At 65.7% G+C, this 111,409-nt stretch carries 108 protein-coding genes, 2 tRNA genes and 12 pseudogenes (1 of these 122 running past the window's edge); 70 read left to right on the top strand and 52 right to left on the bottom strand.

Annotated elements, in window-relative coordinates; translation table 11 throughout:
• Positions 1 to 1,876, bottom strand: partial view of a threonine--tRNA ligase gene (gene thrS, locus JGR78_RS05605; RefSeq protein ID WP_182805482.1) — the 5' portion only. The gene continues 74 nt to the left of window position 1, outside the view; 1,876 of the gene's 1,950 nt are visible here — the first part of the coding sequence; the start codon lies at positions 1,874 to 1,876; its stop codon lies off the left edge, out of view.
• A 180-nt stretch (positions 1,877 to 2,056) separates the two neighbouring features.
• Between thrS and JGR78_RS05600 the strand changes: the two genes are divergently transcribed.
• The gene (locus JGR78_RS05600) at positions 2,057 to 2,785 is read left to right on the top strand and encodes an alpha/beta fold hydrolase (RefSeq protein WP_182805484.1); all 729 of its coding nucleotides are present in this window, start codon (positions 2,057 to 2,059) and stop codon (positions 2,783 to 2,785) included.
• Between the two features lie 46 nt (positions 2,786 to 2,831).
• Here the strand turns inward: JGR78_RS05600 and JGR78_RS05595 are convergent, their stop codons facing one another.
• Both JGR78_RS05595 and phaZ read right to left on the bottom strand, forming a co-directional pair.
• A complete protein-coding gene (locus JGR78_RS05595) occupies positions 2,832 to 3,305 on the bottom strand; it encodes a pyridoxamine 5'-phosphate oxidase family protein (protein WP_182805486.1) in 474 nt (157 codons plus the stop codon).
• Between the two features lie 133 nt (positions 3,306 to 3,438).
• Positions 3,439 to 4,770 carry a polyhydroxyalkanoate depolymerase gene (phaZ, locus tag JGR78_RS05590; protein ID WP_182805501.1) on the bottom strand — a complete coding sequence of 444 codons (1,332 nt, stop codon included), beginning with the start codon at positions 4,768 to 4,770 and terminating at the stop codon, positions 3,439 to 3,441.
• A gap of 467 nt (positions 4,771 to 5,237) precedes the next feature.
• Here phaZ and phaC point away from each other — a divergent pair, with 467 nt between their 5' ends.
• From phaC to JGR78_RS05565, 5 genes are all read left to right on the top strand, one after another.
• Positions 5,238 to 7,304, top strand: coding sequence for a class I poly(R)-hydroxyalkanoic acid synthase (phaC, locus tag JGR78_RS05585; RefSeq protein ID WP_370576476.1), 2,067 nt, complete (start codon positions 5,238 to 5,240; stop codon positions 7,302 to 7,304).
• Positions 7,305 to 7,496: 192 nt separating this feature from the next.
• Positions 7,497 to 7,982 carry a Phasin gene (locus JGR78_RS05580; RefSeq protein ID WP_182793391.1) on the top strand — a complete coding sequence of 162 codons (486 nt, stop codon included), beginning with the start codon at positions 7,497 to 7,499 and terminating at the stop codon, positions 7,980 to 7,982.
• A gap of 144 nt (positions 7,983 to 8,126) precedes the next feature.
• Positions 8,127 to 8,753: a polyhydroxyalkanoate synthesis repressor PhaR gene (gene phaR / locus JGR78_RS05575; RefSeq protein ID WP_182793390.1), complete on the top strand. Its 627-nt coding sequence runs from the start codon at positions 8,127 to 8,129 to the stop codon at positions 8,751 to 8,753.
• A 39-nt stretch (positions 8,754 to 8,792) separates the two neighbouring features.
• A tRNA-Ser gene (locus JGR78_RS05570) sits at positions 8,793 to 8,882 on the top strand.
• Between the two features lie 124 nt (positions 8,883 to 9,006).
• Positions 9,007 to 10,281: a tyrosine-type recombinase/integrase gene (locus tag JGR78_RS05565; protein WP_182793856.1), complete on the top strand. Its 1,275-nt coding sequence runs from the start codon at positions 9,007 to 9,009 to the stop codon at positions 10,279 to 10,281.
• Here JGR78_RS05565 and JGR78_RS05560 read toward each other — a convergent pair.
• From JGR78_RS05560 to JGR78_RS05550, 3 genes are all read right to left on the bottom strand, one after another.
• Positions 10,263 to 10,406 carry a hypothetical protein gene (locus JGR78_RS05560; RefSeq protein ID WP_182793855.1) on the bottom strand — a complete coding sequence of 48 codons (144 nt, stop codon included), beginning with the start codon at positions 10,404 to 10,406 and terminating at the stop codon, positions 10,263 to 10,265. The genes JGR78_RS05565 and JGR78_RS05560 overlap by 19 nt on opposite strands.
• A 268-nt stretch (positions 10,407 to 10,674) precedes the next feature.
• On the bottom strand, positions 10,675 to 11,958 hold the full coding sequence (locus JGR78_RS05555) for a DUF3987 domain-containing protein (protein ID WP_182805492.1): 1,284 nt from the start codon (positions 11,956 to 11,958) through the stop codon (positions 10,675 to 10,677).
• 590 nt (positions 11,959 to 12,548) lie between these two features.
• A complete protein-coding gene (locus JGR78_RS05550) occupies positions 12,549 to 12,947 on the bottom strand; it encodes an XRE family transcriptional regulator (RefSeq protein ID WP_220495415.1) in 399 nt (132 codons plus the stop codon).
• 324 nt (positions 12,948 to 13,271) lie between these two features.
• Between JGR78_RS05550 and JGR78_RS05545 the strand changes: the two genes are divergently transcribed.
• Positions 13,272 to 14,237, top strand: coding sequence for a tripartite tricarboxylate transporter substrate-binding protein (locus JGR78_RS05545; RefSeq protein ID WP_182805494.1), 966 nt, complete (start codon positions 13,272 to 13,274; stop codon positions 14,235 to 14,237).
• Positions 14,238 to 14,324: 87 nt separating this feature from the next.
• Positions 14,325 to 15,410, top strand: a complete 1,086-nt coding sequence (locus JGR78_RS05540; RefSeq protein WP_182805497.1) for a tartrate dehydrogenase — start codon at positions 14,325 to 14,327, stop codon at positions 15,408 to 15,410.
• Positions 15,411 to 15,432: 22 nt separating this feature from the next.
• Here the strand turns inward: JGR78_RS05540 and JGR78_RS05535 are convergent, their stop codons facing one another.
• Entirely contained in the window at positions 15,433 to 16,320 is an 888-nt protein-coding gene (locus tag JGR78_RS05535) for a LysR substrate-binding domain-containing protein (RefSeq protein ID WP_182793809.1), read from the bottom strand.
• A gap of 123 nt (positions 16,321 to 16,443) precedes the next feature.
• Between JGR78_RS05535 and JGR78_RS05530 the strand changes: the two genes are divergently transcribed.
• Positions 16,444 to 17,613, top strand: a complete 1,170-nt coding sequence (locus JGR78_RS05530) for a mandelate racemase/muconate lactonizing enzyme family protein (protein ID WP_200559503.1) — start codon at positions 16,444 to 16,446, stop codon at positions 17,611 to 17,613.
• A gap of 400 nt (positions 17,614 to 18,013) precedes the next feature.
• Positions 18,014 to 18,283, top strand: a pseudogene (locus JGR78_RS05525) (transposase); the annotation flags it as partial.
• Between the two features lie 15 nt (positions 18,284 to 18,298).
• Here JGR78_RS05525 and JGR78_RS05520 read toward each other — a convergent pair.
• Positions 18,299 to 19,097 (bottom strand): annotated as a pseudogene (locus JGR78_RS05520) (IS5 family transposase).
• 97 nt (positions 19,098 to 19,194) lie between these two features.
• On the opposite strand from JGR78_RS05520, the pseudogene JGR78_RS05515 reads away from it, so the two are divergent.
• Positions 19,195 to 19,908 (top strand): annotated as a pseudogene (locus JGR78_RS05515) (IS701 family transposase); the annotation flags it as partial.
• Between the two features lie 45 nt (positions 19,909 to 19,953).
• On the opposite strand, the pseudogene JGR78_RS05510 reads toward JGR78_RS05515, so the two are convergent.
• The 5 genes and pseudogenes from JGR78_RS05510 to JGR78_RS05495 form a co-directional block, all read right to left on the bottom strand.
• A pseudogene (locus JGR78_RS05510) lies at positions 19,954 to 20,574 on the bottom strand (plasmid partitioning protein RepB C-terminal domain-containing protein); the annotation flags it as partial.
• A 153-nt stretch (positions 20,575 to 20,727) separates the two neighbouring features.
• Positions 20,728 to 22,050, bottom strand: a complete 1,323-nt coding sequence (locus JGR78_RS05505; protein WP_182806265.1) for an IS110 family transposase — start codon at positions 22,048 to 22,050, stop codon at positions 20,728 to 20,730.
• 90 nt (positions 22,051 to 22,140) lie between these two features.
• Positions 22,141 to 22,623, bottom strand: coding sequence for a plasmid partitioning protein RepB C-terminal domain-containing protein (locus tag JGR78_RS18070; RefSeq protein WP_234450874.1), 483 nt, complete (start codon positions 22,621 to 22,623; stop codon positions 22,141 to 22,143).
• Entirely contained in the window at positions 22,605 to 23,033 is a 429-nt protein-coding gene (locus JGR78_RS18065; protein WP_234450873.1) for a ParB N-terminal domain-containing protein, read from the bottom strand. Before JGR78_RS18065 ends, JGR78_RS18070 begins: the two co-directional genes overlap by 19 nt.
• Positions 23,030 to 24,553: pseudogene (locus tag JGR78_RS05495) on the bottom strand (recombinase family protein). The gene JGR78_RS18065 and the pseudogene JGR78_RS05495 overlap by 4 nt, the downstream one beginning before the upstream one ends.
• A 145-nt stretch (positions 24,554 to 24,698) precedes the next feature.
• Between JGR78_RS05495 and JGR78_RS18060 the strand changes: the two are divergent.
• The 3 genes from JGR78_RS18060 (at position 24,699) to JGR78_RS05485 (ending at position 25,708) form a co-directional block, all read left to right on the top strand.
• Positions 24,699 to 24,857 carry a hypothetical protein gene (locus JGR78_RS18060; RefSeq protein ID WP_234450872.1) on the top strand — a complete coding sequence of 53 codons (159 nt, stop codon included), beginning with the start codon at positions 24,699 to 24,701 and terminating at the stop codon, positions 24,855 to 24,857.
• Between the two features lie 21 nt (positions 24,858 to 24,878).
• Positions 24,879 to 25,088: a hypothetical protein gene (locus JGR78_RS18055; protein WP_234450871.1), complete on the top strand. Its 210-nt coding sequence runs from the start codon at positions 24,879 to 24,881 to the stop codon at positions 25,086 to 25,088.
• 248 nt (positions 25,089 to 25,336) lie between these two features.
• The gene (locus JGR78_RS05485) at positions 25,337 to 25,708 is read left to right on the top strand and encodes a hypothetical protein (RefSeq protein ID WP_182806224.1); all 372 of its coding nucleotides are present in this window, start codon (positions 25,337 to 25,339) and stop codon (positions 25,706 to 25,708) included.
• Here the strand turns inward: JGR78_RS05485 and JGR78_RS05480 are convergent.
• Together JGR78_RS05480 and JGR78_RS18395 are read right to left on the bottom strand one after the other, a co-directional pair.
• Positions 25,676 to 26,859, bottom strand: a pseudogene (locus JGR78_RS05480) (IS3 family transposase). The gene JGR78_RS05485 and the pseudogene JGR78_RS05480 sit on opposite strands and share 33 nt — an antisense overlap.
• A pseudogene (locus tag JGR78_RS18395) lies at positions 26,805 to 27,053 on the bottom strand (transposase); the annotation flags it as partial. The pseudogenes JGR78_RS18395 and JGR78_RS05480, both read right to left, overlap by 55 nt.
• 338 nt (positions 27,054 to 27,391) lie before the next feature.
• On the opposite strand from JGR78_RS18395, the gene JGR78_RS05470 reads away from it, so the two are divergent.
• The 8 genes from JGR78_RS05470 to JGR78_RS05435 all read left to right on the top strand — a co-directional run bounded on the left by JGR78_RS05470 (position 27,392) and on the right by JGR78_RS05435 (position 35,568).
• On the top strand, positions 27,392 to 28,690 hold the full coding sequence (locus tag JGR78_RS05470) for an ABC transporter substrate-binding protein (protein WP_182805968.1): 1,299 nt from the start codon (positions 27,392 to 27,394) through the stop codon (positions 28,688 to 28,690).
• Between the two features lie 119 nt (positions 28,691 to 28,809).
• Positions 28,810 to 29,709 carry a branched-chain amino acid ABC transporter permease gene (locus JGR78_RS05465; RefSeq protein WP_234450870.1) on the top strand — a complete coding sequence of 300 codons (900 nt, stop codon included), beginning with the start codon at positions 28,810 to 28,812 and terminating at the stop codon, positions 29,707 to 29,709.
• Positions 29,709 to 30,683: a branched-chain amino acid ABC transporter permease gene (locus JGR78_RS05460; protein WP_182793601.1), complete on the top strand. Its 975-nt coding sequence runs from the start codon at positions 29,709 to 29,711 to the stop codon at positions 30,681 to 30,683. Before JGR78_RS05465 ends, JGR78_RS05460 begins: the two co-directional genes overlap by 1 nt.
• A complete protein-coding gene (locus JGR78_RS05455) occupies positions 30,680 to 31,438 on the top strand; it encodes an ABC transporter ATP-binding protein (protein ID WP_182793602.1) in 759 nt (252 codons plus the stop codon). The genes JGR78_RS05460 and JGR78_RS05455 overlap by 4 nt, the downstream gene beginning before the upstream one ends.
• Before the next feature lie 2 nt (positions 31,439 to 31,440).
• Positions 31,441 to 32,115: an ABC transporter ATP-binding protein gene (locus JGR78_RS05450; RefSeq protein WP_182793603.1), complete on the top strand. Its 675-nt coding sequence runs from the start codon at positions 31,441 to 31,443 to the stop codon at positions 32,113 to 32,115.
• Position 32,116: 1 nt separating this feature from the next.
• Positions 32,117 to 33,592: an aldehyde dehydrogenase family protein gene (locus tag JGR78_RS05445; RefSeq protein WP_182793604.1), complete on the top strand. Its 1,476-nt coding sequence runs from the start codon at positions 32,117 to 32,119 to the stop codon at positions 33,590 to 33,592.
• Between the two features lie 11 nt (positions 33,593 to 33,603).
• Positions 33,604 to 34,368, top strand: coding sequence for an SDR family oxidoreductase (locus tag JGR78_RS05440; RefSeq protein WP_182793605.1), 765 nt, complete (start codon positions 33,604 to 33,606; stop codon positions 34,366 to 34,368).
• Positions 34,369 to 34,425: 57 nt separating this feature from the next.
• Positions 34,426 to 35,568 (top strand): zinc-dependent alcohol dehydrogenase family protein, encoded by a 1,143-nt coding sequence (locus JGR78_RS05435; protein WP_182805966.1) that lies wholly within the window; start codon positions 34,426 to 34,428, stop codon positions 35,566 to 35,568.
• Between the two features lie 51 nt (positions 35,569 to 35,619).
• Here JGR78_RS05435 and JGR78_RS05430 read toward each other — a convergent pair whose 3' ends face one another.
• Genes JGR78_RS05430 through JGR78_RS05420 form a run of 3 tightly spaced genes read right to left on the bottom strand, consistent with a single transcriptional unit; the run spans position 35,620 to position 38,820 of the window.
• Entirely contained in the window at positions 35,620 to 37,116 is a 1,497-nt protein-coding gene (locus tag JGR78_RS05430) for a fumarate hydratase (protein ID WP_200559502.1), read from the bottom strand.
• Positions 37,100 to 38,110, bottom strand: a complete 1,011-nt coding sequence (locus JGR78_RS05425; RefSeq protein WP_182793607.1) for a LysR substrate-binding domain-containing protein — start codon at positions 38,108 to 38,110, stop codon at positions 37,100 to 37,102. Before JGR78_RS05425 ends, JGR78_RS05430 begins: the two co-directional genes overlap by 17 nt.
• A 20-nt stretch (positions 38,111 to 38,130) precedes the next feature.
• The gene (locus JGR78_RS05420) at positions 38,131 to 38,820 is read right to left on the bottom strand and encodes a bifunctional 2-polyprenyl-6-hydroxyphenol methylase/3-demethylubiquinol 3-O-methyltransferase UbiG (RefSeq protein WP_200559451.1); all 690 of its coding nucleotides are present in this window, start codon (positions 38,818 to 38,820) and stop codon (positions 38,131 to 38,133) included.
• 234 nt (positions 38,821 to 39,054) lie between these two features.
• On the opposite strand from JGR78_RS05420, the gene JGR78_RS05415 reads away from it, so the two are divergent.
• Positions 39,055 to 40,410, top strand: a complete 1,356-nt coding sequence (locus JGR78_RS05415; RefSeq protein ID WP_182805962.1) for an MmgE/PrpD family protein — start codon at positions 39,055 to 39,057, stop codon at positions 40,408 to 40,410.
• A 102-nt stretch (positions 40,411 to 40,512) separates the two neighbouring features.
• Here the strand turns inward: JGR78_RS05415 and JGR78_RS05410 are convergent, their stop codons facing one another.
• On the bottom strand, positions 40,513 to 41,484 hold the full coding sequence (locus JGR78_RS05410; RefSeq protein ID WP_182793610.1) for an MBL fold metallo-hydrolase: 972 nt from the start codon (positions 41,482 to 41,484) through the stop codon (positions 40,513 to 40,515).
• 172 nt (positions 41,485 to 41,656) lie between these two features.
• Positions 41,657 to 42,612 (bottom strand): annotated as a pseudogene (locus tag JGR78_RS18045) (transposase); the annotation flags it as partial.
• Positions 42,613 to 42,680: 68 nt separating this feature from the next.
• On the opposite strand from JGR78_RS18045, the pseudogene JGR78_RS18585 reads away from it, so the two are divergent.
• The 10 genes and pseudogenes from JGR78_RS18585 to JGR78_RS05360 all read left to right on the top strand — a co-directional run.
• Positions 42,681 to 42,866 (top strand): annotated as a pseudogene (locus JGR78_RS18585) (bifunctional DNA primase/polymerase); the annotation flags it as partial.
• On the top strand, positions 42,863 to 43,048 hold the full coding sequence (locus JGR78_RS18580) for a bifunctional DNA primase/polymerase (RefSeq protein ID WP_256435057.1): 186 nt from the start codon (positions 42,863 to 42,865) through the stop codon (positions 43,046 to 43,048). The pseudogene JGR78_RS18585 and the gene JGR78_RS18580, both read left to right, overlap by 4 nt.
• Before the next feature lie 21 nt (positions 43,049 to 43,069).
• The gene (locus JGR78_RS18035; RefSeq protein ID WP_234450869.1) at positions 43,070 to 43,396 is read left to right on the top strand and encodes a hypothetical protein; all 327 of its coding nucleotides are present in this window, start codon (positions 43,070 to 43,072) and stop codon (positions 43,394 to 43,396) included.
• 12 nt (positions 43,397 to 43,408) lie between these two features.
• Positions 43,409 to 43,693 carry a hypothetical protein gene (locus JGR78_RS05385; RefSeq protein ID WP_234450868.1) on the top strand — a complete coding sequence of 95 codons (285 nt, stop codon included), beginning with the start codon at positions 43,409 to 43,411 and terminating at the stop codon, positions 43,691 to 43,693.
• A gap of 321 nt (positions 43,694 to 44,014) precedes the next feature.
• The gene (locus JGR78_RS05380) at positions 44,015 to 44,374 is read left to right on the top strand and encodes a hypothetical protein (protein ID WP_182793849.1); all 360 of its coding nucleotides are present in this window, start codon (positions 44,015 to 44,017) and stop codon (positions 44,372 to 44,374) included.
• A gap of 139 nt (positions 44,375 to 44,513) precedes the next feature.
• The gene (locus tag JGR78_RS18030) at positions 44,514 to 44,699 is read left to right on the top strand and encodes an HK97 family phage prohead protease (protein ID WP_234450867.1); all 186 of its coding nucleotides are present in this window, start codon (positions 44,514 to 44,516) and stop codon (positions 44,697 to 44,699) included.
• Positions 44,700 to 44,723: 24 nt separating this feature from the next.
• Positions 44,724 to 44,858, top strand: a complete 135-nt coding sequence (locus tag JGR78_RS18025) for an HK97 family phage prohead protease (RefSeq protein WP_255434997.1) — start codon at positions 44,724 to 44,726, stop codon at positions 44,856 to 44,858.
• 53 nt (positions 44,859 to 44,911) lie between these two features.
• Entirely contained in the window at positions 44,912 to 45,235 is a 324-nt protein-coding gene (locus JGR78_RS05370) for an HK97 gp10 family phage protein (RefSeq protein WP_182806218.1), read from the top strand.
• Positions 45,236 to 45,589: 354 nt separating this feature from the next.
• A complete protein-coding gene (locus JGR78_RS05365; RefSeq protein ID WP_182806220.1) occupies positions 45,590 to 46,360 on the top strand; it encodes a hypothetical protein in 771 nt (256 codons plus the stop codon).
• Positions 46,361 to 46,762 (top strand): hypothetical protein, encoded by a 402-nt coding sequence (locus JGR78_RS05360; protein WP_182793846.1) that lies wholly within the window; start codon positions 46,361 to 46,363, stop codon positions 46,760 to 46,762. It begins immediately after the preceding gene.
• A 145-nt stretch (positions 46,763 to 46,907) separates the two neighbouring features.
• On the opposite strand, the gene JGR78_RS05355 is transcribed toward JGR78_RS05360, so the two are convergent.
• Entirely contained in the window at positions 46,908 to 47,903 is a 996-nt protein-coding gene (locus tag JGR78_RS05355; RefSeq protein ID WP_182806291.1) for an IS1595 family transposase, read from the bottom strand.
• 369 nt (positions 47,904 to 48,272) lie between these two features.
• Between JGR78_RS05355 and JGR78_RS05350 the strand changes: the two genes are divergently transcribed.
• The 7 genes and pseudogenes from JGR78_RS05350 to JGR78_RS05330 all read left to right on the top strand — a co-directional run bounded on the left by JGR78_RS05350 (position 48,273) and on the right by JGR78_RS05330 (position 52,615).
• A complete protein-coding gene (locus tag JGR78_RS05350; RefSeq protein ID WP_182793524.1) occupies positions 48,273 to 49,814 on the top strand; it encodes a terminase TerL endonuclease subunit in 1,542 nt (513 codons plus the stop codon).
• On the top strand, positions 49,805 to 50,137 hold the full coding sequence (locus tag JGR78_RS05345; RefSeq protein ID WP_182793525.1) for an HNH endonuclease: 333 nt from the start codon (positions 49,805 to 49,807) through the stop codon (positions 50,135 to 50,137). Before JGR78_RS05350 ends, JGR78_RS05345 begins: the two co-directional genes overlap by 10 nt.
• A gap of 4 nt (positions 50,138 to 50,141) precedes the next feature.
• A complete protein-coding gene (locus JGR78_RS18575) occupies positions 50,142 to 50,552 on the top strand; it encodes a hypothetical protein (protein WP_370576550.1) in 411 nt (136 codons plus the stop codon).
• Between the two features lie 9 nt (positions 50,553 to 50,561).
• Positions 50,562 to 50,894 (top strand): annotated as a pseudogene (locus JGR78_RS18570) (phage major capsid protein); the annotation flags it as partial.
• A gap of 118 nt (positions 50,895 to 51,012) precedes the next feature.
• Positions 51,013 to 51,381, top strand: a complete 369-nt coding sequence (locus tag JGR78_RS18565) for a hypothetical protein (protein WP_370576483.1) — start codon at positions 51,013 to 51,015, stop codon at positions 51,379 to 51,381.
• Positions 51,381 to 51,980, top strand: coding sequence for an HK97 family phage prohead protease (locus tag JGR78_RS05335; RefSeq protein ID WP_182805919.1), 600 nt, complete (start codon positions 51,381 to 51,383; stop codon positions 51,978 to 51,980). Before JGR78_RS18565 ends, JGR78_RS05335 begins: the two co-directional genes overlap by 1 nt.
• Before the next feature lie 41 nt (positions 51,981 to 52,021).
• Entirely contained in the window at positions 52,022 to 52,615 is a 594-nt protein-coding gene (locus JGR78_RS05330) for a hypothetical protein (protein WP_182805921.1), read from the top strand.
• Positions 52,616 to 52,757: 142 nt separating this feature from the next.
• Here the strand turns inward: JGR78_RS05330 and JGR78_RS18385 are convergent, their stop codons facing one another.
• Positions 52,758 to 52,892 carry a hypothetical protein gene (locus tag JGR78_RS18385; RefSeq protein ID WP_255434978.1) on the bottom strand — a complete coding sequence of 45 codons (135 nt, stop codon included), beginning with the start codon at positions 52,890 to 52,892 and terminating at the stop codon, positions 52,758 to 52,760.
• Positions 52,893 to 53,100: 208 nt separating this feature from the next.
• Between JGR78_RS18385 and JGR78_RS18020 the strand changes: the two genes are divergently transcribed.
• Positions 53,101 to 53,697, top strand: a complete 597-nt coding sequence (locus JGR78_RS18020) for a hypothetical protein (RefSeq protein WP_234450865.1) — start codon at positions 53,101 to 53,103, stop codon at positions 53,695 to 53,697.
• A gap of 394 nt (positions 53,698 to 54,091) precedes the next feature.
• On the opposite strand, the gene JGR78_RS05320 is transcribed toward JGR78_RS18020, so the two are convergent.
• Positions 54,092 to 54,181, bottom strand: a tRNA-Ser gene (locus JGR78_RS05320).
• 112 nt (positions 54,182 to 54,293) lie between these two features.
• On the opposite strand from JGR78_RS05320, the gene JGR78_RS05315 reads away from it, so the two are divergent.
• From JGR78_RS05315 to JGR78_RS05300, 4 genes are all read left to right on the top strand, one after another.
• Complete coding sequence (locus JGR78_RS05315) at positions 54,294 to 55,193, top strand: hypothetical protein (RefSeq protein WP_182792445.1); 900 nt, start codon at positions 54,294 to 54,296, stop codon at positions 55,191 to 55,193.
• 621 nt (positions 55,194 to 55,814) lie between these two features.
• Positions 55,815 to 56,255 (top strand): NUDIX domain-containing protein, encoded by a 441-nt coding sequence (locus JGR78_RS05310; RefSeq protein ID WP_200559448.1) that lies wholly within the window; start codon positions 55,815 to 55,817, stop codon positions 56,253 to 56,255.
• Positions 56,256 to 56,327: 72 nt separating this feature from the next.
• Positions 56,328 to 57,359 (top strand): cysteine synthase A, encoded by a 1,032-nt coding sequence (locus JGR78_RS05305; RefSeq protein WP_182805925.1) that lies wholly within the window; start codon positions 56,328 to 56,330, stop codon positions 57,357 to 57,359.
• 5 nt (positions 57,360 to 57,364) lie between these two features.
• Positions 57,365 to 59,926 (top strand): mechanosensitive ion channel family protein, encoded by a 2,562-nt coding sequence (locus JGR78_RS05300; RefSeq protein ID WP_182792447.1) that lies wholly within the window; start codon positions 57,365 to 57,367, stop codon positions 59,924 to 59,926.
• Between the two features lie 129 nt (positions 59,927 to 60,055).
• On the opposite strand, the gene gyrA is transcribed toward JGR78_RS05300, so the two are convergent.
• The 3 genes from gyrA to JGR78_RS05285 form a co-directional block, all read right to left on the bottom strand.
• Positions 60,056 to 62,830 carry a DNA gyrase subunit A gene (gene gyrA / locus JGR78_RS05295; RefSeq protein WP_182792448.1) on the bottom strand — a complete coding sequence of 925 codons (2,775 nt, stop codon included), beginning with the start codon at positions 62,828 to 62,830 and terminating at the stop codon, positions 60,056 to 60,058.
• Positions 62,831 to 62,917: 87 nt separating this feature from the next.
• A complete protein-coding gene (locus tag JGR78_RS05290; RefSeq protein ID WP_182792449.1) occupies positions 62,918 to 63,397 on the bottom strand; it encodes a disulfide bond formation protein B in 480 nt (159 codons plus the stop codon).
• Positions 63,398 to 63,410: 13 nt separating this feature from the next.
• Positions 63,411 to 64,007, bottom strand: coding sequence for a DedA family protein (locus tag JGR78_RS05285; protein ID WP_182792450.1), 597 nt, complete (start codon positions 64,005 to 64,007; stop codon positions 63,411 to 63,413).
• 119 nt (positions 64,008 to 64,126) lie between these two features.
• On the opposite strand from JGR78_RS05285, the gene JGR78_RS05280 reads away from it, so the two are divergent.
• Positions 64,127 to 64,975, top strand: coding sequence for a neutral zinc metallopeptidase (locus JGR78_RS05280; protein ID WP_182805928.1), 849 nt, complete (start codon positions 64,127 to 64,129; stop codon positions 64,973 to 64,975).
• Between the two features lie 487 nt (positions 64,976 to 65,462).
• Here JGR78_RS05280 and JGR78_RS05275 read toward each other — a convergent pair whose 3' ends face one another.
• From JGR78_RS05275 to gloB, 13 genes are all read right to left on the bottom strand, one after another.
• A complete protein-coding gene (locus JGR78_RS05275; RefSeq protein WP_234450864.1) occupies positions 65,463 to 66,125 on the bottom strand; it encodes a P63C domain-containing protein in 663 nt (220 codons plus the stop codon).
• A gap of 113 nt (positions 66,126 to 66,238) precedes the next feature.
• A complete protein-coding gene (locus tag JGR78_RS05270; protein ID WP_182806304.1) occupies positions 66,239 to 67,198 on the bottom strand; it encodes an IS481 family transposase in 960 nt (319 codons plus the stop codon).
• Positions 67,199 to 67,491: 293 nt separating this feature from the next.
• On the bottom strand, positions 67,492 to 68,421 hold the full coding sequence (locus JGR78_RS05265) for an IS1595 family transposase (RefSeq protein ID WP_182806277.1): 930 nt from the start codon (positions 68,419 to 68,421) through the stop codon (positions 67,492 to 67,494).
• Between the two features lie 270 nt (positions 68,422 to 68,691).
• On the bottom strand, positions 68,692 to 70,029 hold the full coding sequence (locus JGR78_RS05260) for a glutamine synthetase family protein (RefSeq protein ID WP_182804415.1): 1,338 nt from the start codon (positions 70,027 to 70,029) through the stop codon (positions 68,692 to 68,694).
• A 1-nt stretch (position 70,030) separates the two neighbouring features.
• Positions 70,031 to 70,858, bottom strand: coding sequence for an ABC transporter permease (locus tag JGR78_RS05255; protein WP_182792453.1), 828 nt, complete (start codon positions 70,856 to 70,858; stop codon positions 70,031 to 70,033).
• Positions 70,855 to 71,733 (bottom strand): ABC transporter permease subunit, encoded by an 879-nt coding sequence (locus JGR78_RS05250; protein ID WP_182792454.1) that lies wholly within the window; start codon positions 71,731 to 71,733, stop codon positions 70,855 to 70,857. Before JGR78_RS05250 ends, JGR78_RS05255 begins: the two co-directional genes overlap by 4 nt.
• Positions 71,734 to 71,782: 49 nt before the next feature.
• Positions 71,783 to 72,562 carry a transporter substrate-binding domain-containing protein gene (locus JGR78_RS05245; protein ID WP_182792455.1) on the bottom strand — a complete coding sequence of 260 codons (780 nt, stop codon included), beginning with the start codon at positions 72,560 to 72,562 and terminating at the stop codon, positions 71,783 to 71,785.
• A gap of 19 nt (positions 72,563 to 72,581) precedes the next feature.
• Entirely contained in the window at positions 72,582 to 73,409 is an 828-nt protein-coding gene (locus JGR78_RS05240; protein ID WP_182792456.1) for an ABC transporter ATP-binding protein, read from the bottom strand.
• Between the two features lie 63 nt (positions 73,410 to 73,472).
• Entirely contained in the window at positions 73,473 to 73,922 is a 450-nt protein-coding gene (locus JGR78_RS05235) for a TerB family tellurite resistance protein (RefSeq protein ID WP_182792457.1), read from the bottom strand.
• A 46-nt stretch (positions 73,923 to 73,968) separates the two neighbouring features.
• Entirely contained in the window at positions 73,969 to 74,286 is a 318-nt protein-coding gene (locus tag JGR78_RS05230; RefSeq protein WP_182792458.1) for a DUF1330 domain-containing protein, read from the bottom strand.
• Between the two features lie 5 nt (positions 74,287 to 74,291).
• On the bottom strand, positions 74,292 to 75,188 hold the full coding sequence (gene ppk2 / locus JGR78_RS05225) for a polyphosphate kinase 2 (protein WP_182792459.1): 897 nt from the start codon (positions 75,186 to 75,188) through the stop codon (positions 74,292 to 74,294).
• A gap of 149 nt (positions 75,189 to 75,337) precedes the next feature.
• Complete coding sequence (gene clpA, locus JGR78_RS05220) at positions 75,338 to 77,653, bottom strand: ATP-dependent Clp protease ATP-binding subunit ClpA (RefSeq protein WP_182792460.1); 2,316 nt, start codon at positions 77,651 to 77,653, stop codon at positions 75,338 to 75,340.
• A 187-nt stretch (positions 77,654 to 77,840) separates the two neighbouring features.
• On the bottom strand, positions 77,841 to 78,581 hold the full coding sequence (gloB, locus tag JGR78_RS05215; protein WP_182804412.1) for a hydroxyacylglutathione hydrolase: 741 nt from the start codon (positions 78,579 to 78,581) through the stop codon (positions 77,841 to 77,843).
• 99 nt (positions 78,582 to 78,680) lie between these two features.
• Here gloB and JGR78_RS05210 point away from each other — a divergent pair.
• The 7 genes and pseudogenes from JGR78_RS05210 to JGR78_RS05180 all read left to right on the top strand — a co-directional run.
• A pseudogene (locus tag JGR78_RS05210) lies at positions 78,681 to 79,436 on the top strand (methyltransferase domain-containing protein); the annotation flags it as partial.
• A gap of 336 nt (positions 79,437 to 79,772) precedes the next feature.
• On the top strand, positions 79,773 to 80,339 hold the full coding sequence (locus JGR78_RS05205; protein WP_182804402.1) for a F0F1 ATP synthase subunit delta: 567 nt from the start codon (positions 79,773 to 79,775) through the stop codon (positions 80,337 to 80,339).
• Entirely contained in the window at positions 80,339 to 81,874 is a 1,536-nt protein-coding gene (gene atpA, locus JGR78_RS05200) for a F0F1 ATP synthase subunit alpha (protein WP_182792463.1), read from the top strand. Before JGR78_RS05205 ends, atpA begins: the two co-directional genes overlap by 1 nt.
• A gap of 13 nt (positions 81,875 to 81,887) precedes the next feature.
• Positions 81,888 to 82,760 (top strand): F0F1 ATP synthase subunit gamma, encoded by an 873-nt coding sequence (locus JGR78_RS05195; RefSeq protein WP_182804400.1) that lies wholly within the window; start codon positions 81,888 to 81,890, stop codon positions 82,758 to 82,760.
• A 23-nt stretch (positions 82,761 to 82,783) separates the two neighbouring features.
• A complete protein-coding gene (gene atpD / locus JGR78_RS05190; RefSeq protein ID WP_182792465.1) occupies positions 82,784 to 84,253 on the top strand; it encodes a F0F1 ATP synthase subunit beta in 1,470 nt (489 codons plus the stop codon).
• Positions 84,254 to 84,262: 9 nt separating this feature from the next.
• Complete coding sequence (locus JGR78_RS05185) at positions 84,263 to 84,712, top strand: F0F1 ATP synthase subunit epsilon (protein ID WP_182792466.1); 450 nt, start codon at positions 84,263 to 84,265, stop codon at positions 84,710 to 84,712.
• 116 nt (positions 84,713 to 84,828) lie between these two features.
• Positions 84,829 to 85,179: an H-type lectin domain-containing protein gene (locus tag JGR78_RS05180; RefSeq protein ID WP_182792467.1), complete on the top strand. Its 351-nt coding sequence runs from the start codon at positions 84,829 to 84,831 to the stop codon at positions 85,177 to 85,179.
• Positions 85,180 to 85,182: 3 nt separating this feature from the next.
• On the opposite strand, the gene JGR78_RS05175 is transcribed toward JGR78_RS05180, so the two are convergent.
• A complete protein-coding gene (locus tag JGR78_RS05175; protein ID WP_182792468.1) occupies positions 85,183 to 85,956 on the bottom strand; it encodes an alpha/beta fold hydrolase in 774 nt (257 codons plus the stop codon).
• Positions 85,953 to 86,543 carry a 2-hydroxychromene-2-carboxylate isomerase gene (locus JGR78_RS05170; RefSeq protein WP_182792469.1) on the bottom strand — a complete coding sequence of 197 codons (591 nt, stop codon included), beginning with the start codon at positions 86,541 to 86,543 and terminating at the stop codon, positions 85,953 to 85,955. Before JGR78_RS05170 ends, JGR78_RS05175 begins: the two co-directional genes overlap by 4 nt.
• Positions 86,544 to 86,644: 101 nt before the next feature.
• Between JGR78_RS05170 and JGR78_RS05165 the strand changes: the two genes are divergently transcribed.
• Entirely contained in the window at positions 86,645 to 87,664 is a 1,020-nt protein-coding gene (locus JGR78_RS05165) for a ribose-phosphate pyrophosphokinase (RefSeq protein ID WP_182792470.1), read from the top strand.
• 39 nt (positions 87,665 to 87,703) lie between these two features.
• Here the strand turns inward: JGR78_RS05165 and purD are convergent, their stop codons facing one another.
• Positions 87,704 to 88,966 (bottom strand): phosphoribosylamine--glycine ligase, encoded by a 1,263-nt coding sequence (gene purD, locus JGR78_RS05160; RefSeq protein WP_182804398.1) that lies wholly within the window; start codon positions 88,964 to 88,966, stop codon positions 87,704 to 87,706.
• 103 nt (positions 88,967 to 89,069) lie between these two features.
• Here purD and xseA point away from each other — a divergent pair, with 103 nt between their 5' ends.
• Positions 89,070 to 90,755 carry an exodeoxyribonuclease VII large subunit gene (gene xseA / locus JGR78_RS05155; RefSeq protein WP_182804397.1) on the top strand — a complete coding sequence of 562 codons (1,686 nt, stop codon included), beginning with the start codon at positions 89,070 to 89,072 and terminating at the stop codon, positions 90,753 to 90,755.
• Here the strand turns inward: xseA and JGR78_RS05150 are convergent.
• The 3 genes from JGR78_RS05150 to JGR78_RS05140 form a co-directional block, all read right to left on the bottom strand.
• Positions 90,752 to 91,978, bottom strand: a complete 1,227-nt coding sequence (locus tag JGR78_RS05150; protein WP_234450863.1) for an MFS transporter — start codon at positions 91,976 to 91,978, stop codon at positions 90,752 to 90,754. The genes xseA and JGR78_RS05150 overlap by 4 nt on opposite strands.
• A gap of 189 nt (positions 91,979 to 92,167) precedes the next feature.
• Positions 92,168 to 92,824 (bottom strand): DUF1190 domain-containing protein, encoded by a 657-nt coding sequence (locus JGR78_RS05145; RefSeq protein ID WP_182792473.1) that lies wholly within the window; start codon positions 92,822 to 92,824, stop codon positions 92,168 to 92,170.
• 4 nt (positions 92,825 to 92,828) lie between these two features.
• Positions 92,829 to 94,046, bottom strand: coding sequence for a glutathionylspermidine synthase family protein (locus tag JGR78_RS05140; RefSeq protein ID WP_182804396.1), 1,218 nt, complete (start codon positions 94,044 to 94,046; stop codon positions 92,829 to 92,831).
• 194 nt (positions 94,047 to 94,240) lie between these two features.
• Here JGR78_RS05140 and JGR78_RS05135 point away from each other — a divergent pair, with 194 nt between their 5' ends.
• The 5 genes from JGR78_RS05135 (at position 94,241) to JGR78_RS05115 (ending at position 97,276) form a co-directional block, all read left to right on the top strand.
• A complete protein-coding gene (locus tag JGR78_RS05135; protein WP_182792475.1) occupies positions 94,241 to 94,744 on the top strand; it encodes a YbjN domain-containing protein in 504 nt (167 codons plus the stop codon).
• Between the two features lie 143 nt (positions 94,745 to 94,887).
• On the top strand, positions 94,888 to 95,697 hold the full coding sequence (gene proC, locus JGR78_RS05130) for a pyrroline-5-carboxylate reductase (RefSeq protein ID WP_182792476.1): 810 nt from the start codon (positions 94,888 to 94,890) through the stop codon (positions 95,695 to 95,697).
• Complete coding sequence (locus JGR78_RS05125; protein WP_182792477.1) at positions 95,694 to 96,044, top strand: tRNA-binding protein; 351 nt, start codon at positions 95,694 to 95,696, stop codon at positions 96,042 to 96,044. Before proC ends, JGR78_RS05125 begins: the two co-directional genes overlap by 4 nt.
• Positions 96,044 to 96,994 (top strand): D-glycerate dehydrogenase, encoded by a 951-nt coding sequence (locus tag JGR78_RS05120; protein WP_182804395.1) that lies wholly within the window; start codon positions 96,044 to 96,046, stop codon positions 96,992 to 96,994. Before JGR78_RS05125 ends, JGR78_RS05120 begins: the two co-directional genes overlap by 1 nt.
• Before the next feature lie 81 nt (positions 96,995 to 97,075).
• Complete coding sequence (locus tag JGR78_RS05115; RefSeq protein WP_182792479.1) at positions 97,076 to 97,276, top strand: CsbD family protein; 201 nt, start codon at positions 97,076 to 97,078, stop codon at positions 97,274 to 97,276.
• Between the two features lie 134 nt (positions 97,277 to 97,410).
• On the opposite strand, the gene JGR78_RS05110 is transcribed toward JGR78_RS05115, so the two are convergent.
• The gene (locus JGR78_RS05110; protein WP_182792480.1) at positions 97,411 to 98,382 is read right to left on the bottom strand and encodes a DUF808 domain-containing protein; all 972 of its coding nucleotides are present in this window, start codon (positions 98,380 to 98,382) and stop codon (positions 97,411 to 97,413) included.
• A gap of 144 nt (positions 98,383 to 98,526) precedes the next feature.
• On the opposite strand from JGR78_RS05110, the gene cobS reads away from it, so the two are divergent.
• Entirely contained in the window at positions 98,527 to 99,498 is a 972-nt protein-coding gene (cobS, locus tag JGR78_RS05105) for a cobaltochelatase subunit CobS (protein WP_182792561.1), read from the top strand.
• 78 nt (positions 99,499 to 99,576) lie between these two features.
• Positions 99,577 to 100,185, top strand: a complete 609-nt coding sequence (locus JGR78_RS05100) for a hypothetical protein (protein ID WP_182804394.1) — start codon at positions 99,577 to 99,579, stop codon at positions 100,183 to 100,185.
• A 56-nt stretch (positions 100,186 to 100,241) separates the two neighbouring features.
• Here the strand turns inward: JGR78_RS05100 and JGR78_RS05095 are convergent, their stop codons facing one another.
• Positions 100,242 to 100,826 (bottom strand): NADPH-dependent FMN reductase, encoded by a 585-nt coding sequence (locus JGR78_RS05095; RefSeq protein WP_182804393.1) that lies wholly within the window; start codon positions 100,824 to 100,826, stop codon positions 100,242 to 100,244.
• Between the two features lie 61 nt (positions 100,827 to 100,887).
• Here JGR78_RS05095 and JGR78_RS05090 point away from each other — a divergent pair, with 61 nt between their 5' ends.
• The gene (locus JGR78_RS05090) at positions 100,888 to 101,292 is read left to right on the top strand and encodes a helix-turn-helix domain-containing protein (RefSeq protein WP_234450862.1); all 405 of its coding nucleotides are present in this window, start codon (positions 100,888 to 100,890) and stop codon (positions 101,290 to 101,292) included.
• On the opposite strand, the gene JGR78_RS05085 is transcribed toward JGR78_RS05090, so the two are convergent.
• Positions 101,277 to 101,774, bottom strand: a complete 498-nt coding sequence (locus JGR78_RS05085) for a hypothetical protein (RefSeq protein ID WP_182792484.1) — start codon at positions 101,772 to 101,774, stop codon at positions 101,277 to 101,279. The two genes, JGR78_RS05090 and JGR78_RS05085, sit on opposite strands and share 16 nt — an antisense overlap.
• A gap of 290 nt (positions 101,775 to 102,064) precedes the next feature.
• Positions 102,065 to 102,313 (bottom strand): annotated as a pseudogene (locus tag JGR78_RS18015) (accessory factor UbiK family protein); the annotation flags it as partial.
• 126 nt (positions 102,314 to 102,439) lie between these two features.
• Between JGR78_RS18015 and lgt the strand changes: the two are divergent.
• Genes lgt through pgeF form a run of 3 tightly spaced genes read left to right on the top strand, consistent with a single transcriptional unit; the run spans position 102,440 to position 105,185 of the window.
• On the top strand, positions 102,440 to 103,306 hold the full coding sequence (gene lgt / locus JGR78_RS05075; RefSeq protein ID WP_182792486.1) for a prolipoprotein diacylglyceryl transferase: 867 nt from the start codon (positions 102,440 to 102,442) through the stop codon (positions 103,304 to 103,306).
• A complete protein-coding gene (locus JGR78_RS05070; RefSeq protein ID WP_182804392.1) occupies positions 103,303 to 104,406 on the top strand; it encodes a class I SAM-dependent methyltransferase in 1,104 nt (367 codons plus the stop codon). The genes lgt and JGR78_RS05070 overlap by 4 nt, the downstream gene beginning before the upstream one ends.
• 20 nt (positions 104,407 to 104,426) lie before the next feature.
• Complete coding sequence (gene pgeF, locus JGR78_RS05065; protein WP_182804408.1) at positions 104,427 to 105,185, top strand: peptidoglycan editing factor PgeF; 759 nt, start codon at positions 104,427 to 104,429, stop codon at positions 105,183 to 105,185.
• Here pgeF and JGR78_RS05060 read toward each other — a convergent pair.
• Positions 105,175 to 105,666 (bottom strand): Lrp/AsnC family transcriptional regulator, encoded by a 492-nt coding sequence (locus JGR78_RS05060; RefSeq protein ID WP_182804391.1) that lies wholly within the window; start codon positions 105,664 to 105,666, stop codon positions 105,175 to 105,177. The genes pgeF and JGR78_RS05060 overlap by 11 nt on opposite strands.
• Positions 105,667 to 105,981: 315 nt before the next feature.
• On the opposite strand from JGR78_RS05060, the gene trxB reads away from it, so the two are divergent.
• From trxB to JGR78_RS05040, 4 genes are all read left to right on the top strand, one after another.
• Positions 105,982 to 107,004 (top strand): thioredoxin-disulfide reductase, encoded by a 1,023-nt coding sequence (trxB, locus tag JGR78_RS05055; protein ID WP_182804390.1) that lies wholly within the window; start codon positions 105,982 to 105,984, stop codon positions 107,002 to 107,004.
• Positions 107,005 to 107,147: 143 nt separating this feature from the next.
• Positions 107,148 to 108,860: a bifunctional sulfate adenylyltransferase/adenylylsulfate kinase gene (locus tag JGR78_RS05050; RefSeq protein WP_182792491.1), complete on the top strand. Its 1,713-nt coding sequence runs from the start codon at positions 107,148 to 107,150 to the stop codon at positions 108,858 to 108,860.
• A 66-nt stretch (positions 108,861 to 108,926) separates the two neighbouring features.
• On the top strand, positions 108,927 to 109,709 hold the full coding sequence (locus JGR78_RS05045; RefSeq protein ID WP_182792492.1) for a hypothetical protein: 783 nt from the start codon (positions 108,927 to 108,929) through the stop codon (positions 109,707 to 109,709).
• Positions 109,706 to 110,656 carry a glycosyltransferase family 8 protein gene (locus JGR78_RS05040; RefSeq protein ID WP_182804389.1) on the top strand — a complete coding sequence of 317 codons (951 nt, stop codon included), beginning with the start codon at positions 109,706 to 109,708 and terminating at the stop codon, positions 110,654 to 110,656. The genes JGR78_RS05045 and JGR78_RS05040 overlap by 4 nt, the downstream gene beginning before the upstream one ends.
• Here JGR78_RS05040 and JGR78_RS05035 read toward each other — a convergent pair.
• Together JGR78_RS05035 and JGR78_RS05030 are read right to left on the bottom strand one after the other, a co-directional pair.
• The gene (locus JGR78_RS05035) at positions 110,643 to 110,867 is read right to left on the bottom strand and encodes a DUF1150 family protein (protein ID WP_182792494.1); all 225 of its coding nucleotides are present in this window, start codon (positions 110,865 to 110,867) and stop codon (positions 110,643 to 110,645) included. The two genes, JGR78_RS05040 and JGR78_RS05035, sit on opposite strands and share 14 nt — an antisense overlap.
• A gap of 11 nt (positions 110,868 to 110,878) precedes the next feature.
• Complete coding sequence (locus JGR78_RS05030; protein WP_182792495.1) at positions 110,879 to 111,289, bottom strand: Hsp20 family protein; 411 nt, start codon at positions 111,287 to 111,289, stop codon at positions 110,879 to 110,881.
• Positions 111,290 to 111,409: the final 120 nt, after the last annotated feature.

Genomic DNA, 111,409 nt, shown 5'->3' with positions numbered 1-111,409 from the left:
AACCCTGTCTGTCGAGGCGGCGGATCGAGACGCTGCGCTCTGCCACCTCCTTCATCCCGACGGCGATGATGACGGGCACCTTCTTCAGCGAGTGTTCACGGACCTTGTAGTTGATCTTCTCGTTGCGAGTATCGGCCTCGGCCCGCAGGCCGGCGGATTTCAGCGCCTCGACCACCTCGCGCACATAGTCGTCGGCGTCCGACACGATGGAGGCCACCACCACCTGCCGGGGCGCAAGCCACAGAGGCAGCTTGCCCGCGTAGTTCTCGATCAGCATTCCGATGAAGCGCTCGAAGCTGCCCAGCACGGCGCGGTGCAGCATGATGGGGCGGTGCTTCTGCCCGTCCTCGCCGACATATTCCGCATCCAGCCGTTCCGGCAGGTTCGGGTCCACCTGCAGCGTACCGCATTGCCAGTCGCGGCCGATGGCGTCGGTCAGCACGAATTCCAGCTTGGGGCCGTAGAAGGCGCCTTCGCCCGGAAAGATTTCGTAGCCGTGGCCCGCCGCCGTCACCGCATTGGCAAGCGCGGCTTCCGCATGGTCCCAGCTTTCGTCCGAGCCGATGCGCTTTTCGGGCCGGGTGGACAGCTTGATGCGCCACTGGTCGAAGCCGAGATCGGCATAGACGCGCGACAGGAACTCGATGAAGCGGCGGGATTCGAGTTCGATCTGCGCCACGGTGCAGAAGATATGCGCGTCGTCCTGGGTGAAGCCGCGCACGCGCATGATGCCGTGCAGCGCGCCAGAGGGCTCGTAGCGGTTGCAGGACCCGAACTCGGCCATGCGCAGGGGCAGGTCGCGGTAGGATTTCAGGCCGACGTTGAACACCTGAACGTGGCAGGGGCAGTTCATCGGCTTCAGCGCGTTGATGGTCTTCTCGCGGGCGTGGTCCTCGTCCACCTCGACGATGAACATGTTTTCCTTGTAGTTTTCCCAGTGGCCGGATTCTTCCCACAGCTTGCGGTTCACGACCTGCGGGGTGTTCACCTCGACATAGCCGCCCTTCCGCTGCTGGCGGCGCATGTAGTCCTGCAGCGCGACATAGATGTTCCAGCCGTTCGGATGCCAGAAGACCTGGCCCGGCGCTTCCTCCTGCATGTGGAACAGGTCCATCTCTCGTCCCAGCTTGCGGTGGTCGCGCTTGGCGGCCTCCTCCAGCATGGTCATGTGGGCCTTGAGTTCGTCGCGGTTGCGGAAGGCCACGCCGTAGATGCGCTGCAGCATCGGGCGTGTGTTGTCGCCCAGCCAGTAAGCACCGGCGACATGGGTCAGTTTGAAGGCGTCGGCGGGAAGCTGGCCGGTATGCTGCAGATGCGGGCCGCGGCAGAGGTCCTGCCAGTCGCCGTGCCAATACATCCGCAGGTCCTGACCTTCGGGGATGCGGTGGATCAGCTCGACCTTGAAGGGCTCTCCGGCCGCTTCGTAATGGGCGATGGCGCGGGCGCGGTCCCAGACCTCGGTGCGGACGGGATCGCGGGCGGCGATGATCTGCTTCATCTTCGCCTCGATGGCGCCGAGGTCGTCGGGGGTGAAGGGTTCCTCGCGGTCGAAGTCGTAGAACCAGCCGTAGTCGCGGACCGGGCCGATGGTGACCTTCACGTCGGGCCAGAGCTCCTGCACCGCGCGGGCCATGACATGGGCGAGGTCATGGCGGATCAGTTCCAGCGCGGGGGCTGCGTCCTTCATGGTGTTGATGGCGATGGAGCCGCCTTGGGTCAGCGGCCAGGCGAGGTCGATGTGTCGGCCGTAGAAGCTGGCGCTGATCGCGTTCTTCGCAAGGCTGGGCGCGATGGATGCGGCGACCTCGGCCGCGGTGGTGCCGGCGGGATAGTCGCGGATGCTGCCATCGGGGAAGGTGAGAGAAATCTGGGACATCGCGTCCTCCCAATCGGTTCGGCGCCCACGGAACGCCCGGTTGCGGGTTATGTGGGGGCCCGTGTGGCGCGGGCAGGGGGCCGTGTCAATGCGGGCCTTGGTGGCGCCGCCGGTCCGGGGGCTTCACGCCCCCGGGCCCCCGTGGGATATTTCTACAAAGAAGAAAGAAGGAGTGGCGCCATGTTTCACCGGACAGCATCGGGGCGGCGGCTGGCCTATGAGCGGCTTGAGGGGCAGGGACCGGGCGTCGTGTTCCTGCACGGGTTCAAGTCGGACATGGGCGGGACCAAGGCGGTCGATCTGGAGGCGTGGTGCCGGGCTCAGGGCCGCGCCATGCTGCGCTTCGACCTGTCGGGGCACGGGAGCAGCGAGGGACGCGTCGAGGAGTTCGGCGTTGGCGACTGGCTGAAGGATGCGCGGGACGTGATCGACGCGCTGGCACCGGGGCGGCAGGTGCTGGTGGGGTCGTCGCTGGGCGGGTGGCTGGCGCTGCTGCTGGCGCGCGAGCGGCCGGAACGCTGGGCGGGGCTGGTGACGATCGCCGCCGCGCCGGATTTCACGGCGCGGATGCAGGCGGAGTTCACCGATGCGGACCACGAGGCTCTGGTGCGCGAGGGGCGGATCACCCGGCCGAGTGAATATGGCGAGGATTACGTCTTCTCGCGGCGGCTGTTCGATCAGGGGGCGGAGAACAGCGTCTTCGGGCAGCCGCTGGCGCTGCCGATGCCGGTGCGCTTCCTGCAGGGGACGGCGGATGCCGATGTGCCGATAGAGGATGCGCTGCGGCTGTTGTCCCATGCCGAGGGGCCGGATATCCGGCTGATGCTGGTGAAGGACGCGGACCATCGTTTCAGCGGGCCGGGCGAGTTGCGGATGATCCGCGAGGCGGTGACGGAACTGGCGGGCTGAACGCAAGCGACCGGCCGCGAGGGCCGGGCGCAGCATCGTGAAGGGGTCAGAAGCTGACCTGGAAATGATCGCCCATGTCGGGCTTGGCGCCGGTGATCTTGGACTTGGCGATCTCGTAGAAGAAGCCGATGCGGCCGGCGGTGGTCCAGACCTCGGCCTCGGACATGGTGAACTTCAGAAGGCGCACGTCCGGGTCGCGCTCGCCGCCCTCGAACCAGCTTGAGGCGACCGCGTTCCAGACCTCGTCGAGCTTGGCCGCGTCGTTCGACCGTTCCAGCCGCCCTTCGATGCGGGCGTAAAGCTGGCCGTCGCCGTCCCCCACCGCATGGACGGCCTTTTTCGCGCCATCTTCCACGGCCTCGACCAGGTCGGTGCCGTCGGCGGTGATGAACCACAGTGTCGCGGTTTCCGGTTCCGGGTAGTGGGACATCGGCACCAGACGCCAGTCGGGCTCGGCCCCCAGCATCCCGGCGTTGATGCCTTCGAGGCGCTTCCAGAAGGTGTCGCGGTTGTCGGTCATGTATCCTCCTTTGCGCCCCGGATGGGCGCGGACAGTCGCAGGGCCAACACCCGCCGCACGGCTGAGGTTCCGCAAAGGGAAAGGCCCCGCGCGCGGGTGCGGCGGGGCCTTTGGACTTGCAAGGGAGGAGCGGTCAGACGGCGATGCGGCTGTCGCGTTCCTCGGGACCGGGGGTGCGGGTGTCGCCGGGGCCGGTCATGCCACGCAGGCGCTTGATCCGGTTCTTGTCGGGGGTCATGCCGTTCTCGTCCATGAAGTCCAGCACCATCGGGCGGATGTTGATCCGCCAGCTCTTGCCCGCGAAGATGCCATAGTGACCCGCGCCGGGTTCGAGATGCTGGGCCTTCTTGTTGTCGGGAACGCCGGTGCAGAGCCTGATCGCGGCGACGCACTGGCCAGGGCCCGAGATATCATCGTTCGCGCCCTCGACGGTCATGATCGCCACATCCCTGATCTTGCCGATGTCCACCTGCCGTCCTTTGACGACGAAACGGTTCTGGGCGATCTCGAGATTCTTGAAGATGCGTTCGACCGTGGTCAGGTAGAACTCGGCCGTCATGTCCATCACGGCGAGATATTCGTCGTAGAACTTGTTGTGCTTGTCGCTGATCGAGCCTTCGCCCCGCGCCTCGGCGATGATCTTGTCGCGGAAGGCGGCGGCATGGGTTTCGGCGTTCATGGCGATGAACGAGCCGAGCTGCGCGAGGCCGGGATAGACCATGCGGCCGACGCCCCGATACTTGAAGCCGACCTGCTGGATGAAGGCATGTTCAAGCTGGCCCATCGTCACCCGGTTGCCGAAGTCGGTGACATCGGTCAGCGCCGCGTCGGGATCGACGGGGCCGCCGATCAGGGTCAGGGTGCGGGGTTGGGCAGCCGGTTCGTCCTCGGCCAGGATCGCGGTCGCGGCCAGCGCCAGCGGCGCTGGCTGGCAAACCGCGACGACATGAAGATCCGGTCCGAGATGCTTCATGAAATCGACAAGATAGCCGGTATAATCCTCGATATCGAACTTGCCCTCGCTGACCGGGATGTCGCGCGCGTTCTGCCAGTCGGTCACCCAGACGTCGCAATCGGGCAGCAGCGAGTTGACGGTCGAACGCAGAAGGGTCGCGTAATGTCCCGACATGGGCGCAACCAGCAGGACGCGGCGGGCCATCGGTTCGCGCCGGGCCACGCGGAATTGCACAAGGTTGCCGAAGGGGCGGCGCACCACCGGCTCGACATAGACCAGATGGTCCTGGCCCTCGGTGCCGGCGATCGGCGGGATGTCCCAATCGGGCTTGATCACCATCCGGGCAAAGCTGCGTTCCGTCACCCGGCCCCAAGCGCTGAGCACCTTGAACATCGGAGTGGGGATCATGGCGAACAGGGGATAGGAGGCCATGGCCCGCGCGGATGCGCCCATCCACTCGTTGGTGTTGCGAAGCGTTTCCATGGCGTCGTAGGACAACATGCCGCGCATACCCTTGTAGACCATGGACCGTTACTCCTTCAAAGTTGTGGTGCGTAATGCCTGCTTTACGGCTTACGTCAAGCAAGTCTTAATGCGAATCGTGCTGATGAGGACCCATTGCCATGGCAATTAAACGAGAGGACGTCGCGTCGCGTCGCGGGAAAAAAGCCTCGGCTGTGGAGGTAGGTCAGCCGGAACAAGGGCTTGATGCTGCAATTGCAGAAACCCTTGGCCCAAAGGTAGTTGCGGCAACTCAACAGGATTCGCCTTCGCTCGGCGAGTCGGTGGAACCAGATCCGGTCGCCGCGATCATGTCCGGCACCTTGCCGGCTGTCGAGAATGATTCGGCTCCGCCCGCGGGCAAGCGGACACGCCGAAAGGCAACAGCCCCGGATGGGTCGAAGGCAGAGGCGGCTTCCGCATCCAGACCGAGGGGAAGGCCGAGGAAGATCGCCGGAAACGCGGCGGAACCGGCGGTGGCCGCGAAAGCGGCGGAGGTCGCTGACGCCGAAGCGGGCGCGGAGAAGACCGCGGCTCCGCAGGATCAAGCCGCGCGACGGGGCGAAGCTCCTGCAACGCCGGCTGCTGATGTAACGCCGGCGACAGAGCAGGAACCCGTCACCGTCACCGACGAGGGGCTGCCCGCACAGCCGGCAACCGCCACCGAGCCGCCCCGCCCCGAGGCGCCGCCGCCTGCCGCCCCGGCACCGGAGACCACCCCGGCACCGGAGGTCGCATCGGCATCAGAGGTCGCCCCGGCATCGGCGACGGCCTTCGGGAATCCGCTGCTGGCGCCCGGCCTTTCCGAGAAGCTGTCCGAGAACATCTCCCGTATCGAGAACCTGAGCCAGCGCCTGCTGCGCGCCGCCAGCAGCCGGCCCATGCGTCATCCGGGCGTCGAGGTGCCGGGACCCGAGCTTTACGGCTCGGTCGCGCAGGCCTGGCTGAAGCTCGCCACCGAACAGCCCGCGCGGCTGATCGAGCAGCAGGTCCGCTACTGGGGGGACACCCTGCGCCATGTGGCCGATGCGCAGAGCGCCTTCGTCCAGGGCTTCCAGGCGCCGGAAAGCGACGGCCCGGTGGACCGCCGCTTCAAGAACCCGCTGTGGCAGACGAACCCCTTCTACAGCTTCGTCATGCGCCAGTATCAGATCAACGCCGAGGCGATCCGCAAGGCCGCCGCCGACCTGGACATCCAGAGCGATGTCGAACGCCGCCGCGTGGACTGGTTCACCCGGCAGATGATCGACATGCTGGCGCCGACCAACTTTCTGGCGACCAACCCCGACGCGCTGATCAAGGCGCTCGAGACCGAGGGCGAGAGCCTCGTGCGCGGACTGGAGAACCTGGTCCACGACATCGAGGCGAGCGGCGGCGAGATGATCGTCTCGCTGGCCGACCGCAGCGCCTTCCGCGTGGGCGAGAACATCGGCACCACGCCCGGCGAGGTCGTCCACCGCACCCGGATGTACGAGCTGATCCAGTACGCGCCGACGACCGGACAGGTGCACAAGGCCCCGGTCGTGGTCTTCCCGCCCTGGATCAACAAATACTACATCCTTGATCTCAAGCCGCAGAACAGCATGCTGCGCTGGCTGGTCGAGCAGGGGCATACGGTGTTCGTCCTGTCCTGGAAGAACCCGGATTCCAGCTTTGCCGACGTGGCCATGGACGACTATGTGGCCGCGTTTCTCGAAACGATCGACAAGGTGCTGGAACTGACGGAGGAGCCGCAGCTGAACGCCGTCGGCTACTGCATCGGCGGCACGACGCTGTCCACCACCCTGGGCGTGATGAAGCAGCGCGGCGACGACCGGGTGAAATCGGCCACCTTCTTCACCACGCTGACCGACTTCTCGGATCAGGGCGAGTTCACCACCTTCCTGCAGGACGACTTCGTCGGCGGGATCGAGGGCGAGGTGGAGCGCATGGGCTATCTGTCGGCCAAGCTGATGCAGCGCACCTTCAGCTTCCTGCGCGCCAACGACCTGATCTGGGGCCCCGCCATCCGCAGCTACATGCTGGGCGAGACGCCGCCTGCCTTCGATCTTCTCTACTGGAACGGGGACGGAACGAACCTGCCCGGTCCGATGGTCACGCAGTATCTGCGTGAAATCTGCCAGAAGAACGCGCTGGTCCGGGACGGGTTCGAGGTTCTCGGCCATAAAGTCGACCTGTCCGATGTGACGGTCCCCCTTTGCGCCATTGCCTGCGAGGGCGACCACATCGCCCCCTGGCTGCACAGCTGGAAGGGAATCGCGCAGATGGGCGCGGAGGACCGGACCTTCATCCTGTCGGAATCGGGCCATATCGCCGGGATCATCAACCCGCCGAGCAAGGTCAAATATGGCCACTACCTGTCGCACGCAGGTTTCGACGGCACGCCTGAGGAATGGCGCGAGCATGCGACCTACACCCCCGGATCGTGGTGGAACCACTGGGGCGAATGGCTGGCCGAACATGCCGGACCGATGGTTCCGGCGCGCAGCCCGCAGCTTTCGCTGGCGCCCGCACCGGGAACCTACGTGCACGAGACCGCCTGACGGCGAAAGGGAAGCGCGAAAGGGTCTGATGCCAGACTCTCCCGCGCTGACCCCGCATTCCATGCGGGAACACGCAAGCGGAAGACTTTTTGCTGCAGTGCAGCATAAACCGCTTGAAATGCTGCACTGCAGCATCTATTGTATGTGCAGTGCTACTGAACCCGATCAATAACCGCATCCAGGAGAGATCCGATGGCCAAGACCCCCGACTTCACCAAGACCTTCCAGGACATGATGGCGAACTTCCCCGTCGACACCTCGTCGATGTCCGAAGCCTTCAAGACCCAGGCTCAGCTGAGCGAGCGGATGACCCGCGTCGCCCTGCAGGCCGCCGAGCGTTCGACCGAGATCTCGGCCGCCTGGGCCAAGGACACGCTGTCGCGCATGGGCGAGCTGACCACCTCGAAAGAGCAGCCGGGTGACTATGCCAAGGCGATGTCCGACTTCGCCTCGGCCGCCGCCGAACTGGCTGCCGAACACATGGCCGCCTATGCCGAGGTCGCCAAGAAAGTCCAGATGGACACCGTCGATCTGCTGATGAACGCCGGCAAGGAAGTCCAGGCCGACGCACAGCGCATGGCGCAGACCGCGACCTCGAACCTTCAGAACGTCGCCCGCCAGGCGCAGGACGCCGCCACCAGCTCGGTGAACCCCGGCATCAACAAGGACAAGGCCTGAGCCTTTCCGCGGGATCGCGCCGGCAACCGGCCCCATCCCGGCTGACATGACCGGACGCGCGCCCTGACCCGGCGCGCGTTTTTCTTTTGCAATCGCAGGAATGGCATCCCATCATCGCTGCAGATGCATCAAAGCGAAGTGCCCATGTCCGCCCAAGCCGCCAAGTCGAAGCCTGAGCCGCTGCTGATCAAGCGCTATGCCAGTCGGCGGCTGTATAACACCGAAACCAGCGACTACATCACGCTGGAGGAGATCGCGCAGGTGATCCGCGACGGGCGCGAGGTGCGGATCATCGACCTGCGATCGGGCGATGACCTGACGCGCCAGTATCTGCTGCAGATCATCGCCGAACATGAAAGCCGGGGCGAGAACGTGCTGCCGGTCGACCTGCTGACCGACCTTGTCCGCAGCTACACCGCCCAAGCGCAATCGGTGGTGCCGCAGTTCCTTGCCGTCAGCTTCGAGATGCTGCGTCACGGCCAGTCCAAGATGATGGAGCAGCTTGCGACGCTGCAGCATCCCATGGCCTCAATGCCGGGCTTCTCCGAGATGCAGCGCCAGCAGCAGTTGTTCCTGAAGGCGATGATGGGCGGCTGGACCGGCAATTCAAGCGGCCCCTCCCGTGAGGACGACGAGGGCGAGGTCCTGCCCGTTCCTGCCACGGACCGGGTGCGTGGCAAGGCTCGTCCTTCTGGTTCAGCGTCCGAGGACGAGGCCGAGGATATCCGGCGCCAGCTTGCGGAACTGCAGACCCGGATCTCTAAGCTCTGACTTGCAGCGGGCTTGAGGCCGGGCTAAAGCCCTTCCAACGGACGGTTGGCCGAGTGGTCGAAGGCGCACGCCTGGAAAGTGTGTAGGCGGGGAACCGTCTCGAGGGTTCGAATCCCTCACCGTCCGCCAGTTCTCATTGTGACTCAGCGTTTAACCTGTTGTTTTTACATTGACACAGGCGGATGAGATACTGAGCACCCCAATCTTGCATTACATTATGCGCTACAGTCACCTGCTCGGGAGGTGATGCATCATGGCGATCAAGGTACGGGGCAGCCGAGGCAAGCTGTCGCTCTACAAGCGGGTGCCTGCGCGTTACCGGGCGATCGCGCCTCGCAAGTTCGTCTGGGTGGCTCTGCATACTGACAGTTTCAGTCTGGCGCAGCGGAAGGCGGACGCCGTCTGGTCCGAGATGATCGAGGCGTGGGAGGCAAAGCTTGCCGGTGACGCCACCGACGCGGGGGAGCGCTTTCAGGCTGCGCGCGATCTGGCGACCGCACGGGGCTTCCAGTTCCTGCCGGTGAACAAGGTGGCGCAAGTGCCGCTGACCGAACTGCGCGACCGCATGATGGCCGTTCCCATGCGCGAGGATGGGCCGGACATGATCGAGGCAGCGGCGCTCCTCGGCGGCGCGAAGGAGCCCGCGCTGACCGTCTCCAAGGCCTTGGATGCCTACTGGCAACTTGCCCGCGAGAAGACGCTCGGCAAGTCGCCCGACCAGCTCCGGCGCTGGCGCAACCCACGGATCAAGGCGGTGACTAACTTTATTGACGTGGTCGGGGACAAGGCGCTCTCGGAGATCTCGGCCGATGACATGCTCGACTTCCGGACGTGGTGGCTGGACCGCATCGAAGCGGGCGACGTAGGGCCGGGATCCGCCAACAAGGACCTGATCCATCTCGGAGAGGTGCTGAAGACCGTCAACAGGATGAAGCGGCTTGGACTGACGCTGCCCCTGGACGGGTTGTCCTTCAAGGAGGGGGAGGCCGGGCAGCGGCCGCCGTTCTCGTCCGACTGGATCCGGGACAGGCTGCTCGCCAAGGGAGCGCTCGACGGTCTGAACAGCGAGGCACGGGCAATCCTGCTCGCGATGGTCAACACCGGCGCGCGCCCGAGCGAGATTGCGAACCTGACGACCGACCGGATCCGGCTGGAAGACGAGGTGGCGCATATCTCGATAGAGGGCGAGGGCCGGCAGTTGAAGACGACCCATGCCAGGCGTGTCATTCCGCTCTGTGGCGTGTCGCTGGAGGCGATGCGCGCCCATCCCGGAGGCTTCCCGCGTTATCGCGACAAGCCCGGGCTCTCCGCGACGGTGAACAAGTATCTGCGCGAGAACGGGCTGGCGGAGACGCCTCAGCACACGATGTATTCGCTGCGCCACTCTTTCGAGGACCGCATGATCGCAGCCGGGGTCGATGACCGGATTCGGCGGGATCTCTTCGGCCATAGGCTCGACCGCAAACGGTATGGCAAGGGCGCCACCCTCGAGCACCTGCAGGGGATCGTTCAGGCGCTGGCCTTCTGACCCGCGAGGATTGCACGCGCACGGGCAACGCTGTCCTGCTTGGAGGCATGGGCAGCCAACTCGCGCTCGATGCGTTCGAAGATCGGAATATAGACGGGATCGGCAATGACAAGGGCCGCGGCCATGCGATGCATGGCCTGCAGGTCTTCGAGGGTGACCGGACGGGAGACGCTCGTGTGTTTCATGTTCTAGTTTTACGCACGCTCTCGACACCTGTAGCATGGAGAAGCAGAATTGTTGCTTTCAGCGGCGCTCTGCTGCGGGCGCGGGCTCGCCTGCTCCGAGGTGCGAGGAAAGGCCTCGGCGTTGAAGCAGAGAAGCGGATGCGCTTCGACACGCACTGTTCCTGCTGGCAGCGCCGTCAACGCAGAAACCAAGCGGCTTGCTCTGCGTCTAGCACAGTGTCCAGGCTGCCTTGCGCGGAGCTCCGTCAACGAGGGCTCCTGTAGGCAAGCGGCGGATCCAGCCGTGCTCCTCGAGGGTCGACAGCAGACGATCCGCGACAGGCCGCTTGAGCATGTCCCGCCGGGGCGCGCACTGCTGAACGTCGGCGGTGAGGAAGGTCCTGTTGGGGCGGCTCTGCAGCCAGATGCGCAGCTCGTCGGCCATGCGGAGATCCGCATCCAACGCAGAGCGACCCATAAGGCGCTGCGCCTCGTCTAGATAGTAGGACGCAAGCCCAAGGCCGCTTTCCATGTCTTCCGCCTCAACCTTGTCCGCATTCGGATCGCGCCACATGGCCAGCACGCCGGCGATACGGCACGCGTTCTCGGCGGTCTTGCTGGCAAAGGCCCGAACACTCTCGAGCTTGTTGCCGCTCGCCTGGTCACGCTCGATCTCGTCAGCCGCTGTGACCAGCGCTTCACGGGCTTCGATGGAGAGAGGCAAGCGGCGCGGTGCGAGTTCGAATGTCTCTGGCTCGCGGATCGGAAGCTCCTTCGACAGAAGCTCGACAAGACGCTCGCGCGACCGCTCGGCCGGCGGCTGCGACTCGGGAAAGGTGGTGATGCGACGCGTCCCGATCGTCGACTCGGGCTCTACGATCAGGCAGCGCGGCAGGAAGCCGATCCCCTCGGCCATGGGATCGCCGATCAGCTTCTCGGCGACGGCCGGCTGCATCATGAGATGCAGTGCCATACGGCGGCCATGCAGGACTGTCTCTTCCTTTGCCCGCGCCAGCCTGATCCGCTTGCCGTCCCACAGGCTGTTGAACGTGCCAAAGGTCTGCTGCGCCTGGCTAGGCTTCATCGCATAGCTACCCAAGAAGGAACCTGCCTCATCCGAAAGCAGACCAGCGGACGGTGTCCGGGAGAGGATGCGAAACAAGCCGTGCACTGTCGGATCGGATACCGTGCAGTCGAAGTCGTCGAGGCTGCCCGCAAGGCACCGGTCCACGGTCGACTTCCGTTCACCGCTGCCGGCGATGGTGATGCAGTAGAGCGACAAGGGCCTGTAGCCGCCCAGCGTCTCCACATTGGCGTGCCCCTGCACCGCAAGCGATGCCGCCGCCAGCGCACTCTGAGCTGCAATCGCGATGGGTGCCTGCGTCTCCCGGTGCGCCGCCTCGACGGCCGCCCTCAGGGGACCAAGGAGGTGGGTAGGATAGGGAGCGGCGTGCCGTGCGTCGGCAACAAGCGGACGTGGCGCAGGGATGGACAGGGCATGGACGTTCGTCATGGGCATTTCTCCAGGTCAGTTGCGTGCCTGGGACCCGAGCGAAAAGGCAGAGCTCTCCAGACGACTAGCTTATAGGTGCAGCTAGGGGAATCGTCGCTTGGCGATCTAATTACCTGCTGTGAAGGGGGCACCGCTGCGGTAACGTGCTAGACGCGCTAGACGTGCCAGACCGGTTTAGCACGTCTAGCGCCGTCATTGGTGCCGGCGGCGAGCGCCCGCTCGAGAGCGCGGGCCTTCATCCAGACCTTCGAATAGTAATCGTCATAGCGACGATCTCGAGCTCCACGAGGGCTCGTGTTCTGTTCAGACATCCTCCTGCTGGTGTTCCGAGCTCGCGGGTGAGGAATGGCGCGACCTCCATGGATCCCGACGTCACGAGGAGACGGTCGATCGCTGCGTCTCCTCCTGCCCCTGTCAATTGCGCTTCCGATCCAGCGCCTGCCGGAGTGCCGCGGTGCTCTCGAGGTCGACAGCCGGATCCGAGCCAGCCGAGATCACCCGGATCATCTCGATCCAGCCTCGTTCATTCGCGGTGAGATCGTCTCAGCCGGAAAGGCGCGCGGGATCCGCCGGTGCAGCGGACATGGTGATCACTTGCCGAAGATGGCGCGGATCGCGGCGCGACCCTTTGCGATGGGTCGGGGATCGGCGTTGTCAGAGGCCTCCCGCAGTTCGTGAAGCCAGAGCACCTCGTTTGCCGTGACCGGCGTGCCGAACACCTCCAGCACCGCCTTCGACGCCGTCTCGCCGATGGACTGGGCAAGGGCGAGCCGCATCAGATGTGCGGGATCGACGTCGAGCGCCCGCGCCAGATCGAGCACCCGGTCGAGGGCGATCTTGTTTGCGCCTGACTTCAGCATCGCCAGGAAACTTGCGTTCGGGAAGCCGGCTTCCTGCGCGATCTGGGCCTGGGTCTTGCGGCCCTTCAGGTCGATGATGCGCGAGCGAATGAGCTGTGCTGCGGGCGTGTCTTTGAAAGGTCTGGTCATGATGGTCGCTTTGCTGTTGATGACAGCACCTTGCCAACCGTCTGCACCGCAACGCGCGGGTGGGGCCTTGCACGGGGAGCGAAGTCCTGGAGAAATCCCATGACTGCATGGGGATGGACTCCGGGTCGGCAGCCTTGGGGAAGGCTAAGTCCTCCCATACGCAACCAGGAACAGGCACTGGAGGTCTGGAGGGATAGGACCCGATCTCGCCTCCGTTGCGGCTTTTCACCCTCGGCACTGTTTCAGGCCGGAACGGCACTGGACCGCGCAAGTGGATGCTGTTCACTGGAAACTTGGAGAACTAAGGATTTTGGGAGGAATCTGATGAGGCCGGTTCTAGTTGCCGCCGCGCTATCGCTGGGCGCCGTCGCTGCCTCTGCGCAGGACTATCCTGCCCGCAGCATCCATGTCATCGTGCCCTATTCGGCGGGCGGTCCCACCGACACGATCGCCCGCCTGACGGCCGATGCGATGTCGAAGCATCTCGGCCAGCAGGTTGTCGTCGAGAATGTCACCGGAGCGGGCGGCACGATCGGGACACGGAACGTCGCCGATGCCGAACCGGATGGCTATACGATCCTCGTGCATCACGTCGGAATGTCCACGGCGCCGTCGCTTTACCGGCAACTGCCTTTCAACGCGACTGAGGATTTCGCCCCCATCGGCTTGATCAGCGATGCCGCGATGACCGTCGTGGCGCGCACCGACTTCCCGGCCGGGTCCTTTGCCGAACTGGCGGCCCATATCAAGGAGCAGGGCATGGACGTCACCTATGCCCATGCCGGCATCGGCGCGGCATCGCACCTGTGCGGGACGCTGTTCATGTCCACGCTGGGGACGAAGATGACGACCGTTCCCTACAAGGGCAACGGACCGATCCTGACGGACCTGATCGGCAAGCAGGTCGATCTGACCTGTGACCAGATCACCAACACCGTCGGACCCATCAACGACGGACAGGTCAAGGCCTATGCGATCACCAGCCCCGAGCGGTCCTCGCATCTGCCCGATCTTCCGACGACTGCCGAAGAGGGACTGGAAAGCTTCCAGGTCAGCGTCTGGCACGGGGCCTATGCGCCCGCAGGCACGCCCCCCGAGGTGGTTGCGAAACTCAGCGAGGCACTGCAGGCCGCCATGCAGGACCCCACGCTGATCGAGCGTTTCGGCCAGCTTGCCACCACGCCGGCATCCCCGGCCCAGGCGATGCCCGAAGCGCTGCATGCCAAGCTCGATTCCGAGATCAACCGGTGGAAGCCGATCATCGAGGCGGCGGGCGAGTTCGCCGACTGACGAGAAGGATTGCCAGCGCTGGCCCTGGCTGGCAGCGCTGGCGCAAATACCCGGTGTCAGCCGGGGGGAACCGGACTGGAGTGCATGATGACGGAAACGAAGACGAACCGCGTCCACAAGATCGCCTCGATCGCAGGCGACGGCATCGGCAAGGAGGTGGTGCCCGAAGGGATCCGCGTTCTCGAGGCCGCGTCGAAGAAGTTCGGCTTCCAGCTGCAGATGGACGAGTTCGACTTCGCCTCCTGCGACTATTACCTCAGGCACGGCCAGATGATGCCGGAGGACTGGAAAGAAAAGATCGGCAACCATGACGCCATCTTCTTCGGCGCCGTGGGCTGGCCTCAGACAGTGCCCGACCACGTCTCGCTATGGGGTTCGCTGATCCAGTTCCGGCGCGAGTTCGACCAGTATGTCAGCCTGCGCCCCGTGCGTCTGATGCCTGGCGTGCCGTGCCCCCTGGCCGGGCGCGGCCCCGGCGACATCGACTTCTATGTCGTGCGCGAGAACACCGAGGGCGAGTATTCCTCCATCGGCGGCCGCATCTTCCCGGGCACGGAACGGGAGACGGTGCTGCAGGAAACCGTCATGACCCGCGTGGGCGTGGACCGCATCTTGAACTTCGCCTTCGACCTGGCCGAGAAGCGCCCGCGCAAGCGGCTGACCTCGGCCACCAAGTCGAACGGCATCTCGATCACCATGCCCTACTGGGACGAGCGGGTCGAGGAAATGGCGAAAGCCTATCCGGGCATCACTTGGGACAAGTATCACATCGACATCCTGTGTGCGCATTTCGTGCTGAACCCCGACCGCTTCGACGTGGTGGTGGCGTCGAACCTGTTCGGGGACATCCTGTCGGACCTCGGTCCGGCCTGCACCGGAACCATCGGCATCGCGCCTTCCGGCAACATCAACCCCGAGCGCAATTTCCCGTCCCTGTTCGAGCCGGTCCACGGATCGGCCCCCGACATTGCGGGACAGGGGGTCGCGAACCCGATCGGGCAGATCTGGTCGGCCGCCATGATGCTGGAACACCTCGGAGAGAATGAGGCAAGCGCCGCCGTCATGGGCGCGATCGAGGCCGTGCTGGCCGAGCAACTGCTGCGCACCCGCGATCTGGGGGGCAACGCCGATACGGAAACCTGCGGCAAGGCCGTGGCAGACATGCTGGCCTGAGTTCCGGGCACGGGGCGGGCGATCAGCCCGCCTTCGAAATCCCGGCCCAGAACCGTTCCGCCAGCGGCGACATGCGGCTGCGCGGCCGCAGCAGGACGATGGACACATCCACGGCCCAGTCGTCGCCCCCGGCCAGCCTGATACTGCCCGCGTCCAGTTCCTGCCGGATCAGGCTGACCGGAATCCAGGCCATCCCCTTGCCTTCGGCGACCATCGTTTTCAAGGCCATCGCCAGATGCGAGGTGAACACCGTCTGAAGCGGCAGCCGGTCCCGTCGTGCCCCTAGCACGCTGTTCAGGATGCGCCCCAAACCAGAGTTGTGGTCGAAGCCGAGAAACGGCATCGGCCCCTTGCCGAGATCGTCCAGCCAAGCCGTGGTGCCTGCGGCCATGACCGGCACCAGCCGATCACATGAAAGCTCGATCCGGCTGTAATGGGCCGCAGGCAGTTCCATGGGGCTGGACGGATGCGCATGGCACAGCAGGAACTGCGCGCGTCCATCCTCCATGATGCGCTCGCACGCTCGCATGTTGTCCGACAGAAGATGGACCGAGGCGCCCGCGGCAAGGGACGAGACATCGCGGAACCATTCCGGGAAGAAGGTGAAGGACAGCGCCTGCGTCGAGGCGAAGGTCAGCGAGCTCGTGCTGCTCTCGATCTCGGACAACTCGCGCTGCAGCGCATTCGTCCGCCGCAGGATGTCCTGTGCCGCGGCCAGCGTCAGCCGCCCGGCATCGGTCAGCTCCAGCCGGTGCGAGGACCGGTCCACGAGGGGCTGACCGCACCACTCCTCGAAGGCGCGGATGCGACGGCCGAAGGCGGGCTGCGTCACATGGCGCCGCTCGGCGGCCTTCGAGAAGTTCAGGCATTCCGACAGCGCAACCAGATCCTCGAGCCAGACAGAGTTCATCGCCATCCCTTCGCTGCCGTGCGCTGCACCATAAACAGTGCCGAATCGGCATGGTTCAAGGGAGAAACGGCATTGGCTGCCTCCGGTGCAGGTCGGCTAGTGATGTCTTGGAAAGAAGGGGAGATCATCATGCGCATCGTCGATATCCGCGAGGTCACGAAGCCGATTTCGTCGCCCATCCGCAATGCCTATATCGACTTCAGCAAGATGACGGCCAGCCTTGTCGCGGTCGTCACCGATGTTGTGCGCGACGGGCGACGGGTGGTCGGCTACGGCTTTAACTCGAATGGCCGCTACGGACAGGGCGGGCTGATCCGCGAGCGCTTCCGCGACCGGATCCTCGAAGCCGATCCGGCATCGCTGATGAACGATATGGGCGACAACCTGGACCCGCACCGGATCTGGGCCGCGATGATGAAAAACGAGAAGCCGGGCGGCCACGGCGAGCGATCCGTTGCTGTCGGCACGATCGACATGGCGGTCTGGGACGCAGTGGCCAAGATCGCGGGCAAGCCCCTGTTCCGGCTGCTGGCCGAGACAAAGGGGCGGGAGGCCAACTCGCGCGTCTTCGTCTATGCGGCGGGCGGCTATTACTATCCCGGCAAGGACGACAGTGCGCTGCGCCGCGAGATGCGCAGCTATCTCGACCGCGGCTACAACGTGGTGAAGATGAAGATCGGCGGCGCGCCGATCGAGGAGGACCAGCGCCGGATCGAGGCGGTTCTGGACGAAATCGGCAACGATGCGCAGCTCGCGGTGGACGCAAACGGCCGCTTCGACCTGGAAACCGCCATCGCCTATGCCAAGATGCTCCGCCAATACCCGCTGTTCTGGTATGAGGAGATCGGCGATCCGCTGGACTATCAGCTTCAGGCTGCCATGTCCGAGTTCTACCCGGGCCCGATGGCTACCGGCGAGAACCTGTTCTCGCACCAGGACGCCCGCAACCTGCTGCGTCACGGCGGAATGCGTCCCGACCGCGACTGGCTCCAGTTCGACTGCGCGCTGTCCTATGGCCTGGTGGAATACCTGCGCACGCTCGATGTGCTGGAGCAGCTCGGCTGGTCGCCCACCCGCTGCATCCCCCATGGAGGCCACCAGATGTCGCTGAACATCGCGGCCGGCTTGGGGCTCGGCGGCAACGAGAGTTATCCGGACCTGTTCCAGCCCTATGGCGGCTTTCCAGACGGCGTGAAGGTCGAGGACGGCCATATCACCATGCCCGACCTGCCGGGCATCGGCTTCGAGGGAAAATCCGATCTCATTAAGGTCATGCGCGAACTGGCGGAGTGAACTTATTCCTCGTTTGGGTCTGGTAGCGGGCGGCAGTCCTTTCATCCCGCCGCCGTCCGTTGGCCGCTACTCGTCAATCCGGTCTCCACCAACGGCATCTCGCCCTGAATGGGCCGATCCAGCCGCAGGAATGGCTTTATGCGTATACTTACCTGAAATCTCGTGGCTTCATCCGGATTATATCGAGGTGGAGATCGCGGACATACATGTCGCGGGGGGCAGCGCAGTGACAGGCACCGCACTCGGCTCGATGACGACTGAATTATCGCGGCTTCGTCTTCGCGTTCCTGCGCCCAGCACCGCTTCCCTCGCGCTCCCCGACGCCTGCCAGTTCCTGGCCTGCCCCCTGAAAAGTGGTCCTCCCTGAGGTAGGCTTTTGAGCCAGATGGAGGACGACGGAATGCCCCAGAAGAAGCACAAACCCGAGGAGATCGTTACCAAGCTCCGGCAGGTCGATGTGCTGGTGTCACAAGGCCAGCCCGTGGCCGAGGCGGTGCGCTCGATCGGCGTGACCCAGTTCACCTACTACCGGTGGCGGAAGGAGTTCGGCGGCTTGAAGAGCGACCAGGTGACACGGCTGAAGGATCTCGAGAAGGAGAACGAGCGGCTGCGGAAGGCGGTGTCCGAGTTGACGCTGGAGAATCTCATTCTCAAGGAGGCTGCCTCGGGAAACTTCTAAGAACACCTAACAAAACCTTCTGATCTGGTTGAGGCAGATGAGGGCGCAGCCGAGGATTACGAAGGCCTCGTGAATGTCGGCGCGTCGCTCATAGCGGATAGTCAGACGGCGGAAGCGGTTGAGCCAGGCAAGCGTTCGTTCGACGACCCAGCGGTGGCAGCCCAACCTCTCGCTGCTGTCCACTGTCCGCCGAGCAATGCGGGGCATGATCGCGCGGGCGCGGCATTCGGACCGGCAACGATGGTTATCGTAAGCCTTGTCGGCGTGGAGCTTGTCGGGGCGCTTGCGCGGGCGGCCGCGACCGTGGCGCACGCCCGGCACGGCATCGAGGGTGGGCGCCAGCATCAGGCTGTCATGCCGGTTGGCTGGACTCAGGCGCACCCCGAGCGGGGTGCCTCTCCGGTCGACCACAAGATGGCGCTTCGTGCCTGGTTGCCGCGATCCGTCGGGTTCGGGCCGATCTCGGTGCCCCCCTTTTGGCCGCCACGGCGGCGCTGTCGAGGGAGGCCCGGCTCCAGTCCAGATGTCCGGCATCCGATAGGCGCTCCAGCAGCATGCGGTGGAGCCCAGCCCAGATGCCGGCCGCTTGCCAGTCCCGCAGCCGGCGCCAGCAGGTCATGCCGGAGCAGCCGAACTCGCGCGGCAACATCTCCCAAGGGATGCCGGAGCGGAGCACGAAGAGGATGCCGGCCAAGGCCAGCCGGTCATCGCAGCGGGGACGGCCGCCCTGGGGCTTGGGCCGCGGCCTCGGCAGCAACGGCTCCAGCGCCGCCCACAGATCATCGGATACAAGGGGCTTGCTCATGTCCCCTAACGCACGAGAGGCGGTTTTGTTAGGCGCTCTAACACTACTCTGCCAGGTTTTGTGGTAGTTCGGGGTGGTGCTCACGGGAGGTGCCGTGATGAGAGCAACCACAAGCCACTGGCGGGCTGCCTATGAGGCTTGGCTCGCACCTTTCCTAGCTCGGCTCGGCAGGGTCGAGCAGCGCCGCTGGGCACCGGTGTATCTTCAGGGGCTGCTCGGGCCGGGCGAGCGCAAGAGCGTCGAGCCAATGGCCGCTCGCGTAGCGCCCGGAGACGTTCAGCAGCTTCACCACTTCATCTCCACCTCGCCTTGGCGCTGTGAGCCGCTCGAGGAGGAGCTGGTGCGGGCCGCCGACCGGCTCGTCGGTGGTCCAGAGGCTGTGCTGATCATCGACGACACCGCCCTGGTCAAGCAGGGGCGACACTCGGTGGGGGTTGCGCGCCAGTATTGCGGCCAACTGGGCAAAAAGGCCAACTGCCAGGCCTTGGTCTCGCTCACGCTGGCGCGCTGCGAGGTTCCGGTCTGTGTGGGCCTGCGTTTGTTCCTGCCTCGCGCCTGGGCCGAGGACGCAGGGCGGCGCGCCCGTGCCGGTGTGCCAGAGGCGATCCCCGGCCGGCCCAAATGGCGGATCGCCCTGGACGAGATCAGTCGCATCCAAGTGGCTGGAGCGCGCTTCGGCGCTGTGCTGGCGGATGCCGAGTACGGCAAGGTGGCAGACTTCCGGCAGAAGCTCTCGGAGCAGGGTCTCACCTGGGCGGTGGGCATTCTGCCGACCCAGACGGTCTATCCTGCCGACGTCATGATTGCTCCGGCTATGAAGGTGGCAGAATAGTGCTAATTGCGCCTGCGGCGTTCCGGCAAGGATCGCGTTCACATAGGTCACCGAATAGTTGTTGGCGTTGACCAGCAACTCCGCGGCCTCGATCTGTCGTATGGTTTTCATCTTGCGCAGCGCGTCGAACACCGCGCCGGTCGCGGGCTTGTCCTTGAGGATCGCGACGGCTTCCTCGCAGATGCCGTCCAGCAGGCGCACCTTGCGCCGGATGCTACTCATGTTGAGGTCGAGCGCGAGCACGATCTTTTCCTCCGGCACGCCGCGCTCAATCGCCTTACGGATCATCTTATGTTCCTGGATCGGCGCGAGGCGGCTGACCTGTCGGTTGTAAGTGAACGCTTCGTCGTCGGTGGAGACGAGGCATTCCACCTCGTTCGCTCCTGCGTCCTTCAACGCCTCGATGCGCATGTGGCCGTCGAGCAGCAACCAGGTGGCGGACTTGTCGGGGTTCCGGACGACGATGGGCGGCTCGACGATTCCGATCTGGGCGATGGAGGCCACGATCTGACGGAATTTCCGGCTGGATTTCGCGGATTTGCCGAAAGCGCGCAGCGGCAGGATGGCATCGATCGGGAGGGTAACGCAGTCGTCCTCGAAGCCGTGACTCACGCTGCGCGGGGGCTCGCGGGCCTCGCGTTTCATGCCGATGCCCCCTCAGTGACGGACCTAGCGAGATCGGCAGGCATCGTCTTTAGGCCCTCGGCCCTGAGCAGCGTCATGAAATGCGCTTCTGCGCAGAGCTTGCGGAAGGCCTCGCGCACGAACATCAGCCGGCTCTGTGTGAACTCTGCCTTCCTAAGAAACATCCGCCGCCTCTGGTGCCGGTGCAAGAGCATAGCCAAGCGATCGCGCACGACGCTGCAGATTGGCCAGAACCCGGGATCGGTGCCGCGCGTCATAGGCGGCAGCACCGGGATCATGGTAGGTCATGCCGAAGCGCAGTGTGTTGTAGAACAGCACCGCGATCTTGCGGGCCGTGGCGGTCACCGCCTTCTGCTTGCCAACTCGCGACGAAAGACGCCGGTAGAATGCACCCAGCGCGGTGTCACTGCGCCCGATCGTGACAGCCGCCAGCCGCAACAGCGCTGCGGCCCGACTCGAGGATCTTCGGGTTCGCGATGACAGCAGCTTGCCGCCGGATATCTTGTTGCCGGGTGCAAGACAGAGCCATGAGGTAAAGTGCTTCGCGCTCGGCCATGCATTCAGGTCGGTTCCGCATTCGGCGACCAGCTTCAACGCCAATGACGGTCCGAGGCCGTGAATCTGGGTCAGGTCCACGCCAAGGACGCCGTGAAGGGCCGCCCTGATGTCGAACGAGGGCGCATTCACCTGCTTTCGCTTCACGCGCGCTTTTGGAAGGGGAGCGACGACCCCATGCGTCTTGACCGTAAGCACTGCGACCGCTGCCTCCAGCCTGCGATCGCAGTCCGCCATCTTGGCCTGAACGTGCTCGTCGCGGTCGTTGCCCACCAGTGCCGCGCGGATCGTCTCGACTGACGCGTGGCAGCGGACATCACGAAATGACGCCAGCACGTCCGGATCCCGCTCGCCCGACACGATGGCACGAATAATCCGCATCCTGGTCGCGCCGGTGATGTCCGAGACGACATGGTGCAGCTGGAGGTTCATCTCCATCAACGCCTTTTGCATGTGTTGGATATGGGCAGCGGCATATTCAATCAGCCGCTCGCGCTGTCGCATGTAGGCCCGCAGAGTGGCGATCTCGGCCGCGGGGCGGAAACTCCCGCGCAGGAGACCGTAGGAATGCAGCTGTCGCAGCCAGCCTGCGTCGCTGACGTCGGTCTTCCGGCCCGGCACGTTCTTGGCATAGCGCGCGTTCACGAGGATCACGTCGAACCCGTGCTGCTCGAGGATCTCGAAAGCCGGGATCCAGTAGACCCCGGTGGATTCCATTGCCACGCTGGTCACGCCGCAGGACCGGAACCAGTCAGCCAGATCGTGCAGATCTCGCGTGAAGGTGCCGAAAACGCGCACGGGCAGATCCGCACGGTCGGGGTGCACCGCCGCCATGTGCATCTTCGACCCGATATCGATCGCTGCGGCATTGGAATTGACCACCTTCAGGTCCGAGTGGTCGCCGGCCTGCTTCTTTGCCATGACATCTCCTCCGATCAGGCTGGAGGGCGTAGGCCGCGCAAGTTCGTCATCTTCCTAATCGGGATCACCGCCGAGGCGGTGTCACCACTCTCAAGTGCGCATCGACCCATGTGCCACGTTTTTTAACGGGGTGAGTCCCTCCAATAAGCAATCGGCAACTGCCCTCCGCTCGCGACGATAGCACAAGCTGTTTCTACTGCGCACAGGAGGGCCAGACCCGGAACAGTTTTTTAGCAGCAGCTTTTGACGTGTGGCCTCCTGCTGATAGGCCCGTACGAGGCCTTCGCTTGTTAGCGCCCGTTTCGCTCCCCGGCGTCCGATAGGGTTATTCTGGATCTGCGGGCCGCGCAGTTCCCGCTGCTGGATCAGGCGGCGCACGAGCGCCAACTTCCGGCCGCGCAGCTTGTTTTGGGTGTAGGCGTCCATCAGCGCCTTCTGCGCGCCCTTCGCGTCGGTCTTGGAAATCTGGATGGCGAGGTTCAGAGGCAGGACCCCGGTTTCCACTGCAGACACCAAGCGCTCCTCTCCCTTCTCGAGCAGCCCGGCGATCATGCTCACGTATTCGGTGGACACGCCGATCTTCTCGCCAATCTGGCGGTCAGTGTAGCCGCGCTGACGGAGCGCACCGATTCGCGCATCAGGTCGATAGGGTTGTGCTGCCGCCGGGCGCAGTTTTCGACGAGGCTCATGACAAGACAGTCGCTCTCGTCGGCGTCGATCACGATCGCCGGGATGCGGTTCTGTTTCAGTTCGATGAATGCCTCGAGCCGACCCTGTCCGCAGACAGGGTCGTATTCCTGCGGATCGGTCCCCGGCCGAGGTGCCACGGTGATCGGGCGCTTCAGGCCGATTCGGGCAATGTTCTCGACCATTTCCGCGAAGGCGCGGCGGTTACGGACGCGGGGATTCAGGATGCGGATCCTGTCGGTCGGGATTAGGCTTACCTGCTTCTGGCTGGTCGACTCAAAGTCGTCGTGCCTCATGCCACCTCCGCGATCTTGGCCCGCGAGGCGAGCGCGTAGAAGAAATCGAGCGTGTCGAACCGGTATGCATCCAGCGCGAACCCGTTTTGCTCGGCGAACTTCAGTTTTCCATAGGTCATGTCGATGCTGGGCAGCACGTAGTAGTCGCGCGGCGCCTCGTTCATCTCGTCCATGCGCATGGCGATGGTGATGTCCGGGACGAGGCCGGTGTCGAGGCGGATGCGCCACCGCAGGGCTCCGGCTGCTGTCGACGTGCATCGGGCCAGCACGATGGACAAAGTGAACTCATCGTTGACGCGAAGCATGTGGGTTTCCGGGTTTTGCAGCGCCGACCCGCCGTGCCGAGTGACCCCGGCGATAATCTCGGCCACCACCTGCGGATGCGCCTGCCGCAGAGTGCGGTTGACCTCGATGTAACTGTAGTCCCGGTCTGGCTCGTAGCCGATCAGTCTGTATGCGCGCAGCAGGCTGCCGAAGCGACTACGATAGGCACTGGAAGACGGCAGGTCGTCTTGCTCGTCGATGATCAGCCCCGACAGCATGCCTTGGCGATTGAGGATGGTGCGTAGGGCCTCGAGCAGTTCCTCATCCGAGAAATGGCGGCTTCGGGCATCCACGATTTCCCTTGCGCGCAAGAACAGCGCTTGATCGACGATGGCGGGATATGCACCCTCCGCGCGGATCCACATTTTTCGCGGGTTCACAACACGGCGCTGCTTCAGCTTGAATGACACCTTCGCGAAGACATTGTTCCCGATGTATTTTTCGTTTGTCAGCACTTGATGGACGGTGGCCCGCGTCCACGGTCGGTCGAGATCGGTGCGGTGTCCTTCGCCGTTCAGGGTTTCCGCGATCTCGCGCTCCATGAGCCCCTCGTTGACGAACATTTCGTACATGCGCTGGACGACACGCTGCTCCCCCTCGGACCCGGGCAGCAGGATCACGCGGTCGGTCTGCAGGCTTTTCTGTTCGCCGCGAGACAACTCGCCCTTCGGGTTGCCGTGCTCGTCGATCAGGACTCGCCGCAGGCCATATCCCGCCGCGCCTCCCTGACGATAACCGAGTTCCACGAGGCGGCACTGTCCGGCGAATACCTTGACCGATAGCTCGCGGCTGTACTCGCCCGCCATCACCCGCTTGACGGTTTTCAGAAGGTTGGAGCCAATGCTGCCGTCATTCTCGAACTGCTCGCCGCAGTAGTGGACCCGGATCCCGGCGCGGGAACAGACATGCTCGTGGTAGGCGCCCTCGTCGGCATCCTGAAACCGCCCCCAGCGGCTGACGTCATAGACGAGGATCGCCTTGAATTCGGCCTGGCCGGATTGAACCTCGGCCATCAGGTTCTACAGCGCCTCCCGGCCGTCGAGCCGCAGCCCGGAACGTCCTGAATCCTCGAACACGCGCAAGATCTGCAGTCCTCGTGCAACGGCGTAGCTGCGGATTACGTCCAGTTGGTTCTCGGTCGAGTATTTCTGGTGATCGGTCGACATCCGCACGTAGGCGACTGCTGGGACGTCCATCGCTGACGCACCGTCGCTCTTGCTGGAAATGGTCGAAGATCGACCGCTCACACATGCATCTCCTGGGTATTGCTGGCAAATCCATCCGAACCGCCTGAATCCAGGGCTGAATCCCTCCTGTCCATGTAAAGCGAGGGAGGCCGGAATGTCGTTTCCGAAAAAGGGCAAGTTCTTTCCGAAGGAAAAAGGATACGGTGGAAATGGTCAACAAGAACCCGAGAACCGGTTCGCCGACGAAATCGCGGCGGCGCTGCGCAGATCAATTGGCGACAGCAGGGTGGGGGCAAAGGTCGTTGCGTCCTGAACTGGGGCGAACGGGAAGACTGTGAAGAACTGGTTTGCCGGAAGGTACGGTCCGAGCGGTGACCACCTGGTCTCGCTGGCCCGGCACTCCGACGAGGTGTTGGGAACATTCCTCGCGTTGGCGGGACGGCAGGACCTGATGGCGGCCATGAAGCTCGCCGCCGCAGAGCACGCGGTCGAGGAGCTTTTGATGGCGGTCCGCAAGTTGAGGGCGGATGGTGGTCCAGACTAGCCTAGCGGCGCCTCAGGCTAAAACCGAGTTACTGTCCCCCGTTGTTGCGCAGCATTTCGCGGCTCTCCCGTGCCGCAGCCATCGGCACGGGAGAGAGTTCGATCTTTGTCAAACTCCCTCGCCAGTTCTCATTGTGACTCAGTGTTTAACCTGTTGTTTTCTCATTTATAAAAGGCGGATGAGATACGAACATCCCAATATTGCCATAAATTATGCGTTACAGTCACCTGCTTGGGAGGTGATGCATCATGGCGATCAAGGCACGGGGCAGCCGAGGCAAGCTGTCGCTCTACAAGCGGGTGCCTGCGCGTTACGGGGCGATCGCGCCTTGCAAGTTCGTCTGGGTGGCTCTGCATACTGACAGTCCCCGTCTGGCGGAGCGGAAGGCGGACGCCGTCTGGTCCGAGATGATCGAGGCGTGGGAGGCAAAGCTTGCCGGTGACGCCACCGATGCGGAGCAGCGTTTCCAGGCTGCGCGTAACCTCGCGATCGCACGGGGCACGGGGGTTCCGGTTCCTGCCGGTGAACAAGGTAGTGCAGGTGCCTCTATGGACCTGTCCCGGTTCTGTTCCGGTCAGGTGCTCATGTCAGGCAGCCCTTTGTTCGAGGGCCACGGGTAATTTCCAGTCCAGTGCCGAGTGTTTGCGGCGCGGGTTGTGAGAGGCCGTTGATGCATTCCAAGAGGGCGATTTCGACCTCGCGCCGGGTGGGCCAGTCGCGGCGCCAGACCAGTTCAGCCTTCAGCGATTTGAAGAAGCTCCCGAGGGCCGAGTTGTCATAACCATTGCCCTTGCCGCTCATTGATGGCTTCATCTCGCGCCTGCGCAGGATCTTCTGGCAATCATGGGCACAGTGTTTGCGACCCGCGGTCCGTGTGGTGGACGCATCCTGGCGGGGGCCTGCGCAGGGCAATGGCCATGTTCAGCGCCCGCAGGGCCAGATCCTGCTTCAGCCGTCGCCAAGGCGACCTGATCGCCCTGCCGACCCCGCGTCGCGAGAAAAGGTCAAGGATGGCCGCCAGATAGACCCAACCCTCACGCGTCCAGACATGAGGCGGATGTCGCCGGCCCATTTCTGGTTCGGCCCCCTCGCGGTGAAGTCCTGGCTCGCAGCAGGTGCGGCGCGATGTTGAAGGCCTGATCGCTGTCGGTGGTGCGCTTGAACGCCGCTCGCTGCGAACGACCCGGATGCCGTTCTGGCGCAGTGAGGAGGGTCAGAAAACAGTCCGGGGGACTGTTTTCCGACGAACGCGCCCGACACGACACTGGCCAACACCGAGACCCAGCTCGTTCAGTTCCTCGGTCATGCGAGGCCGACCGTAGCGGCCCAGATTTGACCGGTGCTGATCGCGGATATGTGCCAGGAGCACCATGTCGGGCCCTCGGCGATATGGCGGCGGCCGGCGCTTCCACGCCCGAAGCCCGCGATCTCTCCCCCCCATCAGCTGGCACAGGCGCCTGCGCGTCAGCTGCCGCGATAGTCAGCCATGAACTCAATCGTCGGGAAACAGTCCCCCGGACTGTTTCCTGATCCGGCTCAAATCCCGCAGGATGCGGTTCCCTTTGCGCAGACGCTCATTCTCGCGCGAGCCGGACCGGCGTCCTGTTCAGGAGCCCCGGCCTCCTCGGCGACAGCCCGAACCCATTTGCCCAAGGGCGAAAGCCCGATCCTCAGATCAGACGCAACCTGACCCCGGGTCCCGGGTCAGAGCGCTGGTCAGCGCGATGCGCACCGCATCCCGCTTGAACTCCTCGCTGCGTGTCGCTGCCATATCCAGTCTCCTTCCTGGTGAGCATCGCTCTCAGAAGACCGGAACAGAACCGGGAAAGGTCCAGGCATCTGCCAGGGAATGCCGGAGCGGAGCACGAAAATGATGCCAGCCAAGGCGAGCCGATCATCGCATCGCCGGCGGTCGCCTCGAGTCTTGGACGGCTCGGATGGTAGCAGCGGCGCACTAGCCGCCCAGAAGTCGTTGGAGACAAGGAGCTTGCTCCTATCCCCTCAACGCACGACAGGAAATTTTGCTAGGTGCTGTTAGCGCGCACAAGATCTTGTCAAAAAATCGGTAAATGGCTCACGCTCAAGTTCTCACTTGGTAAGTTTTACAGCTTAGGGGGAACTCTCAGTGAGCAAGAGCCGGTCGCGGCGGCGCAGTGAACGCTGGGATACAAAATTATCGAGCGTGATATAACCGTGCGATATACGTCTCAGCACAAGTTCTGATTTTCAATCTGTCACAAAGATGATCAGACTGCACCGGATCGCGAGTTGGAGGACGGCTCCGATCGATTGGGAGGGTCAAGATGAATAAATTTACTGGCGCAGCGTCGAGGGCTGCCGTCATTGCGGCACTGGCTCCGGTCGGTGCCTTTGCCCAGGACAAGCCTGCCGATCTGAACATCGGCATCACTACCTATAGTTCGGGTGCGGCATCGGTCTTTGGCGTCCCTGCGCGTCATGCGGCGGAGATGCTCGCCGAGCAGCTCAACGCCGGGGGCGGCATCGATGGCGTCCCCATCAAGCTGCATTTCATAGACGAGGGTGCCGGGCTCGAGACGCTGCTGACCGAATACCGCAGGCTGGTCGAGGACGAAGGGATGGACGTGATGTTCGCCTCGATCTCGTCGGGCGTCTGCAACAAGATCGCGCCGCTCGCCGAGGATCTAGAGGTCATCAACTTCATGTGGGACTGCGGGACGCAGCGCATCCTTGAAGATGACGATTACGAATATGTCTTCCGCACCCAGGCCAACGCCACCCCCGAGGTCCTGGCGCCACTGGCCTACTTGCTGAAGGAACATCCCGACTTCAAGACCTTGGCTGTCGTCAATCAGGACTATGCCTGGGGCCGGGACAGCTGGGAGCTTTTCCAGGCCGCACTGAAGACGCAACGCCCGGATGTCGAGGTCGTGGCCGAGCTTTTCCCAGCCTTCGGGGCTGCCGACTTCTCGGCCGAAGTTTCTCGCCTTCAGGCGCTGAAGCCTGACGTGATCCTGTCCACCTCCTGGGGCGGGGATCTTGACACCTTTGTGCGCCAGGCGGGCCAGCGCGGGCTGTTCGACCAGTCGCTGTTCGTCCTTCCGCTGGCAGAGTCGTCGCTGCAGCGCCTTGGGGACTCGCTTCCCGAGGGTGCGATCGTAGGCGCTCGCGGTGACCACTATTTCCAGCATCCCGAACGGCGTGATGATCCCGAGTTCCAGAAGTTCAACGAGGACTTCAAGGCACGGACGGGCGAATATCCAATCTATTCCGTCTATCACATGGTGCAGGCCTTCGCAGCGCTTGAGGCTGTCTATGCCAAGGCGATTGCCGCCAATGGCGGCGCTTGGCCAGACAAGGAGCAGATCGCCGAAGCCATGACCGGGCTTGAGTTCCAGGGCTTCGGACGGCCCCTCACCATCCGCGAGGACGGGCAGGCGATCGAGGCGCAACTCGTGGGCGTGACGGGCATCAGCGAAGAGTTTCCGTTCAAGACCATCAAGAACATCGAGATCTATGACGCCGAGCCGCTTATGGCACCGGTCGGCGAAGAATCGGTGGACTGGATTTCCAGCTTCGAGCCTGGCCGGCTCGACATCTCGGGAACGCGCTTCGAGAACTGAGAACGACATCGGGGCCCTCCGCAGCCATAATCGGCGGAGGGCAACCACGTGATCGAGACACACCCATCTGCGCCGGGCCTGTTCCTGCACGCAGCTTACCGGGATAACCGCCAATGACCATGAACATTGCTGCCCTGGCGCTACTGGACGGCCTTGCCTACGCGTCACTGCTTTTTCTCGTAGCGGTTGGTCTGACGCTCATCTTCGGGGTGCTTGGCATCCTCAACGTCGCCCACGGCAGTCTCTATGCCATCGGCGCCTATGCCACGGCGACCCTGGGACAATGGCTTGTCGCGCAGGGCTTCAATCCGTGGCTGACCTTCCCGGCGATGATCGTTGCCGCAGTTGCTGTGGGGGTCCTGCTGGGCGGGCTGATCGAGCGATTGCTGCTGCGGAGGATCTATTCGAAGGATCCGGTCCTGCAGTTACTTGTGACCTTTGCGGTCTTCATGATCCTTGAAAACCTTCAGCGCATGATTTGGGGCGTCCAACCCTACTTCATGGCGACTCCGCTGACGCTGCTGGGCAACGTCCAGATACTTGGGATCAACTATACCGCCTATCAGGTGCTGTTCCTGCCAGCCGCCGCGATCGTTGTCCTGTTCACGCTGCGCTACTTCCTGCGGCACACCAACATGGGCGCCCAGATCCTTGCCGTCACCGAGGATCGCGAGGCCGCGACCGCCATCGGCATCAACGCAAGCAGGGTCTATTTCATGACCTTCGTGATCGGCGCCTGCTTTGCGGCGCTTGGCGGCGCGCTCGCGACGCCCACGACATCACTGGTGACTGGCATGGGGGCAAACATGATCGTGCTGTCCTTCGCCGTGGCGGCCACAGCCGGGCTGGGCCAGATCGAAGGCGCGGCCATCTCGGCCCTGATCATCGGGATCGCGCGGTCCTTCGCCGTCTATCTCAGCCCCGAGATCGAGGTGATCATGCCCTATCTCATCATGGTGCTGGTCCTTCTGGTGCGCCCCAACGGCTTGTTCGGCAAAGAGACCGTGAGGAAGATCTGATGAAAAAGGGTCTCATCGCCTTCGCGGCGCTGCTGGTTCTGCTGGCGCTGTTGCCGTTCGTGGCGTCGAATATGGTCGTCTTCGCGACGATGGTTCTGGCCAAGGGACTGGCCGTGCTGGGCATCCTGGTGCTGCTGCGGGCCGATCAGGTCTCGTTCGGCCACGCGATGTTCTTCGCCGCCGGCGCCTACACGGCCGCCTTCCTGACGGCGGCCTGGCGCGACATCGACCTGATCCTTCTGCTGGTCGCCACCCTGGCGGTCACCGGGATTGCGGGGCTGCTGATCGGCATCTTCGTGACACGCTATCGCGGCATCTTCTTCGGGATGATCAACCTGGCGTTCTCGATGGTGCTCTATTCGATCCTCGAAAAGGCCTTCCACATCACCGGCGGCTCTGACGGATTGAGGATTCGGCGCCCGACCCTGCTGGGGTTCGAGTTCAGCCGCAGCGAGTTCGACTTGGTGATGTTCTACGCGGCCCTTGCCATCGCCGCGATCTGCTGCGTGCTGGTCGGGCGCTACCTGCTGTCGCCGCTCGGACAGGCGCTGCGCGCCGTCAAGACCAACGAGACCCGGGTCGAATATCTCGGCCTGTCGGCGAAATCCGTTCTTCTGACCGGCTATGTGATCTCGGCCATGCTCTGCGGGTTGGGCGGCGTGCTCATGGGGCTGGTGCAGGGACTGGCCTCGCCAGAACATGCGTTCTGGTCCCGCTCGGCCGAACTTGTCTTCATCGCCGTGCTGGGCGGGCAGGGCCATATCGCCGGGGCGTTCGCGGGAACGCTGGTCTTCGAATGGGTCCGCACCTCGGCCGCCGCGCTGCTGGACGACAGCTGGCAACTCATTCTCGGTGTCACGTTGATTGCCATCATCCTCTGGGCGCCGGGCGGGCTGGTCCAGTTGTGGTATCGCCTTGCGGGCCGGCGGGCGACATCGGACCGGGTCGGATCGGAAAGCGAGGTGGGCAAATGAACCATCACAGCCAGGGGCAGCCGCTGCTGCAGGCCGAGGGGCTGAAGCTTCGCTTCGGCGGGATCATCGCCGCGGATGGCATCGACCTGTCGCTGTTCGCGGGCGAACACCTTGCCATCATCGGCCCGAACGGCGCGGGCAAGACGACCTTCCTGAACATCTGCACCGGCTACCTCAAGCCGGATGCAGGCAAGGTCTCGGTCAGCGGGCAGGAGATCACCGGCAGGCCCCCGCGCCGGATCACCCGGATGGGCGTGGCTCGCGCCTTCCAGATCCCGCAGCTGTTCACGGAACAGACGGTGCTGGAAAACATGCTGCTGGCGGGTTCGATCCGCGAGCGGCGCTGGAACCTTCTGCGCCGCCTCGACTGCATACCCGAGCGGGTGGAAATGGAGCATCTGCTCGACCTCGTGGGCTGCGCGGATGTCCGGGACCGGCTGGCCTCGGAACTGCCCGAAGGCAAGCGCAAGCTCGTGGACATCGCGCTGGCCCTGGCCCTGAAGCCCAAGGTCCTGCTGATGGACGAGCCGACCTCGGGCGTCGCCTCGGCCGACAAGTTCGGCGTAATGGAAACGCTGATGAACGCGCTTCGCGAGGCGCAGGTCAGTTCGGTCTTCGTCGAACACGACATGGAGATGGTGAAGCTCTACGCCACCCGCGTCGCCGTCTGGGCACAGGGCGTCATCCAGATGACCGGAGAACCCGAGATCGTGCTGAACGATCCCGACGTGATCCGCAACGTGATCGGAAGCTGAACATGCTGTCGCTGTCCAAGGTCGATGCCTCGATCAACAACATCCCGATCCTGCGCGACATCTCCTTCACGGTCGATGCGGCGGAAACCGTTGCGCTGGTCGGGCGCAACGGTGCGGGCAAGACGACGCTTCTGCGCACCATCATGGGCTTCACGACCTGCCACGGCGAGATGCGCTTCGACGGGGCGGATCTGCGCGCGGTCGATCCGCATCTGCGCCCCGGCCTCGGGATCGGTTACGCGCCCGAGGATCGCAGGCTCTTTTCCCGCTTCACCATCACCGAGAACATCCTGCTTCCGGCGCAGGTGGCGAAGCTGGGCGAGGCGGAAACCGCCAGCCGGCTGGACCGCGTGTATCACGTCCTGCCCGAGTTGCGCGACCTCGGCCCGCGCCCTGCCGGGTCGGTGTCGGGCGGGCAGGGGAAGATGGTCGCGCTGGGCCGCGCCCTGATGCTGTCCAAACGCCTGCTGCTGCTGGACGAGCCGTTCCAGGGCCTCGCCCCGGTCTTGGCGCAGCGCTACGCCGAGGCGCTGGGCCGGTTGCGCGAGATGGACCCGACGCTGGCCATCGTCATCACCGAATCCAATCCCGAGCTGCTGCGCAGCTTCGCCTCTCGCACGATCACCGTCGAACGCGGGCAGATCGACAGCGACGTTCCGAACGAAAGGACGACCTGACATGACCGTACCCTATCGGCGCGCCGACGAGGTTGCCCCCGCCAAGGGCTTTTTCATCAACAACGAATGGCGCCCGGTCGCCGGCGGCCGGACCATCCCGGTGGTCGCCCCCGCCGAGGGCGTGGTGTTTGCCGAAATCTCGGCCGGCGGGGCCGACGAGATCAATCAGGCTGTCGCTGCTGCCCGCCATGCCTTTGAGCGCGGGGAATGGTCGAAGCTGTCCGCGACCGAACGTGGTCGCCTTCTCACCCGGCTGGGCCAGTTGATCCTCGACAATGCCGAGGATCTGGCCGCACTCGAGGCCCGCGACTGCGGCAAGCCGATGAAGACCGCCCGCGCGGACATCGAGGCGGCCGCGCGGTATTTCGAATATTACGGCGGCGCCGCCGACAAGGTGCATGGCGAACAGATCCCCTTCATGCGCGGCTATTACGTCACCGGCGAGCGCGAGCCGCTGGGCGTCACAGGCCACATCATCCCGTGGAACTACCCCGCGCAGATGATCGGCCGGACGCTGGGACCCGCGCTGGCGATGGGCAACGCCACGGTGCTGAAGCCCGCCGAGGACGCCTGCCTGACGCCCTTGCGGATCGCCGGGCTTTCGGTCGAGGCGGGCTTCCCGCCGGGCGCGATCAACGTGGTGCCGGGCCTCGGGCACGAGGCTGGTTCGGCCCTGTCCGAGCATCCGGGCATCGACTTCATCGCCTTCACCGGCTCTCCGCGCGTCGGCGTCATGATCCAGACGGCGGCGGCCAAGAACCACGTCGGCTGCGTGCTGGAGCTTGGCGGCAAGTCGCCGCAGATCGTGTTCGAGGATGCTGACCTTGACGCCGCCCTGCCGGTGATCGTGGGCGCGATCATCCAGAACGCCGGGCAGACCTGCTCGGCCGGGGCGCGGGTGCTGGTGCAAAGGTCGATCTGGGACAAGTTGATGCCGATGGTCGCGGAACGTTTCGCGGGCCTGCGGGCCGGGCTTCCGACCGACGATCCCGACCTCGGCCCGATCATCAGCGCAAGGCAGCAGGAATCGGTTCAGGGCTTCATCGACCGGGCAAAGGCCGAGGGTGTTCCCGTGATCGCCGAGGGCGCCCGCCACGACGGCGCTCCTGCCGACGGCTTCTATGTCCCCCCGGCGGTTTTCGGCCCGGTGCCGCGCGATAACAGCCTGGCCTTGGACGAGGTGTTCGGCCCGGTGCTGGCCGCGATCCCCTTCGACGACGAAGAAGACGCCATCGAACTGGCGAACGGAACCGATTACGGCCTGATCGCCGGCGTCTGGACCCGCGACACCGCCCGCGCCTTCCGCGTCTCGCGCAAGGTCCGGGCCGGGCAGGTCTACATCAACGCCTATGGCGCGGGCGGCGGGATCGAGCTGCCCTTCGGCGGCACGCGCAAATCCGGCCACGGCCGCGAAAAGGGCTTCGAGGCGTTGTATGAGTTCTCGGCGCTCAAGACCCTGGTCATCAAGCACGATTGAGGAGGAAGGCAATGGCTGAGCAAGCAGGACGGCTGGACGGCAAGGTCGCGATCGTCACCGGCGCGGGCGGTGGCTTCGGCGAAGGCATCGCCAAGCTCTTCGCGGACGAGGGCGCGCGCGTGGGCGTGCTGGACCTGCGCGGCGATGCGGCCGGGAAGGTGGCCGCCGGGATTGGCGAGAACGCGGTGGCGCTGACCGCCGACGTCACCTCGCGCGAGCAGATGGAAAAGGCGGTGCAGACCGTCGTGGACCGTTTCGGCGCCCCGGACATCTTTGTGAACAACGCCGGCTGGACGCATCGCAACAAGCCGATGCTGGACGTAACCGAGGAAGAGTTCGACCGCGTCTACGCAATCAACGTCAAGTCGATCTTCATCATGTCCGGCATTATCGTGCCGATGATGCGGCAGAAGGGCGGCGGGTCCATCGTCAACATCGGCTCGGTGGCGGGCATTCGTCCGCGGCCTGGCCTGACCTGGTACAACTCGACCAAGGGGGCGGTGAACATCCTGTCGCAGTCCATGGCGGTCGAACTCGCGCCCGACAAGATCCGCGTCAACGCCATCTGTCCGGTGATGGGCGAGACAGGGCTGCTGGAATCCTTCATGGGCGTGCCGGACACCCCCGAGAACCGGGCGAAATTCGTGGCCACCATCCCGATGGGGCGCATGTCGCGGCCCGAGGACATCGCGCGGGCTACGCTCTATCTCGCCTCGGACGATGCCGAGTTCATCACCGGCGTCCTGCTGCCGGTGGATGGCGGCCGCACGGTCTGAACGAAGGCGGGTCCGCCCCGGCGGGGCGGACCCGGTCATGTCCTTGGGAGAGACGCCATGAAGACCCGCGCAGCCGTCCTGAAATCCTCTCCGGCCTCGGCGCCCTATGCCGAAAGCCGCCCGCTCGTGATCGAGACGGTCGAGCTCGACCCGCCCGGCCCCGAAGAGGTGCTGGTCAGGATCGAGGCCGCGGGGCTCTGTCATTCCGACCTCTCGGTCATCAACGGCAATCGCCCGCGGCCGCTGCCCATGGTCCTGGGGCACGAGGCGGCCGGAACGGTGGTCGAGGTCGGATCGGCCATCCGCGACCTGAAGGAAGGCGACCGCGTGGTCATGACCTTCCAGCCCACTTGCGGCAGCTGCCTGCCCTGCGCCGAGGGCCGGGCCGCGCTGTGCATCCCGGGGGCCGAGGCGAACGGCAAGGGCGTCCTGATGTCCGGCGAGATCCGCCTGCATGACCCCGAGGATCACCACGATATCCACCACCACTGCGGCGTCTCGGCCTATGCTGACCACGCGGTGATCTCGCGCCATTCGCTGGTCAGGGTGGATGCGGACGACATCCCGTTCGAGGAACTGGCGCTGTTCGGATGCGCCGTGCAGACGGGCGTCGGCGCGGTGCTGAACACCTGCCGCGTCCAGCCGGGACAGAGCGTCGCCATCATCGGGCTGGGCGGCGTCGGCATGGCCGCGCTGCTTGGCGCGGTCGCGGCCGGCGCGACGGATATCATTGCCATCGACCTGGCCAAGGACAAGCTGACCTTTGCGCGAGAACTGGGCGCGACGCGATGCTACAACGCAGGCGAGGAGGGGCTGGTCGAGCGGATCCGGGCAGAGACAGGCGGCGGCGTCGATCACGCCGTCGAGCTTGCCGGCGCGGTGCCGGCCTTCCAGCTTGCCTATGCGATCACCCGCCGTGGAGGGCAGACAGTGACAGCCGGCCTCGCGCCCCCCAGCGCCGAATTCCGGCTGCCCGCCGTCAATCTGGTGGCGGACGAGCGGACGGTGAAGGGCAGCTACATGGGCTCATGCGTTCCGCAACGCGATATTCCGCGCTTCATCCGCATGTATCGTGCGGGCATCCTACCGGTTGACAAGCTGCTGACCGGCAAGCTGCGGCTGGACGAGATCAATGAGGGCTTCGACAAGCTGGACCGCGGCGAAGCAATCCGGCAGGTCGTGGTCTTCGACCACAGCTGACCATGGCACGACATATGGGCCAGCCGTCATATGAGCGGCTGGCCTTGTGGTTCAGGCAGGTATCCGCCACTGTCGCGGACCCATCACGTGGATGGAGTTGCCTTTCGTATCCACCGCTACCGTCACTGGCATATCCCTGACGACGAACTCGTGGATGGCCTCCATCCCCAAGTCCTCGAATGCCAGAACCCGCGCCGCGCGGATTGCCTGCGAAACCAGATAGGCCGCTCCGCCGACGGCGATGAGATAGGCGGCGCCGTTGCGGGCGATCGCCTTGACTGTCTCCGGGCCGCGTTCGGCCTTGCCGATCACCAGCGACACGCCCAGCCGGTCGAAAATCATGTCGCTGTAACGATCCATGCGGGTCGAGGTCGTGGGGCCTGCGGGGCCGACGACCTCGTCCCCAACCGGATCGACCGGGCCGACGTAGTAGATTGCACGGTCCCGCACTTCGACTGGCAGCGGCTTGCCCGCGGCCAGCATCTGCTCGATCCGCCGGTGCGCCGCGTCGCGGGCAGTGAGCAGATGGCCCGACAGCAGCAGCACCTCGCCTGGCTTCCAGGTGGCGATCTCAGCGCGGCTTAGATCATCGAGGCTCACCCGGCGGGCGTCCTTCCATGCGTCTCTCACATCAAGATTCGGCCAGTCCGAAAGGTCGGGGGGCGTGAGGCGTGCAGGCCCGTTTCCCTCCAACACGAAGTGGACATGGCGCGTCGCTGCGCAGTTGGGGATCAGCGCCACAGGCAGCGACGCGGCATGAGTCGGGTAGCTGCGAACTTTCACATCCAGCACGGTGGTGATCCCGCCCAAGCCCTGCGCCCCGATGCCGAGCGCATTGACACGGTCCATGATCTCCAGCCGCAGTTCCTCTTCAGCGGTCGCGGGGCCGCGCAGGCGCAAGTCCGTGGCGTCAATCGGCTCATTCAGGACCTGCTTGGCCATAACCATCGCCTTGTCCACGCTGCCCCCGATGCCGATGCCAAGAATGCCGGGCGGGCACCAGCCGGCGCCCATGGCCTCGACCGTCCTGACCACCCAGTCCGCAACCGAGGCCGAAGGGTTCAGCACGGCGAACTTCGTCTTGTTCTCGGACCCGCCGCCCTTGGCCGAGACGTCGAACTCGACCCTGTCTCCGCTTACCATCTCGACGTGCAGCATGGCCGGGGCATTGTCGCGAGTGTTCATGCGGCGTCCGAACGGGTCCGCTATCACCGAGGCACGCAACGGGTTCGCATCATTGCGCCAGGCGATCCGCACCGCGTCGTCGACGATCTCTTGCAGGGGACGGCGCCAGTCCAGCCGGGCTTTCGCTCCGACCCGGGCGGTCACATTTGCGACCCCGGTGTCCTGACAGATCGGCCGGTGGCCGATCGCGCTCATGCGCGAGTTCACGAGAATCTGAGCGATGGCGTTTTTTGCCGAGGCGCTTTTCTCGGCTGCCCAAGCGGCCGACATCGCGCGGATGAAGTCGGGCGGGTGATAGTATGAAATGAACTGCAGCCCGTCGGCGACGCTTTCGATCACGTCCGCTTCAGTTATGGCCGGCATCATGGTCCCCCAATACACTGGCGTCGCGTTCTCGGGGCGAGCCGTCTTCCTGCGAGATCCGCGCCCCGATCCATTGGCCGCTGCGGGCAAGGTCCATGAGGGTCTCGCGGGTGAGATCTTGAACCGCGGCAGCTGCCTTGGTCATCTGCCTCCGGCCAGAGCGGGCAAGGTGGATGCTGCGCGTCAGGCGGGGATTCTCGATCATCCAGCTTCGCAGCCGGCCTTCGCGGACCTCGGCGCCGATCGCGTTTTCTGGCAGGATCGAATAACCGAAGCCTTCGCCCACAAGAGATTTGATGTTTCCATAGGAATCCACGTCGATGACCGTGTTCATCCCGGTCCCGGCGGCCTCGCCGGTGCGCGTCAGCAGGTCGCGCAACCCGTGCCCTTGGGCGGGCAGGATCAGGGGCATCCGGGCGATGGTGCCGAAGGACAGCGCCGTGCCGGAGGGCGGCATGTCTTCGTCCCGCAGACCCTCGGCGGGGCCGAAGAACAGCAGGTCCTCGTCCAGCAGCCGCTGGGTCGAGATGCCGTGCTTGTCGGCCTGCCCATACAGCACAGCAAGCTCGATCCGTTCGTCGCGCAGCCATTCAAGGACGAAGCCGCTCATTGCCTCGGCGATCCGCAGCCTGATCCGGGGATAGCGGGTCAGGGCGGCGGTGATCAGGGGCACGGCGACGATCTGGCCGATCGTGCCCGGCAGGCCCAGGCGCACCTCTCCCGACGGGTCGTTGTCATGGCCCCGGATCTCCTCTTCGGCGACGGTCAGCTGGTCGAGGATGATGCGGGCATGGCGCATCAGAATCGTGCCCGCCTCGGTCGGCTCGACCCCGCGCGGGACGCGGATCAGCAGCGGCGTGCCCATGTCGGCTTCCATGTTGCGGACGTGCAGTGACAGGGCGGGCTGGGCGACATGCAGGAAATTCGCCGCGCGCGAGAAGGACCCGTGTTCGACGATGGCCACGAAGTAGCGCAGCTGGCGGATGTCGAGCATGCCGGAAGAACCCGTTGAACCTATGCCGGTTGCGGCACCGCAGGCTTAGCGGGCGCCGAGAGGTTCCAGCATATCATCGGTTGCGTCAGGACCGCCATGCCGTCGCGGCTGCGGATGTTGTCCCGCCAGGCGCGGGCAAGGGCGGCATGGTTGCGGGCGGCGATTTCGGCGCGTTCCGGCATCATCCGGGCCAGGTATCCGACGAAGTCATCCAGCCCGGCGAAGCGGCTTTCCTGCGCCCAGCGCCGCATCTCGCGCAGGATCAGGCGGCGTTCCCGGATCAGCCTCTCGATGGCTTGCCGCGCTGCCGCGCGGATGCGGGTCTCATCCTCTACGGGCTGCATGATGCGGAAGAAGCTGCCTTGGCCGAGCGGCTCGATCACCACCAGCCGGCCACCCGGACGCAGGGTCGCGGCGGCTTGCAGCAATGCGGCAGGCATGGCCTTTCCGGGGATGTGGTGCAGCGAGTTGACGAAGATCGCGGCGTCGAAGCCCGCATGCCCGGCCGGAAGGTCTTCGGCGCGGGCGCAGAGGAACCGGGCCGAGGGCGCACGCTGCGCCGCGCGAGCCGCCGCCTCGGGCGAGGGCTCGACCCCCGTGACCCGGAAGCCGCGCCGGGACAAGGCGCGGGCGATCCCGCCCTCGCCGCAACCGAGGTCGAGGATATCTCTTGCCCCTACAGCCTGCAGCGCGTCGGTGAGGACGGACACCGCGTCAGTCTGTCCGGCGGGAAGGGCCGCAGGATCGTCGCGTCTTGCCGAACGGGTCATGGCTCCTCCGGGCTTGCAAGACAGCTGACCATGAGAAAAGCAAGACATCAAATAGATGATTGCTTCCTTGCGTATATGCTTTCGTTATGGACGAAAGGTCGAAGCCTTATTGGACAGGCAGGCTCTCGGTCGTGGATAATGCAGGCATCCGAGGCCGAGTTGGAGTGAGACTGCATGACCATCACGCGCGAACTGGCGGAATATGCGGCGGGGCTGAAAAGCGAGGCGATCCCTGCCGAGGTGACCGATCGCGCGCTCGCCCTGCTGACCGATCTTGCCGGCTCAGCCATCCGCGCCGCCCATGATGCGGAATCCAGCCCCGCCATCCTGGCCATGCTGGAGCGGCTTGGCATGACGGGTGAGGGGCCGTGTTCGGTCTTCGGGATGTCGCGGCGCTTCGGCGCAGGGGCAGCGGCGCTGCTGAACGGCGCATTTGGTCATTCGCTCGATTTCGACGACACCCATGCTGACACTTCGCTGCACCCAAGCGCCCCGGTCGTTCCCGCGGCGCTTGCAATGGCCGAGCTGACCGACGCCTCGGGGCCGCAGATGCTGGCCGCGATCGTCGTCGGCTTCGAGGTCTGCTGCCGCATCGGCATGGCGCTGGACCCGACCGCCCATTACGCCCGCGGCTTTCACCCGACCGCCACTGCCGGCACCTTCGGCGCCGCCGCTGCGGCCGGGCGCCTGCTGGGACTGGACGCGGCGGCAATGGAATCGGCCTTCGGGGTGGCGGCCAGCCAAGCCTCCGGCTCGTTGCAGTTCCTTGAGAACGGGGCCTGGAACAAGCGCTACCAGGTGGGCGAGGCAGCGATGAAGGGGCTGATGGCCGCCACTCTCGCGGCCGAGGGGTTCCACGGCTCACGGGATGCGCTGGAAGGCAGGCACGGCTTTTTCAAGGGCTACAGCGACGGCGTCGTGGCCGAGCGCGCGACGGCCGGACTGGGCACGATCTGGGAAACCATGCGGATCGGCGTGAAGCCCTATCCGGCCTGCCGCTATACCCATGCGGCGGTGGACGGCCTTCTGCACCTGCGGCAGGCGCATGGCTGGACCGCCGAGGAGGTTTCCCGCATCAGCATCGGCCTGCATCGCAACGGCATCGCGCTGGTCGGCGCGCCGCTGGACGAAAAGCGCCGTGCCCGCACGATCGTCGAGGGGCAGTTCTCGATGCCCTATGCCGCCGCCGTCGCCCTGCTGCGCGGCGGGTTCGGCTGGGATGATTATGACCTGCTGGGCGATGCGGAGGCCGAGGCGCTGGCCAATCGCGTGAATGTCTGGAACGACTTTTCGCTGGAAGGGCTGCGCCATCCCTTCGGCGCGACGCTGAAGGTCGAGGCGCGGGGACAAACGCACGAGCTGCGCATTCCAGACCCTTCGGGCGAACCCGACACCTTTCCCGACTCGCAGGCCTTGGCGCAGAAGTTCACCGCGCTGACCCGGCCTGTTTCTAACAGCCGCGACCGGGACTGGTTGTCGCGGCTGGGCGGGCTGCGCGAGGCCGCTTCCGTTCGCCAGCTGATGTCCTGACGCCTTCCCGGGCCAGAGCCTGGTTCCACCCGTTCGGATCAGGCGGCGCCAAGGAAGCTGAAGGGCCACGCGGCCCGCCGGCTTCCGCGCAGGGCAGGGGCGTCACCCGTGCCGCACCGGGATCGGAACATATTCGAACCCATCGCCTTCGCGCCGGATGTGGCCCAGACCGGGGAAGGGGAAGTGGTAGCCGATCAGCGGCAACTGCTCGCTGGCGGCCATGTCGAACAGCTTGATCCTGGTCTCTGCGGCCTGGTTCGGGTCGGTGTCATAGGCGAAGGCCCATCCGGGATTCTCGAACAGCAGCGCATAGTGGTGGACCACGTCACCGACGTTGAGGAAGGACTGGTCCCCAGAGGTTATCAAGTAGGAGGTATGACCGACCGTGTGGCCAGGCGTGCTGATCGCCGTGACGCTGGGCAACACCTCCGCCCGGTCGGTGACGAAGGTCATCCGGTCACGATAGGGCAACAGGTTCTCTCGCGCGGCTTGGACGAACGCCGGCAGAGAGCCCTGACCCGACAGCTTCGCTTCGTCGGTCCAGTAGTCGAAATCCGCCTGTGACATGTGGAGTTGCGCGTTGGGGAAGTTGAGCGTTCCGTCGTCCGCGACAAGGCCCGAGCAGTGATCGATATGAGCATGGGTCAGGACAATGTCGTCCACCTGGCCGGGCTCGATCCCGGCAGCGGACAGGTTGCGCAGCAGCCTCCCGGACTGGTCGCCGAACATGGCATCGCTGCCCATGCCGCTGTCGAGAAGCACCACCCGCTCGCCGATGTTAAGCACTAGGCAGTTCTGTTCCAGCATCATCGGGCTGACTGGCAGGAACTCGTCCCGCAGGATGCCGGCTATGGCATCGGGAGAGGCGGCCGGAAACTGGTCGTTCGCGGACCCGAGGTTCAGCAATCCGTCCGAAATAATCGTCGCCTCGATGTCGCCGATGGGAAAGCGATACCAGCCGGGAATTGTCGTGCCGATCTGCGGCGCACGCGCCAGGGTCGCGCCCGGTAACAAGGCGCTGGCGGCGAGGCCGCCCGTAGTTGCCAGAAAGTGCCGACGGTTGAACTTCGCCATGATCTTTCCTCCATGTTGCCTGTCGTCCGCAGGCACGGGCCAGCCTAGGAGCAGAGCCAGAGGATCGACAAGGAGCGACTTGTTATATTACCGTGCATGAATGGCTATGGTCAGTAGAAGCTCTGGCGATAGGACCGGGCCCTTAACAGTCCCCCGGACCGTTTCCTGATCCTCCTCCCTCCCCGGGGGATCCAGGCTCGACAGAGGCCGTTCCGGCGCCGGCCGCGGCGATCCGGTCGCGCAGCGCGGTGGCCACGAACGCCGGGCCGTTGTCCGGCCGGACAGGGCCGGGCACGCCGCGGAGGAGGAACCGGTCCGGCAGCACGTCGATGACAGCCGGCGCGTTCGGCTTGCGGCTGAGCCGGAGCGCCAGGGATTCCCGGGCGAACCCGCCGATCAGGTCGCGCATGCGGAACTTCCCGCCGTCATGGGTCCGGGCCGCGACGAAGTCGCAAGACCGGACGTGGTCTGGACGCGCTGGCCGCAGACGGAGGCACGATCCGTCGTCGCGCCGGAGCCGCGCCTTCCCCGGTTGCGGCGCAGGCGCCGTCAGCCCCCCGCCGCCGTCGACGCAGGCCTCGCCCCCGCGCCGCGCGTCACGTTCCCCGTCCGGCCGGCATGCCCGAGCAGGGCCGGGATCCGCCGCTGGCCGCAGCGCCCCTGCCGGGCGGCAAGCGCAACGATGCCGGCAGTCAGCGCCTCTTCATCGGCCCGTCCGCGCGGCACCTTCCGGCTCGGGTCGAGCGAGGCGGGCCGGGCACGCGGCAGGCGAGGCGCGCCGAGACACGGAACTCCTGCCGGACCTGCCCGATGCAGGCACGGCGACGCGCGGGGCCTGGAAGTTGCCCGAGGCGTTCGGCCACAGGCCTCACCACGCAGGATCAGCTTCTCCGGCGTCAGGCCGGAGACGGCCTTCCGCAGCCGCCCGTTCTCCTTCTCCCGCTCCTTCAGGCGTTTGACCCGATCGCCCTGCAGCCCGCCGAACTCCTTGCGCCACCGGGAGCAGGTCAACTGCGCCACGCCGATCGAGCGCACCGCCCCGGCCACCGACCGGCCCCGCGACACCAACACGCCGACCTGCCGGAGCCTGGCCACGATCTCCTCGGGTTCGTGCTTCTTCCGCGACATTCCGCCGGCCTCCATCCGGCTCGAAAGCCTGCTTCAGGGAGGACCACTCTTCAGGGGGCGGACCAGTTCTCGACCTTGATTGCAAGAACGAAAAAGACGGCAGTGCATGTTTGCGCGAAAAGGAAGCGGAACATGGTAACTTGCCGCAAACCGTTTCTGTCAAGTCGCCTTTCGGCGGGCTTCATTATTACTTCAACATGCCGGATTTTGCCGTCCGAAATTTTGAAGGCAAGATTGGCACGGGGTCGATATAAGGGGCAACGGCGGGATGGTCATCGCACCGCCGTCCAAAAAACCGGACGGGTCCGCCTATGAGTGGGTGAACCCCATGTTCAGCCTGTCCATCGCTGACGCCCTCGGCTGGCTGCTTGACCTGTTGAAGAACCACGAAGCGTCAAGGAACGCTCGCACCCATGTGGAGCGGCGCGCAGAGTGACCTGCCATCACGGCTAAGGGTATGGAGCGCCAGATAGAGACTGTGGCGCGCAAGATGGCAACAGCGGCAGCTGGCGAGCGGAACACCACGTTGAACGGGCGAGCCTTCTGGTTGGGGCAGGCAGTGGCGGGCGAATGGATGGATGAAGCCACAGTTCGTGCCGCGCTGGACGCCGGGCTTGAACCGGGAGAGGTCGAGGCGACAATTTCGAGCGGGCTTGAGGCGTGGGCGAAGACGCCGCGACCGACAACCGTACCGCCCAAATTCGAGTATGGCTACGATGCGTTAGCGCGCTGGCTTGGCAGCGAGGGCTGCAAAAAGGCCGCGAGTTTCTTTCCTACACCTTAGAGCCGTGGCTTCTTGGCATCGAAGGCGCATTGCGCCCGTGCCCTATTCAACGACAATGAGGGCGGAAATCACGTTATCCGGTTCGACCGCGACGACCTGACGCGCGCCGATCTTTCAACCCGCGCGACCGTCATCAATTCGCTGATTGCAAGCCGCACGATCAATCCGAACGAAGGCCGGTCATGGCTTGGCCTGCCCCCGCGAGAAGGCGGCGACGAATTCTTCAATCCAAATATCCAAACTGGCAATGCTAACCCGCCGCCCGGAAAGGGGGACGACGATAAAACGGGCCGTTAAGAAACTGCGCAATCCGCCCCTGCCATGGGCTGAGCTTAGGGGGATTCTGAAATACGATCCCCTGACCGGCGAACTAACATGAGCTAAGAATCGCCAGAACGTCATTGCCGGAACCGCCGCCGGTCATCTGACAAGCGCAGGTCGCGTGAAAGTCGGGATTCTGGGTTATCACTGGTGGGCCGAAGATATTGCGTGGTTCTTGTTCACGCGCGAATGAACCGAGAATAGGCCGGTTTTTCTGGATGGTGATTATACCAACCTTCGCTTTGACCACCTGCACGTCCAAGGCTTCGTGCCCGCGTATCTGAGGGAGAGCGTATAATGCAATTGCAGGAAATCAAAGCTTTCAGCCAATCGCAGGAGGTTGGCCGGATTTTTGAACTGCATGATCCCGTCACAGGGGAACCGACCGGCATTCGCCTGCGCATCGTCGGCCCTGACAGCGCCACGCAAGCCCGCGCCCGGCTGGCGATGGCCGATGCCCTTGCCGAGGCCGCCGACGCGCCCGGCCGGGTTGCTGCCGCTGACCGGGAGCGCATCCGCTTGGACGCCCTTGCAGCCTGCGTCTTGGGGCTGGACACGACCGAAGGGGGCCAGCCAGTGCCCTTCACCCACGCAGCCGTGTTGCGGCTGCTGAGGGCCGCGCCATGGGTGCGCGATCAGGTTGACGCCTTCGCGTAGGACCGCGCTGCGTTCCGCGCGCCCCCGCCCTGCCGAGATAGCCATGCAGCGCCCACGGAAGGGGGTAGGACGCCCACAATGCCCGCGCCGACCAGGGGATTGCCGTCATGAATGCTCAAGCCGATCAGGGGACCGCGTAATGGACCGCAGCATCATCGAAACAAAAGTGCTGACTGACGATACTGGCGCGATAACCGCGATGGCGTGGCCGTTCGGTTCGCCTGATCGTTTGGGCGACGTAATCCGCAAGGGTGCATTCGCTAACACGAAACTGCCGCTGCCCACGCTTTTCGGCCACGATCCCAACGACCCGGTTGGGGTTTGAGAAGTTGCCGGAGAAGAGGATGGCCTGCATTTGAAGGGTCGTATTTTAATCAACGATCTGCCCCGCGCCCGTGAGGTTCGCGCGCTGGTTCAGGCTGGTGCAGTGCGCGGAATTTCCATCGGCTTCGTCACTATTAAGGCAGATCAGCGGATTCCCTAAGGCCGCAATATCGCGGCGCTGGATTTGATGGAAGCTTTCCTTGTAACAATAGGATGAACGCGATTCCTCAAGCCGCCCGAAAGGCGGTTGCGCCCGCGCTTATGAAATCCGCCGAAGAGATTGCAACAATGCAAAAAGCGATGGTTCCGATTGCGAGCGGCGATCTTAAAAACAGTATAGCGTTAATGCCGCCCGGCCAATCGACCCCCGCTTATTCCACACCCGGAGGGCGCTTCGCCGTGCCGGAACTGACCGCAGCCGTTACGGCGGGGAACGCTGATGTGCGCTATCCTCACTTGGTCGAGTTTGGAGAGCGCGGCCATGTGATCGGCGGGGGCTGGCATCCCGGTGCCCCTGCGCAGCCCTATTTTTGGTAGGAAGCAGGGGACTCGGTCGAAGAAATCTTCGCCATGTGTGTCGCCGCGTCCGAGGCGACGCGGGCGGATCGCTTCAATAGCGATAGCCGAAGGCTACGCGAAGACATTGAGCGGATCGTCGGGAAACCTAATCCGATCTTTGGGGATGCTACCGCTGAAGATGGCCACAGACTGTGGGAGGGAACTGCCAGCGTCAACGGGCGGCGTATCATGTCGCGCAAGAACTGCATCGTTATGGAGAGCCGTGCGGAGGCTCTAAGGCTACCGCGCCTCGCCGGAGCTATCGCTAACGTAGTTTGCCGCGCGGAGAAACGGGACACCCACGTTTACGCACACGCCGCCGGACTTCTGTCAATGAGCGCTTTGGCCTCGCCGCTTTACGTCTTGCAACCTCATCCGGGCGAACTTGTCAGCCTTAGCATTTATGCCTTGGTCATTGGTCCGACCGCATCAGGGAAGGAAGGCGTCAGAACCGCAATCTGCTTGGCTCTAGAAGCTGCCGGTCGTGGCGACGAGTTCCTTTACAACATTCCTTCCATGCCCGCCTCGCACGAGCATTTGGCTATTCCGACCGAAGCGCAGGCTTCAGGCGTGGTGGCGCTGGCAATAGATGAAGCTGGCCTTAATCTTAAGACGATCAACAGCACGGCCAACGGTCATCAACAACAGTTACTCAAGGGTCTAATGTCGATATTCGGGCAGGGCTTCAGAAAGCTAACCGAGCATAAAGTCCGCGACAAGAGCCAGCGCATTGCCACTGTCGAGAGGCCCCGCGCCACAGTCCTTTGGACTTCGACCCCCGGCGCGTTCATTGACGCCATCAGTGCGAAGGACAGCGAGAGCGGGCAGCTAAACCGCTTTGGGAAATGGTGGCTTCCTAACATGCCACCGCTGCGAAAGCAGCGGGTAGAGCGGTCACTGATGCAGGGACAGTTCCCTCCCCACCAGGCTCAATGCGCCAAGTTTAAGCATGAGGCTACGGCGGAGTATCTGGGACAGCGTATGCCCGACCGGATTATTACGACAACGCCGGAAGCGTTGGCTCTTATGGATGCTTTCGAGCATTACGTCGAGGATGAGCACATTCAAGGTCAGCCTGCCCGCAACCAGGAGAGTTGGGGATAAGTGGTTGAGTATCTGAAGAAATATTCTGGGCTGATTGCGCTGGCAGATAATCCAGATAATCTGCAACGCGAGGCGAAGCACGTTGACCTTGCCCGGCAGATCGTGCTGGCCACATTCGGGGCGACTTCGGAAGTGGCAGACCGCAGCGAAACCAAGAACGTGAAGCCGGATTCATGGGAGAAAGTGCTGGCCTGCGTTGCCAAGAACAAGGACGCGGAAGGCTGGGCTTCCGAGCGAATGGTTAAGCTGGATGCGCTGCAAAACTACACTGGCAACCGCGACGACCTCATCAAAGACATGATTACTCGGGCGTGTTGGAAAGGGCCGATGTGGGTCGAACGAGAAAGAAATCCATGTTGTGGATCGTGCCAGAGGATGAACGGGAGATATGAAGTAATATGAAGTAAAGATTAAGTAATTAAAAATAATCAATAAATAGCTAAATATAATAGATATGAAGTAATGAAGCCCCCTCCCGTCTTATTGTGTCAGTTGGGGTAAGGGGCTACTTGAGTATGTCAGCAAAGCCTGTTGGTCTCTTTCCTGATCATGCGAGAAGCCTGCGGAATGCCGGGAGATATCCCTCCCGCCGGGCGATGAGCCAGCGGGCATAGCCGTCGAGATTCCGGGTCGCCGGACCTCGGAACGGCTTGAGAAACTCCTTCCACCTCGCGTGGAGCGAGTTGATGGTGTTCAGGTGGTAGGTTGCCGGCGTGCGGAAGCTCCTGCGCCCGCCAACGAGCATCCAGTAGCCCAGGCCGGCGGCGGTGGCGATTGCCTGATATTGCGGCGCGCCGTCGGATAGCAGCAAGGCATCCGGCGCCACCTGGGGCAGGAGTGCCGCGGCGATCGTCGGTTGCCGGGTGTCGGGAATGTAGGTGAGGTTCGCGCGGCCGCTCCGGTCTGCGACCCCCAGAACAGGCTTGAGGAAACGCCGGACGATCGCCTGCGGCGGACCCTGCCGGCCGTAGTCGCGCCAGCGTTGGCGGGGCGGTTGCGGGTGGAGGTTGGGCGCTCTGTGAGGGCGCACCCATTCCCGGCTGCCTTTGCGGCTCTCGCGCTGAAAGGTCTCGTCGGCTTCCACGATTCCTTGGAATACCTCGACCGGGGCGCTTGGCAGCGCGGATAGCACCCGCATGCGCCAGCGCCAGACAGTATCGCGCGAGATCCCGAGCTTCCTGGCCAGCTTGCGGCAGGAGAGCGGAGCATCGCCGAACATGTCCCTGACCGCCTCAAGAAGCAGATCCGGACGATGGACGCCCGCGGCTGGGGTCCCTGTCAGGCCGCTCCAAGTCCGCTTGCAGTCCTTGCAGCGCCAGCGCTGCTCGCCACGTTCGGTGCGGCCCCACTTGCGGCGGTCATCGCCGCCACACCAGGGGCAAGCGCGATCCACTGCCGCTCCGTCGATCTCGACACGGGCTTCGGCATGCTGCCGGGCCTCCTTCAGCGCCCTTTCGGCCTCGGCGATCTGGTTGGGTGCAAGTCTCTTGATCTGATCGAGCAGCCGATCCAGCTTGCTTCGACGCTTAGGATGGTTCGGCACGGCTGCGCTCCTCCGATGACAGGGACGAGCAATGTTAGCGGATCATGCCAGCCGCGAAGCCTCACCAACAGATTTTGCTGACATGCCCGGCTACTTCATATACTTCATTAATTCATATCTTTTAGATTGAAAGGATTTGAATCCACTGCAGCATTGACCCCGTTGCCCTTTTGGAATTCATCGAATTAGGGGTGAATTAACGCGCGTTTCTATTCATGTTTTTCGTAAGTTCCGGCTAATGGGATTGGCGGAATACGAGATCAACATGAGAATGGGAAATGGGGCCAACGCCTAGTTCTTTGGGGGGACGGCACACGCGGGGGGAGTTATCTCGCCTCTCGCCCGTCGCGGCTGGGGGGGGCTGCTGGCATGAGCTTCACCCCTCCTTGGCTGACCGGAACCGACGCGCAGCTTGCCACGCGGTTCTTAAAGACGCTGCAAATCCCTGAAGGCCCGAAGGCCGGTCAACCGCTGACGCTGGTTCCGTTTCAGGAGCAGTTTGTGAACGGCGTATTGGCGGCGGAGATCAACGTGGCCTGCCTGTCCATCGGACGCGGCAACGCCAAGACCGCGCTATCGGCGGGGATCGCCCGCGGCTCGCTGATGGGGGTGTGGGACAAGCAGCCCCGCCGGGACATCCTGCTCGCCGCCCGCAGCCGGGATCAGGCCGCTATTGCGTGGAACTTCGTCGCAGGGTTCGCGCAATCGCTGCCCGAGGAAGAACGGGCCCAGCTCCAGTTCCGCTGCGCCCCGCGCCTTGAGATCGAATACAAGGGCGAAGGCGGGCCGCACATCCTTCGCGCCATCAGCGCGGACGGCAAGACGGCGCTTGGCTCGGTCCCGACGCTGGTTCTGATGGACGAGCGCGGGCATTGGCCGCTCGACAAGGGCGATGATCTGGAACACGCGCTGCTGTCCGGTCTGGGCAAGCGGGGCGGCAAGGGCCTGCTCATCTCGACCTCAGCCAGCACCGACACCCACACCTTCAGCCAATGGCTCGATAACCCGCAGCCCGGCGTTTACATCCAGGAACACCGGCCCCCGCCAAGCCTCCATGTGGACGATCTGCCATCGCTGGAGGTCGCCAACCCCGGCGCGGACCACGGCATCGGGTCGAGCCTTGAATGGCTGCAAGGGCAGGCGCGGCGGGCGAACGCGCGGGGCGGGTCCACGCTCACGAGCTTCCGCCTCTACAACCGCAATGAGCGGGTCAGCGGCGAGGCGCGGGACGTGCTGCTGACCGCCGACGAATGGCTGAACTGCGAAGCGGCGGACCTGCCGCCGCGTTCGGGGGAGTGCATCGTCGGGATCGACCTTGGCGGCTCCGCGTCCATGTCGGCTGCGGCCTATTACTGGCCTGCCACCGGGCGGCTGGAAGCCCTCGTCACTTTTCCCTGCAATCCCGGCCTTGCGGATCGCGGCGCTGCCAACGGCGTGTCGGGCCGATACATCGAGATGGAGAACCGGGGCGAGTTGAACACGATGGGCGACAAGACCGTGCCCGTCGCCCTGTGGCTCAAGGAGATCATGGGTCAGGTCGAGGGCGAGAACGTCTCCGCCCTGACCGCCGACCGTTACAAGCAATCGGAACTCGCCGAGGCGCTGGACCGCGCCGGGGTCCGCTTCCCGGTCGTCTGGCGTGGTCAGGGCTTCCGCGACGGCGGCGAGGATTGCGAACGCTTCCGCCGCGCGGCCTACGATGGAAAGGTCAAGTCGCGCCCGTCGCTGCTGCTGCGCTCGGCTTTCGCTGATGCCGTGGTGCTGCGTGATCCTGCGAACAACCTGAAGCTGGCGAAAGCCCGGTCCACGGGGCGCATCGACGCCGTTGCCGCGACCGTGCTTGCCGTCGCCGAGGGCGCGCGGTGCATGGGGCGTCCTTCTCGCAATGCGAGCGCCGCGACATGGGCGTGACGCATCCCCGCTATTCGCGCGCCATTCTGCGAACCGAACGCTGGAAAGCCGTTCGGCTGCTGGCGAAACGCCGCGACGAATGGAAATGCGTTTCTTGCGGGTCCGTGGATCGGCTGGAGGTCGATCATATCCGCCCGGTTAGGAATGCGCCCGAAAGGGCTTTTGATCTGACCAATCTGCAAACGCTCTGCTCGGCCTGCCATTCGCGCATGACGCGGATTGAGGTCGGCATGGGCACACCCAATCCCGCCCGTGGGGCGTGGAAATCTGCCGTGCGGGATATGATGCCGGCGAAGCATAACACAGGAGACAGGAATGCTTGACAGTGTGAAGATCGCGCGGCGGCAATCGGAAATCCGCCAACAACTGGCCGGGATCGTCGGAAAGGAAAACCCCTCCGATGAAGAAATCCGTTCGATGGAGGCGCTCGATGCCGAATATCGGTCGAATGAAACGCGCTACCGTGCGGCGCTGATCGCCGAAGACACCGAGCGCCGCAATGCGGGCGACGAACTGGAAACGCGCTCGGGGCGCGAATGGGCTGATATGGTCGCGGGCTTCGAGCTTCGGCAGGTCGTCGCGGCGCTGGAAGAAGGCCGCAGCCTTTCCGGGCAGACGGCCGAGATCGTGCAGGAGATGCGCTCGCACGGCGGCTACCGGGGCATCCCCGTGCCGCTGGCCGCGCTGGAACAGCGGGAGTTGGTCGCGGGCACCACGACGAGCGGCGACGTGCCGTAGCCCGTCACCATCCGCCCGCTGATCGACCGTATCTTCCCGGCGTCGGTCGCGTCCCGTCTGGGCGGCGAGGTCATCAACATCACGCAAGGCGCGGTCGCCATCCCGGTCGCCACGGCGGGCGCGATTGCGGGCTGGGCACCGACCGAAGGCGCGAACGTGCCGGGGCCGCAGCCCTTCGACTTCGCGGAGCGGATGCTGGAACCCGACCATACGCTCGGCGTCCACATGCGGATCACCCGCAAGGCGCTGAAGCAGGCGGGCGACGGGCTGGAACAGGCGATCCGGCGCGACATGAACGCAGCGGTGCAGACCGAACTTGACCGGGCAATCCTGATGGGCAGCGGCGCGAACGGCCAGCCCCTCGGCATCCTGCCGGGGTCGGGCAGCTACGGCATCCCCGTCACTCCTATGGGCGCGGGCGCGAGCTGGGCCGCGTTCCGGGCGGCGTCGTGTCGCGCTCATGGACGGGAACTTCGTCAAGTCGCCGGGCGACATCCGCATGGGCTTCAACCCGGAAATCTGGGCGGAGCTGAACGACGCGCTGATTGCGGGCACCGCCGTGTCGCAATGGGACCGGCTGGTGAAGCACATCCCGGCCAGCCAAATCGCGCTGGCCCCGACGCTGCCCGAGGGTGCCGCAGTCCTGACGACCAACACGGGCGGCATCGCGCCGTTCTATGTCGGCATCTGGGGCGGCATGGACCTGATCAGCGATCCCTACTCGGACGCGCAATCGGGCACCCTGCGGCTGACCGCGCTGCTGACCGCCGACGTGACCGTGGCGCGGGGGTCGCAACTGGCGATCCTGACCGGGCTGATGGGTGCGTGATGCTCTGGGGCGGTCACGAGGGCGGGCTTGAAGTCCGCAAGCGGGCATCCGGCGCCTTCGCGCTTCATGGCCGCTTTCCCTACAACAAGGCTGCCGTCCTGACGGACGGTGGCCGCACCGGGCGTCCCCGCAAGGAGGTCATCGCTTCGCGGGCGTTCGAGTATCGGGTGAAAGATCCGAAGGAGGATATTCATTTGCTGGTCGGCCATGATTACGGCCAGCCGCTCGCCAGCAAATCGGCGGGCACGCTGCGGCTGAAAGACGCCGACGACGCGCTGACGATGGAAGCCGACATTACCCCAGAAATGCAGGAAGTGTCGTGGGTCAAGGTTTTCCTTGCCGTGCTGTTCGCGGGGTTGATCGCCGGGCTTTCGCCGGGCTTTCGAATTCTACCCGAACGCGCGGTGCCGGATGCGGAAAAGGTCGAGGAAGAAGACCCCTCGCTCGGCACGGCGATCATTCGGACGATCTTTGCGGCGCTGCTTTACGAAATGAGCGTGGTCACGCGCCCGGCTTATCCCGAAACCCAGAGTGAGGCGCGGAACTGGACGCCTACGGATGGCGGCTGCTATTGCCCGAGCCGCCCCGTGTGGGTCTGAACCGCAGCCTGAACTGTTGAAGGGCGTAAGTGGCTGAAACAATGCGGACGATTGAGGCCCTTCCCGAAAGCTGGCCCGTCATTCCCGAAACCGCGCTGATCCAAGTCCATGATTCCAACGGCCAGCCGGTCGCCATTGGGGATCAATCGTGGGTCTGGCAGCGGATCAAAAGCTATTGCGCCCATCGCCGGACGCCCCGCGAAGTGACATGGCTGGTGCAGGGCGACGGGATTTGGACGCCGCCGCTCTGGCCCGCGACGATTACCAAGGTCGAGCATTGGTCGAGCGATTGGGCTTCGCGTGTTGTGGACCTCTCGCCTTGGGGCGGGATCGTGCTGCGCGGCGATGCTCACAGGATCACGGCCCTCGTCGGGGCTGACAATCCGGCTCCGCCTGCGGTCATCAAGGCTGCGGCGCGGCTGACGAACTACCTGATGCAGCAAATCGACGCGCAAGACTCCGACTTCTGGGCCACGTCCATGCGCTGGATCGTCACGCCCGAGATGAAGGACGGCGAAACGGCCCCCGGCCACAAGACGCAGGAAAGCTATACGCGCCCGGCCGATTGCATCGCCAAGGCGCTGCAAAACTCGGGCGCGGCCGATCTGCTCCGCCCGCATCGGAGGGCGAACTGATGGGCATCCTTGATCTGTTCAAACGCCGCGAACCCGTGATCGAGAAGCGGGCTGCGGCGATGGGCTACACGGCCGATCTGATCGCCGCACGGGCCGAATGGCTGGCGGGCACGTCGCGGGTCGCGGAACTGACCTCGACCGTTCAAAGCTGCGTCAGCCTGTGGAAGGGGCCTTCGCGCTTGCCGACGTGGAGGGCACCCGACTGCTCACGCGCAAGACACTGGCCATGTTCGCCCGCGCCGTCGCGTTGCGGGGCGAAGCCATGTTCCTGATCCACGAGGATCGGCTGTTGCCGGTCAGCGATTGGGACTTGTCCACCCGCGACGGCGCCCCGCGCCTATCGCGTCACCATCAGCGAGGCGGGCGGCGGGCGCTCGGAGACGGTGCTGGCAGGCGAGGTCTTGCACGTCGCGGTCGGAAGCAGCCCCGTAACGCCCTGGGCGGGATCGCCCTCGCTCCACAGGGCGAGCCTGTCGGCAGGGGTGTTGCAGGCGGTCGAAGGTGCGCTGGCGGAAGTCTATCGGGACGCGCCCATCGGCTCGCAAATCGTGCCCTTCCCCGAAAGCGGCGAGAATGACATGGCCGCGCTGTCCCGCAGCTTCACAGGGCGGCGAGGGCGCGTCCTGCTCCGCGAATCCGTGAACGTGACGGCAGCGGGCGGGCCAGCCCCCGCGCAGAACTGGAATCCCGCCAGCATGATGCCCGACATTCAGGGCATGATGCCGCTGGAATCGCTGCAAGCGGCCCGCGCGGGCGCGCTGACGGCCTTCGGCGTCCTGCCGGCGCTCTTTGTGGACGCGGCGCAAGGGACGCTGGTGCGCGAAGCGCAGCGCCATCTGTGCCAGTGGACGTTGCAGCCCCTCGCCGAGCTGCTCGGCGAGGAAGTGACCGAGAAGCTCGGCGTGCCGGTGATGATTGACACGCTCCGCCCCGTGCAGGCCTTTGACGTGGGCGGCAGGGCGCGGGCGCTCGGGGCCATCGTGGACGCAATGGCGCGGGGCAAGAAAGCGGGCCTTTCGCCGCAGGAGTTGGGCGCAGCGCTCACGCAAGTGAATTGGGGGCCAAACGATGGGGCCGCTTGACGCTAACCGCGTTTTTCTCGCGCTCCAGCGCGTCTTCGCGTTCGCGCTGTCCATACAAGTCAACGCGCGAGCATCGCGGCAAGTGACGCGCACAGCGGGGTGACGCTATGTGCAGACGCCCGCCCCGCTGACGTGCTGCTGATGCGCTTGGCGAATGATCTTGGTTGAGGCTGGACGCGCCTCGGGCCCTGGGTATCAGCCCAAAGCGTCCCCGTTAGTCGGACAGTGGGCAAACGCCGACAGGACGCGCCTGGGTGTTCTCCCCCGGCGCGGCGTCGGGGACCGGGGGAGTCGGACCCTCGGCCCCATCATTTTGCACTATGCAGGTTTGTTGATGGGTGCTTGCAACAGCGTTTTATTTTTAGCAGAAAAATCAAAACACTAAAAGAAAGAATGGCGGAGAGGGTGGGATTCGAACCCACGGAACCCGTGAAGGCTCAACGGTTTTCGAGACCGCCCCGTTCGACCACTCCGGCACCTCTCCGCGCTTTGGTGTGGTGAGGGCGGCATTTAGACGGGCAGGGGTTGAAGCGCAAGGGCTTTCGCGGAAAAATCCATGCCTCGGGCCAAGCGGCCGCGTCAGGGAACCAGCAGCGATGATCCGATCCGCATCCTTCGTCCTGACCGGCCTTGTCCTGGCCGCCTGCCTCGGCATCGCCGCGCCGCTGCCTGTCCTGGCGCAGCCGCGGCCCGGCGTCGAACTCGGTCCGCCCCCGGCCTTCCAGCCGGTGAATGCGGCGCGAATCTCGGCGGCGATGCAGGTGGACCTGCTGGCCGACGTGCTGGCGGCGGAAATCGCCGGGGCAGGCGATCCCTTCCAGCCGGACGCCGGGCCGGGGAGCGGCCTGGACGAGGGATGGGCCGCCATTGTGAACCGCATCGCGCCGCCGTCCCGCATTAGGAACCGTATGCGGGAAGGCATCGCCAGCGGCGTCGCGGAACTGCGGGACCCGGCCGAGCGTGCCGCCGTCGCCGAGGCCCTGGGCTTCTGGGAAAGTGGCTTCGGCCGCCGCGTCATCCTGCTGGAAATCGGCGCGCGGCGGGCGATCTCTGCGCCCGATATCGAGGCGACCGCCCGGGATGCCTTTGCCGGCGCCGCGGCCCGCAACCATCCGCGTACCGCCCAGGTCCGTGCCCTGATCGAGGCCGCCGATCTGGTGGAGCCTGCCGTAGCAGCCTCGCTGAACATCGCGCTGTCGACCCTGCGCGGTGCACAGGAGGCGGCGGACAACGTCGATCCTTCGATCATCGAGGATGCATGGGCGCAGGAAGCCGAGATTCGCGCCGACCAGACCGGCTGGATCGAGGCGCTGGTCTTCATGGCCAGTGCGCCCTTGTCGGATGCCGAGATGGCGGTGCTGATCCGGGCGGCGGGATCGCCCGGCAACCGCCGTCTCAGCATAATCCTCAACGAGGCGGCTAGCGCCACCTTTGCCGAGATCGCGCGCGACCTGGGCCGCGCCTCGGGCCTGCGCCAGATGGGCGAGCGGCTGTGAGCGGACGGCTGCTTCTGGTGGGGCCGCTGGCCGATCCGCGGATGATGACGGCGCTGAGGCTGGCGCCTGACGGCGCGCCCGTGATGCTGACGGGCAGGCTGACAGGCGGGGCGCGCGCGGGCATCGCGCCGGACGGCTGGCCGGGTTGGGACAGGGGAGCCGATGGCAGGATGTCTGCGCAGCCTGTCCGGCCGACGCCGCAGCTTGACCGCTATGCCGAGATCATGGACCTGCAGGGGATCGACGCGCCCGAAGGCAGGGTAATCGGCGCGGCTGCGGGGGTGCGGGCGGATGACGGCGCCTTTCGCGCCGAACTCGCCGTGCAGGTCGCGGCCGATCTGCTGGCGCGGGACCCGGGCCAGCCTGCAGCAGAGATCCGGGCGCGGTTGCCGATGATCGCCTTGTGGGCCGCCTCGCGCTTGCGAGCGGCGGCCGAGCGGGGGGCTGCGCTGCCCCCCGGCCCCAAGGGCGACGACCGGCTGCGGATCCAATCCCGCAGCGAGCCTTATGGCAGGTATTTCTTGGTCGAATCGCTGCGGCTGACGCATCGGCTGCATCGCGGCGGCTGGTCCGACCCGCTGGAGCGCGCAGTGTTCGTGTCGGGCGATGCCGTGGGACCCCATGCGCGACCGCGTGCTGGTGGTGGACCAGTTCAGGGCCGGTCCGGCGGCGCGCGGCGACGGCCAGCCCTGGATCTACGAACCCGTCGCGGGGCGCATCGATGCCGGCGAAACGCCCGAATCCACCGCGCTGCGCGAGGCCGTGGAAGAGGCCGGACTGACGCTTGAAAGGCTGATCCCGGCGCCTGCCTTCTATCCCTCGCCGGGTGTCGCGGCCGAGTTCATCTATGGCTTCATCGGCATTGCCGAGCTGCCGGATGACGCGGCCACCGTCTCGGGCCTGCCATCGGAAGGCGAGGACATCCGCGGCCATGTGATCCCCCGCGACGAGTTCATGCGGATGGCCCTCGACGGGCGGATCGTCAGCGGGCCGCTGCTGATCCTCGCGCTCTGGCTCGACCGCCGGGCGGACGAGTTGCGGCAGGGGCCCGCGCCCGGCTGAACCCTGCGCGAGCCGGGTTGCCCGCCCCGGTTGCTGCTGGTTTAACGGGCGCGACAAGGAAAGGCCCCGTTCATGCGCAACTGTCCCGACCTGGCCGCCACGATCGGCCATACCCCCCTGATCCGTCTGAATCGCGCGTCAGAGGAAACCGGCTGCGAGATCTGGGGCAAGGCCGAGTTCATGAATCCCGGCCAGTCGGTCAAGGACCGCGCGGCGCTGTATATCATCCAGGACGCGGTGGCGAAGGGCGAGTTGCGTCCCGGCGGCACGGTGGTGGAAGGGACGGCGGGCAACACCGGCATCGGGCTGGCGCTGGTCGGCGCGTCGATGGGCTTCAGGTCGGTGATCGTGATTCCCGAAACGCAGAGTCAGGAAAAGAAGGACATGCTGCGGCTGGCCGGCGCCGAGCTGGTCGAGGTTCCGGCGGTGCCCTACAAGGACCCCAACAACTACGTCCGCTATTCGGGACGGCTGGCCGAGGCGCTGGCCAAGACGCTGCCGGGTGGGGCGGTCTGGGCCAACCAGTTCGACAACACCGCGAACCGTCAGGCGCATCTGGAAACCACCGCGCCCGAAATCTGGGAACAAACGCAGGGCAAGGTGGACGGCTTCATCTGCTCGGTCGGCTCGGGCGGGACCCTGGCGGGGGTGGCGATGGCGCTGCAGGACAAGGGCGTGAAGATCGGCCTTGCCGACCCCGAAGGCTCGGCTCTTTATTCCTGGTATACCGATGGCGAGCTGAGCGCGCCCGGAAACTCGATCACCGAAGGGATCGGGCAGGGGCGGATCACCGCCAACCTCGAAGGCATCACCACCGACTTCAACTGCCGCGTGCCGGATACCGAGGCGCTGCCGGTCCTTTACGACCTGCTGGAGCATGAGGGCCTGTGCCTTGGCGGCTCGTCCGGGATCAACGTCGCGGGCGCGATCCGCATGGCGCGCGAGATGGGACCGGGCAAGACCATCGTCACCATCCTCTGCGACGTGGGGACGCGCTACCAGACCAAGCTGTGGAACCCCATCTTCCTGCGCGGCAAGGGCCTGCCGGTCCCGCATTGGCTGGAACGCGGCGCATCCGACCTGCCGGACGTGATCGAGGTTTGACCGCGATGCGCGATGGCCTGCGTCCCGCCGCGCCCCGGCGGCTGGCGGCGTTTGCGGCAATGCTGGCCGCCGTGCTGTGGCTGGCGCTGGCCGCGGGCGCCATGGCGCAGGGGGCCGAGGAGCCCGACTATGCCGCTTGGGACCGGCTGGCGAACCGCAGCGAGCAGCTTGTCGAGACGCCCGAGGCCACGGCCGACGGCCTTGCCACCCTGCGGGCCGAGGTCGTCGGCTGGCGCGACCGCTTTTCTCAGGCGCAGTCGATCAACGCCCCCCGCATCGCCACCCTGCGCGAACAGATCGCCGCCCTCGGCCCCGCGCCGGCCGAGGGCGAGACCGAGGCCGAGGACATCGCCGCCCGCCGCCAGGAACTGAACGCGCAGCTTTCCGGGTTGCAGGCGCCGGGCCAGCGCGCCTTGGAAGCCTACAGCCGCGCCGACAGTCTTGTCCGCGCCATCGACGAAGAGGCGCGGAAGCGGCAGACCAACGCGCTGCTGCGGCTCAGCCCCTCGCCGCTGCTGCCGGGAAGCTGGGCGGCGGCTGCGAACGAGGGGATGCAGGTCGTCCGCGGCATCGTTCAGGACGTGCGCGACCGCACCTATGGCGCCGCCGGCGAGGCGGTGGTCCGGCGGTTGCCGCTGGTCGGCCTTTACCTGCTGGCGGCGCTGGGACTGCTGATCTTCGGGCGGCGCTGGGTGGACCGGCTGCCCTTGCGGCTGTCGTCGCGGGCCAGCGACTATGCCCGCGACGCGGTGGTATTCGTCGTCTCGCTGGGCCAGATCGCGATCCCCACGGTCGGCGCCTATCTGCTGATCCGCGCCGTGGACACGACGGGCCTTGTCGGCCCCTGGGGGCGGCCGATCCTGACGGCGCTGCCCACGGCCGCGCTGATCGTCTTTGCCGGACGCTGGCTGGGGCGGCAATTCTTCCCGCTGAAAACCGACCCGCCGATCTGCTACCCGGTCGAAAAACGGCAGCAGGCAAGGGTCCTGACCACGCTGCTTGCCATCGCCGCGGGGCTGCATCACGTCGTCGCGCAGGCGCTGCTGCCGCTGTCGGGCCTGAGATCCGGCGCCGCGAGCCGTCGCATCCCGATGGAGTTCAGCGAGGCCGCCGCAGCCGTCTGGTACCTGCCGCTCCTTCTTCTAGGGGCGCTGGCGCTTTATCGGCTGGGCCATATCCTGCACAGGGCGAACGCCTATACGGTGCCGGGCACGCCCGGCTACCGCAACCGGATTATCGCCGTCCTCGGCAATCTGGCGCGGCTTGCCGCCGTTGTGGCGCCGCTGGCGCTGCTGGCCGGCCTTGTCACCATGTCCAACGCGCTTCTGTGGCCGATGGCGATGACGGTCGGGCTGGTCACGCTGGTGATCCTGCTGCAGGATTTTGCAACCGACCTCTGGGTTCTTGTCCGCCGCAACCGGGACGGCTCGCGAAACGACCTGACGCCGGTGCTGATCGGCTACGGGCTGGTGCTGCTGTCGCTTCCGGTCCTGGCGCTGATCTGGGGCGCGCGCAGCACCGAACTGGGAGAGTTCTGGACGCAATTGCGGCAGGGCATCTCGCTGGGCGGGGTGCGGCTGTCGCCAGGCGCGATCCTCACCTTCATCCTCGTCTTCGGCTTGGGCTACATGCTGACCGGGGTCGTGCAGGGCGTGGTCCGCACCTCGATCCTGCCGCGCACGCGGCTGGACGAGGGCGCGAAGAACGCGGCCGTGTCGGGACTGGGCTATGTGGGGATCGTGCTGGCCGCCCTGATCGCGATCAGCGCGGCCGGCATCGACATGTCCAGCTTCGCCATCGTCGCCGGTGCCCTGTCGGTCGGCATCGGCTTCGGCCTGCAGAACATCGTGTCGAACTTCGTTTCGGGCATCATCCTGCTGGTGGAACGCCCCGTGGCGGTGGGCGACTGGATCCAGGTCGGCGCCTCGCAGGGCTATGTGCGGCGGATCTCGGTCCGCTCGACCCGCATCCAGACCTTCGACCGCACCGACATCGTGGTGCCGAACTCGGACCTCATCTCGAAAGAGGTCACCAACTGGACGCGCGGCAACCTGCAGGGCCGCATCATCGTCGCGGTGAACGTGGCTTACGGGGCCGACACCCGCCGGGTGTCGAAGATCCTGATGGAGATCGCCGAGGACCAGCCCACCGTCCTGATCAACCCCGCGCCCTCGGTCCTGTTCACCGGCTTCGCCAACGAGGGCATGACCTTCGAGATCCGGGCCATCATCTCGGACATCAACCAGGGCATGGGCGTTTCCACCGAGATCCGCCACCAGATCGTGGAACGCTTCCGTGCCGAATGCATCGCCATCCCCTTCACCGTGCGCGACTTCTACAACGAGGAAGGCGCGGTCCTGTCCCAGGCCGTCGCCATCACGGGCAAGAGCCTCGACGCCGCCGAGGAGCCTGCGGACGAGCAGGGCCTGCTGAGAACCGCCGCGATCAGCCACCCGGACCGCCTGAATGCCGGCGGCGGTTCCGAGGGCCTTGATCCCCGCATCGCCAGCGCCTCGTCCGGCGGGATGGAGGATGCAGGCGACAGCAGCGGGCCGGATCAGCGGTAAACGTTCCGTCTCCGGCGCCCTTGGGCTGGCCGCGGAGACGGATACGAGACCAGCGGGCTGGACGGCCGCTTTCCAAAAGGAAAACGCCGCGCTTTCAGCAAGCGCGGCGTTTCCTCATGGGGGGAGGCCTCAGGCTTCGGCTTCGGTCTCGATTTCCGGCCCTCCATTCTCGTCACCCTGATCGGCGACACGCGCGACGGTCACCACCTCTTCGCCCTCGGCTGCGTTCAGGACGCGCACGCCGCCGGCGGAACGGGAACGGAAGCTGATCCCCTCGACCGGCACCCGGATCGACTGCCCGGTCGAGGTTGCCAGCATGATCTGGTCGTCCAGTTCCACCGGGAAGCTTGCCACCAGCGGCCCGCCACGCATGGCCCGGTCCATCGCCATCACGCCCTGGCCGCCGCGGCCCCTCACCGGATAGTCATGCGCCGAGGACAGCTTGCCGTAGCCGCGCGCGGTGATGGTCAGGATCAGGTCCTCATGTGCGCTCATCTCGGCATAGCGTTCGGATGACAGCGCGGCCTCGGCCACGCTCTCGTCCTCGTCCGGCTCGGCCCCGTCGTCCAGCGCGCCCTCGACGGCGCGGCGCATCTTGATATAGGCCGCGCGTTCCTCGGGTGAAGCCTCGAAGTGGCGGATGATCGACATGGACACCACGCGGTCGCCCGTCGCCAGCCGGATGCCGCGCACGCCGGTCGAATCGCGGCCCTTGAAGATGCGGACGTCCGTGGTCGGGAAGCGGATCGCCCGGCCCATGGCCGTGACCAGCATCACGTCGTCATCCTCGTCCGCGATGCGGACGTTCACGAGGCTGACGCCCTCGGGCAGCTTCATCGCGATCTTGCCGTTGCGCATGATGTTGGTGAAATCCGACAGCGCGTTGCGGCGCACGTCGCCGTCCGAGGTGGCGAAGATCACCTGCAGTGAGTCCCATTCCTTCTCGGGCACGTCCACCGGCATCAGCGCCGCAATCGAGGTGCCGCCGTCGATCGGCAGGATGTTGACCAGCGCCTTGCCCCGCGCGGTTCGCCCGCCCAAGGGCAGCCGCCAAGTCTTCAGCCGATAGACCATCCCCTGGGTGGTGAAGAACAGCAGTTCCGTATGCGTGTTCGCCACGAACAGGGTCGTCACCACGTCGTCTTCCTTGGTCCCCATCGAGGACAGGCCCTTGCCGCCGCGCCGCTGGCTGCGGAACTCGGTCAGCGCCGTGCGCTTGACATAGCCGCCCGAGGTGATGGTGACGACCATGTCCTCGCGCTCGATCAGGTCCTCATCTTCCAGATCGCCCGCCCATTCGACGATCTCGGTCCGGCGGGGGACCGCGAACAGCTCGCGCACCTCGCGCAGCTCGTCGCTGATGATGCCCAGCACCCGCTGGCGGCTGGCGAGGATCGCCAGATAGTCGCGGATCGCATCGGCCAGCGCCTTGAGTTCGTTCGTGACCTCCTGCACCCCAAGCTGGGTCAGCCGCTGCAGCCGCAGATCAAGGATCGCGCGGGCCTGCGTGTCGGACAGGTTGTAGGTGCCGTCCTCGTTCACCGGATGCAGCGGATCGTCGATCAGCCGCAGGTATTCGAGGATCTCATGCGCTGGCCAGCGCCGTTCCATCAGCCGGTCGCGGGCCTCGGCCGCGTCCTTCGAGCCGCGGATCGTCGCCACGACCTCGTCCACGTTCGACACGGCGACCGCCAGACCGCAGAGGATATGGCTGCGTTCCCGCGCCTTCCGCAGTTCAAACGCCGTGCGGCGGGCGACGACCTCCTCGCGGAAGGACAGGAAATAAGTCAGGAAGTCGCGCAGGGTCAGTTGTTCCGGCCGGCCGCCGTTCAGCGCCAGCATGTTGGCGCCGAAGGTCGATTGCATCGGGGTGAAGCGGAACAATTGGTTCAGCACGACCTCGGCCGTGGCATCGCGCTTGAGTTCGATGACGACGCGGACGCCCTGACGGTCGGATTCGTCCTGGACAAGGGCGATTCCCTCGATCTTCTTTTCCTTGGCCAGATCGGCGATGCGCTCGATCAGCGTGGACTTGTTCACCTGATAGGGCACGTCGTCGAGGATGATCGCCTCGCGCCCCGCCCGCACGGTCTCGATCCGGGTGCGGGCGCGCAGGATGATGGACCCGCGGCCTTCCAGATAGGCCTTGCGGATGCCGGAACGACCGAGGATCACGCCGCCGGTGGGAAAGTCAGGACCGGGCACGATCTCCATCAGCCGCTCGGTCGGCAGGTCTGGGTTTTCGATCAGCGCAAGGGTGGCGTCGATCACCTCGCCCAGGTTGTGGGGCGGGATGTTGGTCGCCATGCCGACGGCGATGCCGCCCGCGCCATTGACCAGCATGTTGGGAAAACGCGCGGGCAGGACGGTGGGTTCACGGTCCTTGCCGTCGTAGTTGTCCTGAAAATCGACGGTTTCCTTGTCGATGTCCATCAGCAGCCAGTTGGACGCCTTGGCCAGACGCGCCTCGGTATAGCGCATCGCCGCCGGCGGGTCGCCGTCCATGGACCCGAAGTTGCCCTGGCCGTCCAGCAGCGGCAGGGACATGGAAAAGTCCTGCGCCATCCGCACCAGCGCGTCATAGATCGAGGCGTCGCCATGCGGGTGGTATTTCCCCATCACGTCACCCACGGGCCGGGCCGACTTGCGATAAGGCTTGTCGAATGTGTTGTTCGTCTCGTCCATCGCGAAGAGGATGCGACGGTGGACCGGCTTCAGCCCGTCGCGCAGGTCGGGGATCGCACGGCTGACGATGACCGACATGGCGTAATCGAGATAGGCCGTCCGCATCTCGGTCGCAATGTCGATGGTCGGGCCGTCGTGGAACATCACGGCGCGCGCAGGCGTCTCGGAGCCCTCGGCATCGTCGTCGGTCGGAAGGTCGTCTTCGGGGGTGTCGGCCAAGGGGTTCGCCTCAATGTCTCGTTGCTTGTGGATGTAACATCCACCGCCCCTTGTTTCAACGCTTCAGCCCTTCGAAACGGCGAGATTTCAGCGGTTTGAGCGGCGAAGCGCCATCGCCCAGACCACCACCAGAACGGCAGACAGGATGGCGTTCCAGGCCGCCATGGTCAGGCCGAGGAAATGCCAGTTCGGCTCGTCGCAGCGGACCACGGGCGCGCCCTGGATGCGGGCCAGCAGCTCCTGCGGAGTGACCGCCGACAGATCGCCCAAGCCCCCTGAACAGGCGGACGGACCCGCCCACCATGCCTGTTCCACGCCGACGTGGTGGATGGCGAAAGCTGTCGCCAGAACCGCCGCGACCAGCCCGAGGGCGGCCCAGGCCCGTCGGAACCCCGTCGCGGCGATGGCCACGGCGATTACGGCCGCCGCAAGATGCGGCCAGCGTTGCAGGATGCACAACTCGCAGGGGGCATAGCCGATGCTCTGGAAGAACAGGGCGGCGGCCAGCATGGCAGCCGAGCCGCCGCCGGCCAGCAGGGCGAGGGCGCGGGGGGAAAGGCGCATCATCCGCCCGCCCCCGTCAATGTGGTCGCCAGGTGACAACGCGGTAGAGATAGACCAGCACGACCGTCACCACGACGACCTTGGACAAGGGGTCGATAAAATCGGCGACACGGTGATAGTTGGCCTCCAGCGCCATCCCTGCGGCGGTCAGCACCAGCGTCCACAGAAGGCTGCCGGCGACCGTGAAGGCGAGGAAGCGGCCGAAGGGCATCCGCGCCACGCCCGCCGGGACGGAAATCAGCGTGCGGACCGCCGGGATCATCCGCCCGATCAGGACCGCCGCGCCGCCGTGGCGGTCGAACCACGCCTGCGCCCGGTCGATGTCCGAAGGGGCCAGCGTCAGCAGCCGGCCGTAACGCGCCGACCAGCGTTTCAGGCGCGGCGCGCCGATCCACAGGCCGATGAAATACCAGAAGCTCGTGCCCATCACCGAGCCCAAGGTGCCGACCAGCACCGTCGGCAGGAAGGACAGCTTGCCCGCGGCCGCCAGATAGCCCGCCAGCGGCATGATGACCTCGGAAGGGATCGGCGGGAACAGGTTCTCCGCCAGCATCAGGAAGAAGACCCCGGGATAGCCCCAGCCCTCGATCACCGACAGAACCCACTCGAACATCCGACCCTCGCGCGCTTCGCCACGGTTCAGACGTCCGTAACGACGTTTCCTTTCCAAGTCTTGCGCGGTGCGTCAAGCCTGCGTAACCCTTGGATCAACAAGCCTTGAGGATGCGCGCCATGGAATGGAGAGGCCGCCGCGGCAGCGGCAACATCGAGGACCGGCGCGGCATGGGCACCGCCAGCGCAGGCGGCCTGGGGCTGATCGGCACGCTCGTGGTGCTGGCGGTCGGCCTGTTCTTCGGGGTGGACATCTCGCCCCTTGTCGGGGGAATGCAGGGCGAAAGCCGCCCAGGCGCCGAGCGGCAACTGACCGCCGAGGAAGGCGAGATCGGGCAGTTCGTCTCGGTCGTGCTGGCCGATACCGAGGAGATCTGGGGCGACGTCCTGCCCGGCCAGACCGGGCTGGATTACCGCGACCCGACGCTGGTGATGTTCTCCGGCACGGTGCAGTCGGCCTGCGGCGGCGCGTCCTCGGCGATGGGGCCGTTCTACTGCCCCGGCGACCAGCGCGTCTATCTGGACACCGACTTCTTCCGGGTCATGCAGCGGCAGATGGGCGCAGGGGGCGATTTCGCCTATGCCTATGTGATCGCGCATGAGATCGGCCACCACGTCCAGAACCTGATCGGCGTGTTGCCGCGCGTGAACAGCCTGCGCGCGCGGGTGGGGCAGGCGGATGCGAACCAGTTGTCGGTGCTGACGGAACTGCAGGCCGACTGCTTTGCGGGCATCTGGGCGCGTCACGCGGGCGAGCGTTTCGGCAGCGTCCAGCGCGGTGACATCGACGAGGCGGTGAACGCCGCCCGCGCCGTGGGCGATGACATCCTGATGGAAAAGGCGGGCCGCGCGCCCATGCCCGACAGCTTCACCCATGGCTCGGCGGCCGAGCGCAGCGGGTGGCTGATCCGGGGCATGGAGTCGGGCGAGATGGCCGACTGCAACACCTTCGCCGAGGCCGGGCTTTGACGAGGTGCCTCGTGGTCGGAACCACAGGCATGATCCGCAAGGATAAACCGGGTATAACCTCCGCCTTCTGAAAGGGGTCTATATACTTAGCTAGCCAGAATGACGGCTAGAACGGTTCAAGTGGACACCAGATTCAGTGAGCCGTAAGGTGAATCGAAAGGTGACGGCTACTACCTTCTCACGCGTCTCTAGTCCTCCAAGACCTTAGCGAGACGGATAAGAACGACAGTGAGCAATAACATGCTCCCATCGTCCAAACCGAAACCGGAGATATGAGCACACACTCACCGGTTTCGGCCACGCGCAAGTGACCATAGCCACCTCTTTAGCGGATCGCCAGGAACGAGCCTGACACTCCGGGATCGCACCGCGCGCCCCCGCCCGTATCAGGGGTTGCGGTGCTGAGAGGTAGTAGTAGCCGTCCGCTGCAGATTACTCGGTGACGCAGCCGAGAGTCGAGTCCTTCTCGTTCTCGTTCCGCCCCTTCTCAATCGTCGGAAAGGAGCAGTTGCAACTGAGTCCCTTTCTTCGGAAAGGCTCGATCCAGTAGTGACTTGAATTGCTCCCAAGTGGCTGAAGCGCGCATTAGACCAATAACGGCGTGTAGGTGCTGTGCAAGTGCGGGGTGGCCGATATCGTCCGTCAGAAACTGATGGTGCTTACGGGCCCGGCCGCCTTCCTCGTGCGTAGGATTGAGTCGTTGAAGTTCTTCAAGGATGCCGGGTGCGAGTCTTTCGTAGACGATATCGTTGGTGTAGCGCCCGACTACGCCTGGACGTGCTACTGACATAGCATTCCAACTCCAGCCTCGGAGCCGGAATATCTCGCGATAGAAAGCATCAGGAAATCGCTTTGCCCAAGCTGCGAACTCTTTTTGTAGATACTTGTCGAGGATGGCCTGAAGTGCGTCCCGGTCCCGGGTGTCCTGATAGCCGGTTGCTTCATCAATCAGCGCGATGACGCCCAAGTTGGCCAAGCCGCGCATGACGATCTCGGCCGCTTGGGCCCTGTCTGCCTGCTGCTCGTTCAGCACGCCATCTTGGCGCGCTTGTAGCCAGATGTTGCATATCTCAGGCAGCGCCTCGGCCTGATAACCGATCACTTCACTGTCGCCAGAGATGTAGCTTATGGGCTTCAGGGGCCCATCCATCAAATCCTTGGAAACATAGTTAGAAAGGCTCTTTGAGGCCAGAAAAACAGGCACATGGGCCCCGGCCTCCGCCGCTGCGGTCTTGAGGCGCTTGGCTGCCCCGCTCCTGCCCCCTAGGTGTTCAGTCCCGGCATCTGGTGGATCGGGTTGAGGATGAATCTGTCCGGCTCTGAGGTCCAGACCTTGCAGATGTATTCGTAGGGGGTGAGCCCCTTCAGCGTCTTGAGCCGACGCGCAAAGTTGTAGGCAGCCATGAAGTCGGCCAAGTGCGCGCGCAGCTGGTCGTGATCGTCGTAGTGGAAGCGCTTGACGGTCGCTTCCTTGATCGTGCGGTTCATCCGCTCGACCTGACCATTGGTCCAGGGATGGTTCGGCTTTGTCAGCCTGTGCTCGATCCCGTTGGCCTCGCAGATCATGTCGAAGCGCATCTGCCGCGACCAGGCGGTGTTCCGGTTGCGCGGCTGGTCGGCGAATTGGATGCCGTTATCGGTCAGGATTGTATGAATGCGGTAGGGCACGACTGTCAGAAGGTGTTCTAGGAACTCCCACGCCGTCTTCCTATCTGCCTTGTCGACAAGCTGGGTGACCGCGAACTTGCTGGTTCGGTCGATGCCGACAAAGAGATAGAGCTTGCCCTCACCCGTCTGGAGTTCGGCGATGTCGATGTGAAAGAACCCGATCGGATAGCGCTTGAAGCGCTGTCGCTTCGGCTTGTCGCCCTCCACATCAGGCAGACGCGAGATGCCGTGCCGTTGAAGGCACCGGTGCAATGCCGACCGTGTCAGGTGCGGGATCGAGGGCTGTAGAGCGTAGAGGCAATCGTCCAGCGGCAGGAGCGTGTGACGCCGGAACGCGACGATCACCGCTTCCTCGGCCTCGGTCAGGACCGTCGAGCGCGGCTCCTTCGGTCCCGTCTTCAGGTCCTCGACCGTCGTCCGCTTGCGCCACTTCGCCACCGTCTTGGGGTTGATCCCCAGTTCCCGGCTCAGCGTCGCGAGCGAAGCTTGCGATCGTTGTATTGCAGCTCGGACGGCGTGCGTGGTCGTGGCGCTTCCGTGACGAACCTGGCCCATAGTGCCTCCTTCCATTCATGAGAAAGGATCACACCATCAAACCATGGGATCAAACACCTAGGGCGTTGGCGATGCCGTTTTCGGACAGAATACGAGTTCCGTCCCGCAAGACGGCGCAAGGGATGCTCACGGGCCCTATCTGGAGGGTTCCTCTGTGGGTTGCCTCGTTTGGAGGTCCTGCGTCACTATCAGCATTGCTGCTAGCCACGCTCTGCTTCCTTCGGGCCCTAGGCGCGATGGCGGAAACAACCTCGTCAAAGCTGGCATCAATCGGCTCGATTGCGCTCTTTTCATCAGGCATGGATTAGTCCTCTGTAGGTAAGGCGCTCGCCAGCCATGCGGGCGATGGTCATGTTAATGAAGTCCATCGTTCCGATCTTGGCAGTATTGTGCCGGAAGGAGAACTCTTTCACATAGCGGTGCAGGTGCTTGGTGCTCATATAATGATAGACGCCAATGTAACCCCGCTTGAGGAGGGCCCAGAAGCTCTCGATACCGTTGGTATGGGCCATGTCGCGGATATACTCGCCAGCCGAGTGATTGATGCGGATGTGCTGGAAGCCCGCAGCCTCAAGGCCGATGTAGCCGCCATGAGTATCCGTTACGATGGTTGCGCCGGTCTTGCAGTGTTCGCGCACAAACCGCTCAAGGGTAGCAGCCTTCGTGTTCTCGACAACGACAGCCCGGACCTCGCCGAATGCGGAGCGGATGCCAACCACTGCGGTTTTCCCGACTGTGCCGCGCCCGGCGTTCAGCTTCTTGCTGGAATGCTTGTTTTTCTCACGGCCGCCAACGTAGGTTTCGTCAACCTGCATCTGATCGCCGTCCATGTAATCTCCGCGATCCTTTAGCCAAGTTTCCCGAATGCGCTGCGCGAGGAACCACGCCGTCTTCTGGGTAACACCCAACTCTCGGGCCATCTGTGTGCTTGGGATGCCCTTGCGCGCGCTGGTCAGCATGTAGATCGCCAGCAGCCACTTCTGGAGCGGCAGGCGGCTTTCGGCCAAGACCGTGCCGGTGCGAACGCTGAAATGCTTCCGGCAATTCTTGCAGCGGTAAGGCATCGGCTTGTGGCCCTTGACCTCTGTCACGTTGACAGAACCACAGTGGCCGCAGACCGGCTCTTTACTCCACCGCTGCGCCTCGAAATGCTTTCGAGCGGCTTCCTCGTCAGGAAACTTCTGGAAGAACTGGAATGTCGAGAGCGTCTCGGGGTTCGTCATGGCACGGGCTCCTTCTGGAACCTTTATAATCTAGCTAGCCACGACCGCCAAGCGAAATTTGGCTAGTTATCTATATAGTCCCCTTCTGAAACATACCGGCTTGGTACCCATGGCGCTGCAAGTCCTCCATCGCAGATGGCCATGGTGTCAGGTCACGATACTGTTGGGGGCACCTGCGCCGGTGGTTCACCCTTGTCCGCAGGTTCCAGCGGACAAGTTGAGGCGAATGGCCTGCGCCCTTGCCATCGAGACTGCTCTGCCCGGCAGGGCTCAGACCGTATCCAGATACAGTTCGATCGTCTCTGCGTCCGACAGTTCGGCCATGTAATGCAGTTCCTGCCGCTTGGTCATCAGCAGGTTGTCGATCAGGTGCTGCGAGAAGATGCGCTTGATGTCCGGGCACCTGCCGAAGCGGTCGATGGCCGCGGCCCATGACCCCGGCAACTGCTCAAGGTCATGGTCATAGGCGTTGCCGGTGATGGGGGGCGGACAGTCCAGCCGGTCCTCGATCCCGTTCAGCGCGGCCCCGAGGATGGCCGCCACGGTCAGATAGGGGTTCACGTCGCCGCCGGGCGTCCGATGCTCGATCCGCCGCGCCCTTGGGTGGGAGGAAGGGATGCGGATGGCCGAGGTCCGGTTCTCATAAGCCCAGCCGATGCCGGTGGGTGCATGGGCGTTCGGCACCAGCCGGTCGTAGCTGTTCTCATGCGGCGCGAACAGCAGCGTGGACCCCGGCATCGCCCTCAGGCAGCCCGCGACGGCATGGCGCAGCATGGCCGAACCGGCCTCCGTTCCGTCGTCGAAGATGTTGTTCCCCTCGGCATCGAGGACCGAGAAATGCATGTGCATCCCGTTGCCGTTGAAAAGCTCGTAAGGCTTGGCCATGAAGGAACCCGCAAAGCCGAAGCGGCGAGCGATTCCCTTGACCAGCATCTTGAACAGCCAGGCATCGTCCGCCGCCTTCAGCGGGTCGGGCTGGTGCATCAGGTTGATCTCGAACTGTCCCGGCGCCGCCTCGGAAATCGCGGTGTCGGCGGGAATGTCCATCGCCTCGCAACTGTCGTAAAGCTGGGTGAAGAAGCGGTCGAAGGCGTCCAGCGCCCGCAGCGACAGGGTTTCCGCACCCGTCCGCCGCTTGCCGGACCGTGGCGAGGGCGGCACCTGCAACTCGCCGAACTTGCTGTCGTCGATCAGGAAGAACTCAAGCTCGGTCGCGACCACAGGCGTCAGCCCCGCGGCCTTGTAGCGGTCCGCGACGCGGGCGAGCGCCTGCCGCGGGCAGCCGTCATAGGGCCGCCCGTCCGGGTGGAACATCCACAAGGGCAGCAGCCCCGTGGGCGCGTCCAGCCAAGGCATCGGCATGAAGCCGCGTTCCGTCGGCATCAGCAGCCCGTCCGGATCGCCCGCCTGGAAGACCAGGGGGCTGTCCTCGACGTCCTCGCCCCAGATGTCCATGTTCAGGACGGAATAGGGGAACTTGGTGCCTTCGGTCAGCAGCTTGTCGGCAAAGCGCGCGGGCACCCGCTTGCCGCGGGCAACGCCGTTCAGATCGGATGCCGCCACGCGGATCGTCTTGACCTCCGGATGATCCCTCAGCCAGTCCATGATATCACCTGATAAGTTTCGGCCGATAGCGCAGCCGCTTGGCCGCGCCCGGCAGATGGCGATTCAGCCGCCGGTTGACGACCCCAAAAAGCCCGATCAGGCACAGGGTCAGGAGGATGAAATAGCCCGCCACGATGGGATAGGCCACAAAGGGGTTGAAGGTCTTGTCGGCGAAATAGCTGGCGTAATACAGGCTGTCGCCTTTCTGCTGGATCGCCGGGAAGGCCGAGAAGAAGACCAGCGTCGTGGCATGGAAGAGGAAGATCGCCTCGTTGGTGTAGGAGGGCCACGCCAGCCGCATCATCGTGGGCCAGACGATGCGGCGGAACCGCTTCCAGCCAGTCAGACCATAGGCGTCTGCAGCCTCGAGGTCGCCCTTGGGGACGTTGCGCAGGGCGCCGTGGAAGATCTGGGCCGAATAGGCGGCGGTGTTCAGCGTCAGGACGATCAGCGCCCCCGCCCAGGCGCGGGTCAGCCAGCCTGTCGGCAGCGTCAGGCCCAGGAAGGACAGCCCGTCGCGCGGCAGCAGCACCAGCGCCGAATAGGCCAGGAAGAACTGGATGAACAGCGGACTGCCGCGGAAGACGAAGATGAAGCCCTCGGCAGGCTTCCGTAGCCAAGGGTTCGGGCTGGCTTTGGCCAGCGCCAGCGCATTCGCCAGCACGAAGCCGAAGCCGAGCGACAGGATGGCGAAGTAAAGGTTCCAGATCAGCCCCGAGCCGATCAGCGTGAACTGCTGGCAGAGCGTGAAGTCGCTGCGCGGGAGCAGCCGTTCCCCGATCCCGATGGACCGCAGCCCGTAGTCGGAGATGGTCTGCAGGCACTGGTTCATGCGGGGGCCTTCCGCATCGCCTCACCCGCCATGGTGGCCTGCCCCCGCGACAGGCGCGACGCCAGCCGGTCGATCAGGCGCTGGGAAATCCAGGTCATGCCAAGGTAGAAGACCAGCAGCGCCAGGAAATACCACACCCTCCAGTCGCCATGCGGATAGGCGAAGGTCGTGGTCTTGGTCCCGCCGAGTTCCCGCGCCCAGTAGACGATGTCCTCGACCCCCAGCAGGAACAGCAGCGGCGTGGCCTTGATGAGGATCATCCACAGGTTCGACAGGCCCGGCAGAGCATAGGTCCACATCTGCGGGATCAGGATGCGCCGGTTGATCTGGCGCGGGGACATGCCGTAAGCCTCTGCCGTTTCAAGCTGGGTCTGCGGCACGGCCTTCATGGCGCCGTAAAGCACGTTCGCCGCGAAGGCGCCGAAGACGAAGGCGAAGGCCGCGATGGCCAGCGCGATGCCGTAAAGGTCATGCACCCATTCGGCGCTGGTGGACAGCGGCATCTTGGCGGCGGGGCAGACGACGAACTCGTTGCCCTGCCGCACCGGCACCGAGGGATCGCAGAGAAAACGCGAGCGCAGCCACTCGATCCCCTGATCCAGCGCGATGGGGACGAAGAGGAAGAACACCACGTCCGGCACGCCGCGCACGATGGCCGCATAGGTCTGCCCGATCCAGCGCAGAGGCGCTGCGTGGGATCGTGCGGCCAGCGCGCCGAGGAACCCCAGCAGCAGCGCCAGCGGCGTGGTCACGGCCAGCAGCCCCAGCACCGTTCCGAAGGACGCATAGAACAGCATGTGCGTCCCCGAGGTGAGGTAGCACAGCATCCAGGCGAGCCCTTCGAGGGCCTTCGGGTCGGCGCAGATGGCGAACATGGCGGGTGCAGGCCGCCGTCCGGATCAGGACGGCGGTCCCATCAGCGGGTCAGTTCGACGCAGCGGCGGGCGCCGCGTCCGTGGCGGCACCCTCAGCTGCGATGCCGGCGAAGGTCTTGGCCTCGGCGCCCAGCCACTTGACGATCAGCGCGTCCAGCGAGCCGTCGGCCTTCATGTCCGCGATGGCCTTGTCGAAGCGGGCCTTCAGCTCGGTGTCCGACTGGCGCATCCCGATGCCCAGGCCCTCGCCCACGACGACGCGGTCCTTGCCCTCGATCCACACGAGATCGTCCGAGTCGCGCTCGAAAGGCACAAGGAAGTCGCGGTCGGCGAAGACGGCGTCGGCCTCGCCGTTGCGGACGGCGGCAATGGCTTCCTCGCCGGTGGCGAACTCGACCAGCGTGGCACCGGATTCGGCCACATAGCCCGCCTGGATGGTGTTGGTCTGCGCGGCCACGATGCCGGTCACGTCAACGTCGGGCGTCAGAGCCAGATAGGCCGAGGGCGGCGGTGGGGTGTAGGCGTCGGAAAAGGCGATGGACTGGCGGCGTTCGTCGGTGATGTTCATTCCCGCCATGATCGTGTCGTAGTTGCCGCTGACGAGGTTCGGAATGATCGAGTCCCAGTCATTGCGGACCCAGGTGCATTCGGCGCCGATACGCTTGCACAATTCATTGCCCAGCTCGATCTCGAAGCCGTCCACCTGGCCGTTTTCATTGACGAAGTTGTAGGGAGGATAGGCGCCTTCGGTGCCCATCCGCAGCGGCTCGGCGAGGGTCGCGCCCGCGCTCAGGGCCAGCACGGCGGCGGCGATCAGCAGGTTCTTCATGGCAGTCTCCCGTTGGTGCTCAGGCGCTTGCGGTGGCGCTGAGGAATTGGCGCAGCCGGTCCGTCCGGGCTGCGCGGAAAATCTGGTCGGGCGGGCCTTCCTCCTCGATCCGGCCCTGGTGCAGGAACACGACATGGTCGCTGACATCGGCGGCCAGCCGCATGTCATGGGTCACGAGGATCATCGTCCGATGCTCACCCGCAAGATCCTTGATCACCCTGACGACCTCCTGCTGCAATTCGGGGTCGAGCGCGCTGGTCGGCTCGTCGAACAGCAGGGCGCGGGGTTCCATGCACAAGGCGCGGGCGATGGCGGCGCGCTGCTGCTGGCCCCCTGACAACTGGGCGGGCCAGGCGTCGGCCTTGTCGCCGATGCCGACCTTGTCCAGCAGCTTGCGCGCCCGCGCCTCGACTTGTGCTGCAGGCTGGCCCAGCGCGGTCAGCGGCGCCTCCATCACGTTCTGCAGGATGGTCATGTGGGACCACAGGTTGAACTGCTGGAACACCATCGACAGGTTCGTCCGCAGCCGCCGCACCTGCGCCCGGTCGGCGGGCTGGCGGTCGGGGCCGGCGCCGGTCCAGCGGACCGGCTCGCCCTCGATCACCACCTCGCCCGCCTGGCTGATTTCCAGCAGGTTGCAGCAGCGCAGCAGCGTGGATTTCCCGGACCCGGAGGAGCCGATCAGCGTCACCACATGGCCGCGCGGCGCGGTCATGTCCACGCCCTTCAGCACCTGCAGCGAGCCATAGGACTTGTGCAGCCCGCGGATCTGGATGACCGGGGCAGCCGCCGCCAGGGCAGCATGTCCCGGCGGGCCGGGCTGTGGGGCGGAGAGATCGGCAGTCATGATCCGTGCATCTGGCGCAAATCGGCAACGGATTGCAACGATGTCGTCAAGGGCGGGCTGGCCTCAGCGGGCAGACTGCGTCACTTTCTGCCGCATCCTTGCGCTTTCGACATCCGTCACGCCCAGAAGGCTTGCGGCAAGCCTGATCGCCGCGTCCTCGTCGGCCGAACGCTTCCCGTCGGAGAGCGCGATTTCCCACATGTCGCCGATGACCTCGGCCCGCTCGTCCAGCGGGATGCGGTCCTTGATGGCGCGGGTGAAGCGGACGGTGTCGGGCGCCTCGGCCTCGACCATCTCGGCCGCGGCGCGGCGGTCGGCGGCATCGGCCTCGGACAACCCGCGGCGGCGTGCCAGCAGGGCATCGATATGCCTGCGCTCATCCTTGCCGTAATGATTGTCGGCGCGGGCGATGCGCACCAGAAGCGCTGCGATCGCGACCTCCGCATCATCATGCGAAAGAGTGGCGTCGGGCGGGGTTTCTCCCAACAGGCGAGGCAGAAGGCTACGGAACATGGGGGGATTATCAGGTCCGGTTCCATCCGGCGCAAGTTAAATAAGATCAGTCGCTTTTGTCAGAGATCTTCGGCTCGTCATGCCCCTCGACGATGATCAGGTCTGCGGTGCTGACAGGTTGCCGCAATGCCAAGGCCGCTTGGTATTCCGGGCTGCGGTAGCAATCCTGCGCGGCCTTCATCGAGGGAAACTCGATCACCACCGCGCGTGGGCGGACGGCGCCCTCCATCACCGTCTGCGGGCCGCCGCGAACGAGGAAGCGCCCGCCGTATTTTGCGAAGGCCGCCGCGTTCGCCTGTCGATAGGCCTGATAGGCGTCAAGGTCGTCGATGGTCACATGGGCGATCCAGTAAGCCTTGGCCATGGTTTTCAGTACCGTTCGGGGACGTAAAGATCGCGCGGCAGGACCTCGCGCTCATAGTCCGGGTTGAAGACGCGGTCGGGCAGGGTGATCGTCTCCTGCTCGACCTCGGTATAGGGGATGAGACTCAGCAGGTGGCTGATGCAGTTCAGCCGCGCCCGCTTCTTGTCGTTGCCGGGGACGATGTACCAGGGCGCCTCGGGGATCGAGGTGCGCTCGAACATGTCCTCCTTGGCCTTGGTATAGGCCTCCCACCGGATGCGGGACTGCAGGTCCATGGGCGACAGCTTCCACTGCTTCAGCGGGTCGTGGATGCGCATGAGGAAGCGCATCTGCTGTTCAACGTCAGTGATCGAGAACCAGTATTTCACCAGCCGGATGCCCGAGCGGACCAGCATCCGCTCGAACTCGGGGACGTCGTCGAAGAACTGCTCGACCTCGGGTTCGGTGGCGAAGCCCATCACCCGCTCGACGCCTGCGCGGTTGTACCAGCTGCGGTCGAACAGCACGATCTCGCCGCCGGCGGGCAGGTGGGGGACGTAGCGCTGGAAATACCACTGGGTCTTTTCGCGGTCCGAGGGCGCGGGCAGGGCCACGGTGCGGACCACGCGGGGGTTCAGGCGCTGGGTGATGCGCTTGATGACTCCGCCCTTGCCGGCGGAATCTCGCCCCTCGAACAGGACGACGACCTTTTCCTTGTGGTGGCTGACCCAGTCCTGCAGCTTGATGAGTTCGGACTGCAGTCGCAGCAGGTCGTGGAAATAGACGCTGCGCGGCAGCGGGCTGGGGTGCATCTCGCGATAGGCAGCGGCGATCTGCAGGGGCAGCATCGCATCCTCAAGATCAAGCTCGAAATCCTCGTCCAGTCCTTCGTCGATGGTGAGCAGGTCGAGGTCAGAGGCCATGATGCGCTTTCCTGTAAGGCGATTCCGGCCCTTGAAGCATGGATCGATGAAGAAATCATGACAGCGAGGTGACAGGACGGCGCTGGCAACTCTCCATCACGTCTCAAAGGAAAAGGCGCCCCAGGGGGACGCCTTTGCCGTTATCTGCATCATTCGGCCGTAAGCAGGGGCGTACGATCCTTGCCGAGCCGGGGCGTGGACGGCCCCTCTATGTCGAAGACGGGCTTGTCGTCCTCGATGCGGACCTTGACGATCCCGCCTTTCATCAGCCGGCCGAACAGTAGCTCCTCGGCCAGAGGCTTCTTGATCGTCTCCTGGATCACACGGGCCAGCGGGCGCGCGCCCATCCGGTCGTCATAGCCTTTCTCGGCCAGCCAGTTCGCGGCTTCGGAGGTCAGCTCGATATGGACGTTGCGGTCCATGAGCTGCGCTTCCAGTTGCAGGATGAACTTCTCGACTACCTGCACGATCACCTCGCGCGGCAGCGGCGCGAAGGAGATCACCGCGTCAAGCCGGTTGCGGAACTCGGGCGTGAAGGTGCGCTCGATCGCTTCCTTGTCCTCGCCCTCGCGCCGGTCGCGGCCGAAGCCGATGGCCGCACGGGCCTGGTCGGCCGCGCCCGCGTTGGTGGTCATGATCAGGATCACGTTGCGGTAATCGACCTGCCGGCCGTTGTGGTCGGTCAGCTTGCCGTGGTCCATGACCTGCAGCAGGATGTTGTAGACATCCGGGTGCGCCTTCTCGATCTCGTCGAGCAACAGCACGCAATGCGGATGCTGGTCCACGCCGTCGGTCAGCAGCCCGCCCTGGTCAAAGCCTACATAGCCGGGGGGCGCGCCGATCAGGCGGGAAACCGCGTGCTTCTCCATGTATTCCGACATGTCGAAGCGCAGCAGTTCCACCCCAAGCGTGTTCGCCAACTGCTTGGCGACCTCGGTCTTGCCGACGCCGGTCGGACCCGCGAACAGGTAGTTGCCGATGGGCTTTTCCGGCTCGCGCAGGCCCGCACGGGCCAGCTTGATCGACGACGCCAGCGCCTCGATGGCGTTGTCCTGCCCGAAGACCAGCCGCTTGAGCGTCTTTTCAAGGTCGCGCAGCACCTCGGCGTCGTCCTTGCTGACGCTTTTCGGGGGGATGCGGGCGATCTTGGCGACGACGGCCTCGATCTCCTTGGGCGAGATCACCTTCTTCCGGCGGCTTTCGGCCACGACATGCTGGGCCGCCCCTGCCTCGTCGATCACGTCGATGGCCGAGTCGGGCAGCTTGCGGTCGTTGATGTAGCGCGAGGCGAGTTCCACCGCGGTCTTGATCGCCTCGGACGTATAGCGCAGCTCGTGGTGCTTCTCGAAGCTGGGCTTGAGGCCCATCAGGATCTTGATCGTGTCGGGCACCGAGGGCTCGTTCACGTCGATCTTCTGGAAGCGGCGGGACAGCGCGCGGTCCTTCTCGAAGTGCTGGCGGAACTCCTTGTAGGTCGTGGACCCCATGCAGCGCAGCTTGCCGCCCGACAGCGCAGGCTTGAGCAGGTTCGAGGCGTCCATCGCGCCGCCCGAGGTCGCGCCCGCGCCGATCACCGTATGGATCTCGTCGATGAACAGGATCGCGTCGGGATGCTCCTCAAGCTCCTTCACGACGGCCTTCAGGCGTTCCTCGAAGTCGCCGCGATAGCGGGTGCCCGCCAGCAGCGAGCCCATGTCGAGCGAGAAGATCGTGGCGCCCGCCAGCACGTCCGGCGTCTCGCCCCGCGTGATCTTCAGCGCCAGCCCTTCGGCGATGGCGGTCTTGCCCACACCCGGATCGCCCACCAGCAGCGGGTTGTTCTTGCGGCGGCGGCACAGGACCTGGATGCAGCGCTCGACCTCGTCGGCGCGGCCGATCAGAGGGTCCACGTCGCCCTTCGAGGCTTTGACGTTCAGATCGACGCAATACTTGGCCAAGGCGGAATCCTCCTTGCCCTGCCGTTCCTCGGTCTGTGCCTGCTCGGCCTCGGCGCCCTTGACCGAGCGCGATTCCGAGAAGGACGGGTTCTTCGCCACCCCATGCGCGATGAAGTTCACCGCGTCATAGCGGGTCATGTCGAGTTCCTGCAGGAAGAACGCGGCATTGGATTCCCGTTCGGCGAAGATCGCGACCAGCACGTTGGCGCCCGTGACTTCGCTGCGGCCCGAGCTTTGGACGTGGATGGCGGCGCGCTGGATGACGCGCTGGAAGGCGGCGGTCGGCACCGCCTCGGACCCGTCCACGTCGGTGATCAGCGTCGAAAGGTCATCGTCGATGAAATCGGTCAGCAGCCGGCGCAATTCGTCCAGATCGACGTTGCAGGCGCGCATGACGCGCACCGCATCGGGTTCTTCGGTCAGGGCCAGCAGCAGGTGTTCAAGCGTGGCAAGTTCATGGCGGTGGCGGTTGGCCAGCGACAAGGCGGAATGGATCGCCTGTTCCAGGGTGGTCGAGAAGGACGGCACGGCACTGCTCCTGTCAGTCGACTGGCGGTCTGGGGCCGATACACGGTCCCACCTGACCAGACTGTCACGATACGATTAAGAATCGGTGCATTTCGGCGCGATGCAAGGGGTACTTTGGATACGCCCGGCCGAAGATGCGGCGGCTGAGGCAGATGTGATCACGCGGTCCCCGTGTTTCAAGTTCCGCCTAGCCTCGGAACGAGTCCTTTGCCGCGCGCAGGCGGGCAAAGCTTTCCAGGGGCGACTCTCCCGCACGGGCCAGTTCGGCGGCGCGCAGGAAGGGGTTGGTGGCCTTTTCCTCGGCCAGCGTGGCGGGAGAGGCCGGGCGCTTCCCCGCCAGCGTGGCATCCAGCCGGTCCTTCAGCGCCCTGTTGTCGGGGTCCACCGACAGGGCGAAGGCGCCGTTGCCGCGGGCATAGTCGTGGCCCGAGCAGACCAGCGTCTCGTCCGGCAGCTCCGCCAGCTTCGACAGCGAGGCCCACATCTGCGCGGCTGTCCCCTCGAACAGCCGGCCGCAGCCCATCGCCATCAGGCTGTCTGCGGTGAAGACCATTCCCGCGTCGGGCAGATGGAAGGCGACATGGCCGACCGTATGGCCCGGCACGTCGATCACATGGACCGGCTGGCCGCAGGCCTCGATCCAGTCGCCGGTCTCAAGCGCCCGGTCCAGCGGCGGCAGGCGGCCCGTATCCGCGGCGTTGCCCCAGACCTGCGCGCCGGTCGCGGCCACGATTTCGGGCACCGCCTGAATGTGATCGTCATGATGGTGGGTCAGCAGGACCGCGTCGAGGCCCCAGCCTCGGCGGTCGAGTTCCGAAAGGATCGGCCCCGCCTCGGGCGCATCGACCAGCAGGGTGCAGCCCAGGTCGTGGACAAGATAGGCATAGTTGTCGCTCAGGCAGTGGATCGTCACCAGTTCGGCCATGATGTCCTCCTCGTGTCGGGGCCACGATAGGCACGGGTTCCGGCATTGGCAAACCGGCGGGCGGCTTGACGCCGCCGCAAGGGCAGGGCCCTGATATGGCCCATGCATCACGACGTCGTCGATCTGCGCGCCTTCTATTACCAGCGGGCGCTGGGCCGGGTGGTCCAGCGCATCCTGCGCGACCGGCTGACCGCCATGTGGCCGCCCGAGCGCGCCACTGGAATGACCGTCGCGGGCTATGGCTTTGCCGCGCCGTTGCTGCGGCCCTACCTGCCGCGGGCGCGGCGGGTGATCGGGCTCATGCCGGCCCGGCAAGGGGTGATGCCCTGGCCGGCGGGGGCGCCGAACCACTCGGTCCTGTGCGAGGAAACCGCCTGGCCGCTGGACACCGGCAGCATCGACCGGCTGATCCTTCTGCACGGGCTTGAGACGGCGGATCATGCCGATGCGCTGCTGGCCGAATGCTGGCGCATCCTTGGCCCGGGCGGGCGGCTGATCGTCATGGTGCCGAACCGCGCGGGGCTATGGGCGCAAAGCGAGGGGACTCCCTTCGGGATCGGCCGCAGCTACACGCGCGGCCAGTTGGAGGGTCAGGCCCGCGCCGCGGGCTTCGTCTCCGAGGTGACGGGAGCTGCGCTGTACATCCCCCCCTCGGACCGCCGCTTCTGGCTGAAAAGCGCGCAGATGTGGGAACGGGCAGGAAGCCGCATCGCCTCGGTCCTTATCGCAGGGGTGGTGATCGCCGAATTCGCCAAGCAGGTGCCCGCGATGATCGGCCCGGCGCAGCGGCTGCTGGTGCCGGGGCCGCTCGACCTGCTGGACGGCATCCGCAGGCCGCGTCCCTCGGCCCGGCCCGCGCCGCATCCCTCGGGCGGGCAGGGCAGGAGCGGCGGCGAGGGGGCGAAAGCTGACGATTCGCGGGTTCTGCGTCCGCGCGGGAACTCGGGGCAGGCTTCTGCGCTTGAGGCGGCCGGGAGCCCCTGTCCGGGCGGCCCGTCGTGTCGCGCGGACCTCTCGCCGGGCGACTGCAGCATTTTTACACGGCAGGAACGGTTGCGTGTGACGGGCGAGTGCTGCTAGAGACGCGCCAGATTCAGGGGCGCGCCGTCCACAGGTCCGTCCTGCCTTGACCGCACCCCGCGCCCGACCGCCCGCAAGGCGGCCCGACCGCGGGGTTTCGCGCAAACCAAAGGGGTGTCCGTGGCCAATACCGCTTCGATTTCCGCAAACATCGCCGGGCGTTATGCGCAAGCCGTGTTCGACCTGGTCAAGGAGGAAGGCGGCGGCGACCGTCTTTCCTCCGAGGTCGAGAGCCTGCGCACGGCGCTGGACGGCAGCGCCGACCTGCGGACCCTGATCGGCTCGCCGCTGTATTCGCGCGAGGAACAGGAATCGGCCATCACCGCCATTGCGGAACGCATGGGCCTGTCGCAGATCCTGATCAACACCCTGCGGCTGATGGCGCAGAACCGCCGCCTGTTCACCCTGCCACAACTGATCGAGCGCCTGGGCGACCTGATCGCCAAGGAACGCGGCGAGGTCACGGCCGATGTCGTCAGCGCAGCCCCGCTGTCCGACGAACAGCAGCGCCGCCTGACCGAGACCTTGGCGCAGAAATCCGGCAAGACCGTGAAACTGAACACCCGCGTCGATGAGGGTCTCATCGGCGGAATGATCGTCAAGCTGGGCTCGCAGATGATCGACAGCTCGATCCGCTCGAAGCTCGCTTCTCTCCAGAATGTCATGAAAGAGGTCGGATAATGGGAATCCAGGCTGCCGAGATTTCGGCGATCCTCAAGGATCAGATCAAGAATTTCGGTCAGGACGCCGAGGTGGCCGAGGTAGGCCAGGTGCTGTCGGTCGGCGACGGTATCGCCCGCGTTCACGGCCTGGACAAGGTGCAGGCCGGTGAGATGGTCGAATTCCCCGGTGGCATCCGGGGCATGGTGCTGAACCTTGAAACCGACAACGTCGGCATCGTGATCTTCGGCGACGACCGTTCGATCAAGGAAGGCGACACCGTCAAGCGCACGCGGTCCATCGTGGACGTGCCGGTGGGCCGCGCCCTGCTGGGCCGCGTCGTGGACGCGCTGGGCAACCCGATCGACGGCAAGGGCCCGATCGAGACGACCGAGCGCCGCGTGGCCGACGTGAAGGCCCCCGGCATCATGCCGCGCAAGTCGGTGCACGAGCCGATGGCAACCGGCCTCAAGTCCGTGGACGCCATGATCCCGGTCGGCCGCGGCCAGCGCGAACTGATCATCGGCGACCGCCAGACCGGCAAGTCGGCGATCGCGATGGACACGATCCTGAACCAGAAGAACTACAACGGCCGTGAAAACGACGGCATGAAGACGCTGCACTGCTTCTATGTGGCCATCGGCCAGAAGCGGTCCACCGTCGCCCAGCTGGTCAAGAAGCTGGAAGAAACCGGCGCGATGGCCTACACCACCGTCATCGCCGCGACCGCGTCGGAACCCGCGCCGATGCAGTATCTGGCGCCCTATTCCGCGACCGCCATGGCGGAATATTTCCGCGACAACGGCATGGACGCGCTGATCATCTATGACGACCTCAGCAAGCAGGCCGTGGCCTATCGCCAGATGTCGCTGCTGCTGCGCCGTCCGCCGGGGCGCGAGGCCTATCCGGGCGACGTGTTCTACCTGCATTCGCGCCTGCTGGAACGTTCGGCCAAGCTGAACGAGGACTTCGGCGCGGGCTCGCTGACGGCGCTGCCGATCATCGAGACGCAGGCGGGCGACGTGTCGGCCTATATCCCGACCAACGTGATCTCGATCACCGACGGCCAGATCTTCCTGGAAACCGACCTGTTCTTCCAAGGCATCCGCCCCGCCGTGAACACCGGCCTGTCGGTGTCGCGCGTGGGTTCTGCCGCCCAGACCAACGCGATGAAGTCGGTCGCCGGTCCGGTCAAGCTGGAACTGGCGCAGTATCGGGAAATGGCGGCCTTCGCGCAGTTCGGCTCGGACCTTGACGCCGCGACCCAGCGGCTTCTGAACCGCGGTGCGCGCCTGACCGAACTGATGAAGCAGCCGCAGTATTCGCCGCTGACCAACGCGGAAATCGTGGCCGTCATCTATGCCGGCACCAAGGGCTACCTGGACAACATCCCGGTGCGCGAGGTCGGGCGTTGGGAAGACGGGCTCATCGCCTTCCTGCGCAACCAGCACGCCGACGTTCTGGACTGGCTGACCCGCGAAGACCCGAAGATCAAAGGCGAGGCGGAGACCCGGCTTAAGACGGTCCTGGACGCCTACGCCAAGACCTACGCCTGAGGAGAGGGGAAAGATGCCCAGCCTCAAGGCGCTTAAAACCCGGATCGGAAGCGTCAAGAACACGCGGAAGATCACCAAGGCGATGCAGATGGTCGCCGCCGCCAAGCTGCGCCGCGCGCAGGAAGCGGCGGAGGCTGCACGCCCCTATGCCGACCGCATGTCCGCCGTGATGGCGGGCCTGACTGCGGCCGCCAGCGGGTCGGATGGCGCGCCGCGCCTTCTTGCCGGCACGGGCGAGGACCGGCGCCACCTGCTGGTGGTGCTGACCTCGGAACGCGGGCTTGCCGGCGGATTCAACAGCGCGATCGTCAAGCTCGCGCGCCAGCAGGCGGAAACGCTGCTGGGCCAAGGCAAGGAAGTGGCGATCGTCACCGTGGGCAAGAAGGCCCGTGAGCAGTTGCGCCGCGACATGGGGAACCGCTTCGTCCATCATGTGGACATGTCCGAGGTGAAGCGCGTGGGCTACGAGAACGCCCGCGAGATCGCGCAGGGCATCCTCGAACGTTTCGAGGCGGGCGACTTCGATGTGGCCACCCTGTTCTACAGCCGCTTCGAATCCGTCATCAGCCAGATCCCCACGGCCCGCCAGATCATCCCGGCGGTGATCGAGGAAGGGCAGGTCGAGGCCAGCGCGCTGTATGACTACGAGCCCGGTGAGGAAGCGATCCTGTCCGAGTTGCTGCCGCGGTCGATCACCACGCAGGTCTTTGCGGCGCTGCTGGAAAACGCGGCCTCGGAACAGGGCGCGCGGATGACCGCCATGGACAACGCGACCCGCAACGCGGGCGACATGATCGACAGGCTGACGACGCAGTACAACCGCTCGCGTCAGGCGGCGATCACCACCGAACTGATTGAAATCATCGCAGGCGCCGAGGCGCTCTGACCGGAATATAAGGGGTTTGAAAGATGGCAGAGGCTGAAGCCCGCAACATCCTGGCCGACGAGCCGTCGCGCGCAGGCGCCAAGGGCAAGATCACCCAGGTCATCGGCGCCGTTGTCGACGTGCAGTTCGACGAACACCTGCCGGCGATCCTGAACGCGCTGGACACCGAGAACAACGGCAAGAAGCTGGTTCTGGAAGTCGCCCAGCACCTGGGCGAGAACACCGTCCGCACCATCGCCATGGACGCGACCGAGGGCCTGGTCCGCGGCGCGCCCGTGACCGATACCGGCGGTCCGATCATGGTGCCGGTTGGGCCAGCGACGTTGGGCCGCATCCTGAACGTCGTGGGCGAGCCCGTGGACGAGCGCGGTCCGGTCGAGGCGACCGAGACCCGCGCCATTCACCAGCCCGCGCCCTCGTTCGCGGCGCAGGCGACCAGCTCGGAAATCCTTGTCACCGGCATCAAGGTCATCGACCTGCTGGCGCCCTATTCCAAGGGCGGCAAGATCGGCCTGTTCGGCGGCGCCGGGGTCGGCAAGACCGTGCTGATCATGGAGCTGATCAACAACATCGCCAAGGTGCACTCGGGCTATTCCGTCTTCGCCGGCGTGGGCGAGCGGACCCGCGAAGGAAACGACCTTTACCACGAGATGGTGGAATCGGGCGTCATCAACGAGGCCGACCTCGAGAAGTCGCAGGTGGCCCTCGTCTATGGTCAGATGAACGAGCCTCCGGGGGCGCGGATGCGGGTGGCCCTGACCGGCCTGACCGTGGCCGAGCAGTTCCGCGATTCCACCGGGACGGACGTGCTGTTCTTCGTGGACAACATCTTCCGCTTCACCCAGGCGGGGTCCGAGGTGTCGGCGCTGCTGGGCCGCATCCCGTCCGCCGTGGGCTATCAGCCGACGCTGGCGACCGACATGGGTGCGATGCAGGAACGCATCACCTCGACCAAGTCGGGTTCGATCACCTCGATCCAGGCCGTCTACGTTCCGGCCGACGACCTCACCGACCCGGCGCCTGCGACGACCTTCGCCCACCTTGACGCCACGACCGTTCTGTCGCGCGCGATCTCGGAACTGGGGATATACCCGGCCGTGGACCCGCTCGACTCGAACTCGCGCATCCTCGATCCGGGTGTCGTGGGCGAGGAGCATTATCAGGTCGCCCGCGACGTTCAGGGCATCCTGCAGAAATACAAGTCGCTGCAGGACATCATCGCCATCCTCGGGATGGACGAACTGAGCGAGGAGGACAAGCTGACGGTCGCCCGCGCCCGGAAGATCCAGCGCTTCCTGTCGCAGCCCTTCGACGTGGCCAAGGTCTTCACCGGCTCGGACGGCGTGCAGGTGCCGCTGGAAGACACGATCCGCAGCTTCAAGGCTGTCGTCGCCGGCGAATACGACCACCTGCCGGAATCGGCCTTCTACATGGTGGGCGGCATCGAGGACGTGAAAGCCAAGGCGCAGCGCCTCGCCGCTGACGCGGCGTAAGGGGGCGACATGGCCGACACGATGCAGTTCGACCTGGTGTCGCCGGAACGGAGACTCGTCTCGATCCCGGTGCGAGAGGTTCGCCTGCCGGGCACCGACGGCGATCTGACGGCAATGCCCGGTCACGCCGCGACGATGGTCACGCTACGGCCGGGCCTCGTCACGGTGGTGGACGCGCAGGGCACGGCGACCGAGTTCGCCGTGACCGGCGGCTTTGCCGAGATCAATGGCGAATCGGTCAGCCTGCTGGCCGAACGGGGTCATGCCCGCGCCGAGATCACGCAGGACGTCTACAACGAGATGATGCGCGACGCGCAACGTTCCCATCAGGGTGTCGAGGCCCGGCGCGAGTCGGTCGGCGACGAGATGGTTGCCGCCTCGGCCAAGATGCTGGGCGACATGCAGGCGCTGGGAACCCATATCGGGCTGGACCCGAACCAGTCCACCGTCCCGGACTGAAGGCAGGGGACTATCTGTAAAGACAGGCACCTCGCCCGTTTCCACGGGCGGGGTGTTGTCGTTCCATTCATCTGGATAGTGGTTTTGCGGCATCGTCGCCGCGCAAGAGGGGGCGGATGCTCCGGTTCAGTCACACGGCGGTCGGTGTTCAGCAAGGCAGGGCCTTCCTGTTTTCGGCGTTCGAGGATGGCGGCCCGATGTGGACTCAGCGTGGTCCGCGGGTCGAGCGCGTCGCAGTGGCCTTTGCCACCCCGTTCCGCGATACCCCGCTGGTGCATGTCGGCCTGTCGATGTGGGACATCTCGGTCGAAGCCAACCAGCGCGTCGACATCACCGCAGAGGATGTGACGCCTTCAGGCTTCACCCTTGCCTTCCGCACCTGGGGCGATACCCGCGTGGCGCGGGTCCGGGCCGACTGGCTGGCCATCGGCCCCGCCGATCACGTCGACGATTTCGAGCCTGATTGACCGTCACGCCCGGTCGAGGTTCTGCGCCACCAGCGCCGTGACCTCGTCAGGGTGGGTTATCGGGGCCATGTGACCCGCGCCGGGAACGATCGCGCGGCGAGCCTCTGGCAGCCTGCTGCCGAGCGTATCGAGGATCTCGCCCACGACTGCAGGCGATTCAGCGCCCGCGATCAGCATGGCGGGGGCTGCAACCGATTCCAACGCGTCCGGCCGCAGGATGGCGTGGATGTCGGCGCTCAGCGCCGCGTCGGTTTCAAGGATCAGCGGCATCAGCGCGACCGCGGCCTGCTGCATCGACCGCGGCATTGCGTCATATCCGCCCGGGGCGCCCCAGACGCTGAGGAAAAGCCGCGTCGCCTGCTCGATCTTTCCCGCGGCGGCAAGGGCGGCAAGCTCGTCGTCCAAGGCATGGCCCGAATTCGAGGCGGCGAACAGCACCGGCTCGATCACCGTCAGCGACCTGAGCCGCTGCGGCGCGGCCACCGCAAGCCGTAGGGCGACCGTGCCGCCGATGGAATGGCCGATCAGGTCAACAGGCTGGTCCCCCAGCAGGGCTTCCGCGATGCGGGTCACGGCCGAATGGTAATCCTCATCCGCCTCAGGCCGCCACGCGGCGCTGCGCCCGTGAGAGGGCAGGTCGAAGGCAGTCAGCTCCACCCGACCCTGCAGCCGCCGCGCCATGGGGTCGAAGGCCCGGCCGCTGCCCATCATGCAGTGGATCGCCAGCGCCGGACGCGAGGGATCGCCCGGCCAGTGCCGGACATGGACGCCGCTCACAGCGCGGCCAGATGCCGGTCAAGGAAGTCGAGCCGGTCCTGCCCCCAGAACCGCTGGTCGGTGTCAAGGACGTGGTAGAAGGGGACGCCGAACACCCCGGCCTCGACCGCGCGTTCAAGGTTGCGGGCATAGGTCTCGGCCCCGACGAAGAGGCCACGGTCGGCCAGTCCCGGATCGAAGCCGCTTTTGGTCAGCGCCTCGCGGATGACCTCGTCCTCGGCGATATCGAGGCCCTCGGCAAAGCGCGCCGCGAGGATCGCCCGCGCCAGTGCCGCCACGTCGCCGCCCGCATCCTGCGCGGCGATGATGGCATAGGAAGAGGGCGCGGCGTTCGTCATCGGCACGTCGATGCGGATCGGCATTCCCAGATGCTCGGCCCAGCGGGGCAGGTCCTGCCCGCGATACGCAAGCCGCGCAGGGTGACGATCCTGCGGGCGGACCCCTCCGGTGCGGTCAAAAAGCTGCAGGACATCGAGCGGGCGGTAGGTGATGGTCGCGCCGTGACGTTGCGCAATCCGCTCCAGCCGGTCGCCGGCGAGATAGGCCCAAGGGCTGATCGTGCTGAAGTAATAGTCGATCTGAGCCATGGTCTGCCCTTTCCAGCGGTTTGCCCGGACGCTATCGCGGTGCTAATCGGGGCGCAATCCGGCGATTCCCGGCCGGGCGGCCCTAGCCATCAAGGATTCCGATGCCTGCCATGACCGAACCCAAGCTGATCGCGGGCAACGCGAATCGCCCGCTGGCCACCGGAATCGCACGGCGGATGTCGATGCACCGCGGCATGAACGTGGACTTGGTGAACGCGCGCGTCGAGCGCTTCAACGACCAGGAAATCTTCGTCGAGGTCTACGAGAACGTTCGCGGCGAGGACATGTACATCATCCAGTCCACCTCGAACCCCGCGAACGACAACCTGATGGAGCTGCTGATCATGGCCGACGCGCTGCGCCGCAGCTCGGCCAACCGCATCACCGCCGTGATCCCCTATTTCGGCTATGCGCGGCAGGATCGCCGCGCCAAGGCCCGCACGCCCATCAGCGCCAAGCTGGTGGCCAACATCCTGACCGAAGCCGGGGTGGACCGTGTGCTGACGCTGGATCTGCACGCGACCCAGATCCAGGGGTTCTTCGACATCCCCGTGGACAACCTCTATGCGGCGCCGATCTTCTCTCTGGACATCATGCACCATTTCAAGGGCCGCATGGACGACCTGATGATCGTCTCGCCCGACGTGGGCGGCGTGGCGCGGGCGCGCGAGATCGCGGCCCGGATCGACGCGCCGCTGGCGATCGTCGACAAGCGGCGAGAGAAGGCGGGCGAGATCGCCGACATGACGGTGATCGGCGAAGTGGCGGGCAAGACCTGCATCATCGTGGACGACATCTGCGACACCGCCGGAACGCTGGTGAAGGCCGCGCAACTGCTTTCGGACCACGGCGCCACCGAGGTCCATGCCTATATCACCCATGGCGTCCTGTCGGGGCCTGCGGTTGAGCGGATCGAGGGATCGATCATGAAGTCGCTGGTCATCACCGACTCGATCACTCAGCCCGAGTCGGTCAAGAACGCCCGCAACATCCGCATCGTCCCGACCGCGCCCTTGTTCGCGCAGGCGATCATGTCCACCTGGAACGGCACCTCGGTATCCTCGCTGTTCGAGCTGGAAACGCTGCAGCCGATCTATGAGGGGATGTATTCGGCGGTGTGAGGGCTCGCAGGGTGCGTGGTTTCCCCGCACCCTTCTTCGTCAGAGGGCTCGCCAGCCGATGTCGCGGCGGAAGAAGCCCTGCGGCCAGTCCACGGCCTCGGCCAGCGCATAGGCGCGGTCGCGGGCCTTGGCCAGCGAGGCCCCTCGGCCGGTGGCGTTCAGCACCCGGCCCTCGGCCGAGATCAACTGCCCGCCCCGTTCCGCCGTGCCCGCATGGAAGATCATGGCCGAGGAGGTTTCTGCCAGGTCTTCGGGCAGGCGGATGGCAGCCCCCTTGGCATAGTCGCCGGGATAGCCGTTGGCCGCCAGCACCACGGTCAGCGCATGATCGTCGGCCCAAGTCACCGACACGCTGTCCAGCCGCGATTCCGCGCAGGCATGGATCAGGTCCAGCGCCTGCGCCCCCAGCCGCATCATCAACACCTGACATTCCGGGTCGCCGAAGCGGACATTGTATTCCACAAGCCGCGCCCGGCCGTCGCGGATCATCAGCCCGGCGTAGAGGACCCCTTGGAACGGCATCCCACGCCGCGCCATCTCGTCCACTGTCGGCTGGATGATCTCGGCCATGACCTGCGCCTGCAGTTGCGCCGTCAGGATCGGGGCGGGGGAATAGGCCCCCATGCCGCCGGTATTGGGGCCGGTGTCGCCTTCGCCAACCCGCTTGTGATCCTGTGCGGTGCCGATTGGCAGGCAGGTGGTGCCATCGACGAGGACGAAGAAGCTCGCCTCCTCGCCTTCCATGAACTCCTCGATCACCACCTCGGCGCCCGCCGCGCCGAATGCTCCGCCGAAGGCCGCGTCGATTGCGTCGATCGCCTCGTCTTCCGTCATGGCGACGGTAACGCCCTTACCGGCGGCAAGGCCGTCCGCCTTGACGACGATCGGTGCCCCCATGCGGCGGATGTAGTCGCGGGCCGGCCCGGCCTCGGTGAACCGCGCCCAGGTGGCGGTCGGCGCGCCGCAGGCGTCGCAGATTTCCTTGGTGAAGGCCTTGGACGCCTCCAGCCGAGCCGCCGCCTGCGACGGCCCGAAAGCGGCGATCCCGGCCGCCCGCAGCGCATCGGCCACGCCTGCGGCCAGGGGCGCCTCGGGGCCGATCACCACGAGGTCGATGGCATGTTCCTCGCAGAAGCCCGCGACTGCGGCGCCGTCCTCGATGGCAAGCTCCGCGCAGCGGGCGATTTCCGCGATTCCCGCATTGCCCGGCGCCACGATCAGCCGGTCGCATTTCGGGTTCTGCCGGATCGCCCAGGCAAGCGCGTGTTCGCGCCCCCCGCCGCCGAGGATCAGGATGTTCATGCAAGGCCCCTTCTGCTTTCGCCCGCTTTAGGGCGACAGGACAGGGGCGGCAAGCGACTGGCCGCAGCTTGTCCCCGTGGCCGTGCCGGTCCATGTTCGGCGCATGGAATTGTTCGAAGACGACGCCCCTGCAGCGGCAGGCAACAACGCCCCCGCCCTGTCGGTTTCCGAGATCTCGGGCGCGGTGAAGCGCGTGATCGAGGGCGAGTTCGGCCGCGTCCGCGTGAGGGGAGAGGTCGGGCGGGTATCCCGGCCCGGCTCGGGGCATCTTTACTTTGACCTCAAGGACGACAATGCCAGCATCGCCGCGGTCTGCTGGAAGGGGCAGGCCGGACGACTGGCGCATCGTCCCGAAGAGGGGATGGAGATCATCGTCACCGGCCGGCTGACGACTTTCGCCAACCAGTCCAGGTATCAGTTGATCGTCGAGCAGGTGGAACCGGCGGGTCTCGGCGCGCTGATGGCGATGCTGGAGAGCCGCCGCAAGGCGCTGGCCGCCGAGGGGCTGTTCGACGCATCCGCCAAGCGGCCCATTCCTTACCTGCCGGGAGTGATCGCGGTCGTGACTTCGCCTTCGGGCGCGGTGATCCGCGACATCCTGCACCGGCTGCGCGACCGCTTTCCCAGCCGGGTGCTGATCTGGCCAGTGGCCGTGCAGGGCACCGCCTGCGCCCCGCAGGTCGCCGACGCGATCACCCGGCTGAATGCGATCCAGCCCGGAGGGCCGGTGCCGCGCCCCGACCTCATCATCGTGGCCCGCGGCGGTGGCTCGGTCGAGGATTTGTGGGGCTTCAACGACGAAGCGGTGGTCCGCGCGGTCGCGGCGGGCACGATCCCGCTGATCTCGGCCGTGGGACACGAGACGGACACGACACTGATCGACCATGCCGCCGACCTGCGGGCGCCCACGCCCACGGCCGCGGCCGAGATGGCGGTCCCGGTGCTGGCCGACCTTGCCGCGCGGCTGACCGAGACGCAGGCGCGGCTTTTGCGCTGCACCCGCGCGCGGCTGGACCGTTCCACCCAGCGGCTGGGCGACCTCGGCCGCGCGCTGGGCCGTCCGCAGGCGTTGACCGACCCGGCGCGGCAGCGGCTGGACCTGACCGCCCCGCGGCTGGAGCCGGTGTTGCGCGCCTTCACCCGCGACCGCCGCCGCAGCATCGAGGCGCTGCACCTGCCGCTGTTTGCCCTGCGCGGTTTCATGGCCGACCGCCGCGCGGCGGTGGAACGGGCAGGGCGCGGCCTGGATCAGGCGCAAGCCCGCGACCAGCAGCGCAGGCGCGCGGCGCTGCCGGTGGTGCGGCCCGGCGCGGTGCGGATGGCGCAGGTCTCGGCGGCACGCAGGCTTGCGGGCGCGGCGCCTCGTCTTGATCCGGTGATCCGGCGCGCCACCTCGCTGGCAGCGCAGCGGCTTCAGGCGGCGGCCCTGCGGCTCGACACGGCGCAGGCCCGGCTGCAACGCCGGCAGACCGAAGGGCGGGCACGGATGGACGAGGCCGGGCGACGGCTTGACGCGCTCGGGCCTGTGCTGACGGCCGAACGGCGGGAGGAGCTTGAAACGCTGGACCGGCTGCGGCAGACGCTCGGCCATGCCGAGACCCTGCGGCGCGGCTTTGCCATCGTCCGGGGGCCAGAGGGGCTGGTCACCTCGGCCAGCGTGGCGGGCAAGGCCGCCGCGCTTGAGATCGAGTTCCACGACGGCCGCGTGGCCGTGCATCCCGAAGGGGCCGCACCCACGTCCCGCCGCGCGCCGAAGAAGAAGCCGCCGGCACAGGGCTCGCTGTTCTAGCGCGTGTCGCGCGGGCGCAGGGCCATCCAGATCAGCGCTCCGCCGGCCAGCGTCAGGAAGGGCAGCATCATCATGTTGACCGCCGACCAGCCTTGCTGCGCCGTCCCGCCCGCGCAGCCCATCAGCGCCCCCGAGGACAGCGAGGCAAGGAACACCCCGCCGAAGACGATGGTGTCGTTGATGCCCTGCACCCGGCCGCGTTCCTCGGGCGTGTGCTGCGCGGTCAGCATCGCCGTCGCCCCGATGAAGCCGAAGTTCCAGCCCAGCCCCAGCAGGATCAGCGCAATGTAGAAGTGGTCGAGTTCCACTCCGCTGAGCGCGAACGCCCCGGCGGTTGCGAGGATCACCAGCCCCAGCGTCACGATCCGCTCGGCCCCGAAGCGAGCGATCAGGTTACCGGTGAAGAAGGCGGGCGCGAACATCGCCACCATATGCGCGGCAGTGACGTTGGCGGCGTCGGCGGTCGCAAAGCCGCAGCCGACCATCGCCAGCGGCGTCGAGGTCATCACCAGGTTCATCAGCGCATAGCTGACGGTCCCGCAGATCATCGCCACCACAATCCCCGGGGTCCGCAGGATCTCGCCGAGGCTGCGCCCGCCTGCGCTCCCCGCCCGCGCTTGCGGGGCCACCGGGATACGCAGCAGCGCGTAGATGAAGGGACCGAGCAGGTTGATCCCGATGATGGCTGCGAAGGTCATGGCAAAGGGAATCGCGCTCGCCTCGGCGGTGACGGTGGCGATCCGGGGACCGATCAGCGCGGACACCAGCCCGCCCGCCTGCACGAGGCTGATCATCTTCGGCTGCAGGGCCGCGGGCGCGACATCAGCAGCGGCGAAGCGGTAGAAGCCCTGCGCCGACATCTGCGCCCCGATCAGCGTGCAGCCGAGCGTGAACAGCGCAAAGCTGCCGCGTTCCAGCCCCGCAAAGGCGATCCCCGCCCCGATGGCGGCGATCAACGAGGCAATGGTGAAGCCCGCGCGTCGTCCGTGCCGGGCCATGAAGCCCGACAGGAACCGCGCCGAGACGGCCGAGCCCAGCATCACCATCGACACCGGCAGCGTGGCAAAGCAGGGATTCGGCGCGATCATCGCCCCGGCCAGCCCGGCGGTGATGAAGATCATCGACAATTGCGCGCCGAGGATGCCCTGCGCCAGCGTCAGCACCGCGACGTTGGACCAAGCCCGGCGACGGTTGGCCGGGCTGTCCTCGACCGCTGCCGTCAACGGGAATGACCGCCTGCAGAGCGGGCGACGATGCTCTCAGGCAGGCTCCAGCCGCGGAAAGCGCCGATCCCGCCGACAGGGGCAGACTGGCTGACCGAGTTCATTGCAAGCCCTTTCCGCGCAAGCCGCATCGCGCGCCTTGTCGGCCATGAACGGCAAGGCTGCAATAGGGGCGGCTGTGGTCTGCCGTCACCCCCCGAAGCCGCGGCTTCCGCCCGTCGCCGTCCGGGCCGTGGCGCCTGCACCGAAGCCGCCGCGCTGGGCGACCTGCGCGCGGCTCATCGGCTGCTGGCCGATGGTCGTGGGCGCGCGGTTGAAGGCCTGCGCCGGAACGCGGCCCGAGCCGCTGTTGCTGGCAAAGGTCTGGTTGCCCGAGGGCGTCGAATAGCCGCCCGGCGTCCGCACCATCGGCTGGCTGAAGACGCCGCCGCCGCGCGACAGCATCGACCCCATCATGTAGCCCACCAGCAGCGGCATGAAACTGAAGCCGCCGCCGCCCTGCTGCTGTGCCGCCGGGTCGCCCGCCGCAGGGTCGGCCCCGCAGGCGCCCGCGCCATGCTCCTCCTCGCACAACTCGCGCGATTCATAGCGGGGGGCGGTTTCCAGATGGGTCTGCTCGGCGGCGGCGAACTGGGTGCGGCAGTCATCGGCGGTGAACCACAGCCCATCCGTCTGCGCGGCGGCAAGGCAACTGTCCAGGTCGGGGAAGGCCTGCGCGTCCACCGCGTCGTCCTCGCAGGCGGCCAGCGTCAGGACGGCCGCTCCTGCCAGCAGCAGCGCGACATGGCGCGAGCGCTTGCGGCGGGGCGCGGAGGCCTCTTCGGGGCGGTCAGCGAGATCGGTCATGGCCTTACCCTTCGATGAAATGCGGCTTGAAGCGCGACAGGTTGTGGGTGATCCGGGCGCGATCCTCGCGCATGCCCAACCCCACGCAGTCCTCGCCCACGATCCAGGCGCCGAGGACGGGGTGGAAACCCTCGAAGTCGGGCAGCGCCGCGAGCGCCTGCACGACCTGGGGGTGGTGCGAGTAGCTGTCGTCCGGTGCGCGGTCGGTTTCCCGCCCGGCCTCGTGGATGACGACGCCCGCACCCTCGCGCGAGAAGATGGGCTTGGTGACATGGCCCTGCGCCAGCAGCGGCTCGGCGGCGGCAATCGCCTGGGCGAAGAGCGTGTCCTCACCCCGGCGCGCGGCTTCAAGGTCTGACTGAAAGAATGCCGGCAACAGGTTGGGATGATCGGGGAACAGGTGCCACAGCAGCGGCAGCAGCCCCTTGTTGGAAAGAAGCGCCTTCCACGGCGGCTCGATGAAGCGGGTCTGCGAAGGCTGCAGATTCGGCGCGAACTCATCGCGCAGCATGTCTTCCCACGGATAAAGCTTGAACAGCGTCCCGATCACCCGGTCGTGGTCGTCGGCAAGCTGCCCCTGATCGGTGATACCAATGTTCGCGAGATCGGTGAAATGCGCGCCAAGCCCGGCCTCGCGCGCGGCCCAGGCCAGCGCCTCGACGGTGGCGTAATCCTCGGGGTTTTCCTTGTCGGCGGCGAAATGGACATCCTCGCCCGGCACACAGATGGCGGCCCAGCGTTCGGTCAGCGCCTCGTGGATGCGGTTGAACTGGTCGGTGTTCGGACCCAGCCCCCCCGCGTCCCGGCTTTCCTCGAACCACAGCCATTGGAAGGAGGCGGATTCATACAGCGAGGTCGGCGTGTCGGCGTTGTATTCCAGCAGCTTCGCCGGACCCTTGCCGTCATAGGCGAGGTCGAACCGGCCATAAAGCTCAGGTTCGCCATTGGCCCAACTGCGTTCGACAAAGTCCCAATGCGCGCGGGGGATCTCCAGCCGGGTCAGCCATTCCTCGGACGTGACGGCATGTGCCACCGCCTCGCGGCACATCCCGTGCAGCTCGCTGCCGGGGGCCTCGATATCCTCCTCGATCTGGCGCAGGGTAAAGCGATAGGCCGAGGTTTCGTCCCAATAGGGTTCGCCGTTCATGTCGGCGAAGGTGAAGCCCAGTTCTTTGGCACGTTCGCGCCAGCCGGGGCGTTCGGGAAGGGAAAGTTTCTGCATCAATCGGGCGTTCCGCTGGTCATCGTTCCGATGTGGCAAGCAGGGCGGGGGGATGCAAGGGCGGCAAAACCGGGCGTCAGGCGCTGCGAAACGGCATCGACATGATATTGTGGCGAACCAGCCTCTTGCCTCAGACAGTGGTGGCAAGCACAACAGCTTGAGATATCCCCGCCCTTCGGCGCAGGAACAGGCACATGGCGCAACCGGATCACGACCTTCTCGGCGACGAAAGCCATCCCATCGACCTGGTCGAGGCGGTCGCCGCCCGCCGCGACTGGGATTTCGCCCGGCTGGCGGACGACCAGATCGCAATGACGGTCGAGGGGCTGTGGCGGATCTATGCGCTGACGCTCGCCTGGTCGGAACGGGACGAGGTGCTGCGGCTGATCTGCAGCTTCGACCTGGACCCGCCCGAGGCGCGAATGGGCGCGCTTCACGAGGCGCTGAACCTTGCCAACGACGCGGTGTGGGAGGGCGGGTTCTCGTTCTGGGCGCAGCACCGGCAGATGGTCTGGCGCTATGGGCTGGTGCTTGCGGGCGGTACGGTTGCCACGCCCGAGCAGATCGACCGCATGATCCGCAGCGCCATCGAGAACTCGGAACGTTTCTACCCGGCCTTCCAGCTTGCCTGCCGCTGCGAGATTGCGCCGCGTGACGCCATGGGCATCGCCATCGCCGAACCCGCCGGCAGGGCCTGAATGCCCGGCGCGACCCCACGGGCATCTTCTGTCTGGAAATATACCGAGGTCCGGGCAGGGCGCCGGTCCGGCATCGCGGCAAGCAGGTGCCTCTGGACAGCGTCGCCCTGATCGTTACCCCTTCCCCGGTGAAAGAGGGGCACATGGATCTGACGCATCTGAATGAAAGAGGGCTCGTGCTTGTCGGTTGCGGCCGGATGGGCGGGGCGCTGCTGCAGGGCTGGCTTGCGCGCGGGCTCGCACCGGCGGGGGTGCGCGTCGTAGATCCGAATGTCCCCGACTGGGTGCGCGACCGGGGCGTTTCGGTCGAGGGTCCAATGCCCGGCGATCCGGCGGTCGTGGTGCTGGCGGTCAAGCCGCAGATGATGAGGCCGGTGCTGTCGGATCTTTCCGCGACAGCCTCCGGGGACCGGCTGGTGCTGTCGGTGGCCGCCGGGGTGACGCTTGATGCCTATGGCCGCGCCTTTCCGGGCGCGCCGGTGGTGCGGGCGATGCCCAACACGCCGGCCGCCATCGGGCAGGGGATCACCGCGATCATCGGTAACGAGCGGGCGGACGAAGCCGCGCTGGCGCTTTCCGAATCGCTCCTGTCGGCGGTCGGGCGCGTGGTCCGCCTGAGCGATGAATCGCAGATGGACGCGGTGACGGCCGTTTCAGGCTCTGGCCCTGCCTATGTGTTCCACCTGATCGAAACCCTTGCCGCGGCAGGCGAGGCCGAGGGGCTGCCCGCCGGTCTCGCGCTCGATCTCGCCCGCGCGACGGTGGCGGGGGCAGGGGCGCTGGCGATGCACGAGGGCGGCGACCCGGCCCGGCTGCGCGAGGCGGTGACCTCGCCCGCCGGGACGACGGCGGCGGGGCTGTCGCACCTGATGGACCCGGAAACCGGCCTTGGACCCCTGATGCGCCGCACGGTGGCCGCCGCCGCCGAACGGGGGCGGGAGCTTGGCAGATGAGCGCAGCCGCCCCGCAGATCACCTTTGACGATTTCGCCCGCGTGGATATCCGCGTGGGCACCATCCTGCGCGCCGAACCCTACCCGGAAGCGCGGGTGCCCGCGATCAAGCTGTGGATCGATTTCGGCCCCGAAATCGGAGAGCGCCGCAGTTCCGCCCAGATCACCCGCCATTACGAGCCTGCCGCCCTGATCGGGCAGCAGGTGCTGGGGGTGGTCAACTTCCCCCCGCGCCAGATCGGCAAGTTCCTCTCGGACGTGCTGGTCCTTGGTCTGCCGGATGCGGACGGACAGGTGGTCCTGATCGGCCCTGACAGCCCGGTCCCGAACGGAGGAAGGATGTACTGATGCGCCTGCTCGTCACCCGACGCATGACCGCCGCCGCCGAACAGGCGATCTCGGACGCCTTCGACGCGACGTTCCGCGACGAGACCACGCCGCTGACCGAGAATGAGGCGGCCGCTGCCCTGCGCGAGAACGACGCCATCATCCCGACGCTGGGCGATCCCTTCAACGCAACGGTGCTTGCCACGCCCGAACGACGCACGAAGGTGCTTGCGAATTTCGGCGCGGGCTTCAACCATATCGACATCGCGGCCGCAAAAGCCGCAGGCATCGTCGTGACCAACACCCCGGACGTGGTGACGGACGCCACTGCCGACATCGCGCTGACGCTGATTCTGATGACCGCCCGCCGCGCGGGCGAGGGCGAGCGGCTGGTCCGCGCGGGCCGGTGGACGGGCTGGCACCCGACCCAAATGCTGGGGATGCATGTCACCGGGCGCACCCTGGGGATCATCGGCATGGGCCGGATCGGGCAGGCCATCGCCCGGCGGGGGCATCTCGGCTTCGGGACGCCGGTGATCTTCCACAACCGCTCGACCGTCGCGGGGCTGGACCTGCCCGCGCGGCAGGTGCCGCTGCCGGATCTGCTGGCGCAGGCGGATATCGTGGTCGCGGCGGTGCCCGGCGGCGCCTCGACCCGCCACCTGATCGGCGCGGCCGAGCTTGCCGCGATGAAGCCGGGCGCGATCCTGATCAACATCGCGCGGGGCGACGTGGTGGACGAGGCCGCACTGATCGCGGCGCTGGAGGCGGGAAAGCTTGCCGGTGCCGGCCTCGACGTCTACGAGCGCGAGCCTCTGGTGCCCGAGGCGCTGCGCGACCGCGAGAACGTCGTGCTGCTGCCGCATCTGGGCACGGCCGCCGAGGAAGTCCGCACCGACATGGCCCTGCGGGCGCTGGGGAACCTGACGGCCTTCTTCCGGGGCGAGGCTCCGCCTGACCGGGTGGCCTGACACGATTTCGTGAAAAATCTCCTTTGGAACTCGAAGGTTGGCTGCACGTTGATGCAGCGACGCAATAAAGGAGGTCATCCGATGAACTGGGATATCATCCAGGGCAAGTGGGACCAGATGAAGGGATCGGTCAAGCAGCAGTGGGGCGATCTGACCGACGACGATCTGACGCAGATCAACGGCGACCGCGACAAGCTATCCGGGAAGCTGCAGGAACGCTATGGCTGGGCCAAGACCGAGGTCGACGAGAAGATGAACGACTTCGTCCGCCGCAACAGCTGAGCGGATAGTCCGAGGTTGACGAGGAAAGGGGGTGCCCAAGGGCACCCTCGATTTTTTTTGACGAGTATTGCGCGATGTAACGAGTATGGGGCGTCCAAGACGCCCCTTTTCGTTGTGGCGGTCAAGGAGGCGTCTTATGCCTCGCGCCCCAGCATCCTTTGTCCGCCGCGCCATAGCGGCGCAAGGACGTTCTTGGACAGGGGGATCAGCGCCAGACCCAGCGCCAGCCCGAACAGCCCGTCGAAGAAGGCCGTCACAGCCCAGCCGACGAAGCCCTGCGCCGCAGGCACGGCATGGGCGGCGAAATCGGACCAGTGATGGATGGTGTCGTACATCAGGCCGAAGCCCAGCGTATCCAGCCCGTGCAGCACGATGTTGCCGCCGACCCACAGCATCGCGGCCGTCCCCACGATGGTCAGCGCCTTCATGAAGCCCGGCATCGCCTTGACGATCCGCCGTCCGGCAGTCTGCAGGAAACCTTCCCGCGTGCGGGCCAGCGACATGCCATAGTCGTCCGCCTTCACGATCAGCGCAACCGCGCCATAGACCGCCACGGTGATCCCCACGGCCACCGCCAGCAGGACCACGGCGCGCATGACCAGCCCCTGATCCGGCGGAATGGTGGACAGCGCGATGGTCATGATCTCGGCCGACAGGATGAAGTCGGTCTTGATCGCGCCCTTGACCTTGGATTCCTCAAGCTGGCAGGGGTCGCCGACCTCCTCGCCTTCATAGCTGTCGTGGGGGTCGTGCGGGCTGATGGCGTGCCAGACCTTCTCGGCGCCCTCGAAGCACAGATAGGCGCCGCCGATCATCAGCAGGGGCGTAATCGCCCCGGGCGCGAACTCGGACAGGATCAGCGCGATCGGCAGCAGGATCACCACCTTGTTGAAGATCGAGCCCTTGGCGATGCGCCAGACGATGGGGATCTCGCGTTCCGCGTCGAAGCCGTGGACGTATTTCGGCGTCACCGCCGCGTCGTCGATGACGGCGCCCGCGGCCTTCATCCCCGCCTTGGCGGACATGCCTGCGACATCGTCCACCGATGCCGCCGCGACCTTGGCTATCCCCGCCACGTCGTCCAATAATGCGATCAGCCCGCTCATCCCCGCCTCTTCTGCAATCCTGCGTGCTGGCGAACGCGGGCAGCGGGGTTTCGGTTCGATCATGCGGGGGCATCACGCCTTGCGCGCGGCCAAAGGATGTTCCATCACCGGCCGGATGGACCAAAGGGGGACCGGGCGATGGCCATGCTGGAGCAGAACGCGAAACCGACCGAGGAGATCGACGTCCGCGACGTCTTCGGCGTGGACAGCGACATGAAGGTCAAGGGCTTCTCCGAGCGCAGCGACCGCGTGCCGGAACTGGACCCGACCTACAAGTTCGACCCCGATACCACCCTCGCGATTCTGGCGGGCTTCGCCTATAACCGCCGGGTGATGATCCAGGGCTATCATGGCACCGGGAAATCCACCCATATCGAGCAGGTGGCCGCCCGCCTGAACTGGCCGACCGTCCGCGTGAACCTGGACAGCCACGTGTCGCGGATCGACCTGATCGGCAAGGACGCGATCAAGCTGGTGGACGGCAAGCAGGTCACCGTGTTCCACGAAGGCATCCTGCCCTGGGCCTTGCGCAACCCCACCGCCATCGTCTTCGACGAATACGACGCGGGCCGCGCCGACGTGATGTTCGTGATCCAGCGCGTGCTGGAGGCCGAAGGCAAGCTGACCCTTCTGGACCAGAACGAGGTCATCACGCCTAACCCCTATTTCCGCCTGTTCGCCACCGCGAACACCGTGGGCCTGGGCGACACGACCGGCCTCTACCACGGCACCCAGCAGATCAACCAAGGCCAGATGGACCGCTGGAACCTCGTGGCGACGCTGAACTACCTGTCCCATGACGCCGAGGTCGCCATCGTGCTGGCCAAGGTGCCGCAGATGAACACCGAAAAGGGCCGGAAGTGCGTGGCGCAGATGGTGACTCTGGCCGACCTAACGCGGACGGCCTTCATGCAGGGCGACCTGTCCACGGTCATGTCGCCCCGCACGGTCATCAGCTGGGCGCAGAACAGCCGCATCTTCGACAACGTGGGCTATGCCTTCCGCCTGACCTTCCTGAACAAATGCGACGAACTGGAACGCCAGACGGTCGCCGAGTTCTACCAGCGCCTGTTCGACGAGGAACTGCCGGAGAGTGCGGCCGCGAAGGCGGGGTGAATCAGTGCTCGCGGCTACTATTTCAATGTACTACCGATCTCTATTCGGCAGATACTTTGGATCTACAGGAGCGAACGAGTGAAATTTCGGCGTTGGAGCGGACTTTTGACACTTTTAGGCGCAGCCATTCCGCTTTCCGCGACTGCCAATACCCACCTCAATTTCAGCTTGGGGGCGGTGCTCGGAAAGGGATCGGGTGAGCCTGTTTATATTGAGGTGTTGTATAGAAGTGCTCAGTGCAGCTCATCTCATCCACTACAGGTCACGATTTACAATAGTTCTGAAGAGGACATTACTTCGGTAAAGTTTCTGGCGTATGCGCATGATGAAGATTATAGTCGCGCGGAGTGCGCCGAAGCCTTCGACTTGAGTGACCGAGTAATAGGGTCTGGAGAGTCTTATAGCCTATGTTTAAACACGCTTGACGAGCGTGAATTGGTTTTTCATGGATTGAAGTTTACCAATCAGATGATTGATGATGCTCTTCCCGCCACTCCTTTGGAATTCTCGAGGAAGTATGGACATGAATTCACGAAAGCTCAAGTTGATATAGCCAAGATGTATCTTGAGCATAGAGATGCGACTGCAAGTATCAATCCAAAGCAAAATTTTGGGTGCAGAAAGGTTCCATCCGGTATTCCATGGCGCGGAAAGGTGGAGAGTTTTTCGACTTTCTCCGGATTTTGATGTATAAGATGATAGGTGTGCAGGGTCTCTAAGAAACAGCCTGCACACCTATAATACTAGGCTTCCCGCGCCGCCTTCGTCGCCTTGGTCCACCAGACCAGTTCCTCCAGCATCCCCTTCAGCGAGCCTTCCAACACGCCCTCGATCTCGCTGATCGGCTCATCCTGACCGCCGCTCCAGACCTTGAAGAACTCGGACCCGCCGATGTGGACGGCGTTCCGCAGCGGCACCATCTGCAATTCCACCGCGACGTTGCGCAGATGCTCAAGCGACCGCGCCCCGCCCATCGAGCCATAGGCCAGCGCCCCGATCGGCTTGCGGTTCCAGCCCACGTAGTCCTGGTCAAAGGCGTTCTTCACCGAGGCGGGCATCGAGTGGTTGTACTCCGCCAGCACGAACAGATAGCCGTCGAACTCGGCCACCTTCTGCTGCCAGCGCACCGCGCGCGGGTCCTGCGAGGGCACCCAGGCGTTCGAGGCCGCCTCGTCGAAGAAGGGCAGGTCATAGTCGCGCAGGTCGACCAATTCGAAGTCAAGCTCGGGGTGGTCCTTGACCTTCTCCATCAGCCAGGCGGCAGGCTTGTCCGCGAAGCGCGCCTTGCGGGTCGAGCCGATGATGACGGCGATCTTGGGCTTGGACATTGTGGTCTCCATGATTAACTTGGTTTCCAGAAGATACTACGGATCAGTTAGAGACTGGGGGATGACCCCGCAAGAAGGCACCTCGATGAAACCATGGGATACTCACGACAGCGGCACCTGCCACCGCATCAGCGAGATGCTGTCGCGGATCGGCGACAAGTGGACGCTGCTGGTGGTGCGAGCGCTGGGGAACGGCCCCCGTCGTTTCTCGGCCCTGCGGCGGGAACTGGGCAGCATCTCGCAGAAGATGCTGACGCGAACGCTGCGGAACCTCGAACGCGACGGACTGGTCAGCCGCAAGGTGACTCCCAGCACGCCGCCGCAGGTGGAATATGCGCTGACGGCGATGGGAGAGGACCTGTTCGGTCCCATCACCGCGCTGTCGGACTGGACGATCACCCATGCCGACTGCATCGACGCGGCGCGGGCGGCCTATGATCAGCGTGAGGCTCAGCGCGCGGCATAGTCCATCAGCGCGCGGAACAACTCGGGCGGAAGTTTCTGCGGATCGGTGATGGTGATGGTCGTCCCGGGAGGCAGGGCCGCGGGGTCCCCGGGCGAAGCGGGGCGCTGGGTGATCCCGGTTGCCGCCGCCATCCCCGGTGGCAGCATCGGCGCGACCCCACCCCCCGGCGCCACGATCAGCGGCGGCAGTTGCGGCATCCCTTCGGCCCGCACCGGTCCCTGTTCGGCCAGGGCCTGTGCCTGTGCAGCGCCAAGCTGCTGTTCCAGCTCGCGCACGCGGCGTTCCTCAAGCTGGGAAAGCTGGGCGTTCACCTGCGCCTGCACGTCCTGCTGCATCTTCGCGGTGACGGCACCCAGCTGGGCGTTCACCGCATCGACCCCCTCGGTGAAGCCCTTGCGCCAGGCGGCATCCACGGCGGGCTGGCAATCCTGTGCAAAGGCGGGCAGGGCGAACAGGACTAGGGTGGCGGAAAGGGCGCGCATCACGACTCCTCAGGCGGTTTGCATCCCGAACGCAGGACGGGGCCGCAAGGTTCGTGCCTTCTGGCGGACGGCGGGCCGAAGCCTGCCGTCCGCCTGTTGCGGGGCTATCTTCAGCCCTTGTCGGAATCCGCGGTTTTCGGCGGGTTCATGTCCGCCGCCGGAGCTTCAACCTCGCTGACATGCGGCGCGTCGCCCGTGTTCACATCCCCGACATCCGGCGGGTTCATGTTGCCCGCCGGCGCGTCCGCCTCGGAGACATGGGGCGCTTCATCCTTGTCCGGGCCGCCTGCCTGTCCGCTCATGCCCGCAATCATCGCCCGCAGCTCGGCATTCTCGGCCCGGGCCTTGATCGCCATCTCGCGCACGACGTCGAATTCCTCGCGGGTGACGAGGTTGCGGTCGGCGAGCCAGCGGTCCACCCAGCCCTTCATGGCGGTCTCGGCCTCGTCCTTGGCCCCCTGCGCCACGCCCATGGCGTTGGTCATCAGCTTGGACACATCGTCGAAAAAGCGGCCTGGGCCGCTGCTGTGGGTGGTCATCGCGCAATCCTCTCGCAAGGCGGTAGGCTCAATATGACGGCCCCCGCCCCCGGCTTCAATGTCCCGCGCGCCGGTTGACACCCCCGGCACGCGCAGCCAAGCAGCCCCGGCACGCGCGAGGCCCCCATGATCCCTTTCCCCGAGATCTCTCCCGACATCTTCACCATCACCATCGCAGGGCGGGAATTCGCCCTGCGATGGTATGCGATGGCCTATCTGGTCGGGCTGCTGCTGGGCTGGTGGATGATCGCCACGCTGATGCGCCGCCCGCATCTGTGGGGCGGCACCGCCCCCATGCGCCCCGGCGCGGTCGAGGAACTGCTGACCTGGGTCGTCGTCGGCGTGATCCTCGGCGGGCGTCTGGGCTTCGTCCTGTTCTACGAGCCAGCCTATTACCTTGCGAACCCGGCCGAGATCATCAAGGTCTGGCAGGGCGGCATGTCGTTCCACGGCGGCTTCCTGGGCGTCGTGCTGGCCGCCTGGGCCTATGCGCGGAAGAACGGCATCGCGCCCCTGCGGCTGGCCGATGCGCTGGCAGTCGCGGCCCCCGTGGGGCTGTTCCTCGGCCGCATCGCCAATTTCATCAACGCCGAGCTTTGGGGTCGTCCTACCGATGCGCCCTGGGGCGTGATCTTTCCCGGCGAGGCCGCGCAGGACTGCCCCGGCGTCGAGGGCCTCTGCGCCCGCCACCCGAGCCAGCTTTACGAGGCAGGGCTGGAAGGGCTGCTGCTGGGGCTGGTGCTGTTTCTGCTTGTCCGCCGCGGCGGCCTCGCACGGCCCGGTCTCGTGCTGGGCGTGTTCCTCGCGGGCTACGGGCTTGCGCGCTTTGTGGTCGAGTTCTTCCGGCAGGCCGACGCGCAGTTCGTCACGCCTGACAACCCTTGGGGCCATGTCCTCGGCGGGCCGGTCTGGGGCATCACCATGGGGCAGCTTCTGTCGCTGCCGATGATCGCGGTGGGCCTGGGCTTCGTCCTCTGGACGTTGCGGAGATGACGCCGCTGGGCCGCATCATCGCAGGCCGGATCGCCGCCGAGGGGCCGATGGGGCTGGACGACTACATGCGGCTCTGCCTCATGCACCCGGATCACGGCTATTACGCCACCCGCGACCCCTTTGGCGCCCAAGGGGATTTCACCACCGCGCCCGAGATCAGTCAGATGTTCGGGGAACTGGTGGGCCTTGCGCTGGCGCAGGCCTGGCTGGATCAGGGCTCGCCCGCCCCCTTCACGCTGGCGGAACTGGGCCCGGGGCGGGGGACGCTGATGGCGGACCTGCTGCGGGCGACCCGCCGGGTGCCGGGCTTTCACGATGCAGCGCGGGTGACGCTGGTCGAAACCTCGCCGCATCTGCGGCAGGTCCAGCGCAAGCGGCTGGGCGAGATCACGCATCTTTCCTCGGTCGCGGACCTGCCCGAGATCCCGCTGTTCCTGGTCGCCAACGAGTTCTTCGACGCCCTGCCGATCCGCCAGATGCAGCGCGCCGAGGGTGGCTGGGCCGAGCGCATGGTGACGCTGGACGACAGCGGCGCGCTGACCCTGGCGCTTGCTGCGCCGGTCGCGCTGCCCCGCGCGGCGCCGGAGGGCGAGATCTGGGAGATCTGCGCCGAGGGGACCGCCATCATGTCCACCGTGGCCCAGCGCCTCGCCGTGCATGGCGGCGTGGCGATCGTGGTCGATTACGGCACCTGGGACGGCAAGGGCGACAGCCTGCAGGCGCTGCGCCGCCACGCGCCCGAGGGCATCCTCACCCATCCGGGGGAAGCCGACCTGACCGCGCATGTCGATTTTGCTCCGCTTGCGGGTGCGGCGATCCGGGCGGGTGCTGCGGCATCCGCACCCGAGCGGCAGGGCGACTGGTTGCGCGCCCTGGGGATCGAGGCACGGGCGGCGCGGCTTGCCGCGGCTGGCGATGCGGGGGCTGAAGCCGCGCTTCACCGCTTGACCGACGCGGCCGAGATGGGCCACCTGTTCAAGGCGATGGCCGTCTGGCCGCGCCATCTTCCGCCGCCGGCGGGGTTCAGGCCCTTGCCGGCCGCCGCCCCGACCCAAGCCTCTGCGACTGCCGGACAGCCCGGCCTCGCCCCCCGATCATGACGCAATTGCGGGACGATCCGATGACGCTGGAAATCCTGACGCACCCCTCGCTGCAGCCGATCCGCCACGGGTTCTTCACCCGCAAGGGCGGGGCCTCCTCGGGCCTGTTCTCGGGGCTGAACTGCGGGCGAGGGTCCACGGACCAGCGCGACATGGTGGCCATCAACCGCGCCCGCGTGGCCGAGGCGCTGGGCGTTGGCCCCGACCGGCTGGCCACGGTCTACCAGACCCATTCCGCGCAGGTCGTGACACTGACCGAAGGCGACGACCTTGAGGCCGTGGCGATGACCGAGGCCGACGCCATCGTCAGCACCATCCCCGGCATCGCCATCGCGGTGCTGACCGCCGACTGCCAGCCGATCCTGTTTGCCGACCCCGAGGCGGGCGTGATCGCCGCCGCCCATGCGGGATGGAAAGGCGCGCTGGACGGCATCCTGCAGGAAACCGTCGCCGCCATGAAGGCCGCGGGCGCCACGGACATCCGCGCCGTCATCGGCCCCTGCATTAGCCAGCGCGCCTATGAGGTCGGCGAGGACTTCATGGACCGCTTCCTGACAGAGGACGACGGCCATGCCCGCTTCTTCGCAGGCGGGCCGAATGGACGGCCCATGTTCGACCTGCCGGGCTTCGGCCTGTCTGTCCTGCGCGATCTGGAGGTCGAGGCCGAATGGACACGCCACTGCACCTATTCCGACCCCGACCGCTTCTTCAGCTATCGCCGTTCCACGCACGAAGGCGCGGCGGATTACGGGCGGCTGCTCTCGGCCATCACGCTCTGACGCGCTCGATCAGTTCGAAGGGCACGCCCGGCTCGTCCTTGGCGCAGCGGATGACGAGGCTGGTCTTGACGCTGGCCACGTTCTCGGCCGCCGTCAACTGGTCGGTCAGGAAGCGCTGGAAGGTGGACAGGTCGGGGGCCACGCATTTCAGTATGAAGTCGATCTCGCCGTTCAGCATGTGGCATTCGCGCACCAGCGCCCATTCGCGGGCACGCCTTTCAAAGGCGGTCAGGTCGCGTTCGGACTGGCTGTGCAGGCGGACCATGGCGAAGACCTGCACCTCGAAGCCGAGGCTGCGCGGGTCCACGTCGGCGTGGTAGCCGCGGATGAAGCCCTGCTCCTCGAGCGTGCGGACGCGGCGCAGGCAGGGAGGGGCCGAGATGCCGACGCGGCGCGCCAGTTCGACATTCGTCATTCGGCCGTCGGCCTGCAGTTCCTTGAGAATGCGTCGGTCGATGTCGTCCAGCCGGGCGCCAGCCATGATGTATCCGATAAAGGGAAATCGCAGCTTTCCTATCTTCCGCAGCTTCGGTTCGCAACATTGTTTCGTGGCCTGAGGGTTTGCGCCGTTGCGGAAGACCGGGCCGTGCGGTCCGGCCTGCCTCCGGTGGAGGTATTTGGCTCCAGTCAGAAATGCTGGAACATGGGGGAGGGAGTTCTTTTCTTTCGGCAAGGAAGGGTGAAGCACAGGCAGCAGGCAGTCCGGCGATCCGACCAGGCCCCACAGGCCCTTGCGGTTGAACCGCGGGGCGGGCGGGGTTAACTCGGGCGGAACACGCATCCATGAGGCCCGCCCGTGACCCAGACCGCCGAGACCCTGCCGACGCATCACCGGCTCATCATCATCGGTTCCGGCCCTGCGGGTTATACCGCCGCTGTTTATGCCGCCCGCGCCATGCTTGTGCCGCTGCTGATTCAGGGCATCCAGCCCGGCGGCCAGTTGACCATCACCACCGATGTCGAGAACTGGCCGGGCGATGCCTCGGTCATGGGTCCCGACCTGATGCTGCGGATGGAAAACCATGCGCGCGAGATGGGCGCGCGGATCGTCTCGGACACCGTCACGCGGCTCGACCTGTCGCAAAGACCCTTCGTGCTGGAATGCGACAGCGGCGCGCGGCTGACGGCGGATGCGCTGATCCTTGCCACCGGGGCGCAGGCGCGCTGGCTGGGGCTGGACAGCGAAAGCCGCTTCCAAGGCTTCGGCGTCAGCGCCTGCGCGACCTGCGACGGCTTCTTCTATCGCGGCCGCGAGGTGATCGTCGTCGGCGGCGGCAATACCGCTGTCGAGGAGGCGCTGTTCCTGACCAACTTCGCCAGCAAGGTGACGCTGGTCCACCGCCGCGACAGCCTGCGGGCCGAGCGCATCCTGCAGGACCGCCTGTTCAAGCACCCCAAGGTCGAGGTCATCTGGAACCACGAGATTGCCGAGATCACCGGCACCGACCAGCCGCTTGGCGTGACCGGCGTGCTGCTGCGCTCGACCGGGGATGGCAGCACCCGCATGGTCGGCGGCGACGGCGTCTTCATCGCCATCGGCCACTCGCCCGCGTCCGAACTGGTCAAGGGCCAGCTTGAACTGCGCGATGGCGGTTATGTGAAGGTCGAGCCGGGCAGCACCCGCACCTCGGTTCCCGGCGTCTTCGCTGCGGGCGACCTGACCGACGACACCTATCGGCAGGCCATCACCAGCGCCGGCATGGGCTGCATGGCGGCGCTGGACGCCGAGCAGTGGCTGGCCGCGCAGGGTCTGGCTCAGGGCACGACCACGCCCGCCACCGCGACCGAGCTTCCCCAGCCGCAAGTGGCCGACGGGTGACACCCGCCAGCCATGCGTTAAGCGAAACCCAGCCCTCGGCTCGGCCGCAGGTTGCAGAAGACTGGCCTTGGGGCTAAGGGGCGGGCGCACACCGTGAGCCTGTTGCGCGGTGCAGCGCCATGTCACGAACCATCGAGTGTAAGATGACCCAGCCGCCGAACCTCGCGCCGATCCCGGAACTTTATGTCAACGCCGACTCGGCGCAGAAGCTCAAGGCGGACGCCGGCGACATGCCGTCCTGGGACCTGACGCCGCGCCAGCTTTGCGATGTCGAGCTGCTGATGAACGGCGGCTTCCACCCACTCAAGGGTTTTTTGACCGAGGCCGATTATGACGGCGTGGTCGAGAACATGCGCCTGTCCTCGGGCGGGCTGTGGCCGATGCCGATCACCCTGGACGTGAGCCAGGAGTTTGCCGACAAGATCGAGCCGGGCACCGACATCGCGCTTCGTGACCAGGAGGGCGTGATCCTCGCCATCCTGTCGGTCACCGACAAATGGGTGCCGAACAAGAAGCGCGAGGCCGAAAAGGTTTTTGGGGCCGACGACGTGGCGCATCCGGCGGTCAACTACCTGCACAACGTCGCGAGTCCGGTCTATCTGGGTGGGCCGATCACCGGCATCCAGCCGCCGACGCATTACGACTTCCGCGCCCGCCGCGACACGCCGAACGAGTTGCGCGCCTTCTTCCGCAAGATGGGCTGGCGGCGCATCGTGGCCTTCCAGACCCGCAACCCGCTGCACCGCGCCCATCAGGAACTGACCTTCCGCGCGGCGCGCGAGGCGCAGGCGAACCTGCTGATCCACCCGGTCGTCGGCATGACCAAGCCGGGCGACGTGGACCATTTCACCCGCGTCCGCTGCTACGAGGCCGTGCTGGACAAATACCCGCAGGCGACCACGCATCTGTCGCTGCTGAACCTTGCGATGCGGATGGGCGGCCCGCGCGAGGCGGTATGGCACGGCATGATCCGCCGCAACCACGGGCTGACCCACATGATCGTCGGTCGCGACCACGCGGGGCCGGGCAAGAACAGCCAGGGGCAGGACTTCTACGACCCCTACGCCGCGCAGGATCTGTTCCGGCAGCACCAGGACGAGATCGGCATCGAGATGGTCGATTTCAAACAGATGGTCTATGTGCAGGAACGTGCCCAATATGAACCCCGCGACGAGGTCGAGGAGGGCGCGACCATCCTCGACATCTCGGGCACCGAGCTGCGCCGCCGTCTGCGCGAGGGGCTGGATATCCCCGAGTGGTTCAGCTTCCCCGAGGTCGTGACGCAGCTGCGCCGCACCTCGCCGCCGCGCGACCAGCAGGGCTTCACGGTGTTCTTCACCGGGCTTTCTGGGTCCGGCAAGTCCACCATCGCCAACGCCCTGATGGTCAAGCTGATGGAGATGGGCGGGCGCCCCGTGACGCTGCTGGACGGCGATGTGGTCCGCAAGCACCTTTCCTCGGAACTGGGCTTTTCCAAGGAACACCGCGACATCAACATAAAGCGCATCGGCTATGTCGCGTCCGAGATCACCAAGAACGGCGGCATCGCCATCTGCGCGCCCATCGCGCCCTATACGGCCACCCGCCGCGCGGTGCGCGAGATGATCGAGCAGTTCGGCGCCTTCATCGAGGTCCATGTCGCCACCTCGCTTGAGGAGTGCGAGCGCCGGGACCGCAAGGGGCTCTACAAGCTCGCCCGCGAAGGCAAGATCAAGGAGTTCACCGGCATCTCGGACCCCTACGAGGAACCCGCGACGCCCGAGTTGCGCGTCCAGACCGAAGGGGTGGACGTCGATTACGCCGCCCAGCAGGTGCTGCTGAAGCTGGAACAGATGGGCCTGATCGGGTTGAACTGATCGACTCATTGACAAGATGCCGCCCTCCGGTCCAACCCGGAGGGCGTTTTCGTCCCCGAGCCCCGGATGCCACAGCCCGTCCTTATCCTTTCCATGAAATGGGGCACGCTTTACGGCGCGGCGGATGTGAACAACCTTGCGGCAGGAGTGCGGCGGCATCTGGACCAGCCGCACCGCTTCATCTGCTTCACCGATGACGCGGCCGGGCTTGATCCCCGGATCGAGGCCCATCCGTTGCCCGCGCTCGACATGCCGCCGGGCAACCAGGATACGCGCTGGCGCAAGCTTGCCCTGTTCAACCCCGATCTTTTCGGGCTTTCCGGCACGGCGCTGTTTCTGGACCTCGATCTGGTGGTGGTCGGGCCGCTCGGCCCGTTCTTCGACCATCCGGGCCGCTTCGTGATCCTGCGCGACGACGACCTGTTCCGGCCCAAGCCCCTGCGGCGGCTGAACCGCTCGCGCGACCGCTTCCTGCACATGGTCGGCAACACCTCGGTCTTCCGCTACGAGATCGGCGCCCATCCCGAGATCGTCGAGACCTATGTCGCCGACCCGCAGGCGGCCGCCAGGCGCTACGAGCACGAGCAGCAGATGGTCAGCGACATCCTGCACCGGCAGGGGGCGTTGGGATACTGGCCGCGCAGTTGGTGCGTCAGCTTCAAGAACGACTGCGTGAGGCGCGGACCCGCGAGCTACCTGCGCGATCCCGAGTGCCCGGCGGACGCGCGGATCGTGCTGTTTGCGGGCAGCCCCAAGATGGCCGATGTGCTGGCCGGTCGGGGCGGGCGCTGGTATCGCCACATCGGCGACACCGGCTGGCTGCGCCGCGCTTGGGAAGACAATCCATGAGCCTGCATCTCGTCACCGGTTCTGACGACAACTACTTGCCGGGGGTGCTGGTGCTGATCGCCTCGGCGGCGGCCCATACGCCGGGGCTGAGGGCGACGGTGCTGGACAATGGCATCTCGGCCGCGAACCGCGCCCGCATCGACGCGCTGGGCACCCGGCTGGGCATCCCCGTCAGGCGGATCGAGATCGACGAGGACGACTTCGCCGACCTGCCGGTCACGCGCGGGCACCTGACACGCAGCACCTATTTGCGGCTGCTGATCCCCGCGCTGATGCCCGACGAGGATCGCGTCCTCTACATGGACTGCGACATGGTCGTGACGGATGACTTGTCCCCGCTGGGAAGGCTGCCGCTTGATGATGCGCTGCTGGCCGCGGTCCCGTGCCCCAGCCCCAGCGCGCCCGAACTGGCGGACATGGGGATGCCGCGGGGGGAATATGTCAACGCGGGGCTTCTGGTCATGAACCTGCCCGCCTGGAGGGCCGAGGGCCTTGCCGACCGTTGCAGGGCGCTGTTGTCCGACCCGAGCCGTCCCTTGCGGAGCGAAGATCAGAGCGCCCTCAACCTCGCCGCCCGTGGCCGGGTGCTGCCTTTGCCCGCGCGCTTCAACACCTATGCCGATCCGGCGGCCCATGGGACGGTTGCCGACCTGCCGCGCGACCCGGCGGTGATCCACTATGTCGTCGGGCTCAAGCCTTGGGCCGGGCGGGTTCCCCTTGGTCGGGTGTGGGAGAGCTATGCGGCCACCATTGCCGACCTGATGCCACCGCTGGACAAGGAAAGATGGAAGCGGCGCCTGTCCGGATGGAACACGCGCCGCAAGGTCATCCTAGGGGCGATGCTGGGTCGCCCCAAATACCGCGCCCGCCTGCAGGTCGAGCGGGCGATCCGCGACATGGAACACCGGCTTGCCGCCGGTGTCCCGCAGCCGCTCAGTGGACGCTGACAGGCACCAGTTCGTTCTGGCGCGCGAGGGCGAATGCGAGGCGGCGGTCGGCGACCAGCGCCAAGCGCTCGCCATCGACGCCGTGGACGGCATAAAGCGCGTCCAGTTCGGGCGCCTGCATCCGCACCTCGGTGGGAAGGCTCTCCATCGTCACGCGGCGGACATAGACGGTGTTGCCGGCGTCGGTCGGAAAATCGTGTTTCATGTTCATGGCGATCCCCTTCACTTTCGGCTGATCGGTATGGTCTTGACGAAGCTCTGCGGCGTCACCCGCCGCAGATCGATGTGAAGCAATCCGTTTTCCAACGCGGCATTCTCGACCTCGATCCCTTCGGCCAGCACGAAACTGCGCTGAAAGGCGCGGGCGGCGATGCCCCGATGCAGGAAGACCCGCTCGTCCGAGCCCTCGGCCTGCCGCCCGCGGATCACCAGTTGCCGATCCTCGATGGTCAGCGACAGGTCGTCCTCGGCGAAGCCCGCGACGGCCAGGGTGATGCGGAACCCGTCGGGGGCGCGATGCTCGATGTTGTAGGGCGGGTAACCCTCGGCCCCCTTGGCGGCACGTTCCGCCAGCCGTTCAAGCTGGTCGAAGCCCAGCAGGTAGGGGTGGGTGCCCAGGGTCATCTTGGTCATCGGCGTCCTCGGTCAACAAGCGACTGCTTCGGCCCGGCCCCGTTGCGGCGACCCGGCCATGACCATGATATGTAGGCGCGGCCCGCGTCCCGCAAGAGGGGGCAAGGTTATGCTTACCAA

The sequence above is a fragment of the Paracoccus sp. MC1862 genome (assembly GCF_016617715.1).
Classification (GTDB): Bacteria; Pseudomonadota; Alphaproteobacteria; order Rhodobacterales; family Rhodobacteraceae; genus Paracoccus.
The sequence above is the reverse complement of the archived record's forward strand: the minus strand, read 5'-3'. Positions and strand labels throughout refer to the sequence as shown.

Bases quoted from the DNA above. Each gene is read 5' to 3' on its own strand.
- JGR78_RS05180 (WP_182792467.1), top strand. From the start codon at position 84,829: ATGCTCCGGTTCAGTCACACGGCGGTCGGTGTTCAGCAAGGCAGGGCC.
- JGR78_RS05045 (WP_182792492.1), top strand. From the start codon at position 108,927: ATGCCACAGCCCGTCCTTATCCTTTCCATGAAATGGGGCACGCTTTAC.
- JGR78_RS05300 (WP_182792447.1), top strand. From the start codon at position 57,365: ATGCGCGATGGCCTGCGTCCCGCCGCGCCCCGGCGGCTGGCGGCGTTT.
- JGR78_RS18565 (WP_370576483.1), top strand. From the start codon at position 51,013: ATGGACGGGAACTTCGTCAAGTCGCCGGGCGACATCCGCATGGGCTTC.
- JGR78_RS05125 (WP_182792477.1), top strand. From the start codon at position 95,694: ATGAGCGCAGCCGCCCCGCAGATCACCTTTGACGATTTCGCCCGCGTG.
- xseA (WP_182804397.1), top strand. From the start codon at position 89,070: ATGGAATTGTTCGAAGACGACGCCCCTGCAGCGGCAGGCAACAACGCC.
- JGR78_RS05250 (WP_182792454.1), bottom strand. From the start codon at position 71,733: ATGTTCGCCATCTGCGCCGACCCGAAGGCCCTCGAAGGGCTCGCCTGG.
- JGR78_RS05460 (WP_182793601.1), top strand. From the start codon at position 29,709: ATGAAAAAGGGTCTCATCGCCTTCGCGGCGCTGCTGGTTCTGCTGGCG.
- JGR78_RS05165 (WP_182792470.1), top strand. From the start codon at position 86,645: ATGCCTGCCATGACCGAACCCAAGCTGATCGCGGGCAACGCGAATCGC.
- cobS (WP_182792561.1), top strand. From the start codon at position 98,527: ATGCTGGAGCAGAACGCGAAACCGACCGAGGAGATCGACGTCCGCGAC.
- JGR78_RS05545 (WP_182805494.1), top strand. From the start codon at position 13,272: ATGAGGCCGGTTCTAGTTGCCGCCGCGCTATCGCTGGGCGCCGTCGCT.
- atpA (WP_182792463.1), top strand. From the start codon at position 80,339: ATGGGAATCCAGGCTGCCGAGATTTCGGCGATCCTCAAGGATCAGATC.
- ppk2 (WP_182792459.1), bottom strand. From the start codon at position 75,188: ATGGCCTCTGACCTCGACCTGCTCACCATCGACGAAGGACTGGACGAG.
- JGR78_RS05415 (WP_182805962.1), top strand. From the start codon at position 39,055: ATGACCATCACGCGCGAACTGGCGGAATATGCGGCGGGGCTGAAAAGC.
- JGR78_RS05535 (WP_182793809.1), bottom strand. From the start codon at position 16,320: ATGAACTCTGTCTGGCTCGAGGATCTGGTTGCGCTGTCGGAATGCCTG.
- JGR78_RS05445 (WP_182793604.1), top strand. From the start codon at position 32,117: ATGACCGTACCCTATCGGCGCGCCGACGAGGTTGCCCCCGCCAAGGGC.
- JGR78_RS05290 (WP_182792449.1), bottom strand. From the start codon at position 63,397: ATGATGCGCCTTTCCCCCCGCGCCCTCGCCCTGCTGGCCGGCGGCGGC.
- JGR78_RS05090 (WP_234450862.1), top strand. From the start codon at position 100,888: ATGACCCCGCAAGAAGGCACCTCGATGAAACCATGGGATACTCACGAC.
- JGR78_RS18030 (WP_234450867.1), top strand. From the start codon at position 44,514: ATGGACCGCAGCATCATCGAAACAAAAGTGCTGACTGACGATACTGGC.
- JGR78_RS05380 (WP_182793849.1), top strand. From the start codon at position 44,015: ATGCAATTGCAGGAAATCAAAGCTTTCAGCCAATCGCAGGAGGTTGGC.
- JGR78_RS05345 (WP_182793525.1), top strand. From the start codon at position 49,805: ATGGGCGTGACGCATCCCCGCTATTCGCGCGCCATTCTGCGAACCGAA.
- JGR78_RS05315 (WP_182792445.1), top strand. From the start codon at position 54,294: ATGATCCGATCCGCATCCTTCGTCCTGACCGGCCTTGTCCTGGCCGCC.
- lgt (WP_182792486.1), top strand. From the start codon at position 102,440: ATGATCCCTTTCCCCGAGATCTCTCCCGACATCTTCACCATCACCATC.
- JGR78_RS05285 (WP_182792450.1), bottom strand. From the start codon at position 64,007: ATGTTCGAGTGGGTTCTGTCGGTGATCGAGGGCTGGGGCTATCCCGGG.
- JGR78_RS05540 (WP_182805497.1), top strand. From the start codon at position 14,325: ATGACGGAAACGAAGACGAACCGCGTCCACAAGATCGCCTCGATCGCA.
- JGR78_RS05060 (WP_182804391.1), bottom strand. From the start codon at position 105,666: ATGGCTGGCGCCCGGCTGGACGACATCGACCGACGCATTCTCAAGGAA.
- JGR78_RS05370 (WP_182806218.1), top strand. From the start codon at position 44,912: ATGAACGCGATTCCTCAAGCCGCCCGAAAGGCGGTTGCGCCCGCGCTT.
- JGR78_RS05095 (WP_182804393.1), bottom strand. From the start codon at position 100,826: ATGTCCAAGCCCAAGATCGCCGTCATCATCGGCTCGACCCGCAAGGCG.
- JGR78_RS05425 (WP_182793607.1), bottom strand. From the start codon at position 38,110: ATGCTCGACATCCGCCAGCTGCGCTACTTCGTGGCCATCGTCGAACAC.
- JGR78_RS05185 (WP_182792466.1), top strand. From the start codon at position 84,263: ATGGCCGACACGATGCAGTTCGACCTGGTGTCGCCGGAACGGAGACTC.
- JGR78_RS05335 (WP_182805919.1), top strand. From the start codon at position 51,381: ATGCTCTGGGGCGGTCACGAGGGCGGGCTTGAAGTCCGCAAGCGGGCA.
- JGR78_RS05035 (WP_182792494.1), bottom strand. From the start codon at position 110,867: ATGAACATGAAACACGATTTTCCGACCGACGCCGGCAACACCGTCTAT.
- JGR78_RS05135 (WP_182792475.1), top strand. From the start codon at position 94,241: ATGGCGCAACCGGATCACGACCTTCTCGGCGACGAAAGCCATCCCATC.
- JGR78_RS18035 (WP_234450869.1), top strand. From the start codon at position 43,070: ATGGAGCGCCAGATAGAGACTGTGGCGCGCAAGATGGCAACAGCGGCA.
- JGR78_RS05435 (WP_182805966.1), top strand. From the start codon at position 34,426: ATGAAGACCCGCGCAGCCGTCCTGAAATCCTCTCCGGCCTCGGCGCCC.
- JGR78_RS05270 (WP_182806304.1), bottom strand. From the start codon at position 67,198: ATGGGCCAGGTTCGTCACGGAAGCGCCACGACCACGCACGCCGTCCGA.
- JGR78_RS05365 (WP_182806220.1), top strand. From the start codon at position 45,590: ATGAGCGCTTTGGCCTCGCCGCTTTACGTCTTGCAACCTCATCCGGGC.
- JGR78_RS05600 (WP_182805484.1), top strand. From the start codon at position 2,057: ATGTTTCACCGGACAGCATCGGGGCGGCGGCTGGCCTATGAGCGGCTT.
- JGR78_RS05070 (WP_182804392.1), top strand. From the start codon at position 103,303: ATGACGCCGCTGGGCCGCATCATCGCAGGCCGGATCGCCGCCGAGGGG.
- JGR78_RS05255 (WP_182792453.1), bottom strand. From the start codon at position 70,858: ATGAACCAGTGCCTGCAGACCATCTCCGACTACGGGCTGCGGTCCATC.
- JGR78_RS05170 (WP_182792469.1), bottom strand. From the start codon at position 86,543: ATGGCTCAGATCGACTATTACTTCAGCACGATCAGCCCTTGGGCCTAT.
- JGR78_RS05230 (WP_182792458.1), bottom strand. From the start codon at position 74,286: ATGGCCAAGGCTTACTGGATCGCCCATGTGACCATCGACGACCTTGAC.
- purD (WP_182804398.1), bottom strand. From the start codon at position 88,966: ATGAACATCCTGATCCTCGGCGGCGGGGGGCGCGAACACGCGCTTGCC.
- JGR78_RS05485 (WP_182806224.1), top strand. From the start codon at position 25,337: ATGGCGATCAAGGCACGGGGCAGCCGAGGCAAGCTGTCGCTCTACAAG.
- JGR78_RS05330 (WP_182805921.1), top strand. From the start codon at position 52,022: ATGCGGACGATTGAGGCCCTTCCCGAAAGCTGGCCCGTCATTCCCGAA.
- JGR78_RS05440 (WP_182793605.1), top strand. From the start codon at position 33,604: ATGGCTGAGCAAGCAGGACGGCTGGACGGCAAGGTCGCGATCGTCACC.
- proC (WP_182792476.1), top strand. From the start codon at position 94,888: ATGGATCTGACGCATCTGAATGAAAGAGGGCTCGTGCTTGTCGGTTGC.
- JGR78_RS05245 (WP_182792455.1), bottom strand. From the start codon at position 72,562: ATGAAGAACCTGCTGATCGCCGCCGCCGTGCTGGCCCTGAGCGCGGGC.
- JGR78_RS05470 (WP_182805968.1), top strand. From the start codon at position 27,392: ATGAATAAATTTACTGGCGCAGCGTCGAGGGCTGCCGTCATTGCGGCA.
- JGR78_RS05195 (WP_182804400.1), top strand. From the start codon at position 81,888: ATGCCCAGCCTCAAGGCGCTTAAAACCCGGATCGGAAGCGTCAAGAAC.
- pgeF (WP_182804408.1), top strand. From the start codon at position 104,427: ATGACGCTGGAAATCCTGACGCACCCCTCGCTGCAGCCGATCCGCCAC.
- JGR78_RS05305 (WP_182805925.1), top strand. From the start codon at position 56,328: ATGCGCAACTGTCCCGACCTGGCCGCCACGATCGGCCATACCCCCCTG.
- JGR78_RS05465 (WP_234450870.1), top strand. From the start codon at position 28,810: ATGAACATTGCTGCCCTGGCGCTACTGGACGGCCTTGCCTACGCGTCA.
- JGR78_RS05265 (WP_182806277.1), bottom strand. From the start codon at position 68,421: ATGACGAACCCCGAGACGCTCTCGACATTCCAGTTCTTCCAGAAGTTT.
- JGR78_RS05235 (WP_182792457.1), bottom strand. From the start codon at position 73,922: ATGTTCCGTAGCCTTCTGCCTCGCCTGTTGGGAGAAACCCCGCCCGAC.
- JGR78_RS05430 (WP_200559502.1), bottom strand. From the start codon at position 37,116: ATGCCGGCCATAACTGAAGCGGACGTGATCGAAAGCGTCGCCGACGGG.
- JGR78_RS05310 (WP_200559448.1), top strand. From the start codon at position 55,815: ATGCGCGACCGCGTGCTGGTGGTGGACCAGTTCAGGGCCGGTCCGGCG.
- phaR (WP_182793390.1), top strand. From the start codon at position 8,127: ATGTCCGCCCAAGCCGCCAAGTCGAAGCCTGAGCCGCTGCTGATCAAG.
- JGR78_RS05505 (WP_182806265.1), bottom strand. From the start codon at position 22,050: ATGGCAAAGAAGCAGGCCGGCGACCACTCGGACCTGAAGGTGGTCAAT.
- JGR78_RS05280 (WP_182805928.1), top strand. From the start codon at position 64,127: ATGGAATGGAGAGGCCGCCGCGGCAGCGGCAACATCGAGGACCGGCGC.
- JGR78_RS05410 (WP_182793610.1), bottom strand. From the start codon at position 41,484: ATGGCGAAGTTCAACCGTCGGCACTTTCTGGCAACTACGGGCGGCCTC.
- JGR78_RS05120 (WP_182804395.1), top strand. From the start codon at position 96,044: ATGCGCCTGCTCGTCACCCGACGCATGACCGCCGCCGCCGAACAGGCG.
- JGR78_RS05140 (WP_182804396.1), bottom strand. From the start codon at position 94,046: ATGCAGAAACTTTCCCTTCCCGAACGCCCCGGCTGGCGCGAACGTGCC.
- JGR78_RS18065 (WP_234450873.1), bottom strand. From the start codon at position 23,033: ATGAGGCACGACGACTTTGAGTCGACCAGCCAGAAGCAGGTAAGCCTA.
- JGR78_RS05560 (WP_182793855.1), bottom strand. From the start codon at position 10,406: ATGGCCGCGGCCCTTGTCATTGCCGATCCCGTCTATATTCCGATCTTC.
- JGR78_RS05115 (WP_182792479.1), top strand. From the start codon at position 97,076: ATGAACTGGGATATCATCCAGGGCAAGTGGGACCAGATGAAGGGATCG.
- JGR78_RS05455 (WP_182793602.1), top strand. From the start codon at position 30,680: ATGAACCATCACAGCCAGGGGCAGCCGCTGCTGCAGGCCGAGGGGCTG.
- JGR78_RS05275 (WP_234450864.1), bottom strand. From the start codon at position 66,125: ATGGATGGGCCCCTGAAGCCCATAAGCTACATCTCTGGCGACAGTGAA.
- JGR78_RS05565 (WP_182793856.1), top strand. From the start codon at position 9,007: ATGGCGATCAAGGTACGGGGCAGCCGAGGCAAGCTGTCGCTCTACAAG.
- atpD (WP_182792465.1), top strand. From the start codon at position 82,784: ATGGCAGAGGCTGAAGCCCGCAACATCCTGGCCGACGAGCCGTCGCGC.
- JGR78_RS18060 (WP_234450872.1), top strand. From the start codon at position 24,699: ATGTCGTTTCCGAAAAAGGGCAAGTTCTTTCCGAAGGAAAAAGGATAC.
- JGR78_RS05450 (WP_182793603.1), top strand. From the start codon at position 31,441: ATGCTGTCGCTGTCCAAGGTCGATGCCTCGATCAACAACATCCCGATC.
- JGR78_RS05550 (WP_220495415.1), bottom strand. From the start codon at position 12,947: ATGACCAGACCTTTCAAAGACACGCCCGCAGCACAGCTCATTCGCTCG.
- JGR78_RS05595 (WP_182805486.1), bottom strand. From the start codon at position 3,305: ATGACCGACAACCGCGACACCTTCTGGAAGCGCCTCGAAGGCATCAAC.
- JGR78_RS05050 (WP_182792491.1), top strand. From the start codon at position 107,148: ATGACCCAGCCGCCGAACCTCGCGCCGATCCCGGAACTTTATGTCAAC.
- phaZ (WP_182805501.1), bottom strand. From the start codon at position 4,770: ATGCGCGGCATGTTGTCCTACGACGCCATGGAAACGCTTCGCAACACC.
- JGR78_RS05240 (WP_182792456.1), bottom strand. From the start codon at position 73,409: ATGACTGCCGATCTCTCCGCCCCACAGCCCGGCCCGCCGGGACATGCT.
- JGR78_RS05555 (WP_182805492.1), bottom strand. From the start codon at position 11,958: ATGACGAACGTCCATGCCCTGTCCATCCCTGCGCCACGTCCGCTTGTT.
- JGR78_RS05030 (WP_182792495.1), bottom strand. From the start codon at position 111,289: ATGACCAAGATGACCCTGGGCACCCACCCCTACCTGCTGGGCTTCGAC.
- JGR78_RS05350 (WP_182793524.1), top strand. From the start codon at position 48,273: ATGAGCTTCACCCCTCCTTGGCTGACCGGAACCGACGCGCAGCTTGCC.
- JGR78_RS05145 (WP_182792473.1), bottom strand. From the start codon at position 92,824: ATGACCGATCTCGCTGACCGCCCCGAAGAGGCCTCCGCGCCCCGCCGC.
- JGR78_RS05580 (WP_182793391.1), top strand. From the start codon at position 7,497: ATGGCCAAGACCCCCGACTTCACCAAGACCTTCCAGGACATGATGGCG.
- JGR78_RS05040 (WP_182804389.1), top strand. From the start codon at position 109,706: ATGAGCCTGCATCTCGTCACCGGTTCTGACGACAACTACTTGCCGGGG.
- JGR78_RS05110 (WP_182792480.1), bottom strand. From the start codon at position 98,382: ATGAGCGGGCTGATCGCATTATTGGACGACGTGGCGGGGATAGCCAAG.
- JGR78_RS05085 (WP_182792484.1), bottom strand. From the start codon at position 101,774: ATGCGCGCCCTTTCCGCCACCCTAGTCCTGTTCGCCCTGCCCGCCTTT.